At 32.9% G+C, this 115,343-nt stretch carries 114 protein-coding genes, 1 tRNA gene and 1 other RNA gene (1 of these 116 running past the window's edge); 55 read left to right on the forward strand and 61 right to left on the reverse strand.

Features of this window, described 5'->3' with window-relative positions; genetic code table 11:
* The 6 genes from UMM65_RS00005 to UMM65_RS00030 form a co-directional block, all read left to right on the forward strand.
* Window positions 1–233: transposase (locus UMM65_RS00005; protein WP_321974395.1), on the forward strand; the 233-nt coding region annotated here is incomplete at its 5' end.
* Between the two features lie 65 nt (window positions 234–298).
* Window positions 299–637, forward strand: coding sequence for a hypothetical protein (locus tag UMM65_RS00010; protein ID WP_321974396.1), 339 nt, complete (start codon window positions 299–301; stop codon window positions 635–637).
* Between the two features lie 2 nt (window positions 638–639).
* On the forward strand, window positions 640–2,751 hold the full coding sequence (locus UMM65_RS00015) for a cache domain-containing protein (RefSeq protein WP_321974397.1): 2,112 nt from the start codon (window positions 640–642) through the stop codon (window positions 2,749–2,751).
* 244 nt (window positions 2,752–2,995) lie between these two features.
* Window positions 2,996–3,916 (forward strand): sterol desaturase family protein, encoded by a 921-nt coding sequence (locus UMM65_RS00020; RefSeq protein ID WP_321974398.1) that lies wholly within the window; start codon window positions 2,996–2,998, stop codon window positions 3,914–3,916.
* A gap of 11 nt (window positions 3,917–3,927) precedes the next feature.
* Entirely contained in the window at window positions 3,928–5,172 is a 1,245-nt protein-coding gene (locus tag UMM65_RS00025; RefSeq protein ID WP_321974399.1) for a serine hydrolase domain-containing protein, read from the forward strand.
* Window positions 5,173–5,244: 72 nt separating this feature from the next.
* Window positions 5,245–6,075, forward strand: coding sequence for a cupin domain-containing protein (locus UMM65_RS00030; RefSeq protein WP_321974400.1), 831 nt, complete (start codon window positions 5,245–5,247; stop codon window positions 6,073–6,075).
* A 97-nt stretch (window positions 6,076–6,172) separates the two neighbouring features.
* Here the strand turns inward: UMM65_RS00030 and priA are convergent, their stop codons facing one another.
* Window positions 6,173–8,620 carry a replication restart helicase PriA gene (priA, locus tag UMM65_RS00035; RefSeq protein WP_321974401.1) on the reverse strand — a complete coding sequence of 816 codons (2,448 nt, stop codon included), beginning with the start codon at window positions 8,618–8,620 and terminating at the stop codon, window positions 6,173–6,175.
* A 212-nt stretch (window positions 8,621–8,832) separates the two neighbouring features.
* Here priA and UMM65_RS00040 point away from each other — a divergent pair, with 212 nt between their 5' ends.
* Window positions 8,833–9,720 (forward strand): dienelactone hydrolase family protein, encoded by an 888-nt coding sequence (locus UMM65_RS00040; RefSeq protein WP_321974402.1) that lies wholly within the window; start codon window positions 8,833–8,835, stop codon window positions 9,718–9,720.
* A gap of 253 nt (window positions 9,721–9,973) precedes the next feature.
* Window positions 9,974–11,203: a hypothetical protein gene (locus tag UMM65_RS00045; protein ID WP_321974403.1), complete on the forward strand. Its 1,230-nt coding sequence runs from the start codon at window positions 9,974–9,976 to the stop codon at window positions 11,201–11,203.
* Between the two features lie 71 nt (window positions 11,204–11,274).
* Here UMM65_RS00045 and UMM65_RS00050 read toward each other — a convergent pair whose 3' ends face one another.
* From UMM65_RS00050 to UMM65_RS00060, 3 genes are all read right to left on the reverse strand, one after another.
* On the reverse strand, window positions 11,275–11,691 hold the full coding sequence (locus tag UMM65_RS00050) for a VOC family protein (RefSeq protein ID WP_321974404.1): 417 nt from the start codon (window positions 11,689–11,691) through the stop codon (window positions 11,275–11,277).
* 31 nt (window positions 11,692–11,722) lie between these two features.
* Complete coding sequence (locus UMM65_RS00055) at window positions 11,723–12,073, reverse strand: hypothetical protein (RefSeq protein WP_321974405.1); 351 nt, start codon at window positions 12,071–12,073, stop codon at window positions 11,723–11,725.
* A gap of 92 nt (window positions 12,074–12,165) precedes the next feature.
* On the reverse strand, window positions 12,166–12,813 hold the full coding sequence (locus tag UMM65_RS00060) for a rhomboid family intramembrane serine protease (RefSeq protein ID WP_321974406.1): 648 nt from the start codon (window positions 12,811–12,813) through the stop codon (window positions 12,166–12,168).
* Between the two features lie 148 nt (window positions 12,814–12,961).
* Here UMM65_RS00060 and UMM65_RS00065 point away from each other — a divergent pair, with 148 nt between their 5' ends.
* Entirely contained in the window at window positions 12,962–13,846 is an 885-nt protein-coding gene (locus tag UMM65_RS00065; RefSeq protein ID WP_321974407.1) for a lysophospholipid acyltransferase family protein, read from the forward strand.
* Between the two features lie 96 nt (window positions 13,847–13,942).
* Here UMM65_RS00065 and UMM65_RS00070 read toward each other — a convergent pair whose 3' ends face one another.
* The 7 genes from UMM65_RS00070 to UMM65_RS00100 all read right to left on the reverse strand — a co-directional run bounded on the left by UMM65_RS00070 (window position 13,943) and on the right by UMM65_RS00100 (window position 23,723).
* Window positions 13,943–15,421: an aminotransferase class V-fold PLP-dependent enzyme gene (locus UMM65_RS00070; protein ID WP_321974408.1), complete on the reverse strand. Its 1,479-nt coding sequence runs from the start codon at window positions 15,419–15,421 to the stop codon at window positions 13,943–13,945.
* A 139-nt stretch (window positions 15,422–15,560) separates the two neighbouring features.
* On the reverse strand, window positions 15,561–16,952 hold the full coding sequence (gene glmM / locus UMM65_RS00075; RefSeq protein ID WP_321974409.1) for a phosphoglucosamine mutase: 1,392 nt from the start codon (window positions 16,950–16,952) through the stop codon (window positions 15,561–15,563).
* Between the two features lie 94 nt (window positions 16,953–17,046).
* Window positions 17,047–17,943, reverse strand: a complete 897-nt coding sequence (locus UMM65_RS00080) for a DMT family transporter (RefSeq protein ID WP_321974410.1) — start codon at window positions 17,941–17,943, stop codon at window positions 17,047–17,049.
* Window positions 17,943–19,028 (reverse strand): LptF/LptG family permease, encoded by a 1,086-nt coding sequence (locus UMM65_RS00085; protein WP_321974411.1) that lies wholly within the window; start codon window positions 19,026–19,028, stop codon window positions 17,943–17,945. Before UMM65_RS00085 ends, UMM65_RS00080 begins: the two co-directional genes overlap by 1 nt.
* Before the next feature lie 3 nt (window positions 19,029–19,031).
* Window positions 19,032–20,162, reverse strand: coding sequence for a tRNA guanosine(34) transglycosylase Tgt (tgt, locus tag UMM65_RS00090; RefSeq protein ID WP_321974412.1), 1,131 nt, complete (start codon window positions 20,160–20,162; stop codon window positions 19,032–19,034).
* Between the two features lie 117 nt (window positions 20,163–20,279).
* The gene (gene ychF, locus UMM65_RS00095; RefSeq protein WP_321974413.1) at window positions 20,280–21,374 is read right to left on the reverse strand and encodes a redox-regulated ATPase YchF; all 1,095 of its coding nucleotides are present in this window, start codon (window positions 21,372–21,374) and stop codon (window positions 20,280–20,282) included.
* An 84-nt stretch (window positions 21,375–21,458) separates the two neighbouring features.
* A complete protein-coding gene (locus UMM65_RS00100) occupies window positions 21,459–23,723 on the reverse strand; it encodes a hypothetical protein (RefSeq protein ID WP_321974414.1) in 2,265 nt (754 codons plus the stop codon).
* 301 nt (window positions 23,724–24,024) lie between these two features.
* On the opposite strand from UMM65_RS00100, the gene UMM65_RS00105 reads away from it, so the two are divergent.
* Window positions 24,025–24,579, forward strand: a complete 555-nt coding sequence (locus UMM65_RS00105) for a rhodanese-like domain-containing protein (RefSeq protein WP_321974415.1) — start codon at window positions 24,025–24,027, stop codon at window positions 24,577–24,579.
* 65 nt (window positions 24,580–24,644) lie between these two features.
* Here the strand turns inward: UMM65_RS00105 and UMM65_RS00110 are convergent, their stop codons facing one another.
* Window positions 24,645–24,995, reverse strand: a complete 351-nt coding sequence (locus UMM65_RS00110; RefSeq protein ID WP_321974416.1) for a 4Fe-4S dicluster domain-containing protein — start codon at window positions 24,993–24,995, stop codon at window positions 24,645–24,647.
* Between the two features lie 62 nt (window positions 24,996–25,057).
* Here UMM65_RS00110 and UMM65_RS00115 point away from each other — a divergent pair, with 62 nt between their 5' ends.
* On the forward strand, window positions 25,058–26,113 hold the full coding sequence (locus tag UMM65_RS00115) for an acyl-CoA reductase (RefSeq protein WP_321974417.1): 1,056 nt from the start codon (window positions 25,058–25,060) through the stop codon (window positions 26,111–26,113).
* A gap of 61 nt (window positions 26,114–26,174) precedes the next feature.
* Here the strand turns inward: UMM65_RS00115 and UMM65_RS00120 are convergent, their stop codons facing one another.
* The 5 genes from UMM65_RS00120 to UMM65_RS00140 form a co-directional block, all read right to left on the reverse strand.
* The gene (locus tag UMM65_RS00120; protein ID WP_321974418.1) at window positions 26,175–26,624 is read right to left on the reverse strand and encodes a hypothetical protein; all 450 of its coding nucleotides are present in this window, start codon (window positions 26,622–26,624) and stop codon (window positions 26,175–26,177) included.
* Window positions 26,617–27,312 carry a GTP cyclohydrolase I FolE gene (gene folE / locus UMM65_RS00125; RefSeq protein WP_321974419.1) on the reverse strand — a complete coding sequence of 232 codons (696 nt, stop codon included), beginning with the start codon at window positions 27,310–27,312 and terminating at the stop codon, window positions 26,617–26,619. The genes UMM65_RS00120 and folE overlap by 8 nt, the downstream gene beginning before the upstream one ends.
* Window positions 27,313–27,412: 100 nt before the next feature.
* The gene (gene hisS, locus UMM65_RS00130) at window positions 27,413–28,786 is read right to left on the reverse strand and encodes a histidine--tRNA ligase (protein WP_321974420.1); all 1,374 of its coding nucleotides are present in this window, start codon (window positions 28,784–28,786) and stop codon (window positions 27,413–27,415) included.
* Window positions 28,787–28,919: 133 nt separating this feature from the next.
* Window positions 28,920–29,390 (reverse strand): hypothetical protein, encoded by a 471-nt coding sequence (locus UMM65_RS00135; protein WP_321974421.1) that lies wholly within the window; start codon window positions 29,388–29,390, stop codon window positions 28,920–28,922.
* The gene (locus UMM65_RS00140; RefSeq protein WP_321974422.1) at window positions 29,383–29,958 is read right to left on the reverse strand and encodes a DUF4126 domain-containing protein; all 576 of its coding nucleotides are present in this window, start codon (window positions 29,956–29,958) and stop codon (window positions 29,383–29,385) included. Before UMM65_RS00140 ends, UMM65_RS00135 begins: the two co-directional genes overlap by 8 nt.
* Before the next feature lie 293 nt (window positions 29,959–30,251).
* Here UMM65_RS00140 and UMM65_RS00145 point away from each other — a divergent pair, with 293 nt between their 5' ends.
* The 6 genes from UMM65_RS00145 (at window position 30,252) to UMM65_RS00170 (ending at window position 36,154) form a co-directional block, all read left to right on the forward strand.
* On the forward strand, window positions 30,252–30,404 hold the full coding sequence (locus tag UMM65_RS00145) for a hypothetical protein (RefSeq protein ID WP_321974423.1): 153 nt from the start codon (window positions 30,252–30,254) through the stop codon (window positions 30,402–30,404).
* A gap of 310 nt (window positions 30,405–30,714) precedes the next feature.
* A complete protein-coding gene (locus UMM65_RS00150; RefSeq protein ID WP_321974424.1) occupies window positions 30,715–31,299 on the forward strand; it encodes a cob(I)yrinic acid a,c-diamide adenosyltransferase in 585 nt (194 codons plus the stop codon).
* Window positions 31,300–31,555: 256 nt separating this feature from the next.
* Window positions 31,556–31,777: a DUF2795 domain-containing protein gene (locus tag UMM65_RS00155; RefSeq protein WP_117883287.1), complete on the forward strand. Its 222-nt coding sequence runs from the start codon at window positions 31,556–31,558 to the stop codon at window positions 31,775–31,777.
* 118 nt (window positions 31,778–31,895) lie between these two features.
* Window positions 31,896–32,285 carry a lipocalin-like domain-containing protein gene (locus UMM65_RS00160; protein WP_321974425.1) on the forward strand — a complete coding sequence of 130 codons (390 nt, stop codon included), beginning with the start codon at window positions 31,896–31,898 and terminating at the stop codon, window positions 32,283–32,285.
* A gap of 60 nt (window positions 32,286–32,345) precedes the next feature.
* A complete protein-coding gene (gene secA / locus UMM65_RS00165; RefSeq protein ID WP_321974426.1) occupies window positions 32,346–35,684 on the forward strand; it encodes a preprotein translocase subunit SecA in 3,339 nt (1,112 codons plus the stop codon).
* Window positions 35,685–35,725: 41 nt separating this feature from the next.
* On the forward strand, window positions 35,726–36,154 hold the full coding sequence (locus tag UMM65_RS00170) for a TFIIB-type zinc ribbon-containing protein (RefSeq protein ID WP_321974427.1): 429 nt from the start codon (window positions 35,726–35,728) through the stop codon (window positions 36,152–36,154).
* A 7-nt stretch (window positions 36,155–36,161) separates the two neighbouring features.
* Here the strand turns inward: UMM65_RS00170 and UMM65_RS00175 are convergent, their stop codons facing one another.
* The 3 genes from UMM65_RS00175 to UMM65_RS00185 form a co-directional block, all read right to left on the reverse strand.
* Window positions 36,162–37,241, reverse strand: a complete 1,080-nt coding sequence (locus tag UMM65_RS00175) for an AMP-binding protein (RefSeq protein ID WP_321974428.1) — start codon at window positions 37,239–37,241, stop codon at window positions 36,162–36,164.
* A 70-nt stretch (window positions 37,242–37,311) separates the two neighbouring features.
* Window positions 37,312–38,223: a CPBP family intramembrane glutamic endopeptidase gene (locus tag UMM65_RS00180; RefSeq protein WP_321974429.1), complete on the reverse strand. Its 912-nt coding sequence runs from the start codon at window positions 38,221–38,223 to the stop codon at window positions 37,312–37,314.
* 28 nt (window positions 38,224–38,251) lie between these two features.
* Window positions 38,252–39,286: an o-succinylbenzoate synthase gene (locus UMM65_RS00185; RefSeq protein WP_321974430.1), complete on the reverse strand. Its 1,035-nt coding sequence runs from the start codon at window positions 39,284–39,286 to the stop codon at window positions 38,252–38,254.
* 161 nt (window positions 39,287–39,447) lie between these two features.
* Between UMM65_RS00185 and UMM65_RS00190 the strand changes: the two genes are divergently transcribed.
* Window positions 39,448–39,519: transfer RNA gene (locus tag UMM65_RS00190), tRNA-Arg, on the forward strand.
* A 51-nt stretch (window positions 39,520–39,570) separates the two neighbouring features.
* Here the strand turns inward: UMM65_RS00190 and UMM65_RS00195 are convergent.
* Together UMM65_RS00195 and UMM65_RS00200 are read right to left on the reverse strand one after the other, a co-directional pair.
* The gene (locus UMM65_RS00195; protein WP_321974431.1) at window positions 39,571–40,878 is read right to left on the reverse strand and encodes a DUF819 family protein; all 1,308 of its coding nucleotides are present in this window, start codon (window positions 40,876–40,878) and stop codon (window positions 39,571–39,573) included.
* A gap of 305 nt (window positions 40,879–41,183) precedes the next feature.
* Window positions 41,184–43,718: a M14 family metallopeptidase gene (locus tag UMM65_RS00200; RefSeq protein WP_321974432.1), complete on the reverse strand. Its 2,535-nt coding sequence runs from the start codon at window positions 43,716–43,718 to the stop codon at window positions 41,184–41,186.
* Between the two features lie 362 nt (window positions 43,719–44,080).
* Between UMM65_RS00200 and UMM65_RS00205 the strand changes: the two genes are divergently transcribed.
* On the forward strand, window positions 44,081–44,509 hold the full coding sequence (locus tag UMM65_RS00205) for a hypothetical protein (RefSeq protein ID WP_321974433.1): 429 nt from the start codon (window positions 44,081–44,083) through the stop codon (window positions 44,507–44,509).
* Between the two features lie 53 nt (window positions 44,510–44,562).
* On the opposite strand, the gene UMM65_RS00210 is transcribed toward UMM65_RS00205, so the two are convergent.
* The 5 genes from UMM65_RS00210 to UMM65_RS00230 all read right to left on the reverse strand — a co-directional run bounded on the left by UMM65_RS00210 (window position 44,563) and on the right by UMM65_RS00230 (window position 47,516).
* Window positions 44,563–44,727 (reverse strand): type II toxin-antitoxin system antitoxin, encoded by a 165-nt coding sequence (locus UMM65_RS00210; protein ID WP_321974434.1) that lies wholly within the window; start codon window positions 44,725–44,727, stop codon window positions 44,563–44,565.
* A gap of 10 nt (window positions 44,728–44,737) precedes the next feature.
* The gene (locus UMM65_RS00215) at window positions 44,738–45,685 is read right to left on the reverse strand and encodes an alpha/beta hydrolase family protein (protein ID WP_321974435.1); all 948 of its coding nucleotides are present in this window, start codon (window positions 45,683–45,685) and stop codon (window positions 44,738–44,740) included.
* Window positions 45,682–46,206: a hypothetical protein gene (locus UMM65_RS00220; RefSeq protein WP_321974436.1), complete on the reverse strand. Its 525-nt coding sequence runs from the start codon at window positions 46,204–46,206 to the stop codon at window positions 45,682–45,684. The genes UMM65_RS00215 and UMM65_RS00220 overlap by 4 nt, the downstream gene beginning before the upstream one ends.
* Before the next feature lie 138 nt (window positions 46,207–46,344).
* Window positions 46,345–46,503: a DUF4177 domain-containing protein gene (locus tag UMM65_RS00225; protein ID WP_321974437.1), complete on the reverse strand. Its 159-nt coding sequence runs from the start codon at window positions 46,501–46,503 to the stop codon at window positions 46,345–46,347.
* A gap of 158 nt (window positions 46,504–46,661) precedes the next feature.
* Complete coding sequence (locus UMM65_RS00230; RefSeq protein WP_321974438.1) at window positions 46,662–47,516, reverse strand: SPFH domain-containing protein; 855 nt, start codon at window positions 47,514–47,516, stop codon at window positions 46,662–46,664.
* Between the two features lie 155 nt (window positions 47,517–47,671).
* Here UMM65_RS00230 and UMM65_RS00235 point away from each other — a divergent pair, with 155 nt between their 5' ends.
* A complete protein-coding gene (locus UMM65_RS00235; protein ID WP_321974439.1) occupies window positions 47,672–48,454 on the forward strand; it encodes a S1/P1 nuclease in 783 nt (260 codons plus the stop codon).
* 23 nt (window positions 48,455–48,477) lie between these two features.
* Here UMM65_RS00235 and UMM65_RS00240 read toward each other — a convergent pair whose 3' ends face one another.
* Window positions 48,478–49,560: a hypothetical protein gene (locus tag UMM65_RS00240; RefSeq protein ID WP_321974440.1), complete on the reverse strand. Its 1,083-nt coding sequence runs from the start codon at window positions 49,558–49,560 to the stop codon at window positions 48,478–48,480.
* A gap of 234 nt (window positions 49,561–49,794) precedes the next feature.
* On the opposite strand from UMM65_RS00240, the gene UMM65_RS00245 reads away from it, so the two are divergent.
* On the forward strand, window positions 49,795–50,493 hold the full coding sequence (locus UMM65_RS00245) for a M15 family metallopeptidase (protein ID WP_321974441.1): 699 nt from the start codon (window positions 49,795–49,797) through the stop codon (window positions 50,491–50,493).
* 169 nt (window positions 50,494–50,662) lie between these two features.
* Here the strand turns inward: UMM65_RS00245 and UMM65_RS00250 are convergent, their stop codons facing one another.
* On the reverse strand, window positions 50,663–51,010 hold the full coding sequence (locus UMM65_RS00250; RefSeq protein WP_321974442.1) for a DUF6249 domain-containing protein: 348 nt from the start codon (window positions 51,008–51,010) through the stop codon (window positions 50,663–50,665).
* Between the two features lie 65 nt (window positions 51,011–51,075).
* Here UMM65_RS00250 and UMM65_RS00255 point away from each other — a divergent pair, with 65 nt between their 5' ends.
* Window positions 51,076–51,729, forward strand: coding sequence for an RNA polymerase sigma factor (locus UMM65_RS00255; RefSeq protein ID WP_321974443.1), 654 nt, complete (start codon window positions 51,076–51,078; stop codon window positions 51,727–51,729).
* The gene (locus UMM65_RS00260) at window positions 51,722–52,120 is read left to right on the forward strand and encodes a hypothetical protein (protein ID WP_321974444.1); all 399 of its coding nucleotides are present in this window, start codon (window positions 51,722–51,724) and stop codon (window positions 52,118–52,120) included. Before UMM65_RS00255 ends, UMM65_RS00260 begins: the two co-directional genes overlap by 8 nt.
* Before the next feature lie 2 nt (window positions 52,121–52,122).
* Here UMM65_RS00260 and UMM65_RS00265 read toward each other — a convergent pair whose 3' ends face one another.
* Both UMM65_RS00265 and htpG read right to left on the reverse strand, forming a co-directional pair.
* Window positions 52,123–54,372 (reverse strand): FUSC family protein, encoded by a 2,250-nt coding sequence (locus tag UMM65_RS00265; protein WP_321974445.1) that lies wholly within the window; start codon window positions 54,370–54,372, stop codon window positions 52,123–52,125.
* A 152-nt stretch (window positions 54,373–54,524) separates the two neighbouring features.
* Window positions 54,525–56,453 carry a molecular chaperone HtpG gene (htpG, locus tag UMM65_RS00270; protein WP_321974446.1) on the reverse strand — a complete coding sequence of 643 codons (1,929 nt, stop codon included), beginning with the start codon at window positions 56,451–56,453 and terminating at the stop codon, window positions 54,525–54,527.
* 255 nt (window positions 56,454–56,708) lie between these two features.
* Here htpG and UMM65_RS00275 point away from each other — a divergent pair, with 255 nt between their 5' ends.
* Entirely contained in the window at window positions 56,709–57,713 is a 1,005-nt protein-coding gene (locus tag UMM65_RS00275; protein WP_321974447.1) for a 3-oxoacyl-ACP synthase III family protein, read from the forward strand.
* 60 nt (window positions 57,714–57,773) lie between these two features.
* Window positions 57,774–58,448: a DUF6090 family protein gene (locus UMM65_RS00280; RefSeq protein ID WP_321974448.1), complete on the forward strand. Its 675-nt coding sequence runs from the start codon at window positions 57,774–57,776 to the stop codon at window positions 58,446–58,448.
* Here the strand turns inward: UMM65_RS00280 and UMM65_RS00285 are convergent.
* The 4 genes from UMM65_RS00285 to UMM65_RS00300 form a co-directional block, all read right to left on the reverse strand.
* Window positions 58,445–60,427, reverse strand: coding sequence for a DUF349 domain-containing protein (locus UMM65_RS00285; protein WP_321974449.1), 1,983 nt, complete (start codon window positions 60,425–60,427; stop codon window positions 58,445–58,447). The genes UMM65_RS00280 and UMM65_RS00285 overlap by 4 nt on opposite strands.
* A gap of 133 nt (window positions 60,428–60,560) precedes the next feature.
* Window positions 60,561–61,307, reverse strand: a complete 747-nt coding sequence (locus UMM65_RS00290; RefSeq protein WP_321974450.1) for a shikimate dehydrogenase family protein — start codon at window positions 61,305–61,307, stop codon at window positions 60,561–60,563.
* Window positions 61,264–62,295 (reverse strand): DUF368 domain-containing protein, encoded by a 1,032-nt coding sequence (locus UMM65_RS00295; protein ID WP_321974451.1) that lies wholly within the window; start codon window positions 62,293–62,295, stop codon window positions 61,264–61,266. Before UMM65_RS00295 ends, UMM65_RS00290 begins: the two co-directional genes overlap by 44 nt.
* Window positions 62,296–63,219: a polyprenyl-phosphate transporter gene (locus tag UMM65_RS00300; protein WP_321974452.1), complete on the reverse strand. Its 924-nt coding sequence runs from the start codon at window positions 63,217–63,219 to the stop codon at window positions 62,296–62,298.
* Between the two features lie 168 nt (window positions 63,220–63,387).
* On the opposite strand from UMM65_RS00300, the gene UMM65_RS00305 reads away from it, so the two are divergent.
* Genes UMM65_RS00305 through UMM65_RS00315 form a run of 3 tightly spaced genes read left to right on the forward strand, consistent with a single transcriptional unit; the run spans window position 63,388 to window position 66,361 of the window.
* On the forward strand, window positions 63,388–64,110 hold the full coding sequence (locus UMM65_RS00305) for a glycosyltransferase family 2 protein (protein WP_321974453.1): 723 nt from the start codon (window positions 63,388–63,390) through the stop codon (window positions 64,108–64,110).
* Complete coding sequence (locus tag UMM65_RS00310; RefSeq protein ID WP_321974454.1) at window positions 64,107–64,745, forward strand: lipid-A-disaccharide synthase N-terminal domain-containing protein; 639 nt, start codon at window positions 64,107–64,109, stop codon at window positions 64,743–64,745. Before UMM65_RS00305 ends, UMM65_RS00310 begins: the two co-directional genes overlap by 4 nt.
* Window positions 64,742–66,361, forward strand: a complete 1,620-nt coding sequence (locus UMM65_RS00315) for an ArnT family glycosyltransferase (protein WP_321974455.1) — start codon at window positions 64,742–64,744, stop codon at window positions 66,359–66,361. The genes UMM65_RS00310 and UMM65_RS00315 overlap by 4 nt, the downstream gene beginning before the upstream one ends.
* A 10-nt stretch (window positions 66,362–66,371) precedes the next feature.
* On the opposite strand, the gene UMM65_RS00320 is transcribed toward UMM65_RS00315, so the two are convergent.
* Window positions 66,372–67,757 carry a tetratricopeptide repeat protein gene (locus UMM65_RS00320; RefSeq protein ID WP_321974456.1) on the reverse strand — a complete coding sequence of 462 codons (1,386 nt, stop codon included), beginning with the start codon at window positions 67,755–67,757 and terminating at the stop codon, window positions 66,372–66,374.
* A 161-nt stretch (window positions 67,758–67,918) separates the two neighbouring features.
* Between UMM65_RS00320 and pyrR the strand changes: the two genes are divergently transcribed.
* From pyrR to UMM65_RS00345, 5 genes are all read left to right on the forward strand, one after another.
* Window positions 67,919–68,461: a bifunctional pyr operon transcriptional regulator/uracil phosphoribosyltransferase PyrR gene (pyrR, locus tag UMM65_RS00325; RefSeq protein WP_321974788.1), complete on the forward strand. Its 543-nt coding sequence runs from the start codon at window positions 67,919–67,921 to the stop codon at window positions 68,459–68,461.
* 1 nt (window position 68,462) lies between these two features.
* Window positions 68,463–69,392 carry an aspartate carbamoyltransferase catalytic subunit gene (locus tag UMM65_RS00330; protein WP_321974457.1) on the forward strand — a complete coding sequence of 310 codons (930 nt, stop codon included), beginning with the start codon at window positions 68,463–68,465 and terminating at the stop codon, window positions 69,390–69,392.
* Window positions 69,389–69,721 carry a ribonuclease Z gene (locus UMM65_RS00335; protein ID WP_321974458.1) on the forward strand — a complete coding sequence of 111 codons (333 nt, stop codon included), beginning with the start codon at window positions 69,389–69,391 and terminating at the stop codon, window positions 69,719–69,721. The genes UMM65_RS00330 and UMM65_RS00335 overlap by 4 nt, the downstream gene beginning before the upstream one ends.
* A 113-nt stretch (window positions 69,722–69,834) precedes the next feature.
* Window positions 69,835–70,191 (forward strand): T9SS type A sorting domain-containing protein, encoded by a 357-nt coding sequence (locus tag UMM65_RS00340; RefSeq protein ID WP_321974459.1) that lies wholly within the window; start codon window positions 69,835–69,837, stop codon window positions 70,189–70,191.
* Complete coding sequence (locus UMM65_RS00345) at window positions 70,188–71,144, forward strand: ribonuclease Z (protein WP_321974460.1); 957 nt, start codon at window positions 70,188–70,190, stop codon at window positions 71,142–71,144. Before UMM65_RS00340 ends, UMM65_RS00345 begins: the two co-directional genes overlap by 4 nt.
* Here UMM65_RS00345 and UMM65_RS00350 read toward each other — a convergent pair.
* From UMM65_RS00350 to UMM65_RS00390, 10 genes are all read right to left on the reverse strand, one after another.
* Window positions 71,125–72,294, reverse strand: coding sequence for a helix-turn-helix domain-containing protein (locus tag UMM65_RS00350; RefSeq protein WP_321974461.1), 1,170 nt, complete (start codon window positions 72,292–72,294; stop codon window positions 71,125–71,127). The genes UMM65_RS00345 and UMM65_RS00350 overlap by 20 nt on opposite strands.
* Before the next feature lie 208 nt (window positions 72,295–72,502).
* A complete protein-coding gene (locus UMM65_RS17600) occupies window positions 72,503–72,703 on the reverse strand; it encodes a T9SS type A sorting domain-containing protein (RefSeq protein WP_415859537.1) in 201 nt (66 codons plus the stop codon).
* A 17-nt stretch (window positions 72,704–72,720) separates the two neighbouring features.
* Window positions 72,721–73,017, reverse strand: a complete 297-nt coding sequence (locus UMM65_RS00355; RefSeq protein ID WP_321974462.1) for a hypothetical protein — start codon at window positions 73,015–73,017, stop codon at window positions 72,721–72,723.
* Window positions 72,990–73,934 carry a hypothetical protein gene (locus UMM65_RS00360; protein WP_321974463.1) on the reverse strand — a complete coding sequence of 315 codons (945 nt, stop codon included), beginning with the start codon at window positions 73,932–73,934 and terminating at the stop codon, window positions 72,990–72,992. The genes UMM65_RS00355 and UMM65_RS00360 overlap by 28 nt, the downstream gene beginning before the upstream one ends.
* 54 nt (window positions 73,935–73,988) lie before the next feature.
* Window positions 73,989–74,168, reverse strand: a complete 180-nt coding sequence (locus UMM65_RS00365) for a hypothetical protein (RefSeq protein ID WP_321974464.1) — start codon at window positions 74,166–74,168, stop codon at window positions 73,989–73,991.
* Between the two features lie 59 nt (window positions 74,169–74,227).
* Window positions 74,228–75,562: an esterase/lipase family protein gene (locus tag UMM65_RS00370; protein ID WP_321974465.1), complete on the reverse strand. Its 1,335-nt coding sequence runs from the start codon at window positions 75,560–75,562 to the stop codon at window positions 74,228–74,230.
* Between the two features lie 91 nt (window positions 75,563–75,653).
* On the reverse strand, window positions 75,654–76,271 hold the full coding sequence (locus tag UMM65_RS00375; protein ID WP_321974466.1) for a Riean_0653 family protein: 618 nt from the start codon (window positions 76,269–76,271) through the stop codon (window positions 75,654–75,656).
* Between the two features lie 101 nt (window positions 76,272–76,372).
* Window positions 76,373–76,996 carry a hypothetical protein gene (locus UMM65_RS00380; RefSeq protein ID WP_321974467.1) on the reverse strand — a complete coding sequence of 208 codons (624 nt, stop codon included), beginning with the start codon at window positions 76,994–76,996 and terminating at the stop codon, window positions 76,373–76,375.
* Window positions 76,993–77,547: an outer membrane beta-barrel protein gene (locus tag UMM65_RS00385; protein ID WP_321974468.1), complete on the reverse strand. Its 555-nt coding sequence runs from the start codon at window positions 77,545–77,547 to the stop codon at window positions 76,993–76,995. Before UMM65_RS00385 ends, UMM65_RS00380 begins: the two co-directional genes overlap by 4 nt.
* A gap of 131 nt (window positions 77,548–77,678) precedes the next feature.
* Window positions 77,679–78,041 (reverse strand): CoA-binding protein, encoded by a 363-nt coding sequence (locus UMM65_RS00390; protein WP_321974469.1) that lies wholly within the window; start codon window positions 78,039–78,041, stop codon window positions 77,679–77,681.
* Between the two features lie 156 nt (window positions 78,042–78,197).
* Between UMM65_RS00390 and UMM65_RS00395 the strand changes: the two genes are divergently transcribed.
* From UMM65_RS00395 to UMM65_RS00405, 3 genes are all read left to right on the forward strand, one after another.
* Window positions 78,198–79,904: an alanine/glycine:cation symporter family protein gene (locus tag UMM65_RS00395; RefSeq protein ID WP_321974470.1), complete on the forward strand. Its 1,707-nt coding sequence runs from the start codon at window positions 78,198–78,200 to the stop codon at window positions 79,902–79,904.
* A gap of 12 nt (window positions 79,905–79,916) precedes the next feature.
* On the forward strand, window positions 79,917–80,843 hold the full coding sequence (locus UMM65_RS00400; RefSeq protein WP_321974471.1) for a ComEA family DNA-binding protein: 927 nt from the start codon (window positions 79,917–79,919) through the stop codon (window positions 80,841–80,843).
* Window positions 80,844–81,006: 163 nt separating this feature from the next.
* Window positions 81,007–82,146, forward strand: a complete 1,140-nt coding sequence (locus UMM65_RS00405; RefSeq protein WP_321974789.1) for an acyl-CoA dehydrogenase family protein — start codon at window positions 81,007–81,009, stop codon at window positions 82,144–82,146.
* A gap of 116 nt (window positions 82,147–82,262) precedes the next feature.
* Here UMM65_RS00405 and UMM65_RS00410 read toward each other — a convergent pair whose 3' ends face one another.
* From UMM65_RS00410 to UMM65_RS00435, 6 genes are all read right to left on the reverse strand, one after another.
* Window positions 82,263–83,084, reverse strand: a complete 822-nt coding sequence (locus UMM65_RS00410) for an FkbM family methyltransferase (protein WP_321974472.1) — start codon at window positions 83,082–83,084, stop codon at window positions 82,263–82,265.
* A 226-nt stretch (window positions 83,085–83,310) separates the two neighbouring features.
* Complete coding sequence (locus UMM65_RS00415) at window positions 83,311–84,735, reverse strand: CCA tRNA nucleotidyltransferase (protein WP_321974790.1); 1,425 nt, start codon at window positions 84,733–84,735, stop codon at window positions 83,311–83,313.
* A 119-nt stretch (window positions 84,736–84,854) separates the two neighbouring features.
* Window positions 84,855–85,415 carry an L-threonylcarbamoyladenylate synthase gene (locus tag UMM65_RS00420; protein ID WP_321974473.1) on the reverse strand — a complete coding sequence of 187 codons (561 nt, stop codon included), beginning with the start codon at window positions 85,413–85,415 and terminating at the stop codon, window positions 84,855–84,857.
* A 50-nt stretch (window positions 85,416–85,465) separates the two neighbouring features.
* Window positions 85,466–86,224 (reverse strand): glycosyltransferase family 2 protein, encoded by a 759-nt coding sequence (locus UMM65_RS00425; protein ID WP_321974474.1) that lies wholly within the window; start codon window positions 86,222–86,224, stop codon window positions 85,466–85,468.
* A 10-nt stretch (window positions 86,225–86,234) separates the two neighbouring features.
* Window positions 86,235–87,218 (reverse strand): stealth family protein, encoded by a 984-nt coding sequence (locus UMM65_RS00430; RefSeq protein WP_321974475.1) that lies wholly within the window; start codon window positions 87,216–87,218, stop codon window positions 86,235–86,237.
* Between the two features lie 54 nt (window positions 87,219–87,272).
* Entirely contained in the window at window positions 87,273–88,088 is an 816-nt protein-coding gene (locus UMM65_RS00435) for a 2,3,4,5-tetrahydropyridine-2,6-dicarboxylate N-succinyltransferase (protein WP_321974476.1), read from the reverse strand.
* Window positions 88,089–88,251: 163 nt separating this feature from the next.
* On the opposite strand from UMM65_RS00435, the gene ruvX reads away from it, so the two are divergent.
* From ruvX to mazG, 4 genes are all read left to right on the forward strand, one after another.
* Entirely contained in the window at window positions 88,252–88,668 is a 417-nt protein-coding gene (gene ruvX / locus UMM65_RS00440) for a Holliday junction resolvase RuvX (protein ID WP_321974477.1), read from the forward strand.
* A gap of 8 nt (window positions 88,669–88,676) precedes the next feature.
* Window positions 88,677–89,255: a peptide deformylase gene (gene def, locus UMM65_RS00445; protein WP_321974478.1), complete on the forward strand. Its 579-nt coding sequence runs from the start codon at window positions 88,677–88,679 to the stop codon at window positions 89,253–89,255.
* A gap of 6 nt (window positions 89,256–89,261) precedes the next feature.
* Window positions 89,262–89,675 carry a DUF5606 family protein gene (locus tag UMM65_RS00450; protein WP_321974479.1) on the forward strand — a complete coding sequence of 138 codons (414 nt, stop codon included), beginning with the start codon at window positions 89,262–89,264 and terminating at the stop codon, window positions 89,673–89,675.
* A gap of 140 nt (window positions 89,676–89,815) precedes the next feature.
* The gene (mazG, locus tag UMM65_RS00455; protein WP_321974480.1) at window positions 89,816–90,592 is read left to right on the forward strand and encodes a nucleoside triphosphate pyrophosphohydrolase; all 777 of its coding nucleotides are present in this window, start codon (window positions 89,816–89,818) and stop codon (window positions 90,590–90,592) included.
* Between the two features lie 18 nt (window positions 90,593–90,610).
* Here mazG and UMM65_RS00460 read toward each other — a convergent pair whose 3' ends face one another.
* Window positions 90,611–91,183, reverse strand: a complete 573-nt coding sequence (locus UMM65_RS00460; protein ID WP_321974481.1) for a hypothetical protein — start codon at window positions 91,181–91,183, stop codon at window positions 90,611–90,613.
* A 110-nt stretch (window positions 91,184–91,293) separates the two neighbouring features.
* Between UMM65_RS00460 and UMM65_RS00465 the strand changes: the two genes are divergently transcribed.
* The 3 genes from UMM65_RS00465 to rluF all read left to right on the forward strand — a co-directional run bounded on the left by UMM65_RS00465 (window position 91,294) and on the right by rluF (window position 93,980).
* Complete coding sequence (locus UMM65_RS00465) at window positions 91,294–92,388, forward strand: Nif3-like dinuclear metal center hexameric protein (protein WP_321974482.1); 1,095 nt, start codon at window positions 91,294–91,296, stop codon at window positions 92,386–92,388.
* A gap of 4 nt (window positions 92,389–92,392) precedes the next feature.
* The gene (locus tag UMM65_RS00470; protein WP_321974483.1) at window positions 92,393–93,163 is read left to right on the forward strand and encodes a zinc ribbon domain-containing protein; all 771 of its coding nucleotides are present in this window, start codon (window positions 92,393–92,395) and stop codon (window positions 93,161–93,163) included.
* 85 nt (window positions 93,164–93,248) lie between these two features.
* Window positions 93,249–93,980, forward strand: a complete 732-nt coding sequence (gene rluF / locus UMM65_RS00475; protein ID WP_321974484.1) for a 23S rRNA pseudouridine(2604) synthase RluF — start codon at window positions 93,249–93,251, stop codon at window positions 93,978–93,980.
* An 87-nt stretch (window positions 93,981–94,067) separates the two neighbouring features.
* On the opposite strand, the gene UMM65_RS00480 is transcribed toward rluF, so the two are convergent.
* Complete coding sequence (locus UMM65_RS00480; protein WP_321974485.1) at window positions 94,068–94,424, reverse strand: hypothetical protein; 357 nt, start codon at window positions 94,422–94,424, stop codon at window positions 94,068–94,070.
* Window positions 94,425–94,490: 66 nt separating this feature from the next.
* Complete coding sequence (locus tag UMM65_RS00485) at window positions 94,491–97,124, reverse strand: valine--tRNA ligase (RefSeq protein ID WP_321974791.1); 2,634 nt, start codon at window positions 97,122–97,124, stop codon at window positions 94,491–94,493.
* 139 nt (window positions 97,125–97,263) lie between these two features.
* Between UMM65_RS00485 and UMM65_RS00490 the strand changes: the two genes are divergently transcribed.
* Window positions 97,264–97,725, forward strand: a complete 462-nt coding sequence (locus tag UMM65_RS00490) for a DUF1573 domain-containing protein (protein WP_321974486.1) — start codon at window positions 97,264–97,266, stop codon at window positions 97,723–97,725.
* A 185-nt stretch (window positions 97,726–97,910) separates the two neighbouring features.
* On the opposite strand, the gene UMM65_RS00495 is transcribed toward UMM65_RS00490, so the two are convergent.
* On the reverse strand, window positions 97,911–99,230 hold the full coding sequence (locus tag UMM65_RS00495; RefSeq protein WP_321974487.1) for a retropepsin-like aspartic protease: 1,320 nt from the start codon (window positions 99,228–99,230) through the stop codon (window positions 97,911–97,913).
* Window positions 99,231–99,407: 177 nt separating this feature from the next.
* On the opposite strand from UMM65_RS00495, the gene UMM65_RS00500 reads away from it, so the two are divergent.
* Window positions 99,408–100,598, forward strand: a complete 1,191-nt coding sequence (locus UMM65_RS00500) for a pyridoxal phosphate-dependent aminotransferase (protein ID WP_321974488.1) — start codon at window positions 99,408–99,410, stop codon at window positions 100,596–100,598.
* Window positions 100,598–101,605: a UDP-N-acetylmuramate dehydrogenase gene (gene murB, locus UMM65_RS00505; protein ID WP_321974489.1), complete on the forward strand. Its 1,008-nt coding sequence runs from the start codon at window positions 100,598–100,600 to the stop codon at window positions 101,603–101,605. Before UMM65_RS00500 ends, murB begins: the two co-directional genes overlap by 1 nt.
* Window positions 101,606–101,947: 342 nt before the next feature.
* On the opposite strand, the gene UMM65_RS00510 is transcribed toward murB, so the two are convergent.
* Window positions 101,948–102,529 (reverse strand): porin family protein, encoded by a 582-nt coding sequence (locus tag UMM65_RS00510; RefSeq protein ID WP_321974490.1) that lies wholly within the window; start codon window positions 102,527–102,529, stop codon window positions 101,948–101,950.
* 24 nt (window positions 102,530–102,553) lie between these two features.
* Complete coding sequence (locus tag UMM65_RS00515; protein ID WP_321974491.1) at window positions 102,554–103,330, reverse strand: membrane metalloprotease; 777 nt, start codon at window positions 103,328–103,330, stop codon at window positions 102,554–102,556.
* Between the two features lie 207 nt (window positions 103,331–103,537).
* Between UMM65_RS00515 and UMM65_RS00520 the strand changes: the two genes are divergently transcribed.
* From UMM65_RS00520 to UMM65_RS00535, 4 genes are all read left to right on the forward strand, one after another.
* Window positions 103,538–105,109, forward strand: coding sequence for a M20/M25/M40 family metallo-hydrolase (locus UMM65_RS00520; protein ID WP_321974492.1), 1,572 nt, complete (start codon window positions 103,538–103,540; stop codon window positions 105,107–105,109).
* A gap of 79 nt (window positions 105,110–105,188) precedes the next feature.
* Window positions 105,189–105,668, forward strand: a complete 480-nt coding sequence (locus tag UMM65_RS00525; RefSeq protein ID WP_321974493.1) for a hypothetical protein — start codon at window positions 105,189–105,191, stop codon at window positions 105,666–105,668.
* Window positions 105,669–105,670: 2 nt separating this feature from the next.
* The gene (locus tag UMM65_RS00530) at window positions 105,671–106,132 is read left to right on the forward strand and encodes a DUF1569 domain-containing protein (protein ID WP_321974494.1); all 462 of its coding nucleotides are present in this window, start codon (window positions 105,671–105,673) and stop codon (window positions 106,130–106,132) included.
* 1 nt (window position 106,133) lies between these two features.
* Complete coding sequence (locus UMM65_RS00535; RefSeq protein ID WP_321974495.1) at window positions 106,134–107,258, forward strand: lactonase family protein; 1,125 nt, start codon at window positions 106,134–106,136, stop codon at window positions 107,256–107,258.
* Window positions 107,259–107,328: 70 nt separating this feature from the next.
* Here the strand turns inward: UMM65_RS00535 and fsa are convergent, their stop codons facing one another.
* The 3 genes from fsa to ffs all read right to left on the reverse strand — a co-directional run bounded on the left by fsa (window position 107,329) and on the right by ffs (window position 109,315).
* The gene (fsa, locus tag UMM65_RS00540) at window positions 107,329–107,982 is read right to left on the reverse strand and encodes a fructose-6-phosphate aldolase (RefSeq protein ID WP_321974496.1); all 654 of its coding nucleotides are present in this window, start codon (window positions 107,980–107,982) and stop codon (window positions 107,329–107,331) included.
* A gap of 211 nt (window positions 107,983–108,193) precedes the next feature.
* On the reverse strand, window positions 108,194–108,997 hold the full coding sequence (locus UMM65_RS00545; protein WP_321974497.1) for an SDR family oxidoreductase: 804 nt from the start codon (window positions 108,995–108,997) through the stop codon (window positions 108,194–108,196).
* A gap of 219 nt (window positions 108,998–109,216) precedes the next feature.
* Window positions 109,217–109,315, reverse strand: an RNA gene (gene ffs, locus UMM65_RS00550) — signal recognition particle sRNA small type.
* Window positions 109,316–109,438: 123 nt separating this feature from the next.
* Here ffs and UMM65_RS00555 point away from each other — a divergent pair.
* From UMM65_RS00555 to UMM65_RS00575, 5 genes are all read left to right on the forward strand, one after another.
* On the forward strand, window positions 109,439–109,960 hold the full coding sequence (locus UMM65_RS00555) for a DUF4199 domain-containing protein (RefSeq protein ID WP_321974498.1): 522 nt from the start codon (window positions 109,439–109,441) through the stop codon (window positions 109,958–109,960).
* A gap of 14 nt (window positions 109,961–109,974) precedes the next feature.
* Window positions 109,975–110,916 carry a glycosyltransferase family 2 protein gene (locus UMM65_RS00560; protein ID WP_321974499.1) on the forward strand — a complete coding sequence of 314 codons (942 nt, stop codon included), beginning with the start codon at window positions 109,975–109,977 and terminating at the stop codon, window positions 110,914–110,916.
* A 135-nt stretch (window positions 110,917–111,051) separates the two neighbouring features.
* Complete coding sequence (locus UMM65_RS00565; RefSeq protein ID WP_321974500.1) at window positions 111,052–112,773, forward strand: phospho-sugar mutase; 1,722 nt, start codon at window positions 111,052–111,054, stop codon at window positions 112,771–112,773.
* A gap of 138 nt (window positions 112,774–112,911) precedes the next feature.
* Window positions 112,912–114,735: an ABC transporter ATP-binding protein gene (locus UMM65_RS00570; protein WP_321974501.1), complete on the forward strand. Its 1,824-nt coding sequence runs from the start codon at window positions 112,912–112,914 to the stop codon at window positions 114,733–114,735.
* Window positions 114,736–114,910: 175 nt separating this feature from the next.
* Window positions 114,911–115,343, forward strand: partial view of an NAD(P)H-dependent oxidoreductase gene (locus UMM65_RS00575; protein WP_321974502.1) — the 5' portion only. 200 nt of this gene lie beyond the right edge of the window; only the first 433 of its 633 coding nucleotides appear in the window; it begins with the start codon at window positions 114,911–114,913; its stop codon lies beyond the right edge, outside the window.

Consider the following 115,343-nt stretch of genomic DNA (forward strand, 5'->3'; position numbering starts at 1 on the left):
TTACAATCCCAAAAAATATAAAACTCATAAGAATACCTCCATATACACCAGAGTTAAACCCTGCCGAAAAAGTCTGGCAGTGGATGAAAAACAAAACTGCAATGAAACTGTTCAAAGAGGTGAAAACGCTACAAGATAAAATTACTGAGATGGTAAACCAACTAACTCCTGAACTTATAAAATCTATCACCAGTTATCAATTATACACTAAAACATTTTTTGAGTATTTTTAAATCAGAAATGGTATTACAACAATAAACCAAAAAATGCTTTAGGTGAAAGTAGAGATGAAATTGAAATGGCAGCTTATAATTTCCCATATAATACAGCTACAAAAGCAAATATTTATTCAGTGGGGTTGGCATACACCATTCCCATCGATAAAGGCTTGTTTCAATCTATCCAATTGTACAATGATTATTCATTTATGGATAAGGCTATTAATAATTGGGAAAATACACAAATGAATATACTCGGTGCTTTGGTTTCCATAAAACCATTGTACATTTACATAGATTATGCTAGTGGTAAAAATCATCCTTGGTTAACGCCTAATGCTACAAATGCCTTAACTTCAGGGGATTTAACGGGAGATTGGCACCATCGTTTTAATATAAATATTGGAATCTATTATTAATTATGATTAAAAAAATTCTTTATCTAATAGCGTTACTTTTATTTATAGCATTGGCTTATCACGCCTATGAATTGTACTCATTTAATAAAAAACGAAATAAAATAGTTCAGGAAAAAGGGTTGACTACTATGAATTCCCTTAAAGAACAGGTAGATACTATATTAACAGAAATTGTAAACGAAGGACAAAAACTAGCGAATGACTTTGGAGCAAATAACTATACGCCCAAACAAGTAGAAGAAATTATTAAAAAATCTTCTCTAAAAATACCGGCTTTACAAGGTATTACCGCATGTTACGAACCTTATGCCTTTTCAGAGGACACCAAACTCTATTGTCCTTATTTTAACAAAGGAACGGACAGTATAATCGAAGTTGGTGACAGTTATAATTATTCAGATGCTTCCATTGAGGGGACGGATTGGTACACCAATGTTAGGGATAACGGTGCCAAATGGGTAGAACCTTATTATGCTCAAGCAGCAAAAGATTGGTATATAGATTATGGTATTCCGTTCTATTTTACTTCTGGCCCTAAAAAAGGGCAAGTAAAAGGTACAATTACCATGAGTTTTGTAACTAGTGGATTTAAAAACCTAATACTTTCACTGAGTTTAGGAAAAACTGGTTACGGCATAATTACTTCAGAAAAAGGTACTTACTTATCACACCCTATTAACGATTACATTGGCACAACCAACCTAAAAACCATAAGCGATTCACTAGATAATAAAATACTAAAATCCGCCTATGAAGGCTTGTTAAAAGGTGATTCAGGAAATGTGGAATTTGTGGCTTCAAATGGTGAGGATACCGAGCTGTTTTTTTATGATAAAATCCCATCAAATGGATGGGGAATCGGTCTGTCGTTCTCTAAAAACGAACTTTTGGACAGTAAATCTGCCCTAAACCATCGCTATATTAAATTGGCACTGCTTATATCCGCTTTTTTACTGATAATAATTGCCATTTATTTTAACAAGGATTATTTAGACCGTCAAGAAATTTGGCAACTCAGCATTCTGGCCACCGTTTTATTGATTTTTAATATTTTATTGATTGGTTATTTAGAACATACCGGAAGTCGCAGAATTAATACAGATGAGAGCCCGGCAATATCGGACATGGCCAGTTTAGGAAGTTTTGTAAACCAGCAACAAACACGTCGCGATAAATTAAAACTTCCAAAAAATATTACAATTCCTACAGGAATTTTTATACAGCGTATGGCCTTTGAAAACAGTTATAATGTAAATGTTTCTGGGGCTATTTGGCAAAAATATCCTATCGATCTAGTCGATAAAGTAGAAGAAGGCTTTCGTTTACCACAGACCTCGCCCTTTGCCGAGGCTTCTTATATCGAAGAAATGTACCGTAAAAAAATAGATGGTGTTTCGGGCAGCGAAGATTACCTTTTAATTGGTTGGGATTTTAGGGTAACACTACAACAATATCTTAACTATCAAAATTTTCCTTTTGACAAGCGGCATATCAATATTGAAATCGTACCTATTAACAATGAGGATAATTTGATTTTTACACCAGATTTAGCAAGCTACGAGTTTACCAATCCTACAAAAAAACCTGGTCTCAATGAAAATGTAAAGGTTTCTGGAAATAATATTATGAAAAGTTACTTTAACTACTCGGTAGAATCTTATGACACCGATTTTGGTTTTGGTTCAAAAACACTTTTTGAAGATGTTCCTGTACTTCATTACAACATTGATTTAAGACGCATTTTGCTCAATACTTTCGTTACTTATTTAATACCCATTTTTGTAGTACTGGTAATGATGTTCATTCTAATTATTGCTAGTGTAAAAACCAATGAACGTCAGGGAATTATTGAAGGCATGGCCGCTTTTTTCTTTGTATTGATATTCTCGCACATAGACATGAGAAGGGAAATAATTACTGCCGATTTGATATATATGGAATACTTTTATTTTGTAACTTATATTATGATTATGCTTTCCACTTGGAACCTAATTACCTACGCCAAAAACAAAGCACCAATATTTGATTATAACGAAAATCAACTTTTTCAGGCGTCTTATTTTCCTGTATTTTTTCTTTGTATTTTAATTATTACATTGGTGAAGTTTTATTGATATACCTTTACTAAAAATCACATGCTGAAAAGCCACAAATTCACGAATCAATTTTTTATTATGACAGGAAAAATTTACACTAATTTTAAAAAATCAAAAGATTTTTATTTGTGATAATTATTCTTTTAACACAAACCTTATATTAGTGAATTCGTGGCAAAAAAACCTGAAACAAGTCTTAAAAGCTCACCAGCTAGACAAGAAAATGCCATAATTTATTTAACTATTTTCATTACTTTTGGTTATGACCTTTCAAAAAGCCATGGAAATACCAGAAATTCCTAACTTAATCCATTACGCCATTCCGTTTTTTGCAATTACATTGTTAATTGAAGTAATTGTCGATGCCCGTGAAAAAACAAATAGTTACGAAACTAAAGATGCCATTACCTCAATTACTATGGGATTGGGCAATGTTGCTTTGGGACTAATCAGTAAGGTTTTGGTCTTTGCGGCTTTTATTTTTATCTACAATAATTTTAGATTATTTACCATTCCATTTACCTGGTGGGCTTGGGTCTTGATTTTATTTGCCGAAGATTTCTCCTATTATTGGATGCACAGAATTAGTCACACCAATCGTTTTTTTTGGGCTAGTCACGTAATTCATCATTCATCACAACGCTATAATTTGAGTACAGCACTACGACAGTCGTGGACCGGCGGTTTTATGACATTTGTTTTCTGGTTATGGTTGCCATTATTGGGATTCCATCCCGTGATGATTTTAGCCCAAATGTCCATCAGCCTAATTTATCAATATTGGATTCATACCGAACGTATCAAAAAAATGCCTAACTGGTTCGAAGCCATTTTTAATACACCATCCCATCATAGAGTACACCATGCTACCAATCCACAATATTTAGATAGAAACCATGCGGGAATATTTATTATATGGGACAAATGGTTTGGTACGCACGAACCCGAAGTTGAAAAGCCAATTTACGGATTGGTAAAAAATATAAGTTCATTTAATCCGCTATATGTAGCTTTTCATGAGTGGATAAGTTTACTTAAAGATATATTTAACTCTAAAACTTCTTTTAGAAGACGGTTTAATTATTTAATCAAACCACCTGGTTGGAGACATGACGGCAAAGGTATTATTTCTTCTGATTTACGTAAAGAATGGGAGAAAGAAAATTTAAAAACCAAGATATAAAATAAACATCCATGCAAAAAAAGCTAATTCTCTTTTTCGTAATACTTTCTTTTTGTAATCAAGTTTCTGTTGGACAAAACGACGAGAAAAAGGAAACTCTCATATCAAAAATCAATACTATTCTGGAAAGCGAAATAGAACAATTCAACATTCCTGGAGCTGTAATTCTAATAAAAAAAGATGATGCAGCACTTTATAAAAATGCTTTTGGTTATGCACAATTATACGATTTTGGCAAACAAAAATTAGAAAACCCAGAAAAAACAAGTGCAAATCATCTATACGATATTGCTTCCCTAACCAAAGTTATAGGTACTACAACGGCCATTATGCTATTGGTGGATCAAGGCTTTTTAAAAGTTGATAATCCTGTTTGCGACTATATTAAAGCATTTGACACTCCTGAAAAAAGGAACATTACGATTAGGCATTTGTTAACGCACACTGCTGGGCTAATTGAATGGTATCCGTTTTATTACTATTCCGACAATCTTAAAGAAACTTACAAAATAATTGCTGAGCTTCCTTTAAAATATCCTATTGGAAAAAGCAGACATTATAGTGATTTGGGATTCATGCTCTTAGGTCAACTCATTGAAACAGTATCTAATCAGCCGTTAGATAAATTTATGGAAGAACATATTTTTGAGCCATTAAAAATGAAACACACATTGTTCAATCCGCTTACCAAAGAATCAAAGTATAAGATCGCGGCTACCTCACATGGTAATCCTTTTGAAACTCGCATGGTAACCGATGCTTCTCTAGGGTTTAGACCCGATAGCCTTAACCCTGAACAATGGAATGGTTGGCGTAAATACACTTTAAAAGGAGAAGTTAATGATGGAAATGCATGGTATGCCAATCAAGGCGTTTCTGGTCATGCCGGATTATTTTCTACCGTTGACGATTTACAAAAACTAGTTGATGTTTTGCAATACAAAGGGAAATATGGGGAAAATCAATTTATAGCTGAAGAGACCCTAAACTTATTTTTAACGCAAGACGAATATAACAATGGATTAGGTTGGGTAATGGATACTAACAGTGCGATAATCAAAGATGCCCCTAAAGGTAGCTTTGGACATACAGGGTTTACGGGAACCAGTATTGCGATAGTCCCAGAATATAACATATCTGTTATTTTGTTGATTAATCGCCAAAATATGGGATTGTTAAAAAGCAAAAGCTATTATAATTTAAATCCCATTCGTGAAAAAGTATTTAAAGCGGTAATGGAATATTGTAAAAATTAAAAATCACTAATTTAGTGGCTTATAGTATTATTTCTATTTTGAATAAAATAATTTTACATTAATAAAATAAATATGAAAACGAAATTCACATTTTTTATTCTTACATCTATATTATTGTCAGGTATATCAGCAAGTGCACAAGAAATTCCTATTGAGCATCTCAATATGAAATTACAACCAAATCAGCAAGAATATTCTAAAACGATATTGAAAAATGAAATTCCTGGAATAAAAGTTGACCATGTGGCATTAACTGGAAAATTTGTAAACGAAATACAGATGGAAGATGGTTTTAAATATATTTACCTTTTTATGAAGGGCAATGGAAATGTTGTTGCCAATAAAGAGCGTTATGATATTGTACCTGAAACGATTTTTTTACCAAATTCAATTCAGAATATTTCCATCAATGTCACTAAAAATGACACACTACATTTTCTTAAAATTTCCAGTAAATTAACAGAGCAAGATAAGCTAGATTTGGCAGCATTTCCTGAAGAAAATACGCTGAACGTATATTATACAAAATTTGAAGATACCGAAGCGTACACAGAGCCAATTAAAAGTCCAAATACGGTAAGTCGTACTATTTTACCGAATAAATACATTCCGCGTATCGCAATGGGCACCGTTAAAGCCCCAGGACCCGATCATGTTGGTGCTCACGAACACGGTATGTTAGAACAATTGTTTTTAGGACTTGCCGGGAATAATATAATCGTTCATGCTGATGATGCCAAAGTAAATTTACCTGAATATTCTGTATTGCATATTCCACTAGGCTCTAGCCATTCGGTTGATGTAGGTGAAGGTGATGAAATGTATTATGTATGGATGGACTTTTTTAGGGATAAAGCGGGTGAAGAATGGTTAAAAACCCATAAAAAGATTGAGAAAGAATAAATTTGATTTATGAATCTGTTTACTGATTTTAACCGATAAAGAAGACTTAAACCAAAGTTTCACTTAAGAATCAATATACATAGACTATTCAAAACGACTAATAATTATCCACATCCACATTAAACCGTATCGATCTAAAATCTGCAATAGACTGAAAACTATTTTTAATTTTTTGAATAACTGCTTTTGACAGAGCTATTGACTTATCTTGTGGTAACTTTATTAAGATGGTTTTAATATGTTGGTTTCTAATTCTTGAAACAGCAGGGCTTGTTGGTCCTAAAATATTAGTTCCAAAAGTATTGTAAAGCGATTTATACAACCAATCCGCACCCGAATTTACTTTGATATAATCTTTATGCTTTAGTGTGATTTTTACCATCCGCAACAATGGTGGGTATTTATATTGGTGGCGTTCGTACAATTGTTCTTTGTACATTGTAATATAATCATTGGTGGTAACCTGCTGTAATATTTGATGGTATGGATTAAAAGTCTGTATGGCTACTTTACCTCTTTTTTTTGCTCGCCCTGCCCTACCCGATACTTGTACCAACAATTGAAAACTCTTTTCATGAGTTTTAAAATCTGGAAAATTGAGCATATTATCTGCATTTAAAACACCAACTAAGGAAACATTGTCAAAATCCAAGCCTTTTGAAAGCATTTGAGTTCCTACTAAAATATCAATTTCACGAGATTGAAATGCATCTATAATTTTATGATAACCATATTTACCACGTGTAGTGTCCAAGTCCATTCTATCTATTTTATGTTTGGGGAATAGTTCTTTTAATTCCAACTCAATCTGCTCGGTACCAAAACCTTTAGTATCCAATGTCGGACTGCCACAAGCTTGACAAGTATTGGGCATATTTCTATTATATCCACAATAATGACATTGTAATTCGCCCTTAAATTTATGATACGTTAAACTCACATCGCAATTGGGGCATTGTGGTGAAACTCCACAGGTTTTACATTCCACAATGGGTGAATATCCACGTCGGTTTTGAAATAAAATGACTTGTTCTTTTTCATCCAACGCTTCGTTGATTAAAAACAATAATCGTTCAGAAAAATGACCCGTCATTTGTTTTTTACGATACCCTTCTTTGATGTCTACCAATTCGATTTCGGGTAACAAAACATTGCCAAAACGGCGGTTGAGTTCTACCAATCCGTATTTTTTTTGTTCAGTGTTGTAGTAACTTTCTAACGATGGTGTGGCACTACCCAACAATACTTTTGCTTTATGCAAATTCGCCAATACAACAGCGGCATCCCTGGCATGGTAACGTGGTGCGGGATCGAATTGTTTGTAGGAAGTTTCATGTTCTTCATCAACAATGATCAATCCCAAATCAGAAAATGGTAAAAATATGGACGATCGAGCCCCTAAAATTAATTGTGCTTTGTTGGAATTGTGTAAAATATTATTCCAAACTTCCACCCTCTCGTTTAACGAATATTTCGAATGAAAAACAGCAATTTTATTTCCAAAATATTTTTGAAGCCGATTGATTAATTGTGTGGTCAAGGCAATTTCAGGAACCAAATACAAAACTTGTTTATCTTTTTGTAAAATATTATCTATCAGCTTTACATAGATTTCCGTTTTTCCACTTGACGTAATGCCATGCAACAATACCACATCGTTATTTTTGAAACTATCATTTAACTCGTTATAAGTAGTTTCTTGAAATTCAGATAGTTCTTTAAATTTTTCGGTAGCTTCTTGAAAATTAACACGATCAGTTTGAATAGTGTAAATCTCAAAAATTTCTTTTTCAACCAAGGCTTTTATCACTCCCGAAGATACGTTGCTAACTTCTTTAAGTTTTTTCTGTTTTATTGGCTTTTTGGTAGCACCGTGCAACGAAAAGTAGGTCATTACTGCATTGCGTTGCTGGTTTGCCCTACTTAATTCTTCCAATAACTTACTTAGCTCTTCTTGGTTGTTGTAACGTTCATTTAGTCGAATATATTTAATTAATTTAGGTGTATATTGTTCTATGATTTCCTCTCGTAACACAATGGCACCTTTTTTCAATAAATCATTTAAAATAGGTAACACACGCTTTTTGTCTAAAATGTCGCTTATCTTCTGAATCGGTAGTATTTCTTGATGTTCAAGAGCCTCAAGAATTAAGAATTCATCATCAGTTAAAGTTTCATCTTGAATAAATGCTTTATTTTTTAAGACTTGCGTTTCACTTTCCAGTAAAAACGCAGATGGTAATGCAGAACGCAACACCTCGCCTAAAGAACACATATAATAACTAGCTATCCATTGCCAATGTTCTAATTGGTTTTTTGTAATTATTGGGATCTCATCCAAAATCTGAAAAATATCCTTGGCTTCATAGGCTGTTGGTTTTTCTTGATGAATTTCAGCCACTATAGCAGTGTAAATCTTAGATTTCCCAAAAGGAACCGCCACACGCATTCCCACTTGTAAAAAGTCTTTTTCGGCCTCTGTAATACTATAGGTAAATAGTTGTTGTAAAGGTATTGGTAATATAACGTTTATAAAATAGCTCAAAGATGATATAGGTTATTTAAAACTGTTGATTGTTACTGCTAACGGACAATTTATTTTCAGAGGTTAAAGTTAAAATTTTAAAATGTATTAAGGGCTAATACCTAGAGTAATTCATTTCATAGTGAGTTAGATTTACCAACTAGCATCAAATAGCATAAGTTTTACGATTTTTTGTATCTTTATAACCAACGGATAACTTTAAATTTCATAAAATGAAGAAAATTAAAAAAGAAGACATAAATCAAGAAGTTTTTGATTTATACGATAGCTATGCACACAATAAGCTAGATAGGAGAAGTTTTATGAACAAACTTTCAGTTTATGCCGTTGGTGGATTGACAGTACCTTCGTTATTAGCTTTTTTAATGCCTAAATATGTTGAAGCACAAAAAGTACAATTTGATGACCCTCGGTTGAAGTCAGAATATGTTGAATATGAGTCGCCCAAAGGAGCGGGTAAAATGCGTGGGCTTTTAACGAGACCTATTGATAGTACAAAAAAACTTGGTGGAATAATAGTGGTTCATGAAAATCGTGGGTTAAACCCGCATATAGAAGATGTAGCAAGAAGAGCAGCTCTTGAAGGTTTTATAGCCTTTTCCCCTGACGCATTATTTCCACTAGGTGGTTATCCAGGAACAGATGATGAAGGCAGAGAGTTGCAACGCAAAAGAGACCGTAATGAAATGCTAGAAGATTTTATCGCTGCATACGATTTTTTAAAAGCACACAAAGAATGCACAGGAAATGTTGGCGTTGTAGGATTCTGTTTTGGCGGATCAATTTCAAATAAGATGGCAGTGCATATTCCCGATTTAAAAGCTTCAGTGCCATTTTACGGTGGACAACCTGAAACGGAAGAAGTACATAAAATAAAAGCTCCGCTACTACTCCACTTCGCAGAGTTGGATAAAAGGGTAAATGAAGGTTGGCCAGCTTATGAAGCTGCGTTAAAAGAACATAAAAAAACATATACAGCACATATGTACGAGGGTGTAAATCATGGATTCCATAATGATACCACACCAAGATATGACGAAGCTGCAGCCAAACTTGCCTGGAAACGTACAATGGACTTTTTTAAAGAAAAGTTAGTTTAGCTTCAATAAAAATCTTTTAAAAAAAGATTCTATTTATCAATTTACCTTCAAAATTGAAGTTTAAAAACATAAAATAGAAAGATTAATTTATTCTTCACATTAATTTTCTCAAGCCAATATTGTGTAAAACCCTTATTTTATAGGGTTTCCTGATTTTGGCACGATGCTTGTAATTCTAACAACAATAGTGTTAACCAAAACCTATTTATTATGAACCCTGTCTGCCGACAAGGCAGGCTTTAACACTTTAATTATGAAAAAATTTACATTAGTACTCGTAACAGTCCTCTCACTAATCCTTAGTCCGCAATTATTTGCAGATAACAAAACCCATAGTCCACTAATTGAAAAATACGGCTATGATAATAATAAAGCCTTTACGTTTGTAGAAGAAGGAATTACATTTTCTATATTTCAAAATGGTGAGTTCGATTTTTATATCAATCCTAGACGTGGAATGCATGTGGGTATTGATTTAGATGAAGTGAGTATTAGTTATAATTCAGGTTATAATTATGATCCATATGTGCAGTATGACGATTATGGTGCAATTATTCAAATTGAAAATACACCTATCTATTATGATTCTTATGGTAGAATAGTTAGAGCTGGTGATGTTAAAATCAGATATCGCTCTAACCGAGTAAACCGTATTGGTAGCTTAAATATTTACTATAATAACTATGGACATTATTCGTACCACAGAGGCTATGTAAACATATATAACAGACACCACGTGTTTCACCCATACCATAACTTTTTTGCATTGCCGATTTATACTAGATGTATAGTAAGTTATAAGCCTTATAGAAATAGATACAGACCGACGCGTTATAACTATTATTATGGTAAAACACACCATAAAAGAAATTACCGTAAAAGTAATTATAACAGTAAAAGAGGTTACAAGAAAATCGATAAAAGAGTAAGAACGCGTAATTCTAGTATAGCTAGGTCTAATAAAGGAGTTAGTAGAAGAAGTACAAGTGCAAATACAACTAGAAGACAAGCGGTAAAACGTAATAGTTCTACTAGAAACAATAGAAATATTACAAGTTCAAAAAGAGTTGTTGGTAAAACACCAAAAAGAACAGTGAAAAGAAAGATATCTACCGAATCTCGTGTAAAGCAACCTAGAAGAACAGTTCAAAACAGAAGTGTAAAAACACCTTCAAAAAGAGTTGTTAGAACTAGAAGTACGGTACAAAATAGGGTAGATAGAAAACCTGTTAAAAGAACCGTAAAAACACAAACTAGAAAAGCACCTCAAAGAAGTGTTTCTCAAAGAAGTTCTTCAACAAAAAATAGAACTTCGGCACAAAGAACAGAAAGAAAACCTGTTCAAAGAGCTGCAAGAACACAGAGTAGAAAAGCTCCTAAACGAAGTGTTTCGAATAGAAGTTCTTCAGTTAGAAATAAAAGTGCTGTTAAGAGTAATAGAGCTAGTTCGGTAAAACGTTCATCTTCTAAAAGAAGGATGTAAATACTACAAAAAGGGAAAGTAGATAAGAAAAGGGCTTACCATGGTGGTAAGCCCTTTTTATTGTTTGTTATCTAATCGGCTTTAAAAACATCTTCGTTATTCTTAAAGGTTTTAAACTCTACCATATAGTCATTTGGGTCTTTAACGAAAAATGACGTATGCTCGCCTTTTTTATCTTTTAGAAAGGTAATTTCTTCAAACACTTCAATTTGCTGAGCCGTAACCTTAGCATAGAGCTTTTCCCAAACATCGTTACTTACAATAATTCCATAATGAAAAGAGGGTAAAATTTTTCCTTCAAAACTATAATTTTGAAAGCTAAAATCGAATTTGCCAGACTTGGTAAATGTAATTTGATTGCCAAATAAATTGATATCTAGCCAATTTTGAGCAATCCTTCCGAGATCAGCACCTAATCTATCTACATAGAATTTTTTTGTAGCCTCTATGTCTAAACAAGGTAATGACAAATGAAATGGTGCATTCATATGAACATGGAATTAGAATTTACAAATTCAATTAATCCTCATCATCATCTTCAGGGTCATCATCAATGGGTTCATCGTCGTCTTCGCCCTCAAAATCCAACTCTTCATCATCTCCAATGGTACCATCATCATCGATAATATCATCGTCGTCATCGTCATCGCTAGTATCAACGTGATTTTCCATAGACTGTTCTAGCCTAACACTTACTTTTACCAAATAAATGGTGTCTTCTGTTCTTACTTCAACCGCTTCCACAGTTTCTCCCGCTGCATTTTTAAAGACCACAATATCTGAATCGTTATAGCCATCAGGGAATTTCTCAACCAGCATATTTAATATGTCTTCGGTCAGTTTTTTAAAATCGACAATTACTCTTCTCATTTAATGATTCAAAATTTGATATATTAATAATATTCAAAAACAAATGTAGAAAAAAAATGAAATAATAGGTGAAATATTTATTTTTTTTAAAACTATTTATTTATAAGCTTATTTTTAAACACAAACATGAGTATAATCGGGAACGCAAGTATGATTATAATAATTTTATTTTGAATAAAAATTTGCGGATATAAAGCTAATGTTAGTACAAACCCACCTACCGCACCACCTAAGTGGGCACTATGCCCAATATTGCCCAGTTGTTTTTTCATTCCGTAAATTGAATATAATAAATAACCTACACCAAATACATACCCGGGAATGTCAAAAAATGGGAAGAAGATAAATGTTAATCGCATATCAGGATTTAGCATAATACCTGCGTAAATAATACCCATTACCGCACCAGAAGCCCCAACCGCACTGTAATATGGATCTTTTTTATGGAAACTTAATGCCAATGTACTTCCCGCTAAAAGACTACCCAAATAAATTATTACAAATTTTAAAATACCTAAATGGTCAATTACGGGGTCTGCAAAAATATATAGTGCAAACATATTAAAAAACAAATGAGCTTGATCTACATGTAAAAAACCAGATGTAAACATGCGGATCTGTTCACCATTTAAAATGGGACCAATTTGAAATTTATAGCGTTCAAAAAATAATCTATCAGAAAATCCTTTTATGGAAACCAAAACATTTATTACTATTAATGCAATTACTGCGTGATTCATTTGTAGTTAATATTTGGTCAAAGATAATGAACTGATTTAAACTTTTTTCATTTGACAAAATCATTCTTTTATGCTTAAACGTAAATCAATTAATCCTATTCAAAATTATATACCGATATTTGCCCAAGGTTAATCTTAATATTTTACTGTGCAATTTTTAAGCTTTATACTTATATATCCTTTTATTTGGCTGCTGTCCATATTGCCGTTTAGGGTGTTGCATTTTATTTCTGATGGGTTTTATTATTTGTTATACTATGTTGTCGGCTACAGAAAAAAAGTAGTTTTTGATAATCTAAAATTAGCATTTCCCGAAAAAACCGATAAAGAAATTACACGTATCGCTAAAAAATCTTATAGACATTTTGTAGATGTTTTTGTGGAAATTATAAAACTATTTACAATTTCAGAAAAACAGTTGTTAAAAAGATATAAAATCGGCAATATTGAAATACTAAAAGCACTTGAAAGAGAACACAGAAGTAGTATTTTAATGGGCGGACATTATGCCAATTGGGAATGGGTTTTTCTGTTAAATACCAAAATAAAATTTAACGGTTATGCGGTTTATAAAAAGATAAATAATAGGTATTTTGATAAAAAGATAATAGAAACCAGAGGACGTTTTAATACTAACTTAGTCAATACAAAAAATGTTTTTTCTGTGATAACAAAAAACAATAAAGAAAACAAATTATCGCTTTACGGATTTTTAGCGGATCAATCTCCACAAGTACATAAAACACATTATTGGTCTCATTTTTTGGGGGTTGACAACTTACCCGTACACACCGGAGCCGAGTTGTTGGCAAAAAAACATGATTTTCCCATAGTATTTTTTAAAACAAAAAGGGTAAAACGCGGTTATTATGAAGTTAATTTTGAAATGATTACCAAAGAACCTCGTTCATTTAAAGATTATGATATTACCGATATTTATTTGCGAAAAGTAGAGGAACAAATAAAAGAGGCCCCCGAATACTACTTTTGGACACATAAAAGGTTTAAGCACAGGGGGAAGAATCTAATATAGAAGTATTTTAATATTCAAACCCTTCCGTCTTTTATCCTTAAAAAAGGATTAAATCCACCTTCCCTTGACCAAGGGAAGGAGCCACAGGAATTATTTTTAGTTTTCAAACCACTTCTCTACCAATTCTTTTTCAAACTGGTCATTACCAATAAATTCAAATTCGTTGGAAACAGGGTTGTACTTATAATCGTTTTTCCACTCATTAAAATTAAGGCAAAGTTCTTTAATGCTTTTGCAGACAAAATCTATTTCTTCATCTGTAATTGTAGGGTGAATGGACATTCTGATCCACCCTGGGCGTTCTAACAAGCAACCTTCTTCAATTTTTAGTTTATACTGTTCAGAAGTCGGTAAGTCAATATGCAGTAGAAAGTGTCCGTACGTTCCGGCACAAGAGCAACCACCACGGGTCTGAATTCCAAATTTGTCGTTCAATAGCTTGACACCAAGATTATAATGTAAGTCATCAATGTAAAAAGAGAAAATACCTAATCTATCTTCGTGCTCTTCAGCCAATAGATGTAAATTATCAATACTTTTTAATTCAGAGAAAACCTTTTTATTAATTTCATGTTCACGAGCCAGAATTTTTTCAGTACTCATTTTTTCTTTTAATTGAATTGCCAGTGCAATTTTTATAGTTTGTAAAAACCCAGGTGTACCTCCATCTTCACGCAATTCAATATCCTCGATATATCTGTGGTCTCCCCATGGGTTGGTATAGGTTACCGTTCCACCACCAGGATTATCGGGTACTGTGTTGTGATAGAGTTCATCGCAAAAAACCAATACGCCAGAAGTACCTGGACCACCCAGAAATTTATGTGGGGAAAACAATACCGCATCTAACCTTTCAGCTTCGTCTTCAGGATGCATATTTATAGGAACATAAGGTGCGGAACAGGCAAAATCTACAAAACAATAACCGTTGTAAGCATGAACCATCTTTGCCATTCTGTGATAGTCAGTTCTAATTCCTGTCACGTTTGAACATGCCGTAATCGAGGCGATTTTTTTCTTTCTATCCTTGTACTGTTCCAACAATTTTGCAAAGCTATCAAAACAAACCAAACCCGTTTCTTCACAGGGAATCACCTCCACATCCGCAATGGTTTCCAACCATGAGGTATGGTTGGAATGGTGTTCCATGTGGGTTATAAAAACAATAGGTTTTAAATCATCAGGCACCGTCGTATAATCTCGCATACTTTCAGGAACACGTAAGCCTAAAATACGTTGAAATTTATTGATAACACCCGTCATTCCTGTACCTGAGGTAATTAAACAATCACTATCCTTTGCGTTTACATGTTGTTTAATAATTTCCCTCGCTTTGTGGTAAGCATGAGTCATCGCCGAACCCGTAATGGAAGTTTCCGTATGTGTATTGGCCACAAATGGACCAAAATCGTTCATTAATTTTTCTTCTATGGGGCGGTATAATCTTCCACTTGCGGTCCAATCGGTATAAATAACCTTTTTCTTACCGTATGGCGATTCAAAATATTGGTCAATTCCAATAATATTTTTTCTGAATTGTTGAAAATAGGACTCTAAGGAAGATTTATTTGACATATTTTCTATATATTATTTTATTAAAAGATAAATAATAAGTGCGAGAACACCCCTTAAATCCCCCAAAAAGGGGACAATTGTTATCGATTAAACATTCCTTTAAATTCTGACATAAATCTATTTTACTTTGTGCTTTCGATCATAACCCTGCAATAACTGCAATTTCATCTATTATTCTCTTAGCCAATTGATCAGCATTGGCTTGTGAACCGCTTTCGGTATAAATTCTGATAATTGGTTCCGTGTTTGATTTTCTTAAGTGCACCCATTCATTGGCAAAATCAATTTTTACACCATCAATAGTATTTACCTCTTCATTTTTGTAGTTGTCCGCCATTTGAGCTAGAATAGCATCAACATCTAATTGTGGTGTAAGTTGAATTTTATTTTTACTCATAAAATAGCTCGGATAGCTTTTACGTAATTCTTTACATGTCATGTCGGATTTCGCTAAATGCGATAGAAATAGAGCTACACCTACCAAAGAGTCCCTCCCATAATGTGAGGCAGGATAGATAATTCCACCATTACCTTCACCTCCGATTACTGCATTCGTAGCTTTCATCAATTCTACAACATTAACTTCACCAACCGCACTTGCCTTATATGTTCCACCATGTTTTTCGGTTACATCACGTAACGCTCGTGATGAAGATAAATTAGAAACTGTATTTCCTTTAGTAATACCCAATACGTAATCTGCACAAGCTACCAATGTATATTCCTCACCAAACATTGAACCGTCTTCACACACCAATGCAAGTCTATCCACATCAGGGTCTACTACTATACCTAAATCCGCATTTTCTTTAACTACCAATTCAGAAATATCGGTTAAATGTTCTGCCAATGGTTCTGGATTGTGGGGAAAATGACCGTTAGGATCACAGTATAACTCAACACATTCTACACCTAAACTTTCTAATAAATTAGGGATTACAATACCACCCGTTGAATTTACGGCATCAACGACAACTTTAAAATTTGCCTTTTTGATAGCCTCAACATCTACCAAATCAAGATTTAAAACTTCATCTATATGGATATCCATATAGCCCGGTAATTTGGTATAAGAGCCCAAATCATCTACCTCGGCAAAAGTGTAGGAATCACTATCGGCAATTTCTAAAATCTCCGCACCATCCGCACCGTTTAAAAATTCCCCTTTTTCATTTAATAATTTTAAAGCGTTCCATTGTTTTGGATTGTGAGATGCAGTTAAAATAATTCCACCATTTGCTTTTTCTAATGGAACCGCTACTTCTACCGTTGGGGTTGTTGACAAGCCTAAATCTATTACTTTAATTCCCATTCCCACCAAGGTGTTAGCAACCAAACTACTTATCATCTTGCCAGAAATACGTGCATCTCTACCAATTACTACGGTTAAATTTTTAGCATTGTTATTTCTTTTGATTAGCCAACTACCATAAGATGCTGCAAACTTGACGGCATCAACCGGAGTTAAATTGTCATTCACCTTACCACCAATGGTACCTCTTATTCCTGATATTGATTTGATTAAACTCACAAGCTATTTTTTTGATTTTGACAAAGATAAAGAAAAGGTTCGAGGTTAGAAATACAAGGTGTAAAGTTTTAAAAAAAGAAAGTTCCCTAGAAGTTTAGGAAGCTTTTTTGATGAATTTAGGTTTCTTTTTTAATTTAATCACGCCATTTAAGACCACCGTAACTAAAATTAGAATTGCACCTACATAAAAATTGGTGGTCATTATTTCCTTTTCTTTAAAAATTATGATGGCTAAAATAATTCCATAAATGGGCTCTAAGTTAATAGTCAACATCATGGTAAATGGACTGACACTTTTTAATACTTGATTGGAAGCAGCAAAGGCATAAGCTGTACAAACCGAAGCTAAAATTATTAAATAGGTCCAATCCATTGTTGAAAGCACAAAAAAATTAATATCTACCGTACCTTTAATCAACAATACAATTCCGATAAAGATAGAAGCAAAAAGCAACTCATAAAAAGAAATTAACGTTGCACTGTTATTCTTAATTAAATTCGCATTTAGAATGGAAAAACATGCCGATAAAAAAGAGGAAATCAGTGCCACAACAATACCTATAAAGTATTGACCTTCAGCATTAAATATAATTACCAAGCCTACAATTGCCAATAACGAAAACAATAATTCATAAGGAATTAACTTTTTTCTGAATACCGACCATTGTACCAAAGTTACAAACAATGCACCTGTTGACATTGCTGCCAAGGCTATAGAAACCGTCGCAATTTTAATCGCATAAAAAAAAGTTATCCAATGCACGGCTATACATATCCCGCCGAAAATATATCTCAGTAGAACTTTAGAAGGCACTTTGACCTTGATTTTATTTACAAGAATAAAAACATACAAAAAAAGCGTTGCCAAGGTTACCCTATACCAAACCAATGGAATGGCATCTATACTTATTAATGCACCGAGTATAGCGGTAAAGCCCCAAATAAAAATTATAAAGTGGAGATGGAAGTAATTTTTTGTTTTGGCTTTCATTACCGCTTAGCCTTAATGTATAGATAAACAGCAACAATACCGAATAAAATATTGGGTATCCAAACCATAAACAACGGATTATATGCAGCAGCTGCACCTAAAACCTCCGTTACTTTCATAAAAAATACGTACAAAAACATTAAACTTACCCCAACAGCTAAATTAATGCCGATACCTCCCCTTCTTTTTCTGGAAGCCAAAGAAACCGCAATTACAGTTAAAATTATAGAAGAGACGGGCAATGTAGTTCTGGAATACAATTCTACTTTGTATTTATTCAAGTTTTTTACACCCCTATTTTCTGATTCTTTTATATGTCGGTACAGTTCCGGTGACGCCATTTCAATAGCCAAATAATCTACATACAATAAATCTTTAGGAAAGAAATTAAAGGTAGTATCTAATTTTCTGCCAGATTCAATAATATCGTTTTTTTCACCTGGCCAACGTTTGGTATAATTTGATATGGTATAAGTGCTATCTTTTTTGTTCCATCTGATGGTTTTTCCTGTTAAGATATATTTTAAATCTAAACCATCAAAGTGTTGATATGAAAAATCATAGCCATTATTTCTGGTAAAATTAAAATTTCTGAAATAAATAATGTCGTTTTCCGTCAGTTGTAAATTAGCCTCCTGCACATAAGTTTTGGTTTTTTTCTCTCTTCGCAAATAAGCCTCGTCAAAAGCTTCAAGGGTTTTATTGGATTTATTCAGCAGAAAATGATTAGCACTAAGTGATATTAAGCCTAATAAAAGAGCCCCCATTAAATAGGGCCTCAAAAATCGCTTATACGGAATACCAGCACTATGAATAGCAACAATTTCGGTATTGGAAGCGAGTTTTGAGGTAAATAAAATGGTGGAAATAAAAAGTGCCAATGGCATAAATGTATTTCCGTAATTAATAATAAAAGGGATATAATAATCGGTTACTATTTCACCCACACCCAAATTAGCATGATCAGAAAACTTACTATATTTTTCTGAAATATCAATAGCTATGGTAATAGGTATTAATATCAACAACGTAAAAATAAATGTGGTAAAGTACTTTTTTAGTATGTATTTATCTAGAATTTTCAATACCTATAATCTTTTATCCATTTGCTTTACCATGGTATTTTTCCAAACGGTAAAATCTCCAGCTAAGATATGCTTTCTAGCTTCACGAACCAACCACATATAAAATCCTAAATTATGGATGGTTGCAATTTGCTTGGCTAGATATTCTTTGGCAACAAACAAATGACGTAAATACGCTTTTGAATATTGGGTATCTACATAAGTAATATTCATATCATCAATAGGTGAAAAGTCGTCTTCCCATTTTTTGTTTTTGATGTTTATTGTACCATGAGCGGTAAACAACATTCCGTTTCTAGCATTTCTGGTAGGCATCACGCAATCAAACATGTCAACACCCAAAGCAATATTTTCCAAAATATTAATAGGTGTACCTACACCCATCAAATATCGTGGTTTATCCTCAGGTAACACACTACAAACTATATCCGTCATTTCATACATTTCTTCAGCAGGTTCACCTACTGAAAGTCCACCAATGGCGTTTCCTTCCGCTCCAACTGATGCAATAAACTCAGCAGATTGTTTACGTAAATCTTTAAATGTACTCCCTTGAACTATGGGAAAAAATGTTTGTTTATAATCGTAAATTTCAGGAGTGTTTTTTAAATGATCAATACATCGTTTTAACCAACGATGTGTCATGTGCATGGATTTTTTGGCGTAATTATATTCGCAAGGATAAGGTGTGCACTCGTCAAAAGCCATGATAATATCCGCACCGATACTACGCTGAATATCCATAGAAGATTCTGGTGAAAAAAAATGTGTAGAACCATCTATATGTGATTTGAATTTTACGCCTTCTTCGTTAATTTTATTATTGCCAGAAAGTGAATAGACTTGATAACCACCACTGTCGGTTAAAATGGGTCTGTCCCAATTCATAAATTTATGAAGTCCACCAGCTTTTTCTAAAATTGGAGTGCCTGGACGTAAATATAAATGGTAAGTATTACCTAGAATAATATCAGCGTTAATATCGTTTTTAAGTTCACGTTGATGGACACTCTTTACCGATGCCACTGTACCTACAGGCATAAAAATGGGCGTTTCAATATTTCCGTGGTCTGTGGTAATTGTGCCTGCTCTGGCTTTGGAAATATTGTCAGTTACTATTAAATCAAATTTCATATTTATTTTTGATTAACGAACAACGATTAACGAGTTTTGATTTTTGAACTTTTTAAATACTGAAATCGTTAATCAATTTTATGGAATTGTACTTTTCTCACTTCGGTATTTCAACTTTTATACATTAAACCTAAAGTGCATTACATCACCATCATGTACTATGTATTCTTTTCCTTCTATTGACAATTTTCCAGCTTCTTTGACTTTAGCTTCACTTCCATAATGAACAAAATCGTCATATTTCATTACTTCAGCACGAATAAATCCTTTTTCAAAATCGGTATGAATTACGCCTGCCGCTTGAGGAGCAGTACTACCTATTAAAATTGTCCATGCTCGGACTTCTTTTTCGCCAGCAGTAAAATAGGTCTCTAAATTCAATAGTCTGTAAGCCGCTCTAATTAATTTTGATGCTCCTGCTTCGTCCAGTCCTAAATCATCCAAAAATAGTTGTCGCTCTTCGTAAGTATCCAATTCGGTTATATCAGCTTCAGTAGCTACTGCCAAAATTATTACTTCAGCATCTTCATTAGCTATAGCTTTTTTAACGGAATCTACATAAGCATTCCCATCTTTAGCGGATGCCTCATCAACATTACAAACGTATAAGATAGGTTTATCTGTTAATAATTGCAATGGTTTTATAAATTCTATACGTTCGTCTTTTGTCAATTCAATTGCACGCACAGAAATAGCACTTTCCAAACCTTTTTTCACTTTGTTCAATGCTGTTTCCTCTTTTTGAGCTTCTTTATTTCCTGTTTTGGCGGCACGTTTTACTTTTTCTAGCTTTTTTTCTACCGTTTCAAGGTCTTTAAGTTGTAATTCGAGATCAATGGTTTCTTTATCACGGATAGGATCAACGGTAGTATCTACATGGACAATATTGTCATTATCAAAACAACGTAACACGTGAATAATAGCATCGGTTTCGCGAATATTTCCTAAAAACTGATTTCCTAATCCTTCGCCTTTACTCGCTCCGCGAACCAACCCTGCAATATCAACAATTTCAACTGTTGCGGGTATTACACGTTCAGGATTTACGAGTTCTTCCAATTTCTCCAAGCGATGATCGGGTACATTCACAACCCCAATATTAGGTTCAATAGTACAAAAAGGAAAATTAGCACTTTGTGCCTTTGCATTTGATAAACAATTAAATAAGGTGGATTTACCTACGTTTGGAAGTCCTACAATACCTGCTTTCATCTGAAATTATATTTTTATTAGCGAGTGCAAATGTAGTTAATTAGAAGTTTAGAATAATAAAGGTTTTGATAAAATAACAGACTGCTATTTTTTAATAATTTCCGAGATTAACCGACCTTCATCTGAAAATCCTTGAATGGAAAATAAATAACCTTCCAATTTTTTATGCTGCTTAATTTTGAACTCCATTTCGCCAAAAGCATTTGGAGTTAAATCCGTTTTCCAATCTATTTCTACCCAATTTAAAGTCTTATTTGTGGTATCGTAATCATATCTGGGCGAATAATATTTTTTTTCTTTATCATAGCCTTTTTTAAAAACATACTCATCATAAAGAAGTGTAATACCTTTTTTATAATTCTCAGTTGTAAAGACCTGATAAATTCTATTTCCTCTAATAGATTGGACAAAAACATTTTCAACATCTATCATATTAAGATTAACTCCATTAAGTTCGTCAGATCCGATTAATCTACCATCAATATGTAAAATTGCTTCCTTGTTGGTTCCAACACGTAAATAATTTTCCACGCCATTCCAATTTACCAAGGTTACGCCCTCATTAAAACCCAAATAGGACATGATATTATTATTATGATCTTTAAAACTTGTGGGTAATTCCAAATTATAATATTTGCCAATATCAAAAACCAAGGGCTGATATTTTTTAAGCAACTTTTTTCTTTCTAAATATCTTTGACTTCTAATTTTTCCAACAACCGTAACCTCATCCAAGTGCGTTGAATTTGAAAAAAATAAATCTTTCCAAGAATTATTGACTTTGGTTTCTCTTTCTTTGATCAAATCGAAATTTTCAGGTTCAAACTTTAATAACGAATTAACTTTAAGTGTATCGAAATATATATTCTTAGGTTTGATTAGTTCTTTTGAATCGTTTAAAAAAGAAACCTTAACCGTATCGCCTTTATAAACCAGTAAATTAGTAAAACTAAAATCTTTTTTTCCGTTTAAATATAGTTTGTCAATTAACAGATTATCTTGGGTTATTAACGCCAATTGATTGGATAACAAAGGAGAAACAGAACCTTTGAGCTTAAACCCAAACTCAAAATTATAGTTGTAAGGCGGATTTAAACTTTCAATCATTTCTTCTAGTGTATATTGTGTCCAACCCTGGGTCAGCAACAGTAAATCAATATATTCTTTTCGTTTTAAATTATTTTTATTAAAATAATAGGCAGGGTTTTCTATATTTCCTTTTATGTATGGAGTTAATAAAAATGCACTTTTAATATTGCTTTTTTCATTAAAGCTTAAGGTATTTAAAGGTAGTACAGAAATACTTATATTTGATTTTATTGGTAAATTTTCTTTAGAATCAGAAATTTTTAATGTGTAATGGATTGAATCTTTTTCTACTCCCATTTCTCTTAAAGAAAGTGCGACTTCTTGAGTTTCTTTTTCTATAAATATTTTTCGTTCAACAATTGGTTGGTTATTTTCAAATAAGGTAATGGAGTTGACACCTTTTAAAAAAAACTTTTTTTCGAATTTCAAGTTAACGTTTATAGAATCAATTTTTAAAATTTCTAAAAAATTAATTATTTTATTCCTTTGATGAAACAACAGATTATATTTACGATCATTTAATTCAACTAATGAATTAGTGTTCGTTTTTAATGTAAAATTGACAAATTCTTTCGTCTGATTGTTTACACTTAAAATTACTCCTTTACTTTTTGCTAAAGGCAAATCTATTTTTAACAATGTATCATTTATAGCGATCAATGCCTTATATTTTTCTTTTGGCTCATAGAAAAAGCTACATTTAGTCATACCTAAATGTTCGCTTTTAAAGCTGGCAACTTCTTTATTAGTTGAATTGATTATGGTTCCTGAAAAATTATATCCCTTGCCATTGATTAAAGATTTAATTCCTATAACATTTTCAACATCTTCCAACAAATAACCTCCTTCAGGAAAAACTTGAATATCATAATTATTTTTAGTTACATTCTCTTTTTCGGGTATGTTGTTCAAAATAGTTATTTCTTTAACGAAGAACTTATTCTCTCCAAAATTTCGCATGTAATTGGTATACGCTTGAATGTAATATTTACCAGATTTTAATGTGTCGTTTAATTTAAACTGCCCCTTACCAGTGCCTTTATAAATAAGTACGTCTTTGTTTTGGATAATTTTTCCGTTGGAATCTAATAAGTTTACGTAAAGACGTGTAGTTTTTAATGACGGTTTATTGTCGAACGCTCCCACATAAGCTTTAAACCAAATATAATCGGTAGTAAAATAGGCGGTTTTATTAGTGTGGATAAATACTTTTTCAAATAGCAAGTGATCTTTATTTAAAGGCACAAGTACTTTATCCATAAAGGTTTGCTGTGCCGAAACAAATAGAGCTGTTGAGTAAATTAAAATTTGTATAAACCTTTTCACATTTATTTTTTAAAAAAATCAAATTTACAATTTCATTCTAAAAAACCAACAGGGTGAAAATATAAGCACAATAATATTTTGTTACCATTATAGCTTCTTCACGAACTGTAAAGACCATTTCACTCAATTATGGTTGTATGATTTGGACACACCTACTACTTTTGAACTAATCAAAACCATAAAATTCCATAACCTGCCTGCGGTTGGCAGGTGTGTATTTAATTAAAAAAATATTATGAAAAAAATAGCCTTATTACTTTTAATTGCAAGTCAATTTTCAAGTTCACAAAAAATAGAAAAATTAAAATTGGATTTAACACCTCCATCAAAAGTCAGTTTTGACGATTTTAAAGCGTTAGTAAATGAAGTAGAATCTCACAGAGCAGAGCGTTTGATAAATTTAGACGAATTTTTAAAAATGAGTCAACAAGAAAATGTGGTAATATTAGATACACGTTCCGATTCTCGATTTGAACAAAAACATATTAAAGGGTCTATTCATCTTGATTTTACAGACTTTACGCAAAAGAATTTAAGAGATTTAATTCCAGATACTACTACAAAGATTTTAATTTATTGTAATAATAATTTTGATAAAGACCCTATCCATTTTGCTACTAAAGCTGTAATTCCCGCAAAAGAAAACAACTTAGCACTGGCTCTTAATATTCCCACTTATATAAACCTATATGGATATGGTTATATGAATGTCTATGAATTATCGGAATTGGTGGATATAAATGATAAAAGAATTGAATTCGAAGGAACGGCGGTAAGGATTAACGATTAACAAAGTTTAAATTTAGTTATTATGCAAATATTAACTTACAATTTTTGAAAACTTATAACTTTGGACTACTTCGGATGCATAAAACGTTGCTTTTCTAACAAAGTTTCTTCGCTTTCTACATGATCATCATCTGGTACACAACAGTCAACTGGACAAACGGCAGCACATTGAGGCTCATCATGGAAACCTTTGCACTCGGTACATTTATCAGGGACAATAAAATATATTTCGTCACTTACAGGTTCTTGATCTTCTTCGGCATTTACTTTTTTACCATTAGGTAAAACCACCTCACCATTAAGTAAAGTACCATCTTTATAACGCCAATCTTCGGCACCTTCATAAATTGCAGTATTTGGACATTCAGGTTCACAAGCCCCACAATTTATACATTCATCAGTTATTATAATTGCCATTTGTTTTTTTCCTTTAAATTTGTTGCAAAGATATGAAATTCTAAAACGATAAAAAACTGTAAATGGTATTAGGAAAAAGGATAAATGCTTTTGCGGAATTAGGAAAATTTCTAGGTCAATTTTGTGAATCTGGTATTGAAAAGAAAGATAATGTGCTACTGAACGATTTATTCTTTGATGCAGTTAAACTACAGATAAATCGTGCCTCGGAATTTAACAGTTGGTTTACTAAAGATAACGTGCTATATGCCATTGAAAGTTGGACAAAATTACTAAATAAGAAAACGCTGACAGAGTGGACTTCCGCTTACAATTTAGAGAATAACAACCCTAAAACCATAGCGGTTATTATGGCTGGTAACATTCCACTTGTTGGTTTTCATGATTTTTTATCTGTATTAATTTCAGACAACAATATTCTTATCAAACAATCTTCTAACGATAAACATCTTTTACCTTTACTGGCCAAATATTTAGAATATGTTGAGCCAGAATTTAAAGGCAAAATTAATTTTACCGAGGGTAAATTAACCGATTTTGACGCCACCATTGCTACTGGTAGTAACAATACAGCAAGATATTTTGAATACTATTTTGGCAACAAACCTCACATCATAAGAAATAACAGAAATAGTGTTGCGGTACTCACGGGAAATGAAAATCCTCAGGATTTAAAAGGCATTGGAGAAGATATTTTCAGGTATTTTGGTTTGGGGTGCAGAAGTGTGTCAAAGTTATTTGTGCCAAAAGGTTATAACTTCGACCTCTTTTTTAATGCTATTTACGATTATCACGACATCATCAATTACAAAAAATACGAAAACAATTACGATTACAACAAAGCTGTTTATTTAATGAGCGAGTTTGACATCTTAGAAAATGGTTTTTTTATGATAAAAGAAGATACCAGCTACTCCTCACCTATTGCCACCGCTTTTTATGAATATTACAATGATTTGGAGTCTTTAAAATTAAAACTTAAAGCGGACACAGAGCAAATACAATGTGTAGTGAGCAATACCCTAAAAAATACAGTGAATTTTGGTGAAACGCAACAACCTTCATTAATGGATTATGCTGATGGTGTGGATACATTAAAGTTTTTATCAAAACTGTAAAAGCCCATCCTATCCTTCCCAAAGGGAAGAGAAATTGTTACCTTGATTTCGGTTTTGAAAGTTATTTTCTGAAAATACTAATTGTTAAATTGACTAACAGTATTACTTGAGCCGCCACGAAACTTAATCCTGCATAAAACTTTAAAATTAAGTTAACACCCATTCTTCTTACGTTTTCTTTAAAATCAAATCCGTCTTTTGCAGGATGTATTAATTCTAATATTGGACTTTTAACTAGCACTATTACTCCAAAAAAGAATAAAACCACATGAATTATTGTGAGAATTCCAACAGGTTTAAACTTATCACTATAATACCCTAAATAATAACCTAAACCAGTAACAAAAAGAAATAGAATTAACAATAAAATTAGAAAATACTGAGGTAGAACAAAGTAGGTATCATGAACATTTATATCTATATATTTGTCGTATGTGAAAAGTATATAAATCAATAAAATTGGAATCAATCCCCAAAACAAAAAAGGTGTTTTTTTAATTAATCTATTCAAAGTCAGTCTCTAACTTTATATAGTCCAAAAACTCACGTTTGGTTGCTTCTTTTTTAAATTTACCGCCAAATTCAGAGGTGACCGTACTACTATCTATATCTCTAATTCCACGAGAGTTTACACATAAATGTTTGGCATCTATTACACAGGCTACATCCTCGGTATCCAAAGCTTTTTGCAATTCCTGTACAATCTGCATGGTCAAACGCTCTTGTACTTGTGGGCGTTTTGCAAAATAATCTACAATACGATTCATCTTGGATAAGCCAATTACATTTCCGCTAGAGATATAAGCGATATGAGCTTTACCAACTATAGGTAATAAGTGATGCTCGCAGGTAGAATACACAGTAATATTTTTTTCCACCAACATTTCACCATATTTGTAATTATTATCGAATGTTGATGGTTTGGGTTTATTGTCAGGATTCAATCCACCAAAAATTTCCTTCACAAACATTTTGGCCACACGGCGTGGTGTTCCTTTTAAACTGTCGTCGGTTAAATCCATACCCAACGTATGTAGAATATGGGCCATATTCTCTTCAATGGCCAGTATTTTATCAGCATCTGAAAGTTCAAAAGCATCCTTACGTAAAGGTGTTTTTGCCGATGATGACATGTGGTTATCGCCTATTTCTTCTCCCATAGTTTCGGGATTTATTTTTCCGTTTTTTCCTTCAAACATGTTCTTCGATTATATTATGTTTTCATAGTGGTAAAACACCCCTATGGTCCCCTCGAGGGGACAACTTACATGATTAAATTTTTCCAAAGATTTTGCAAATTTACGAATTGTTTACCGTTTTAAGTAATGTTTCAAAATTACAAGAAATCTGCTCTCCTGTTTTCATGTTTTTTAATGTAAAAGTTCTCTCATTCAATTCAGATTCCCCTGCTAAAACTACGTAGTCAATATCTCGTCTATTAGCATAGTTCATTTGCTTTTTCAACTTGGTGTCATCGGGGTACAATTCTGATTTAACCCCATTTTCTCGCAACTTTTTAATTGCCTCTAAACAATAAAAAGCTTCCTTTTCTCCAAAATTTATAAATAATACTTTTGGTTTTGGTAATTCCACTTTTTGGAAGAGGCCTAATTCCTCCAATACCAAGTAAATTCTATCTAAACCGAACGAAATACCAATTCCGCTTACGTCTTTTAATCCAAATATTCCCGTAAGGTCGTCATACCTACCTCCACCTCCAATAGAACCCATTTTTACTTCGTCAGCTTGTACTTCAAAAATGGCACCGGTATAATAATTTAGTCCTCTTGCTAAGGTTACATCTAATTTTAAGCTACTTGTGCTTAATCCAAGTTTCTTAACATTATCAATTACAAATTCCAATTCAGAAACACCTTGCAATCCTTGGTCGGAATCTTCTAAAATAACTTTCAATTCTTTAACCATAGAATCATTATCTCCTTCCAATTCCAACAAGGGTTCTACTTTTTTAATGGCTTCTTCGGTAATTCCTTTACCCAACATTTCTTTGACAACCCCATCTTTACCAATTTTATCAAGCTTATCTAAAGCGACGGTAAAATCAATCAGTTTATCAGAAGCACCAATAACTTCAGCAATACCTGAAAGTATTTTTCTGTTGTTTATTTTTATGGTGGTATCCTTTAAACCGAGTTTGGTAAAAATGTCATCGTACAATTGTACGAACTCCACTTCTTGCCATAAAGAAGTACTTCCAACCACATCCGCATCACATTGATAAAACTCTCTAAAACGCCCTTTTTGAGGTCTGTCCGCACGCCAAACGGGTTGCATTTGATAGCGTTTAAAAGGGAATTCAATCTCATTCTGGTGCTGCACCACGTAACGTGCAAAGGGTACGGTAAGGTCGTAGCGAAGGGCTTTTTCGGAGATTGAAGAAGTTAGTGCATTACTATCTTTGGTAGTTAATGCGGTTTCATCAGCCTTAGCTAAATAATCCCCAGAATTCAATATTTTAAAAATCAGTCTGTCTCCTTCTTCACCATATTTACCCATTAAGGTAGATGAATTTTCAAAACTTGGAGTTTCAATAGGTTGAAATCCGTAATTTTCAAATGCTTCTTTTATTACATTAAAAATATAGTTGCGTTGTGCAACTTCCGTAGGTGAAAAATCTCTTGTGCCTTTAGGTATGCTTGGTTTTTGTGCCATTAAATCTGCTAATAAGCTGCAAATATCTGAAATATTGGTGAAGATTGAAGATTAAAGATTTAAAATTTAAAATTTGGAAAGTAGAAGTAAGAAATAAATGACTGCTAACTGCTACTGCCAACTGAATACTAATTTAAAGTCTATCAAATTCAGATTTTTCCTCAAAAGTTAATTTTACTTCTTCCTTAAATTTTTCTTTTTTGGGGAATTTTAAATACATTATCACAATCAACAACAATGAAACCAATAAAAAAGTAATGTTATTGGTAAGGAAAGTGGCTACAACAGCTAACAACGCAGAACCTTCTAAACACGCTCCTTTTATCAATGTAGCGGTCTGATATTGAGCCAATTTCAAACTCAATGAATCGTTAGATGAAATTTTATTAATGAAAGATTTGTATAAAAAATTACTCAACAACACACCTCCAACTGCAGTAATGGGAACAACAATAGTGAAAATATCATTTACGTCTAAACTATAAGTCATATTTTCGACTAATGTAAATACAACAATTGTGAATACTGCTATTCCAGCTATTAACGCTCCATAAATAAGTTGTATGGTTTTAAAAACACTATTTTGCTGCGTATTATTATCCATCTATCTGTCTCTTTTTAGGTTTAAACCACTTAAATACTTTGAATAGCAACCATAGTATTATAATCACAAAAATTATCGCTAAAACCGGAGCAACAAATGCCAAGATTGCCATAATTATAGAAGTTCCGGATTCCACCGTAGATACTATGGGATTAGCCACACCGCCTGTGGTTGCTATTGATGTCAGTCTTGCCGTACTTGTTGAAGTTTTAATTGCTGTTGCAGTACCACCACCTGCAATAATGGCCAATGACCATGTAATTATTGGGTCTAAGTCTGCTGCTGTTGATAACATTACCGCTGTACCTGCCACGGCGGCTAGAGGCACCGCTATGGTATCCAATAAATTATCAAGCCAAGGAATTAGATATGCTCCTATTTCAACAATGGTTGCAATCCCTAAGGTAATCATAGCAGCCGAACTACCGATCCATTCCCAATTCTCATTCAAGGAAATAATTTGGTAATAAGAAGCTAAACTTAAAGCAAAAAGTGGTACAAATATTCTAAAACCAACAGAGGCAGCTAGGCCAATACCTAATAAAATACTAAAAATTGTTTCGGGCATTTACTCCTAATTTTAAATCAATTCTATACACAAAGATACTTACAATTTTTTTGCCAAAAATGCAATGGGGATTTTTCCCCTTTTCGTATTAGGGTTTTTCCCCAATTTATTAACAATGCTTTTTTTTCAATATAGTTTGCCTTAAATTTGAAATAACAATTTATAAAGTAATTGTTTATTTTACCTCACCCAGAACTATTAAAAGAATAGTTCTGACCTCTCCCAAGGAGAGGTGAAATTGGAAACCATGAAGCAAAACTTCATGGAGTAATTTAGATACAAACAAAACGGCTATGATACACTCTCAACACAATTTCGACAAAAATCAAGACTCTGAACCTTTTGGACCTCAATTTTGGGATAAAGTTGTAAAAACATTATTTATTACAGGGTTATCTCTAATACTGATAATGATTGCACTAAAGTGGTCTGGAATTATCGCTTAAACTACTTCATTGTAACACCCTTCTTTATATAGGTTAATTAACGCTATCTAAAAAATGCCACGAATTCACTAATTTTTTAATTAATGATTAGGGTTGCTGATAAAGAAATACTCACTTATTTTAAAAAAAATCTATAGATTTTTTATTAGTGAAAATATTGCCTTTTAAAATTAAGTTTGCAATTAGTGAATTCGTCGCAATAACGCCATCATAATAAAAATTCAAGTTCAGCCTTAATCTTTTTACTTTAAATTTTTAAATCGATAAATAACTCAATAACTTAGCAACTTCAATATTGAGTTAGATTATTATGAAAATATATACAAAAACAGGCGATAAAGGACAAACATCACTTTACGGAGGTACACGGGTGCCGAAATACCATTTACGGATTGAAGCGTATGGAACAGTTGATGAGCTCAACTCACATATTGGTTTGTTAAAAGATCAGAAAATATCCGATTCTACAGCCAAAACATTGCTAAAAGTCCAAAATGAGTTATTTACTGTTGGGGCCATGTTGGCCACTCCTCCTGAAAAAGAAACTTTAAAAAGTGGAAAAGAGCGATTGAACATTCCCAAAATATCAGTATCTGAAATAGAATACCTAGAACAAGAAATTGATATAATGCAGAAGTCTTTACCACAAATGACTCATTTTGTGTTACCAGGTGGGCATCAAACCGTGTCATTCTGTCATATAGCTAGATGCGTTTGCCGTCGAGCCGAGCGTTTAACGGTACATTTAAATGACAACGAATCTATAAACATACTCATTATAACTTATTTGAACAGACTTTCCGATTACCTTTTTGTATTGGCACGGAAATTGACTTACGACAATCAAGTTAAGGAAATACCTTGGCTTCCGAGTAAAGATAATGAACTGATTTAAACTTTTTACATTTGCTAAAAAATTGTTCTTTTTCGCCCACTTTTTGTCTTTTTTTACTTCCGTAGCCCTGCTATGCAACTTAAAAAAGCCTTCAATTGGTCAAAAATCCACTAATTTTCGCTTAAACGCAAAAAGTTTAAATCAGTTCAACTAGTAAAAAACGTTCTTTTTAATAATTTGAAAAATAATACATAAAAAACTTGCTTTTTTGCTTAAAAAAATTACTTTTGCAAAATATTAAAATTATATTAAAATTATGTATTGGACTTTAGAATTGGCATCGTATTTAAGTGATGCCCCTTGGCCAGCCACCAAAGACGAATTGGTAGATTATGCAATTAGAACTGGTGCACCGCTTGAAGTTGTGGAAAACTTGCAAGCCATTGAAGATGAAGATGATTCTTATGAGTCTATTCAAGAAATTTGGTCAGACTACCCAACGGATGAAGATTTCCTTTGGAACGAAGATGAATATTAACAAATCTAAAGTCTCTTTTTGAGGCTTTTTTTTTGGATTTTCGGCAATCTTTTTATTAAAAATTAACAAATTATAACCTTACAGATATTGTATATTTGTTGTTGAATATATTAAAGAAATGAAGGGAAATTTTTTTTTACTTATATTAATATCCTTTGTAACATTGGGTGTTAACGCTCAAAGCAATGAATTAATAATTGGAAACTGGGTTTTTAAAGATGCTTTTAACAAAGAAAAGATAAGTGATGCCGAGTTAGAGATGTTTAAAAACGAAATGATAAGTAAAATGACTTTAAATTTTTCTGATGACGGAAAATTCAATGGTTATGCTATGGGAAAAAACCAAAGCGGAACTTGGAAACTATCTGAAGACTCAAAAAAAATTACTTTAGTTGACGATGAAGCTAATGCGGCCGAATTTAATATTCTCAAATTAACCAATGAAGAATTGGCTATAAAATTTGGGATTGGTGAATTTCTTATGGTAAGAAAAGTCAAAAAGGAGTAAAATCAAAATTAAAAAATCACATTAAATATTGTCTTCGGTCAATATTAAAATAAAAGATATATGAGTATTTTAAATTCTGTCCTTAAAGTCTTTGTGGGCGATAAAAACAAAAAAGACTTAAAACAATTGCAACCTATAATAGACGGTGTTAGGGCTTTTGATGCAGAAATGGAAAAGCTTTCCATTGACGAATTGCGAGGCAAAACAGCGGAGTTTAAGCAAAAAATTAAAGAAGCCACAAAGCCTTTTGATGACAAAATAGCCGAGTTAACCACTGAACTTGAAGCTACCGATATTGATAGAAAAGAAGAAATTTATAAAGAAATAGACCTATTAAAAGAAGACGCTTATGAAGCTTCTGAAAATACTTTAAAAGAAATTCAATCGGAAGCTTTTGCAGTGGTAAAAGAAACTGCAAGACGATTTGTAAATAACACAGAACTAAAAGTTAAAGCAACACCTTTTGATCGTGAAATTTCTGCCGAAAATGATTATGTTACGTTAGAAGATGACTATGCCATTTGGAAAAATTCTTGGGATGCGGCTGGAAAGCCTATCACGTGGGATATGGTTCATTACGACGTACAATTGATTGGTGGTTCAGTACTCCATCAAGGTAAAATTGCAGAGATGATGACCGGTGAAGGTAAAACCCTAGTGGCCACTTTGCCCATTTATCTTAATGCACTTACGGGAAACGGAGTACATGTAGTTACCGTGAACGATTATTTGGCAAAACGTGATGCCGCTTGGATGGGCCCTATATTTGAATTTCATGGATTAAGTATTGATTGTATTGATTATCACAAGCCCAATTCAGATGCCAGAAGAAAGGCTTATAACGCCGACATTACTTATGGCACAAATAACGAATTTGGTTTTGATTACTTGCGTGATAACATGGCCCATAACCCAAAAGACCTAGTGCAACGACCTCATAATTATGCAATTATTGACGAGGTGGATTCTGTATTGATTGATGATGCCCGTACACCGCTGATTATTTCGGGTGCTACGCCACAAGGCGATAGACATGAATTTAATGAATTAAAGCCAAAAGTTAACGATATAGTAAACAAACAACGTACTTTTTTAACAGGCGTACTAGCAGATGCCAAAAAAATGATTGCGGAAGGAAATGAAAAGGAAGGTGCGTTTCACTTGTTAAGAGTTTTTAGAGGTTTGCCAAAGAATAAGGCATTGATTAAGTTTTTAAGTCAAGAAGGAATCAAACAGTTATTGCAAAAAACCGAAAATCACTACATGCAAGATAACAACCGTGAAATGCCCAAAATTGACGAGGCTTTGTGGTTTGTTATTGATGAGAAAAACAATTCCATTGAGTTGACTGACAAAGGTATTGAGCACCTATCTGGCACAAAAGATAAAGAGGATAATTTCTTTTTATTGCCCGACCTTAGCATGGAAATTGCCAAAATTGAAAATGAGAACGAAACTCCAGAAGATGTTGCCAAAGCTAAAGAAGAACTCTTCCGTGATTTTAGTATAAAAAGCGAACGTATCCATACATTGAATCAATTGTTGAAGGCTTATACCCTTTTTGAAAAAGATGTGGAATATGTTATCATGGACAACAAAATTAAAATTGTTGATGAGCAAACCGGACGTGTTATGGACGGCAGACGTTATTCTGACGGATTGCACCAAGCACTTGAGGCCAAGGAAAATGTAAAAATTGAAGATGCAACACAAACCTATGCCACCGTTACGTTGCAGAATTATTTTAGAATGTACAATAAGCTTTCGGGTATGACGGGTACCGCCGTAACCGAAGCTGGCGAATTTTGGGAAATCTATAAGTTAGATGTGGTTGAAATCCCTACTAACATGCCGTTAATTCGTAAAGATAAAGAGGATTTAATCTATAAAACCAAACGCGAAAAATATAATGCGGTAATTGATGAAATTGTAAGATTGGTAGAAGAAAAAAGGCCTGTTTTAGTGGGTACTACTTCTGTGGAAATTTCTGAATTGTTGGGTAGAATGCTAACCATCAGAAAAATACCTCATAACGTTTTGAACGCCAAATTACATAAAAAAGAAGCAGATATTGTTGCCGAGGCGGGTAACCCAGGTGTGGTAACTATTGCCACAAACATGGCTGGTCGTGGTACCGATATTAAATTATCGGACGAAGTAAAAGCATCGGGCGGTTTGGCTATTGTAGGTACAGAACGTCATGATTCTCGTCGTGTAGATAGACAATTACGTGGTAGGGCTGGTCGTCAAGGAGATCCAGGATCTTCTCAATTTTATGTTTCTTTGGAAGATAATCTAATGCGATTATTTGGTTCGGAACGTGTAGCCAAGATGATGGATAGAATGGGACTGAAAGAAGGTGAAATGATTCAACATTCTATGATTTCTAAATCCATTGAAAGAGCACAGAAAAAGGTAGAAGAGAATAACTTCGGTATTAGAAAAAGGTTATTGGAATATGATGATATTATGAACTCTCAACGTGAAGTAGTTTATAAACGTCGTCGTCATGCTCTTTATGGTGAGCGTTTACAAGTTGATATCGTGAATATGGTTTACGATACTTGCGAGGCTATTGTAATGGACAATAAACCTGCAAATGATTATTCCAATTTTGAATTTGAACTGATTCGTTTTTCTTCTAGCTCATCTCCTTTTACTAAAGAAGAGTTTGAAAACAAATCTGAACAAGATTTAATCGACGAGTTGTTCAGAATAGTTTATAAAAATTATCAAAATAAAATAGCACGAAATGCCGAAGCTGTTTATCCTGTAATTAAAGATGTTTACGAAAAACAAGGCAATCAATATGAGCGTATTGCCGTACCTTTTACAGATGGTGTTAAGACGTTAAATGTAGTGACCAACCTAAAAGATGCTTATGAATCTAAAGGTAAAGGTTTGGTTGCCGATTTTGAAAAAAATATTTCTTTGGCCATTATCGATGAGACCTGGAAAGATCATTTAAGACAAATGGATGAGCTTAAACAGTCAGTTCAAAATGCTACTTATGAGCAAAAAGATCCTCTTTTAATCTATAAATTTGAGGCTTTTGAATTGTTCAAAAAGATGTTGACCAAGGTAAATAAAGAAGTATTATCTTTCTTGTTTAAAGGGGAATTACCGAATCAAAATGCACAACAAATTTCTCAGGCAAGAGAACAAAAACGTGAGAAAGTACAAGTGAGCAAGGCTGATTTTAACAGTCCAACTCAAGATACTAGCACCAATCAGACACAAGAACAACATGTTACCGAAACCATAGTGCGAACCGAACGAAAAATCGGTAGAAACGAGCGTGTTACCATTAAGCATGTGATGAACGGCGAAAGCAAAGAGGTGAAATACAAACAGGCCATTCCGTTAATTGAAAAAGGGGAATGGGTGTTGGTTGAGTAGTTATTTAAGTAAGACGAAAATAAAATTATAAAAAATACTATATGAAATGTCCAGTTGATGGTTCTGAATTAGAAAAAAGAGTTTATGAAAATGCAATTGATGTAGATGCCTGTAACTCGTGCAATGGTATTTGGCTTGATGCTAATGAATTAGAAAAAATTCAGGACATTAAAATCAATGATTATAGAGAAGAATTAGGTCGTATGCCTGATTATGTAGGCAAATCTATATTGATGGCAAAATCGAAAGATAAACCGACCGTTTCTTGTCCAAAATGCAACGAGGAAATGGAACGAAGAGAATATGGTTATTGTTCACAAATCTATATAGATTCTTGTATTAACGGTCATGGTGTTTGGCTTGACGAAAACGAACTAAAAGATTTAGAAGTTTTTTATGAAAGATCAAGAATGGAAACTGCCACTATGCGAAAAGGCTTTTTTAGTAGTCTTATAGATATTTTTAAATAAGAAATAGTTAATTTTTAAAAATTAAATCCAATGTTTTTTGACGTTGGATTTTTTTTGTCTCAGTTTCCACAAATTTTTCAATAAAATAGATTTCTTTTGGGATTTCATATTTGTTAAGTTCAGTTAATCTAGATATTGATTCTTCAACTTCGCTCGAAGTGATGCTTAGTTTTTTACTTTCTATAATTAAAATCAACTTTTCTCCCAAAATATCATCCGGAATTCCTGCTACAAAAAATCTTTGATCTATAATTTTAGATAGTTTTTCCTCAATTCGTTCAGGAATTAATTTTATTCCACCAGAATTTATAACATTATCGGCTCGGCCTAACCATTTGAATTCAGTATTAGATTTTATTTCAACCAAATCATTAGTAATAATTTTTTTGTCTGAAATTTTTGGGGCATCAATAACCAAACACCCCCTTGAATCGGTTGAAATTTTAACATTTGGAAGGGTTCTATAAACTGATTGCTTCGTCGTGTCTCCTCGCAATGAGAGTTTATTTAACCTTTTAACCGCAATATGAGTTATTGTTTCTGTCATTCCATAAGTAGCAAATATTTCTGTGGGTAACTTTTGAAGTTTCATTAGTAGCGTATTATCAACCGCACCTCCACCAACAATCAGTTTTTTTATTTTATGCAGATCCGATAAAGAATGATGGACTTGCATTGGCACCATAGCACAGAAATCATAGATTTTATCAATATTTTGTAACGGATTTGAACTCACCTCAACAACATCTAAATGCCAACCTAACGTTAATGCCCTCACTAACATCATTTTTCCTGCTATATAATCTGTTGATAGGCATAATAGAGCTTTTGTATTTTCTGATAAATCAAAAAAGGTGCCTGTGGCTACGGCACTATTTATCATCTGCTCTTTTTTCAATGCTATGCTTTTTGGTTTGTCCGTTGAGCCAGATGTTTGGACATTTATAGTCAGAGTAGTGTCAAACCAATCTGTAAAGAATTCATAAAAACTTGGTGATAATTTTTCAGAAAAGGTCAATAGTTCTTGAACAGAATTGAAAGATTTTCCGTTGAGTTTGAAGTTTTTATGAAAAATATTATCGTTCATTTAAGAAATACACCCCTAAAGTCCCCTCACCGCGTGTCGCTAAAGCTTTAGCGGAGGCACAAGGGGACAATTAATCAATTAAAACTGGTTTTTCAATTTTACCAGTTAGCTTTTCTTTCCAATTTTGCCAACCATATTTTTTTGCAAAAACAAAAAGTAGAATTGGGAAAAGAATAAAAACAGGAACTATAATATCAAACCCTGCTGATGGTTCAGAAACATCGCGTAAAATAGAATCAGTTTGAAAGGCTGTCCAGTCTGTTGTAACCAAAAGTGCTGTAACTAAATTATTTGCCGCATGAAATCCCAATGCGAGCTCCAATCCCTCATCCATTAGCGTAATTATCCCCAAGAATAAACCGGTACCGATATAGTAAACCATCAATATTAATCCCAATTTATCAACTTCAGGATTGGCCATGTGCATTAAACCAAAAGTTACAGAGGTAAATAATAATGGAAACCATCTATTTTTAACCAAAACCCCTAAACCTTGCATTAAATATCCACGAAAAAAATATTCTTCAAAACTAGTTTGAATGGGAAGTAACACAATTGACAAAAGTGCTAGAACAATAAATTTGTTAAAGTTAAAGTTCCATACAAAATCTTCTGGCATAGCATAATATGCGTATAAAACCATACCAACAGTTATAATTGCCCACAAAGAGAATGCAAAAAATATACGCCTGAAATCTATCTTATTTCTTGAAGTAGTCAGAGAAATAATAGATTGTTGATGCACAAACCTTACCCAAATAAATAATCCGCCTAAGAAGATTACAAACATAATTAAGTTTTCAAAAAATACACGGTTAGCACCTTTACTTAGTATCTGCTGTTGCATTATTTCATTAGTATCCAATTCCCATACTGAAATCACAACACTATTTAAAATGACAAGTCCAAAAAGCCCTAAGGTTGGTAGTAAATATTTCCAAAATTGTGGTTCGCCAGTATATGCTTGCTGTATAAAATTCATTTTTTCTATTTAAATTCAAAAATAAGTTTTATAAACTAAACTGCCATTTTAATTGGGGATTATAATGTAGGTGTCCATTATTTACCTCTAGGGGTGAGTCAAAATTATTGGTAAATAAACCACCTGTACCCAAACCCTGTGGCATTGTGGTTTTTAAACTATAAGTAAATTGGGCAATAGCATTGAGTCCAATGTTACTTTCTAAGGCAGAAGTAATCCACCAAGAAACATTGTTGCTTTCCGATATATTAATCCATTCATTACTCCCTTGAAAGCCGCCAACTAAGCTCGGTTTTAAAATGATATATTGCGGGTTGATAGTTTCTAATAACCTCGCCTTATCTTCTTTTCTAAAAATTCCAATCAATTCTTCATCTAAAGCAATGGGTAGGGGTGTTTTTTCACATAATGATGCCATTTCCTGCCATTGTCCCGCTTCTATGGGCTGCTCAATGGAATGCAAATCATAATCTGATAATCGTTTTAATTTATCCAATGCATTTTGAGGTGTAAACGCTCCATTGGCATCCACACGTAATTCAATTTCATTTGCTGTAAATTCTTTACGGATAGACTTTAAAATTTCCAGTTCCGTATCAAAATCTATAGCTCCTATTTTCAATTTTAAGGTTGTAAATCCCGCAGCTAATTTTTCTTTTATTTGTCGTGTCATAAAACCAGCCGAACCCATCCAAATTAAACCGTTTATTGAAATTGCATCCTTACCCTTCGTAAATTTAGAAGGAAACAACGTGAACTTATCTTCACTTTGCAATGATAAAAATGCCTGTTCCAATCCAAATTGAATGGATGGAAATTCCGATAATTCATTTAATAAAAAATTCTTTTCTAAATTTATATTTTCGCAAAGCCATTGCATTTTTTTTTCATAATCTGGTCTATCATCGGCACTTAGACCTTTAAAAAGACCACACTCTCCCACTCCATCTTTTTCATTTTTAGAAAGTAATAGAAAATAAGTTTCTTTAGTGCGTAAAATTCCACGTGAAGTACCGCTGGGCTTTTTGAAGTTAAGAATGTACTTTTTAAAGGATGCTGTCATATGTCATAAAAATCTCAAATAACAATTCACAAATTACAAATAAATCCCAATTATCAAATCCCAAATTCCATAAAAATAATGAGGCTTTTTTGTGACTAATTTTTTAAGTTTGCCGATGGTTTGGAATTCGTTTTTTTAAGCTTTAAAATTTTAAATATTTTGCCCTCGTAGTTCAATGGATAGAATAGAAGTTTCCTAAACTTTTGATCTAGGTTCGATTCCTAGCGAGGGTACATTTTTATCTAGTTCTTTGAAAATAAAAGGCACAAAAATTTAAACCAAAATTACTGTGCCACAATTTGCATTAGAATAGTACAGGCAATGGCTCCGACAGTACCCACAGCATAACCAAATACTGCTAATAAAACTCCCACGGTTGCCAATGAAGGATGAAAGGCAGATGCTACTATCGGTGCTGATGCTGCACCGCCCACATTGGCCTGACTGCCAACTGCCAAAAAGAAATAAGGAGCTCTAATTAATTTCGCTACCAATATCAAAAGTCCGGCATGAATAGCCATCCAAACAAAACCAATGGCTAATAAACCGAGGTTATCAAAAATCAATGTCAAGTCCATTTTCATACCAATGGTAGCCACCAAAATATAGATAAATACACTACCAAATTTACTCGCTCCCGCTCCTTCGTAATTTTTAGCTTTGGTAAATGACAACAGAATAGCAACAATAGTTGATAAACTAATCATCCAAAAGAATTCGGAATCTAAAAAAGTAAATACATTTTTAGTAGTTGGGTTTTCTATTCCACCAACAACACCTGAGAAAAAATCAGCTAAATAACCCGCTCCGAAATGTGCAAAACTTACGGTTCCAAAAGCGATACCCGCCATTATCATTAAATCTGACAAACTAGGGTTACGTTCAATTTCAGCGGAATAATTAGACACCTTTTCTTTTAGACTTTCTATAGCCGAAGTATCTGCTTTTAACCATTTATCAATACGTTTAGATTTGCCAATTCCAATAAGAATTATCGCCATCCAAATATTCGCCACCACAATATCAACAAACACCATTCCGCCATATAACTTTTGATTAAAACCATATATCTCTAACATGGCTGTTTGGTTGGCACCTCCACCAATCCAGCTTCCTGCTAAAGTCGCTAAACCTCTCCATACCGCATCTGGCCCAGCACCGCCAACAGTTTCAGGTGATACCATAGAAATCAACAAAATGGCTATGGGCCCACCTATAATAATACCTACGGTCCCTGTAAAAAACATGACCAAAGCTTTCCAACCTAAATTAAAAACTGCTTTAAGATCAATACTCAACGTCATTAAAACTAAAGCAGCAGGTAATAGATATCGGCTGGACATATAATATAAACTGGTACTGTGTTTGGTAACTTCCCCGGTATCTGAAACAGTTTGCCAATCTGGAGCAATTAAACCTGCCGTTGTAAAAACTGCTGGTAACATATAGGCAACAAATAAGGCAGGAACAATGGCATAGAATTTTGACCAAAATCCTTCTTTTTTAGAGGAGGTATAAAAAATAAAGCCCAATGCTAACATCAATAATCCGAAAACAATGGTGTCGTTTGTAAAAAGAGGTGATGTATCCATGGTCATAAGTCTTTGGTTGTTAGATGTTAGTTGTTTTTGCTTCGTAAATTTAAAGTATTCTGCCCACTAATATTATTTCCTTTATTTTCTCTGTGAATTTCTGTTTCTAGCAAATCTCTTTGTAATAACCTTTTATACCCCTCCGTCCTTCGGACATATTGAAATAAATTCAGCACAGGCTCTCCCCTTAAAAAAGGGGAGGAACCTTGTTTCTATGTATTAATATAAATTCTTAAAAATTATTCGTAATAAATATTAAAAGATTCTTCGCTCCACTTCGTTTCACTCTGAATGACAAATTTAGATTATTGCCCCACCATAAATACAGCGTTACAAAAGACTAATTTTCCATTTTCCCAAAAACTTCTGAATAGTGGATTGTCAGCTAAATATATTACAGCTCCCCTGCCCTTTTCTTCAACACCAAAAACTAAGGAGGTTTCTATATTTTTAAGAGCATTTACACCAGCAAATCCACTTACCAAATCATTCTTGCCTTTTATAACACTTACATTAACACCATCCTTTAAATAGGCATAATGGTTATTGCTTAAACGTAAAGTATGGTAATTCTTTCCATATCCAAAGCCTAATGGATGTGTGTTGTCCATGGTTGCTTTAAAAATACTTCCTGTAATTATATTCGAAAGAGATTGTCTTTCTAAATTGTCATAATTTTCAAGTATTAGTTTTTCTTGCTGTGCTTTTTCTTCTTTTTCCTTTTCGGTTTTTTCATCATCATCTTTGTAATTGGACAAATCGAATTCATCACTATCTGCAAAAGTGCTTAGTGCTCTGTCAATGGCTACTACTCTTCCTCCATTTTGCACCCATTTTTTAACTTCTTTTAATTTATCTTCATCCAAATTGTCACCATAATATCCGCTTGGTAGTACCAAAACATCATATTTATCTAAATTTACACGACTAAAATAATCAGTATCCAACACGGTTATTGGATATTGAATCTGCTGTTCAAAAAAGTGCCAAACCTCTCCAAAACCTAAGGAAGAAACGCCATCTCCGGAAAGTACCGCAATTTTTGGGGCTTTTAGATAATTGACGGAACTTGATCCGAAATCTTTTCCTTTGGTTACAAATCCAGTAGCGACTCCGGTAACTTTTCTATCGAATTTTTGAGTGGCTTCTCGGACTGTAGCATCAAACTTTTCGCCTAACTTTTCATTACCTCTTCGTGTGATAATTAATGTTCCAGCGTCATAACTTTCTCCCTCAATAGTAAAAGCGGATTCTGAAAACCTAACTTTAATTTTATTTTTTAACAAATACCCTAAAAAAGAAACATCGTCCGTACTATTCCATTTTGCCAAATAAGCATACGGTTTTTCAACTCCTACTGGACTAGCTCCAGTGGCATCAGCAGGCATCGATTCTGATGCTAACGGATTAAGTAAAGCATACGCCTCTAAGCCTCTGCTATAAGGTATTGCCCAAGCTGTAATATCATAAGTAAGAGAATCCGCAATTTTCGTTTGTGGCTCAAACAATGCATTTATAAAATTTGATTTGGGTTGATTTGTATTGATTACCATATCTTTTGAAGAAAATCGAACCGATTTTGTTGAGCTATTTTGATAGTCAAAAGCCTTAACGGTAGCATTGGAAGTTGCCATACCGTATTCAATTTCATGTCTATCTAACAATTTTTTTAGACCGTTCAATTTATCTTTTCCGTTGTTTCCGCTAATCACATAACTTTTATATTTCCCCTTAGGGTTGGAGACTGCTTTCTTAAAATAAGTTACAAATTCTCGTTGTAATTTTTCGGCATTTAAAGATACCATTTCAATGGTAGATAAACCCGTGGTATAATGATGGGCAATCCTATCTTTGAGCGTTAGCACATCGTCATCAGCGGTTTTTATTCCCAAGCCAGCTCTTCCGCTACCGCCCTGTTCATAGGTCATTCCGATAGCTCCGTTGTACATGGGGTAGGTATCTCCATAACTGGGATACAACAAGTCAAATACTTCTTTGGTAAAATATAACCAGCCATTTTTATCGAAATACTTGGCGTGGTTTTTACCTATTTCTGCTTGAAAATCACGTTGAAAATCAGTAATAATTTCGTGATAAGGTTCTGCCGCGGGTGCGAAATAATAAGGATTATTAACGCCTTGTTCGTGAAAATCCACATGAATATGTGGCATCCATTTGTTGTACTCTTTTAAACGCGATTGCGTTTCAATTTGCGATGCCCAAGCCCAATCTCTATTTAAATCGAACAAATAATGATTTGCCCTACCGCCCGGCCAAGGTTCGTGATGTTCTTTAGAATCAGGGTTGATATTATAGGGTTGGTTTTGATATTGGTTATACCAATTTACATAACGGTCTCGCCCATCAGGATTAATACAAGGATCAATAATTACAATAGTATTTTCCAACCATTTTTTGGTTTCAGAATTGTTAGGGTCAACCAAAGCATATAAGGTTTTCATCGCCGCTTCTGTACTTACGGATTCATTACCATGTACATTGTAACTTAACCAAACTATGGATACTTCAGAATTTGCATCACCTTGCAAAATACCAATTGATTTTAGGTGATTACTTCTTAATTCTTCGAGTTTAGAGAAATTCTTAGGAGCGGTAATAAATGCTAATTGTAAAGTGCGATTCTCATAAGTTTCACCATACTTAATCAATTTTACATTCTCATTTTTATCTGCAATATGTTTAAAATAATCAACTACCTGATGATGTCTTGTAAAACGATCTCCTAATTCATATCCCAGAAATTCTTTGGGTGATTTTGATTGAGAAAATGATGTAAATACAAATAAAAAAAGTAAGCTATAGGGTAATATTTTTTTCATTACAAAAGGTTATATGCCTCAAATATATGTAATAAATTATGATAAACAAGTCTCCACATGCATACCCTCGGAACTCTTCTCAAAAGCCTGGACTTTACCATTAGTTTCGTTGAGTTCCAAAGTATAAGGTCTTTTTATTATTGTTAAAAATTAAAACAGATCTTTTTTATCGACCTAAACAAAAGAATGATACTCACTTATAATTATATCTTCGACCTATATTTTCCTACTTATCTACCGTGGGGCTTATCTGGTATCAAGAAATTTTTATTGCTTAAATTATTTCAATTTACACGCAACTTTTTTAACAAAACACTATCTTCTTTATTAGATTAATTCAATAATCTTTTTACTTTTAAACTATGAAAACATTAATTTTATCTCTATTTATATTCACTTTATTATTAAATTGTAGTAATGCGGATAATTTGAACTCTGATGACAAAGAGATTTGGAAAGGTGTGTTCTATGATAATACTGCAAAGGCTAACGTTCATGACCCCCAATATAACTACACATTAATGATTAATAGTTTAAACAAAGTAGATGTTATTTTGCCGTATGAAGATGTTGAGGAGAAAGTAATATCGATTGAAATTTTAAATGATTCTGAAATGGATATTTCATGGAAACTTAAAAATGAAACCAAAATTGTGCGTTCAATGTATCACTATAATAATCAAAATGAATTGATAATAGATAAGTTTATTTATACTGCAGCAACTATCCCTTTTCCAAGTAATTTAGTAACTGCAACATTTATTAAAGAACGTGAACCAAATAATCTATAACAATGAAAAAGTACTGCACAAAACTTTAGCGAAATAACCATTTTTCATTTAACTTATTTCTCCTTTTTCTTAGGCTGCCGTTTCGCCGCTTTTAAACTTTGCTGTAGCATCCACTCAATTTGACCATTGGTACTACGGAACTCGTCCGCAGCCCATTTTTCAATAGCTTTGAAAGTCTCTTCATTTATTCGCAATGCAAATGCTTTTTTCTTCGACATTATTAATATCTTACTTTTTTATTTCAGCAACTTTATTGATAAATTCAACCATACCTGTTACTAGTTCTTGTTTGATACCCAAATCAGCATTGGTATATGTACCAATATTTTCTAATCTATCATCACTTTTTACTTCTTTAAAAATATGGTTCATATTTTCGACAATCAGTAGTTCAGAAGCCTCATCAGCTTTATGCAACAATTCTGCATCAGAAACCGGAATCTGTATGTCTTTTGTTCCGTTTACAATTAAAATAGGAACTTTCATTTTTTTGATTTCCTCTTGTGGATTATACTTGATCCAAGAGGCCCAAAAAGGCTGTAAAGATTTTCTAAAAACTGAAATCAATAATGGATTAAAATTTTCATCAATTTTTCCAGATTTAATTATTTCAAAAGTCTTTTCCATATCGTTTTTAAATTGAGGGGATTGAGCGGTAACCTGTTCAATTAAAATCTTGTCAATAGTTCTTCCTGCTCCCGCTAATGAGATAAATCCGTCAATTCTTAACTGCCCGGCAACCATACCTACCAAACTACCCTGGCTATGACCCGCAACAATAATGCTAGAAAACTGTTCTTTATCTTTAAAATAATCTATCACAGTGATGGCGTCATTTATAAAATCATCAAAAGATATATCTCCTTCTTTAAGTCCTTCTTTTTTCGAAAGTACTATTGAACTTTTGTCATAACGATATGTAGCGATATTATTTTTTAGTAAACCTTCTGCCAATTGTTTTAAATAATTTCCTGCTCCGCCATTTCTATCTACCGTGCCCGAGCCAGGGATTATAATTACCAAAGGCACATTATTTTCTGATTTTGGCATCATTAAAGTGCCATTGACTGTTACTTTTTCAGATGGAATATTGATTTTTTTTTCGGAAAAGTCAGATTGTTGGGCAAAACAAAAAAAACTTGTAATCAATGATAATGTAATAATGATTATTTTCATGCTGTAGCTTTTACAATTTTTGATTTATAAGTATTTAATACCCTTTGTGCTTCAACTTCCTTTTGCGTACCGATTAATATTTTTTTTCCGTTATTTAGTACTATTTGAATGCCTTGATTACCTCTGATATTATAAGCTTTACCATTAGATACTTTACCACTCGATCTCAAAAAATTGCCCCTATAACCCCAACCGCCATATTCAAAAATGGCATTATATTTTCTTACATACGCATTACTGACATCATCCCAATTTATAAGATATTGTTTCCTATGAAAAGGAGTAAATCGGTAATGTATTCCTTTTTCATCAATTCTAGTATGCAACTTAATCATTCGTATTATGAAAATAGTAGCCAATACCAATAGGAAGGAAATAGACAGAGCTATTTTAGCCGTTTTATCTTTAAGTAAATCATCAGAATTTATAACTATGGGAATAATCATAGTAAACAATGAAGCACCAATAATAACATATAGCCACCACTGATTAAACCGCTGCTGCTCTGTGAAAATTTTCATTTGTAATTGCCAAATTAAATGTTTATAGGTTTTAATAAAAAATTCAGGGATTGAATTAAAAACACACCCCTAACCCCTCTCAAGAAGAACTGTACTTTTTCACTTCAGTCTTCTGTCTTCCAACTTCCAGCTTTTAAACTACCTATTCTTATCTCTTTCAAAAACTATTCTAGTAGATTGTTCTGCAATATGGCAGACCATCCAACCAGATTGAGCGTACTGGTTTAAGGTGTCTTCTAATTTTTTATTATTACCGGTCAAACCCTGTTTCCAAGTTACTACTTTATATTCTTTCATTTTTTTTGAGTTATTAGTTATTGAGTTAATTAGGTAGGTCACTAGCCAAATGCCTTAAGAAATAAAATTATTTTAGTCCAATCAGACCTACAAGGTTATCCTTGCTTCGGCAATGCTCAAACCTTGCAGGTCGCCACTAACGACCAAAGATTACAAGACTATGTTAATGTACCTGTATTTAAAACCGGTGTTGCATCCTTATCCGAACATAATATCACCATTAAATTACTGACCATAGTTGCTTTTCTATCTTCATCTAAATCAACAATATCTTTCTTGCTTAACTCGTCTAAAGCCATTTCTACCATGCTTACTGCACCTTCTACAATTTTATGCCTGGCCGCAACAATTGCCGTTGCCTGTTGACGCTTTAACATGGCATTTGCAATTTCTTGGGCATATGCCAAATAACCAATTCTGGCTTCCAACACTTCAATACCTGCCATTGCCAAACGTTCTGACAATTCCTCTTCCAACGCTTCACTTACCTCATTTACACTGGCACGTAAGGTTATATCTTCATCCAGTCCTTCGTCGGCAAAATTGTCATATGGATATAAACTCGCTAATTTCCGTACCGCGGCATCACTTTGTACACGAACAAAATTTTCGAAATTGTCTACATCAAAAGCAGCTTTATAGGTATTTTGCACACGCCAAACCAAAATAGTGCTGATCATAATCGGGTTACCTAATTTGTCATTCACCTTTACGCGTTCACTATCAAAGTTACTTGCTCTTAAAGATATTCTCTTTTTGGTGTAAAAAGGATTTGCCCAAAAGAAACCATTTTCTTTAACTGTGCCTACATACTTTCCAAAAAGTAATAATACTTTTGAAGTATTTGGGTTTACCAAGAAAAATCCGGGCAACAACAATACCCCTACTAATACAGCCGCTATAAATGCAATATCAATATTAATGAATGCATAAATACCTCCGCCTACTAAAGCAAGAGCTAAAAACAACATGAAGTAACCGTTGGATACTTTAATAATTTTTTCTTCTTTCATTTTATGAGATTTTAAGACCTGCCACTCCAACAGGTGGATTAATTAGTTGTAAATTTATTTTGATATTATTTTGATATCACAAAGATATAACATTATTTTTGACATTTGCAAATATTATCATCAATTAATTCCCTATTTTTGTAAAAATTTTCCATATGAATTCAAAAATTTTACTTTTTTTATCTGCATTATTAATTAGCACTTCAAATTTTGCTTCGATTTCAGAATGGGGCCCTACGGGACACAGGACTACGGGAAAAATAGCAGAAAGTCACCTAAAAAAAAGAGTACTTAAAAAAATTGATAAATTATTGGATGGACAAAGTTTGGCATTCGTATCTACTTATGGAGATGAAATAAAATCGGATAAACGATATAACGATTTTTATACTTGGCATTACGTAAATATGCCTTTTGACAAAACTTATGAAGAGTCCGAAAAAAATCCTAAAGGTGATTTGGTTACAGGAATAAATAAATGTATTGAAGTTTTAGAGGATGAAAACAGTTCTAAAGAAGACAAGGTTTTTTATTTAAAAATGTTAGTACATTTGGTAGGTGATTTGCACCAACCCATGCACATTGGGCGACAGGAAGATAAAGGTGGTAACACCATACAGGTACAATGGTTTGGCAGAGGCACGAATTTACACAGGGTATGGGACGAAAACATGATTGAAGAATGGGGCATGAGCTACCTAGAACTAGCAAACAATGCCGAAGATTTGTCTAAAGAACAGATAAAAGCTATTAAAAAAGGATCAGTAGTAGATTGGGTGAATAACGTTCATAAATTGACTAAAAAAGTTTATGGTTCGGTCGAAGTTGGTGAAAACCTACGTTATCAATATAACTACGATTATTTTAAGACGGTAAGGCAACAACTACAATTTGGAGGTATTAGATTGGCTAAAATACTAAATGACATTTTCGGATAGTGTCCTTTTTTTAATAAGGTTCATTAAATTTTATCTATTTCGTTATTTCGGATTATGTAAGGATTCAAATTTGCGTAATTTCTGCCCACAAAATCCAAAGCACTTTTTAAAATTGCTCCCATATTATTGGATTTTTTAAATTTAACGTCACCAGTAAGCTCTAATAAGCCATCTTTCAGTTCCTTTATTTTTTCAGGTGTAGAGAGTACATCATCGTTCATACAACCTAACACCTCGTTTAACCTAGTTTGTTCGCTTGCAGCTCTTTTAGCCAGTAGTGAACGCTCTTCCAGCTTATACTGATCAATAGATTCTCTACGTAGCATATCAGTAGTCATATCTACCAACTTGTTGTTTTCTTTCAAAAATTGGGGTTTATACACTTTTGGGTTGCCCTCAAAACTTTGTTGGTCAAAATCAATAGCTCTGATTCTGTACTGTATTCTGTCAAAATCGTGGGTCAATACCATAACATAGTTGTAAGACCGCATATCGCCCAATAGTCTAACAAAACAACGTTCGTTAAACTTTACAAATTCCTTGGCAATAGCCCTTTTATCTTGTTCCGAGCAAAGATCAAGATGTTTTTCAATAAAGGTATCACCTGGTATTCCAGAAATATGTTCTTCAATTAGGGTCTCCTTATAAACTAAAAAATAAATATAGTTGGGAGACAATAAGTGTTCCAGCTCCAACCCATAAATTCGAGAAGCGTCTGCCTTTTTTATATAAAAGAAAAGATAATTATCATTCAAAATATTTCTGACCTTGATCCTAAAGGGTTTTGAGTTGCCAAATGTGCAAAAATCTATACTGTCAATGTTTAGGTATGGTATCATGGTATCACTTCCATCTGCATTTAAAATGGTATAAATATGCTTCAAACTTAGCTCAATTTCGTCACGCTCGTGTTCAGCAAAATATACACTAACCCAAAGTGTATCGTTTCCATCTTCATCAAAAATTTCTACAGCTCCTTGAAAACGTAATAAATCATCATAAAAAATAGGTATCTTAATATTCCTACCGTGTTTAGTCAAGTAGCTAGAAAGCCTATCGGTAATAGGAAAGGCAGGCTTCTTTTTAGACATTAATTTCTGATTCATCTAATACTTTTTAATTTTGTTTAAATATAGCAATTAAATGCTCTTACCATAAGGTGCAAGACTAATATTACCCAACTTTATTTTTCATTATTTATTTAATTGAAGTAAAATTTTTAGATTCTTTAATTACATAATCTTTAATTTAATTGCTTAATTACCACCAACTGATTGCACTAACCTATAAAATATATTGAGTACTTTAGCGTTAAACTCTTAACCCAAAAGATTAAATTAATGAAAATTTCTTATTTCATAAAACTTTTATCAGTTATACTACTAGTTAGTATTTCTGCCCAAATTCAAGCTCAAAAAGAATCAGGTACCTTACCAGAAGGTTTTGTCTATGTTAAGGAGGTAATACCTAAATTAAGAACCGATTTACGTTATTATTCTGAAAATAATTTTATAGGTAAGCCTATTGATGGGTACAACAAACCTAAATGTATTTTAACTGTAGAGGCCGCACAAGCTTTAAAAAAAGTGCAACAAGACTTTGAAAAACTAGGATTTGGACTATTGGTATTCGATGCCTACAGGCCACAGCGTGCAGTTAACCAATTTGTTCAATGGGCACAAGATACTACTGACAACAAAATGAAAGACAAATATTACCCCAACATAGATAAAAAAGATTTATTTAAAGAGGAATATATTGCCGCTAAATCTGGCCATAGTAGAGGCAGTACAGTAGATTTAACCATTGTATCCTTAAAAACCGGACATATATTAGACTTAGGTAGTGATTTTGATCTTTTTGATGAAAGGTCTAATGTAAATTACAAGAATGTTACCAAAAACCAACGCTCTATACGATTAATGTTACAACGTAGAATGGTTAAGCATGGTTTTAAACCACATGAAAAAGAATGGTGGCATTTTACTTTGGCAAAAGAACCATATCCTGATACTTATTTTGATTTCTCGATAGAGTAAAAAAGACTTTAGACCGCTTGTTCTTCCGCTAAAGCTTCGGCGACACGCGGACGCTTTTTGACGTTAGACATAAGACTTAAAAAAAAAAGCACTCAAACCAAATTGGTTTGAGTGCTTTTTTTATTGCCAAAACCCCGAAGGGTTTAAAACCCTTTCGGGGTAATTAGTATCATTCTTTGTCTAAGTTCTTTGTTAAAAAGAAGCCGATCAACAACCCTGTGCCCGCCATTAAGAAAATTGAACCAGACATAGCAACAGCTTCAATAACATTAAAGTTTGAATATAAAATTCCTCCGATAACAATACCTGCACCTACCCCCATCAATAACAAAGCTAAATTTAATATTAAAACTTTCCAGACCGGAGCCGTTCGTTGTCTTTCCCTAGTAAATATTTTTGCATCCGCTCCTTTTTCTATAAGTGCCATGCGTTCTTTGTTACGTGTTGTAAAATACAAATAGAAAATACCGAAAATACCTCCAAAAATTAATGGTAATATGATTACTTCTGATCCCATGATTATTAAATTTAAATTGATTAATTTTATTGTGTTATGCTTCTTATGACGATACACTTTTAATTATGGTTACAGATTTATCTACATATTTTTTTAATAAAACTGTAACCGAAACTTATTTTTTGAAGTCATATAGTTATGTGACCGAAACCAACGACCTAGATTGTATCAGAAAGATACTTGATGGCGATACCCAAAAATATGCTATTTTGGTGAATCGCTATAAGGATTTGGTTTATACACTGGCAATAAGGATGGTGAAAAATAAAGAAGAAGCAGAAGAAGTATCTCAAGATACTTTTACCAAAGCTTTTAAATCTTTAAATAAATTTAAAGGCGAATCAAAATTTTCAACATGGATTTACAGTATTGCTTACAATACAAGTTTAGATAGTTTAAAAAAGACGAAACGGCAATATAAAACCGTTACTATTAATGAGTTTACGAAAAACCAAATAAAAAGCTTGGACAATATATTGGATAAAATGGAGCATGACGAACGAAAGTTAACCATTCAAAACTGTATGCAATTGCTTCCTAGCGAGGATAGTTTTTTATTGACTTTATATTATTTTGAAGAATTGTCTATTGACGAAATAGCTCAAATTATAAATTTAAAACCTAATAACGTTAAAGTAAAATTATTTAGAAGCAGAAAAAAATTGACTAGTATTTTAAAAGGAAAATTAGCACCAGAAATTCTAGAAAGATATGGATAACGAGCAGAATAAAAATATAGAAAAGTTAGTAGATAAACTAATGAAAGATGATGGTTTAGCATCATCTTCATCAGATTTTACGAATACCGTAATGGCTAAAGTCGAACAACTAAACCAACAAAAAACCTTTGCCTATAAACCGATTATTTCTAAAAAAATGTGGTTTGCTATTGCTACTTTAATTGTAGGTTTTTCAATTTATCTGGCGTTTTTTGGAAACCTTACAAAATCAAAATGGTTTGCTAATATTGAACTTGATTTTAGCATGAATTTTCTATCATCATTAAATTTTTCAAACACCACGTTGTATGCCACAATAATAGTTTCATTATTGTTTTTAATACAAATTGTAATGCTAAAAAATTATTTTGATAAGCGGTTAAATACATAAATCTACGCTAAAGCCTTCTTGTATTTATGCGTAGCTTTTTTAAGGTTATCAGTCAAGTTTTTTAACCAAACAAGCTGATTATACAACAAATGTGCTTCTTGTAAATCAACTAACTTTTCCTGTTTAATATCTAATTGACCCAACTGTATTTCTTGGTCTCTTTCATTGGCCAATTTCACATAATTATCTAATAACTCTTCTTGTGCATTTTCAATATTTTGAGAATTGGATAGCTCTAATTTTTTATTTTGGTTTAAAATATTAGCGGTTTCTTTTAACGTATTACTTATGTGGGCGACAAAGACATCAAACTGATCTTTAATCGAGGATGTTTTATGTTTTTGGATAAAACTGCTTAATGAGGCAATAGCAGATACAATAGTATGATTTAATGTAACAATATCGTAAATCAATTGAAATTCTTTTTGTTTAGACTTTGGGTCTTGAGAAACACGTTGAAAAGCGGCATTTAATTCGCTCATTGCCAAAAAAGCTTCTTTTCGATGCAATTTATATTGGGGTTGCAATACATTTTTAGAATTATATTGTTTTTGAATAGCCAATAAATAATTGTCATTTTGTTTAAGAACCTCTAAAATATCCTGATCTAAATTTTTAAATTCCCACAAAGGCCAAAGTAAATAATTGGCAATAACGGCCAAAATTGCCCCGATTGCCGTATCCAACACGCGATAGCCGATTACTTCATAGGCATTAGGTTGTAAAAGTGCATACACAAAAATGACATGCAACGTAATAAAAGCTGCACCCACTTTGTAATTTTGTTGAATTAGAGAAAATGCAAAAGTTAATGATAGAAGACCTAAGACACCATATACAACTACATTTTGGGTCGTAAAAATTACGAGTGACGCTAAAGCAGCACCGATAATTGTCCCAATAATTCTATTTTGAGAACGCTCTTTAGTTAATCCATAATTAGGACGCATAATTACTATTAACGTTAGTAATATCCAATAAGCATTCTTAATATCTAAAAAAGTGCCTATTAAATAAGCAACAACCACGGTTGTACTCAACCGTATGGCATGTCTGAATATGGTAGATTTTGGACTAAGGTGTTCCAATAAAATGGAAAAACGATATTCTTGAAGCGTTATAAACTGACTCCCATCTTGTGTTTTTAGAGACAACTTTGAAGCATTTTCCACATTGGACATAGCACGTCTTATGGCCCGTATTTGATCTAATAATTGCAGCTGATAAGTATATAAATTTCTAAGTGTTAATGCTCCTTCCCTAGCTTTTGGTAAACCGACTTGTTTCACATAATTTTCAATGGCTTTATCCGCTTTTTCAAAAACATGCAATAGTTCATTTCTTTTAGGAATTTTATCGTTGTTGATAATAATTTCAGATAATAACATCAGGTGTTCGCCCATAACGACATTGACGTTTTTAAAAGCCTCTAAATCATTTTTATCAGCTTTAAAAAGTGAATTGATCTTTGTATAATCAATAGTATTTGCTAATGCCAACTCTAAAATATCTACCAATGAAATAAAAATGAGAAGTCTTTTTTCTTCATATCGAGAGCGTCCAGATTTTCTCCGTGTGGTTAAGAGTGACTCTCTAAGGGTTTCGTGTTTATCACTTATTTCGGTTTGTAGTTCGAGTATCCTTTTAAATAAATTATCGTGCGATGCTCTTTCTACCAATAACTCACCTCTTAATTTCAAGTATTCTCCAGTTAAAGCTAAGGTTTCTGATAGCAACTGTTTCTCGTCTTTTTTTGATGCCATCCTGTAAAGGAGCAAAGAGATTAATAAATACCATAAACCCCCAATAACCATAAAGCCAAGGTGAATTAAAATGTCCAAACCATGAACATCTTTAACAGCTAACGCCAATACCATAGCTAACAATCCCGAAAAAGCAATTAATGAGCCGCGAAACCCATATATCGCTATCATTGCACTAAAAAAAGACAATATTGCGAGTGCCATCAATAATATTAGTAGGTATGGTTTTGCAACTAATATAATTCCCGTAATGGCAACTGTTAAGGCAATACTAATTAGAATTCCATTCACCTTGCGTTTTAAACTACCGGCAATATCACTTGGTGCATTAACAAATGCCCCAAAAACAATAGGCAAAATAATTGCCGTTTGATCAATGGCGAATAATATGCCTATTGGGATGGCAATGGCTATAGTTAAGATGACCCCTCTATAAAAACTGGCTCCTCTTAAAAATAATTCTATATTTTTTAATGTTTCTCTTAGCATTGTAAAGTTTTGCAAAGGTAGGCGTTGGAGTTTTATTATTGAACAAATAAACTTCAAAAGAGTTTCTGAACTGTATTACAAATAACAAAAACCGCCATCTTAATTAATAAGAAAGCGGTTTAAAATCTCTACCCAAAATTTGGGACTAAAATTTATTTCATCAATTCAAAACTACGTTTGATAAAGTTTGTTAAATCTTTACCTTTTAATAGGTTTTGAGACAATTTTGCCAAGTCCAATGCCTGATTTACGTACTCTTCTTTTTTGCCTTTAGCTTTGAGGATTTTCTGCATCAAATCGTTATTGGTGTTGACCACCAAATTGTACATTTCAGGAAAATTACTCATTCCCATCATGCCACCACCTCCGGTTTGGCTCATTTCTTTCATTCTTCGCATAAACTCAGGAATAGTAATTACAAAAGGGTTGGCCTTAGAATCCAATGCTTCCAATTGCACGGTATATTTTTCATATGGCACAATTCCCTCAACTATCTCTTTTAATTTTGTTTTTTCGTCTTCCGATAGTTTAGAAATCTGCTCATCATCTTTTTTGATTAAATTATCGATAAAATCAGAATCCACACGAGCAAATTTTATAGGTTGCTTTTCGGCCGATAATTCAGAATTTTCACCTTCAATCTTTTGTATCAGATGTGAAACTATTGGTGAATCCAACAACAATACTTCATAGCCTTTTTCTTTGGCCTCTTCAATATAACTATGTTGTTCATCGGGATTTGTAGCGTATAACAACACAATATTTTTGTCTTTATCAGTTTGTGCTGGTTTTACTTTTTCAATTAATTCATCAAAAGTAAAATAGCTGTCATTAACCGTTGGAAACAATGTAAATTTCTGGGCTTTTTCATAGAATTTAGGCTCGGAAAGCATACCATATTCTATAACTATTTTAATATCATTCCACTTTTTCTCAAAGGCTTGTCTATCGTTTTTAAACAAAGATTGCAATTTGTCCGCAACTTTTTTAGTGATATAGCTCGAAATCTTTTTTACGGCACCATCGGCTTGTAAATAACTACGAGACACATTTAACGGAATATCTGGCGAATCTATCACCCCACGTAACATTTGTAAAAAATCGGGTACAATACCTTCCACATTATCGGTTACAAATACCTGATTTTGATATAATTGAATCCTGTCTTTTTGCACGTCCAAATTAGTGGTCATTTTCGGAAAATATAATATACCAGTTAGATTAAAAGGATAATCAACATTTAAATGTATGTTGAACAACGGCTCTTCAAACTGCATAGGATACAATTCCCTATAAAAAGAACTATAATCCTCTTCTTTTAAATCGGTTGGTTGTTTAGTCCAAGCTGGATTCGGATTATTGATAATATTATCAACGGTAATCTGCTTGTGCGGTTCAGTAGTTTCCTTACCTTCTTTGTCCTTTATTTTCTTTGGTTTAAAATCAGGATCGTTTGTTTCTTTTGTACCAAATTTAATGGGTACGGGCATAAACTTATTGTATTTCAACAACAATTCCCTAATTCTATGTTCTTCCAAAAACTCTGTTGAATCTTCAGCTATATGTAAAATAATTTCAGTACCCCTGTCTTTTTTCTTGGCTTTTGTCAACGTAAATTCTGGAGATCCGTCACAAACCCAATGCATTGCAGGTTCTTCTTCAATATGTGATTTTGTCAGTATTTCCACTTTTTCAGCGACCATAAACGCCGAATAAAATCCAAGACCAAAATGACCGATAATTCCTGAATCTTTTGCAGCATCTTTATATTTTTCTAAAAATTCTTCAGCACCTGAAAAAGCCACTTCATTAATATATTTCTCCACTTCTTCTTTTGTCATACCAACACCTTGATCGATAATGTGTAATTTCTTACCTTCTTTATCAATTTTTACCTCAATTTGCGGATTGTCATAATCAACCTTGGTTTCGCCAATCGTCGAAAGATGTTTTAGTTTCAACGTCGCGTCAGTAGCATTAGAGATTAATTCTCGTAAAAAGATTTCATGATCCGAATACAAGAATTTTTTAATTAGCGGAAATATGTTTTCTACTGAAACATTAATTGTTCCTTTTGCCATAATACTTTATTTTTAAATGTCATTCCCGTGAATGCGAGAATCTTGTTAATATTGTTATACTTTAAATTATTTCTCTTTACACAGTCAAAAAAAATACCAAGGTCGTTAAAATGACAAGATGGCAGGGAAATGAAAATTTGAATTGACATTCGAATCGCCGTAATGAGATTCCCACTATCGCGGGAATGACAGCATTCAAAAATATTGATTTTTTTAATTAAGATTAGTTATCTTGCATTGTCTAAAACAAGAAATATGTACAATTCAAAAATAACAGGTCTCGGTTTTTACGTTCCTGAAAATGTTGTTACCAATAATGATCTTTCTAAAATTATGGATACTAACGACGAATGGATTCAAGAAAGAACGGGTATTAAAGAAAGGCGATGGATTCCTGAAGATAGTGACGAAACCTCTGCAACTATGGGTGCTAAAGCCGCCAAAATTGCCATTGAACGAGCAGGGTTGACAAAAGATGATATTGATTTTATAGTATTTGCTACCTTAAGTCCCGATTATTATTTTCCAGGTTGTGGAGTTCAAATTCAAGATATGTTGGACATGCCAACCATTGGAGCATTGGATGTTCGAAATCAATGCTCAGGGTTTGTATATGCCCTTTCTACTGCTGATCAATTTATAAAAACAGGTATGTATAAAAATGTATTAGTGATTGGTGCGGAATACCATTCCAATGGATTGGATAAAACCACTCGTGGCCGTGGAGTTTCGGTTATTTTTGGTGATGGTGCTGGAGCATGTGTTTTGTCACGAACGGAAGATAAGAACAAAGGAATTTTATCCTCCCATTTACATAGCGAAGGCAGATATGCGGATAAATTAACGGTTGCATCTCCCAGTATAAAGCATTGGGTTCCTGAAATATTGGCGTCAAAGGAGGAAGACACTTCATATTTTCCATACATGGACGGTACTTTTGTTTTTAAAAATGCCGTGGTCCGTTTTAGTGAAGTAATCATGGAAGGTTTAAAAACCAACAACTTAGCACCTTCGGATATTGATATGCTTATTCCACATCAAGCCAATTTACGTATTGCACAGTTTATTCAGAATAAATTTCAGTTAAAAGACGATCAAGTTTATAATAATATTATGAAATATGGAAACACAACTGCCGCATCTATTATTATTGCCTTGACCGAAGCCCATGAAAAAGGAAAAATTAAGAATAATGATTTGGTGGTTTTGGCTGCCTTTGGTAGCGGTTTTACTTGGGGAAGCGTAATTATGAGGTGGTAAAGCCTCTCCCCGACCCTCTCCGCAGGAGAGGGAGTTAATGCGAAAAAAATATAAACCCATATGCCAAGATTTTTCAGAAGCAAATTACCAAAAACCATTACCTATTTTTTAGGTGAAATATTGATTGTGGTACTGGGTATTTTTATTGCTGTACAGTTAAACAATTGGAATGAGAACAATAAAGAACAAAAAGAAGTATCTAAAGCATTGAAAGCTGTTTATCTTGATTTACAAACGGAAAAGTACATGTTTACAATGTGGAAGAAGCGTTTAACCCAAAGTAACAACTATTTAACGCAACTTACAACAGATGATGCTGCTCACTTGGATTCTCTAAGTATGTATTTAGATAGTGAATTTTACCATGTAAAAGTGAATTCTGCATATATTAATTTAAAATCGGGTGGAAATTTGAATTTAATATCAAATGATACTTTAAAATATGCCTTAACCAGTTTTTACGAAGCTGGCTATGATGCACTAGATGCATTTTCACAGTCGCATAAGGCGTTTATTTACAATAACGTTCGACCCTATATTTTATCAGAATTAATAACTTATAAAAATAACGGGATTGATACCGTAGTAGTTAAACAAAAATTAAAAGACAAAAAGTTGATGAACCTTATTAACTCTCAAATTTCAGCAAATCAAAACATTAATAACTCAGTACTTGATACTTCTCGAATAAATTATGTGATAGAACTAGTTGACAAAGCATTGAAAAATAATTAATAGTCCAAACTGGTTAAATAATCCAATTTGGTTTTCCAGATTTCCAATTGTTGATTATAATTTTCAATATTGTCTTGTACACCTTTTAGAAGCGGACTGTCAGAGTCGGCATTCGCAAAAAAGCCCATATTGTTTTCCAATTGTTGAATTTCACGAGTAACTTCATCAATTTTTTTTCTAACAAATTGTTGCTCGTTATCCAATTTTCTATGGTTTTGGGTCTCTACATAATTATTGACCATATTCTTAAACTTTAACATGGCAATTTCTTTTTCATCTAAATCTAGCTTACTATAAAGTGAATTTAATGTTCTATTAAATTTAACATCTATATGTTGCATATTGTGTGGTAAACGCTCTAATTTACTCCAATCTTCAATATAAGCATTGATCACTTCCAAACTCAATGAGTCATTTTTATCAGCTTGGCTCTTAAGATTATCCAACAACTCTTTCTTTTTGTTAAAAGCTTCTATCTGATCTTTATTGGCTTCGTCTTGTTTACCGTGCAATCTGTCAAAATAATGATTACAGGCATCTTTAAAACGTTTCCAAATTTTGTCGGAATATTTTCTTGGCACATGGCCAATCGTTTTCCATTCTGCCTGAATTTGCTTCATAATATCTGTTGTAGTATCAAAATCCTCACTATCTTTTAAGGATTCGGCTTTTTCAACTAAGGCATTCTTTTTTTGTAGATTATTATGTTGCTCGTTTTTTACATTTTTATAATATGCGTTCTTTTGTCTATTAAATTTACGAGTTGATTCTTTAAATTCTTTCCAAATTTTGTCATTTACGTTTCTAGGTACTTTTCCAATTTTAAAAAACTGTTGTCTTAGAGTCTCTAGTTCTTTAATTTTTTGCTGCCAATATTTATGAGAATTGTTATTTCCATCTTCGATCAAATTAGAAATCTTGTCGATAACCTCCCTTTTCTTGTCTACATTTTCTTCATACTTAGATTCCAGTTCTTTTTGATGTTCATGTCTTTTTTCATGAATTTTTTTGGTAGCGTTGCTAAAACGTTCCCAAATTTCTTCACGATGTTCTCTTCCTACCGGTCCCACTTCTTCTTTCCATAATCTGTGCAACACCTGTAACTCTTTAAAAGCAGCATTTAAATCTGTCATTTCAGCCAACTCCTCAGCCCTTTCCGCCAATTTTGTTTTTTCTTCTAAATTATGTTTAAAATCAAGATCCCTTAAATCATTGCTCAGATGCAATAAGTCATAAAACCGCTCTACATGATGGTCATAAGTACGCCAAGTATCGTTGTACTGAGCACTGGGAATTCTGCCAATGCTACGCCATTTTGTTTGTAGTTCCTTAAACTGTCCGTACATGGTAGAGGGTTCGGCATTGTCTATAAGCTCTTTTAATTCTTCAATTAATGCCAATCGTTTTGCCAAATTTTCTTTTTGCTCACTAGCTTTATTAGCATAATAAGCCTCTCTTTTTGTTTTGTATTCAAAAAGCAGATCGTTGTAAGTAGATTTTATTGGAGTACTGTAGTAAAAATCAATTTCATTACCTCCATCAGCTAAAAAAGCTTCTTTTTTATCTGCTAAAAGTTGACCGAATTTTTTGTTGAAATTCTTTTTAATCAAATCAACTTCACTTTTAATTTCTGTTATTTTACCGGTTTTGAGCAATTTTTGAAGTGTCGTTACGAGTTGCTCTAAATCTAGTTTTTCGTAATTGACTTTCTTCTCAACTTCTTCTTTGTCCTTTACAGGTGTAGATTTTACGGCATCTTCAACAGGATCAGATTCTACCTCATCTCCTTTAGTTTCTTCATTTTTAGTCGCTATTGGCTCAGCATTTTCTTCAACATCAGAATTAACAGATTGTTCAATTTCTGAAGACTTTTCTACAATTTCTTCGGTTTTTTGATTCTCTTGATTATCCGCAACAACATCTGTTTGTTTTTCCGTTGAATTCTCGCTTTCTACACTATTTGGTTTATCGTCTAACATTATTTTAAATGTTTAAGGGTTCCTCTTTTAAAACTAAAAGTTCTTAAAGATACTAATAGGATTGACAAAATGCAAAACTATTTATGAATTTAGATACAACTATGTGCATTTGGTTGCGTAAATAAGATATAACTTACATATTCCAAATAGACCAAGCTTTTTCAGCTTGCAATTCCAGCATTTTTAAGCCATTAATAATATTTGCTCCTTTAGCTTCTCCCTTTGATAGAAATGTAGTTTTTTCGGGGTTGTAGATTAAGTCGAACAATAGGTGCTTATCCGTAAGATGCTGATATGGAATATTAGGACAATTTTCTATATCTGGATAAGTTCCCAATGGTGTACTATTGATAATTAAATTATATTCATTCAATAGTTTTTTAGTTATTTTTTGATAGGAAATTTGATTGTTTTTTGGAGTTCTTGAAACCACTTTGTATTCAATATTAAGTTTATTAAGCACAAACAAAATGGCTTTTGACGCACCTCCAGTCCCTAAAACCAATGCTTTTTTATGATGTGATTTTAATGATGGTTTTAAAGATTCCTCAAAACCATAATAATCTGTATTATAACCAATTAATTTATTTTTATGAATGATTTTTATTGTATTTACCGCACCTATTTCTTCTGCAACTTCATCAACTTCATCTAAAAACTCCATTATTTTCTCTTTATAAGGGATGGTTACATTAAATCCGTTTACTTCTTCTAAGTCAATTTTTGAAAAATCTTTGATTGTAGGTAAATCAAAATTTACATATTCGTGATCTTCCAACTTTAACTCTTGGAATTTTTTAGTAAAATAATGTCTGGAAAATGAATAGGAAATATCTTTACCTATCAGTCCGAACTTTCTTTTTTTTAGAATTTTTTCCATAAAAATCAATCAATAAAACAATACCCACTCCCAATAAGATAAAAGCTATTGCAAACCAAGTTTCGCTTTCTTTAAAATTGGGAATAAAGCGTTTGTAGTTTTCTATTACCTTTTCTCCTTTAGAATCTAATAAAAAATTTCCGTTTTCTAATTTATAAACTGCACGTTTCCAAGGCCAAACAATACCTAAAGAGCCACTTATAAACCCGATAATAATTGCGGTTACCAATTGGTGCCAACGCTTTAGTACATAAGCTAAAATTTGTGAGGTGAACACCAAACCAAACGCAGAACCTGCTCCAAAAGTGGCAACAATTTTTAAATATCTGATTCTGACCGTATCTTTTAAAAACTCAAAATTACCTTGAAAAACATCAATAATAGTTTTGTACAGCATGTTCACCGAATCTACCAAAAGCAAAACATAATTGCCCAATAAAATCAATATAAACGAGCCGGATAACCCGGGCAAGGTCATTCCCGTAACCCCAACCATTCCGCAAAAAAATACAAAGAACAAGTTGTCGTTTTCTTTGGCAGGATTCATAAAACTTATAGCTACACCCACAGCAATTCCAGAAATAATTCCAATTATATTCTGGGTTGACCAATCTTTAAATTGTTTACCAATATAATAAATAGAGCCTAGAATCATTCCAAAAAAAGCACTCCAAACAAACAACTCATAATTCTTGATAAAATAATCAAGCACCTGAGAAACACTAAAATAGCTAAAAACACTGCCCGCAAAAATCAAGGTTAAAAATTGGGCATTAGTATATCTATAAAAGCTATTAAACCGACCGTTAAACAATAATTTAAAAGCTTTGGCATTTACTTTTTGCAAAGAGTAGATCAATTCTTCATAAAAACCGCCCACAAAAGCAACTATACCACCAGACACTCCAGGCACTTTATTGGCAGCACCCATAGCTAATCCTTTTAAAAAAAGGAAAAACTTATCTGAAATGGTTCGTTCTTTCGCCATTTACGCAACTTTAACATTTGAGAATTTTTCTAATCCATAAATTACGGCAATACCAACAATTGCCAAAAGACATGCCCAAACTAACTGTGGGTTGCCATCATAATTAAAAGGAGAAATACTTTTTTCTTCTAAAATTTTTAATTTTCCATTAATCATTTCTGAGGCTAATATTTCTTTCCATGGCCATATCTTATTTAATGAACCTGCTATAAATCCGGTTAAAATAGCCAATGTTATATTTTTGTATTTATCAAACAACCATTTAAGTACTCTAGAAAAAGTTAACAAGCCCACTATTGCTCCACAACCCACAATAAATAGCGTTTTTAAATCCCTTTCATCCAAAGCATCGATAACCGGTTTATAAGCACCTAAAAGCAATAAGATAAAACTCCCTGATATTCCCGGTAATATCATCGCACAAATTGCCAAGGCACCTGATAAAAATAAAAACCAGGTGGGTGTGTCATGAGCACCCATAGGTGGTAAAATTGTAATATAATAAGCAATTCCAGCTCCAATAATCAACATTATTATTTTTACAATATTCCACTCTTTTATTTGCTTTCCTACAAAAAAAACGCTTGCTAAGACCAATCCAAAAAAGAAAGACCATAATAAAATAGGTTCGTTTATCAGTAAATATTTTATAAGCTTGGCTAATGAAAGAATACTTATTCCTATTCCCAGTAAAAGAGCAAATAAAAAATTGCCGTTAATGGATTTCCAAGCTGCTTTAAAACCATCATTTTTTAATATTTTAATGGCATTAAAATTTACGCTATTAATTGTTTCCAACAACTCTTCGTAAATTCCCGATATAAAAGCTATTGTCCCCCCAGAAACCCCTGGAACCACATCTGCCGCACCCATCGCAATTCCTTTGAGCGAAATGGCCACATACTCTTTTAGACTTCTTTGCATAAAAATGTAAAAAATTAGCCCCAAATATAGTTAATTTGTTCGTAGCTGTTTTTTTGAAAATGCTCTTAAACTAGTTTTCAAATATTTGTACATTTGCAACTGAATTGGTTTAAACTTTCTGTCAATGAAAAAGTTTAACACTATTCACTATCTAAAACCAACAACCACATGGAATATAGAATGACCATTATCATTCCCGTTTTTAACGAAATTGACAATTTAGATAGAATTCACAGTACTTTTACCGATTATTTTTTGAAAAGCAAAACAAAAAGCAAAGTGCTTTTTATTGACGATGGCTCTACAGATGGTAGTTTTAATAAAATTGAAGAAATCTGTAATGGTAATCCCGATTTTGAATTTCTCAAATTTAAAGAAAATTGCGGGTTAAGTGCCGCCATTAAAGCTGGTATAGACCATATTGAAACTGAGCTGATTGGTTACATTGATGCCGACCTACAGACCACACCTTACGACTTTGATATTTTACTGGCTGATATTGATAATTACCAAGCGGTTATTGGTTTTAGAGGTAAACGGAAAGATACACTTAATAAAAAAATTCAATCGTTAATTGCGAACAGTATTAGGCGTGGTTTAATTAATGATGGTATTATTGACACTGGTTGCCCGTTAAAAGTAATTCATTCAGATGTGGCTAAAAAAATTCCTTTTTTTAAAGGAATGCACCGATTTATACCTGCATTAATTTTACTTCAAAATGGTAAAATAAAACAAATTAAAGTACAACATTTTGAGCGTATTGCCGGTCAATCTAAATTCAATATATTTAATAGATCTTTAAAGGCATTACGCGACACTTTTGGATATAGATGGATGAGACGAAGGTATATTAACTACACAATAGAAAAGTCAAAAATCGGTTCATGAGCGATTGGCTTTCATACAAGTACTTTGTTTATGTTATAGGTTTTGCCGCTCAAATTTTATTTTCTGCAAGATTGTTACTACAATGGATTCAATCTGAAAAAGTAAAAAAAGTATTAACTCCTGAACTGTTTTGGCAACTAAGTCTCATCGCCTCTTTTTTATTGTTTATATACGGGTGGTTACGTGATGATTTTGCCATTATGCTAGGGCAATCGCTAACCTATTTTATTTATATCAGAAATATGCAATTGCAGGGGTCTTGGAAAAAATTACCAAATATATTACGCGGATTTTTACTTGCTTTTCCTTTCTTGATTGCCGTTTATTCTTTTAACAACAATCAAATAGATGTAGAGCGTTTATTTAGAAATGAAGATATTCCATTTAAATTGCTGCTTTGGGGAAGTATCGGGCAGATTATTTTTACCTTGAGGTTTGTATATCAATGGATTTATTCTGAACGCAAAAAGGAATCAGCCCTACCTTTTGGATTTTGGATGTTAAGTCTTATTGGTTCTTTAATGATTTTAAGCTATGCCATAATAAGAAAAGATCCAGTATTGTTCATTGGGCAATTATTTGGGTTTATAATTTATAGTAGAAATATTTACATACTTCTGAAACATCAAAAATGAAAAATAATTTATCTTTCAATATATTTTTAATTATTGCCGCTGTTGCTCTCTTAATTAACGTTGGTTCTTACGGCGTTATTGAAAGTAGTGATGCCAGGTACGCGGAAATAGGAAGGGCTATGTACGTTTCTGGTGATTATATTCACCCCAATTTGTTAGATGTTCACCATTATCATAAACCGCCACTCACCTATCAAATTACGGCTTTAGGCTATCAAATTTTTGGTGTAAATCCTTTAGGGGCAAGATTTTTTTTACAATTGGCAGTTTTACTGCAACTTATTTTAGTTTATCGATTAACGATTTTACTTTTTAATAATAAGAAAACTGCTTTATGGGCGTCTATAATTTATTTTAGTTTCCCTTTGGTTCTAATTTCATCTCGTAATTTAACAACCGATGCGTTTTTGGCCACTTTTGCTTTGCTAAGTATATACTGTTGGGTCAAATATCGTAAAACCGGATTTTTAAAATGGCTCTATTTTTTTACCATTAGTCTAGGATTGGGCTTTTTAACCAAAGGCCCTGTAATATTTATTGTTCCTGTACTTTTTATACTTTTTTATAATTCTACGGAAAAAGCAAAAAGAAATTTTTCCATACATCATGTGTTGGCTTGGACAATGTTTTTAGCCATTGCCTCTTCTTGGTTTGTGTATTTAGGATTGCAAAATCCCGCATTTATAGATTATTTTTTAGGAAAACAAACCGCGGACAGGTTCTCTAAAAATGCTTTTGGTCGGACAGAACCTTTTTGGTATTTTCTGGCATTTGCCCCGTTGGTAGGTTTGCCATGGTTTTTGGCACTACTCTATTTGCTAAAAGATCAGAAAAAATTATTCAAATTAAAAACATTGCATTTTGCTTTGTTAATAGCAGTTGTAATTCCTTTGATTTTCTTTTCCATCTCCTCTTCAAAACGTATTTTATATATTTTACCTTTATATAGCTTATTAGCAATATTAACAGCACGTTTATTTTCAAAAATTGAAACTGAAAAAATTAAAGTTATCAATGGTATTATCCTTGGTTTTTCAGGATTAATCCTAATTGCTTTTATAGTTACCCCATTTGTGGATTTTGGGCTTGAATTTCCATATTTTTTAGCTATTCTAAGTGGTGTGATATTAGTCTTGACAATGGTGATTTATAGATCAAAATCTGTTCAACTAAAGTCGAAACCTATTTTTACATCTTTATTGGTAGCACTACTTTTATTGATAAGCAGCTCTGTAATCTTTGCAAAAAACGAATTAGAAGTAAACGGTACAAAACCAATTACCGATTTTATAATTGAAGAAAATTTGAATGATAGAGAAATTTTAGTTTACAATACTAGAAAATCTTCTATCGCTTTCGGTTTAAATAAATCTATTATTTCATTATATGATGGAGATGAATCTTTAAATAGAGAGACCCAGTTTGAAGTTGATTTAAACTGGAAAAAAAATCTTATTAACCTAAAAGACACAAATGAATTTAATCAACTCCATAATATTACTAACAAACCGACGGTTTTACTACTTTACAAAAAGCAAATACCGGATAGTTTGCTTTGGTTAGTAAAAAAGTATAAAATAAAGCAAGAAATAGGAAAGTGGACTATTTATTATTAAGAATATACGTTTAAGAAGTTGCAATTAAAACTTTTACAGCTTCCAAATCAAATACAGAAGGGTATAACTCTTTAATAATCTGATGATAATCATAATCTAATTTCAAGGCTTTCTCCAATAAAAGTAAACCTTCTTTTTCTTGTTGCGTAAGTACGTACAGTCCTGCTAAACGGTATTCTATTTCTGCAAAATCGTCGTATAGTTTTTTAGCTTTTAGCAATACTTGAATGGCATCTTTAAATTCGCCAATAAAATGTAATACATCTGCTAATGCAATAAAAATATCCAACGCGTAATCTTCCAGGTCCAAACATTTTTGAAAACCTTTAACGGCTTCTTCAAAAAAGTTAAGTTTCAGGTTTATTTCTGCATAACGCATCCAGTAAATGGTATTGCTTTCATCAATCAATAATGCCTTATTGATAAAATATAATGCCTTTTGGTAATTTTTATTTTTGATATATAAATTGGTCAATGCCAACCAGCCCTTATCCAATAACGGATCTTCTTTAACGGTAATATTGTAATATTTTAAGGCCTGTTTTGTCTTACCCATTTGCTCGTAACAATTGGCTATTCTAAGATAAGCAAAAGAAGTACCGTCTTCTAAATTAATGGTCAGCTGATAATTGGCTATCGCTTCTTCATAACGGTTCAATTCTTCCAGCGTTTTAGCTTTTTCAAGATAAGCTCCAATAAAATATTCGTCAATTAATATGGAATAGTCAAAAGCCTTTAGGGCCTCTGAAAAATTTTCCATCATAAAGTATTGTCTTCCCAATTGATGCCAAGCTATTTCACTGTAAGGATCTTTTTCAATATAATCTATCAAATAATCTATGGCTTCTTGATGTTGGTCCAACATATCAAAACAATATATTACATTGTATAAAGACGAATAATCATCAAATTCAACTTCCAAACATTTGGCAAAATTTAATCTGGCAGTGTCAAAATCTTCTAAATACAGATATTCCATACCGATCATGGAATATACATCAGCCTCATCTTCGGTAAATAATAGTGCTTGATTTAAAGCTATAATTGCCTCTTTGTGCTTGTCTTTTTTAGATAATAAGGTGGCTTTATGAAGAAATACTTGATCGTTTAAAGGTTCTATTTCTTCAAGTTCGGTCAATAGTTGCTCCGCCTTATTTATTTTATCTTCATATAAAAGCACCTCAACATAGGCTAATTTTAAGGCTACGGAAGCAGGATGCTGTCTCAATCCTAAATCCAACGCCTTTTTAGCCAATGACATTTTGCCAACGTTCATATAATGTATAATTATTTCTTCGAATTCGGTTGAATCGAAAAAATATACACTATTAGTTTTCAACATTGATTCAAATTTTGATAATGGGATTTCATCATCATCATTTTGAAATGAGTGCATATAATCAGGTTTTCTTACAATTTTAAAATTAAGGTAATCTCATTTTTTATCAGCCTAACGGCCTAAATGTTGTTAACAAATTAATTAACACGTTATAAACCGTTTTATATATTAAAAAAAAATGTACTTTTGTGCTACAATCAAAGGCTTGCACTGCTCTAATGGCAAAGAAGACATTACTTAACGCTAAAGATATTCACATTATCCTTCATCGCTTGGCATGTCAACTTATTGAAAATCACAACGATTTTAAGAATACTGTTTTGATTGGTTTACAACCCAGAGGTATTTTTCTTGCCAATAGATTAAGTGAAATTTTAAAGAAAGATTACAATATCTCCGATATAAAATTAGGTCAGCTGGATATTACTTTTTATCGTGATGATTTTAGACGAAGGGATGAACCTTTGGCAGCAAGCAACACCAATATAGATTTTATTGTGGAAGATAAAAACGTGGTTATTATTGATGACGTTTTATTTTCTGGAAGAAGTGTAAGATCGGCTCTGACGGCTCTTCAGTCTTTTGGAAGACCCGAATCCATTGAGCTGTTGGTGTTAATTGACCGAAGGTTTAGCAGGCATCTGCCCATTCAGCCAAACTATAAAGGAAGACAAGTAGATGTTATCAATTCGGAAAAAGTAAAAGTTTCTTGGCTGGAAAATGATAAAAAGGATGCTGTTTATTTATTAAGCAATAATTAAAATGAAAGCGTTAAGCACAGACCATTTATTAGGGATTAAATATCTCAAAAAAGAAGATATAAATCTAATTTTTGAAACTGCAGATCATTTTAAAGAGGTAATTAACAGACCTATTAAAAAAGTACCTTCGCTGAGGGACATAACCATTGCCAATCTATTTTTCGAAAATAGTACACGGACAAAATTATCTTTTGAACTGGCAGAAAAAAGACTTTCGGCAGATATAATTAATTTTTCGGCAAGTCAGTCTTCAGTTAAAAAAGGCGAAACACTCATTGATACCGTTAACAATATCCTTTCTATGAAAGTTGATATTGTGGTGATGCGTCATCCTAATGTGGGTGCAGGTGTTTTCTTGTCAAAACACGTTGATGCAAGGATTATAAATGCCGGTGATGGAGCTCACGAACATCCAACACAAGCATTGCTTGATAGTTACTCTATTAAAGAAAAATTGGGAACGGTCAAGGATAAAAAAGTTGTTATTATTGGTGATATTTTACATTCTCGTGTAGCTTTATCGAATATTTTTGCCTTACAGTTACAAGGAGCAAAAGTTAAAGTTTGTGGGCCAACAACGTTAATTCCAAAACATATTACGAGCTTAGGTGTAGAGGTTGAAACCAATTTGAAGAAAGCATTGGAATGGTGTGATGTTGCCAACGTATTACGTGTGCAACATGAGCGAATGGACATCAAATATTTCCCGTCAATAAGAGAATATACACAACTTTTCGGAATCAATAAAGAAATATTGGATAGCCTTGGCAAGAAAATTGTAATTATGCATCCAGGACCTATAAATAGAGGTGTTGAAATTACAAGTGATGTTGCCGATTCCAACCAGTCCATCATTTTAAATCAGGTTGAAAATGGCGTTGCAGTTAGAATGGCAGTGATTTATTTATTAGCACAACAAATAAAAAAATGATTATAGAAAAAACGGACATAGCCACTGTTTTTAGAAACGAAAAATTAGCAATTGATGATTTTTTTTCGGATTTCTCAAAAAAATATATTAATTTTAAAAACGAGAATATTATTCTTGATTTTTCTAAGACTAAAGGGGTAGATATAGAAAATATCTTATTATTTTTGCCGATTGTTGAACAACATAGAAGTAATGGCATGTCTTTTGTTATTATTTTAAACGAAATTGAGGCAGATAAATTCCCTGATGAAATAATTGTTGTACCTACGCTTGTTGAAGCCATGGACATAGTAGAGATGGAAAATATTGAACGAGATTTAGGATTCTAGGCCTCACCCAGAATTTCAAAAAAAAAGAAATTCTGACCTCTCCCAAGCAGAGGTAAAATAAGGTGTTAATTGAGAATATTTAATTAAATTATGGGAAAAATTTTAAATAGCTTATGGTAAAAAAACTACTCTTATTTATTTTATTGGTTTCACTTTCTTTAGCTGTTTTTGCACAACAGCCGGAAAAAAATGGCAGTACACCAGATTCGGCAACTGTTATTAAAGAAATTGTGGCCTCACCTAACCCTTTTAGTGTTACAACTAAAATTAAATTTCAAGCAAATGCTGTTTTTGAAATTCAATTTTCGGTTAAAGACCTAATTGGTAATGTGGTTTATTCTCAAAAATACACCACCAAAAAGGGTTCAAATTCCATACCTTTCTACAGAGATAAGTTAGATTCAGGAATTTACATTTATTCAATTAAAACCAATACCGAAATTAAATCTAAACGGATTGTTATTAAATGAGCATAAGTTTGACCATATTGGGCTGTCATTCAGCCACACCGAGAACCTTTGCACATCCAACATCACAGTATTTAGAGATTAACAACAGACGGTTTTTAATTGATTGTGGTGAAGGTACGCAGGTTCAGCTCAGAAAATATAAAATTAAATTTTCTGCCATTGACCATATCTTTATTTCGCATTTGCACGGCGATCATTATTTTGGTTTAATTGGTTTAATTTCAACTCTCGGTCTTTTAAATCGTAAAAACGATCTGCATATTTATGCTCCAACAGGTCTTAAAGAAATTATTACTTTACAATTGCGAACCAGCAATTCCTGGCCACAGTTCCATATTAATTTCCATGAATTGGAAAGTGATAAAAGTGAGTTGATATTTGAAGATAATAAAATGGAAGTTTTTACAATTCCGTTAGAGCATCGTGTGTATACCAATGGTTTTTTATTCAAAGAGAAAATTGGCGAACGTAAGCTGAATATTGAGGCGATTAAAGAAAATCCCGAAATTGAAATTTGCGACTATCAGAATTTAAAAGATGGTAAGGATTTTTTAAAAATGAATGGTAAAGTTATTGACAATAGAAAATTAACATTCAATCCGAATAAACCATTGAGTTATGCTTTTTGTAGCGATACGGTTTACAAACCGGAAATAACTTCTATAATAAAGAATGTGGATTTGCTATACCACGAAGCTACTTTTTTAAAGGATAGGCAAGAAACAGCACTTACTACGAAACATTCTACTGCTGAGGAAGCGGCTAAAATTGCTAAAAAAGCAAAAGTAGGTCAATTGATACTTGGCCACTTTTCTAGTAGGTACGATAATGTAGAACTTTTTAAACAAGAGGCCGAAACTATTTTTGATAATGTTATTCTTGGCAAAGAAGGTAAAATTATTAAAATTGATAGTAAAGTACCGGACGAGTTGATTATTGCACATCAGAATTAAGCATTATTTTTTTATATTCCGCAGGGGTTTTACCCGTAAATTTTTTAAATACCGCATAAAAAGTAGATTTTGAATTAAATCCAGATTCAAGCCCGATGCTCAAAATTTTATAATTTGCATAATCTTTGTCCGCCAAAAGTTCTTTTGCCTGATTTACACGGTAGTTATTGATATAATCGGTAAAATTGGTTTTATTGCTTTTATTTATAATTGACGATAAAAAACTAGCACTAATATCTAATTCTTCCGCTAAAGTTTCCAAACTTAACTTCGCATTTGTAAATTTTTTGGTATTCTTTATATAAGTATCGATCTCCATAAAATGAATATGTTGTTTTTTGCTGTCAACATAATCTTCATTTTGTATTTTGACAAATTGGTTTAGAGCTATTCGGCTTTTTATTTGATTTCTGATAGAGATTCTATTATTTATAAACCTATGCTGTTGAGTACCGTGGTAGCCCAACCAATAAATAAGTATCGAAATACTAATTCTTATGGGGTCATAATATTTTGCAGGATTAAAAATAGCGAGCTCATAGCTCTTATAGAGGGCGATAACCCACAAAAGAACTAAACCCATGGAAAAAAACAGAAAAATTTTTATCCAATTTAAATTGTCAAAATCCAAGATATAGAACAGTTCCTTTTTATAAGTAAAGACGATAAATACGGCATATAAAAAAATAGAAATACTGTATATAAAGATTATGGTTTCTTCAATTAAGTTATATTGACCCATAAAATCACCAATATAATTTGGACTATAATTATGTGTACGTAAATAGATCAATAAAACTAATCTTGTGATTACCGCAACAGCAAATAAAACAATTGAAAAAATAAGGAAAGATTTATACCTTTTATTAAATTTTAAATAGTTGATCAAAAATAAATAAAACATGGGCACTAAAAAAAAGTACCAAGAAATTTGCATGTATTTTACATAAAAATTGGAGGAAATAAAACTTCTATTTATCAACCAAGCTTGTAAATTGTTCGCGGAAAGAAAAAAAACCGTCAGATTTAAAAATAAAATCGCTTTGTTTGATAATTTATTTTTAAAAAAGGTTACGATATTAAATAAAAAACCTTGAATTACACCAGCAATAAGCAGTATATTCAACAAGTTAATGCTGTTGGGTTGCATGTTTTTGATGATTACCTCACAATAAAGTACTTTTCTTTATTGAATTTGCGACAAATTAAAACTCCTAATTATTAAGGTATAAATATATATTAAATTCATTACAAAACACTAAAAATTTATCACAAAAATAGCCGCTTCAAAAAAATTGAAGCGACTATTTAGTACCAGTCAATATTTTTAACTGTGATAAAGATTGTTAAAACTTAACTTAATCAATAATGATATGATGGGTTTCTGAGTTTTTTCCAGAAATTATCTTTAATATATACTGTCCCTTTTTAAGATTTGAAACGTTAATATTTTTTAAAGTTTCTATTTCCCCTTCAAGCACTAAACCATTACTAAAATTAAAAAGCCTATAAAATGATTTTTCCTGTTTGGTTTTACCATTTTGCTTATCACCAACCATAGACTCTCTCTCAATATTTAAGGTTTCTGTCGCTGGGTTGGGATAAATTCTAAATAATATCCACCAATGATACTAAATGTAGTAGGATTTGAAAAAGAGCTTTGCCCACATTTATTAGTAGCTTGTATAGATATATCAGCAGAAGAACCATAGACACTTGGAATATTAATAAAGATTCCATTTGGAGCTACATTAAAATAATTAAAAGGCATATTCCAGTTAAAAGAAGTTATTTCTTGTTCTAAATAACCATGTGTAACAACAACTGAGTTGCTCCCATTGGTGGTTAATGTATGTGGTACGGAAGCCTGCATACGTTCAAAATATAGTAAGTTAGGGTTTTTGGCTTACCCGCCCATACTTCTTTTTTAATTGTACCTGTAGATAAAACCGCTTGAACATAGGCCATTCCACTAATTTGACTGTTAATTGGTTTTACGTTAACACTATTGTTCGTTGAACTTATAATTTGTAAATTCGATGACACTTGCCAATTTATTGTACCCGACACTTTACATGCATCTATAGAGTATGTTTTTACTTCATTAGAACATAAACAGTTAACCCCTGTTATATCTTTATCCTTTAAATATACCGTTGGAGGTTGAGATTTGCCTGCCAATTCAGCCAACAACCAATTTACACTTTCTTCAGTAAATGAAGTATGCCGTTCATTTATCTTAGGACCGTAATAACTATCAAAAGGGATTTCATCGTTACAAATCAAATTTCTGTCCATTTTTTGACCCCAATTAAAATCAGGGTTTTTAAACCCTAAAGCACTCGCTACTGGGATAAATGAATTTACATGTTCAATTTTTCTCATTTCAAACCAACTTAATTCACTTGGTTTATTTTCTATCGTAGTTTTAGTTAATATTTGTTGCGTTGGAAACCAGCCTCCAGGAACGTTATCCATACTCCCTCTCGAATTATAATTTGTTCTGCTCCTAGTTACACTATAATAAGGGTTCTGTTTTCTATAAAAATGAGCAACTTCGCTATGATTTCCAGACTCGGGCATAAAATAAGCATGCAATCTAGTTCCTACTATTTTAGCCCCTAAAATATTCTTAATACCAACAATATCTAAGACTTGTTCTTCACTATTCGAATAATGGTCATCTCTTAGAGCATTGTTATCGTTAAAATTAAAATGGTTAATTTTGAAAGGATTTTTAAAAGCTTTAGACCCTAGTAATGAACCATTGACCAATGCCAGTTTACGCAAATTTTGAGGATACCCCTTACTGTTTGCTACCCCATTATTATAAAGACTATTATACTAATTTATAAAATATGGATGTCCTTTTGTTTGAGAGTAGCCTTGTGATACTGTTCTTCCATCCAAATTATAACCATCTGAATCACTATATTGTTCAATCAATTGTTGTTTGGCAGCTGGTGAGCCCAATTGATCTTCAACAAAATCCTCAGCGTCAACATTTCCCGTACTTGCAATCATATTTACAAGATTTTGTATTCCAAAAGGTATATTTGCTCCTAAATGGGGGCTGTCAACGCTTACCCAAAGCCGGGTGTTATGTGGTATGTTGTCTTTTCCATATAAGCCAAGGCGTATCGGCTTATTTGCCCACCCATACTTGGACCAACTATTACCAATTCTTCATTACTGTTGTTTTGGGCCAATACACTATTTAAATGTTGATACAAGGTAACATGGTTCATAGCATTACGCTCTATATAATCTGCACCACCGTCTATTTGTGTCACCACTCCGTTTATAGTTCTGGTATAAACAGGGTGGTTAACGATGATAACATCATAACCTAAACCTCTTAGCTCTTCGATAATTTCGACTGGGTCATTATCACTATCAAAATATATCATCATCTCTTCAATAGAAACATGATCTACATCAGATTCACCAGGATGTGGATCAGAATCTTGTATCTTTCGTTTGTCCAAAGGGTCAAAGCCATCTATTATAACTATAGGCTTGTTCAATACTGTATTGTTATTTACTAAATCATAAAAAATACGGTACTCTAATTGACCATTGATAGGTGTAGACTCGTCATAGCCTTGAAACGGAATAGTAGAAACTATAGAGTGAGATTCAATTAAATTACCTCCAGACTTTAGCGTTGAATTTGATACTACTTTTACATGAATTTTAGCTTTGGTGGTAACCGAAGTACCATCGGAAAATTGAGCGGTAAACGATATTGTTTTTTCACCCGTGCTTTTGTAGTTAACAGAAATGGATTGTTTATTCAATATATCTTTATTGATAAGCGTGTGCTTTTGGTTAGTGCCAAAATTTGCTACGAGGTTAATTATCCTCTTATCTTCTGTTTCTTCAAAGAAAAATGATTTGTCAAAATTAAAGACGATAGTTTGTCCTACAACATATTTTTTTAAGGGCGATACTACCAATACATGTTTTGTTAAAAACGGATCTTCTCCCTTTACAGGCTGATAAACATTGTTTACCAAACGTAAACCTCCTAAATCCTTGCTTTCAGCATTATAATTAAGCGTTTGAAATGTTGCATTGATAATACCTACATCGACGACATTTTGAAACTTTTCATTCGTATATTTATTTCTAAGATCTCTGTAATATACAAATTTCTGTTTATTAGAAGCTATGTACAGTTCGTGTAAGGCTTGTTCAAAATGCCTAGGGCTAGACATGTTTTCGTTACTTCCGTTAAACTCGTCCAATGCTGCCCACGGCGTTACCCTTTCATAGAGAATACCTGAGGTCAAGGTTTTTTTATCAATATGCACCAGCATACTATCTACCTTTGTCAAAGGTTTTTGGGGTATTTTTTGAGCATAATTTAAAGACGTAAAAAGTAAAACAGATACATAAAGTAATATTTTTTTCATAATTTTAAAGTATTAAAAGTGAAACAATTGTTAAGCGGTTGTTTTATAGTTAATTTCAGGTATCGTTGCCGCGATACCTGTTTTTTATGTGTTAAGGGAAATTGGTGTACATTACTGTATCCCATTTCAAATCAAAACGGCCTTCTGCAATTTCAATAATGTCTGACGCATCATCTCTATTTTGCAAAGTACAATTGAAAGTTCCTGAAACTATTCTATTTTCAAAATCGTAACGGGTTATGATTAATATTCCCCCGTTTTCAATGGAACAGTACCATTTAAGAGTTTGAGTCTTTTCATCAAACCATCTAATACGAATATTAATATTAGGATTGGCATCGCCCCCATCTTCACAGTTACTTTCATTGATAGTATATGTGCCTACACCAGTCTCATGTAAATCAACAATATGTAAATCGAATAACCCCATGTTACCAGTTTTAAAATCGCGTATTTTAATTTCGTTGTAGTCATAATTAGGACCTGTTCCAGATCCAGAATAAGACACCCCCTTATCTTGGGTGTGAAGCGTTCCCGTACCATCTCTTGGTGTTAATAATTGACCATCTACATAACAACCAAATGTATTTTCGCCCGTTTGGGTTATGGGTGGTAGTGTGGGTCTGAATTCATCATCATCGCTACAAGAACCAGAAGTGAATAATCCTGTTAATAATAACAGCAAAATAAATTTTTTAAGTGTTTTCATAATTTCTTTATTTTAAATTATTGTATAAAATTAGTAAGTTGTATTTTAAAAAAGTCCGAAAACATCCAATTTGGATAATTTCGGACAACATTTATCTTTCATTATTTTCTTTTAAAATTATGTTTTATCCCAATGTTCAAAAAATAATTGTCGGTAGAGTTAGGTGTGATAAATGTTGGTCCATCATCTCTATCCTTGCCAAGTCCTTTTAATTCAGCTTCAACATAAATAGCGGTATTAGTATTGATATATTGGCTAAAACCAATACCCAAAATATTATAATCGACAAAAAAAGTTGGGCAATTTGTTCGTTCACCTTCGTAATATTGGTAGTTGCTCACGGTTTCTTGGTTCAAGGCGAACCCTGTCTTTAAAAACCCTCTAAAATTCTTGGCAATTTTATACTCCCACTTTATATTTAAAATTAATGCAATGGACTCTCCGTCAAATTTGCGATAACTGGCATCGCTTCTTCCACTAGATTGCCCAATTTTAAAATATTTAAGCCTTGCCATTGCACTCCAGTTACTTGTAAGGAAATACTCGGCTATCAGTCCGCCTTGAAATGAATTTTTTTGTTCGTTCCAATTAAACGAGATAATATGATTAAGCCCCATTTCAGCACCAAAAAACCAATTTTTATAAGGGTTAACGATGCTATCCGATTGTGAATATGATTTGATTGTAAATGACAGTAAAAAACACGCAATGATTAGTCGTTTCATCTTTTTCGCTTTATAAAATTAAATTGTACAATAAACCCTGTATTAAAAACAGAATTTACTGAATTGATGTTTTGTTCAAATTTTAATCCCAAGGAAATAAAATCGTTAAACTTATATCTTATTCTGGCGGATATTGGAAAGCCCATAGTGGTAAATCTTTTATTCTTTATCACGTTTTTGCTATTTTCATAAAAATAATCTCTCGTTTTAACTGAAAAATAACCAAGACCAGCAAAAGCATCAACGCTAAACCTATTGCTCAGCGGAAACTCCCTACCATACATCAGGTTTATTTGCTGTACATTATCATTATATCCAAATAAATCAATCTCTTCTCCCGCATTGACGGAAAGCATAAAAACATTTTGTTTATACCCAAAAGCCACTTCGCCATTTAATAAAAAACCAGCTGAGCTATCTAAGTTTGGTTTATTAAAAATATAAGCCCCAGGAGAAACCGCAGCTGATTTCAAATAGAAAATTTCACTGTTATTTTGGGACAAAATGGAAAGTGGAAAAACGAGAAATACTACAATTTTTAAATACTTCATATTGCTTTATTTAAAATTAAAAAATAAAGCTAGTGCATTGAAAATTAAAAAAGTCCGAAAACATCCAATTTGGATAATTTCGGACAACATTTATAAATATTTAAAGCTAAGAGAATTTTAAAATAGAGTTATTAATACTCATCAACAGACAACAGCACTAAAGTACAAGCCACTTCAGCTTCAATTTTATTTTTCTTTAGCAAGTCAACAAATTCTTGGTTTTCAGTACCTGGGTTAAAGATTACCCGCTTGGGTTTTAATGCTATTATATAATCGTAATACTCTTCTTGCCTGTCCGGATTTAAATACAAAGTAACAGTATGTATATCTTTATATTGGGGTTTACCTGTTTCTATTCGTACTATGCCAATTAACCCTTGTTTTGAACCTATTGCTTTTACATCGTAATTCTTATCAAGCAATCTCTTTATGGCAATATAAGCATACCTGCTCGGTTTTATTGAAGCACCGATTACTAATGTTTTTTTACTCATTTAATGGTTAGTTTTTCTAGGTCATAAGATAAGCATTTTTTTAGATTTTAGACAGTATAAAATAATGTTTATTCAATATTTAATCTCAAAATTTTCATTAACTGCTTTTTTTTTATGATATTGCAACGTAAAATATAAAAATCAACTCCTTTCATTATGAATAAAAAGTTACTGACTCTACTTGTATTTTTAGTTCCATTTATCAATTTTGCTCAAGAAACGAAAGAAATCGGTATCGACCAAAAAATTGATACGGCATTTAAGCCAATTTCGGATTTTATGTCCAACGTTATTTTCTTTGAAATAGCTGGTACACCTTTTGTGCTTATATTACTGGTTTTTAGTGCAGCTTTTTTTACTGTATATTTTGGTTTTCCTAATATTAGATACTTCGGAAAGGCAATCAATACTGTAAGAGGGAAATATGAAGATATTGAAAAACACGGTGCTAAAGAACTATACGGGGAGGGCGGCATTGCCCAAGGTATCGATCTCAATAAAGTAGATATTGACGAACACCTTAATAAAATAGAAGAAAAGCTCACAGCTAATGAGGATTTGGCCATAGATGGAGATATCGTCGATACAATTAGGGATGAAAGCTCAGAAGGGGAAGTATCACATTTTCAAGCCTTAGCCACAGCAGTTTCAGGCACAGTTGGTAATGGAAATATTGCAGGTGTTGCTTTGGCAATTGCTCTTGGTGGTCCTGGAGCAACCTTTTGGATGGTAATTTGTGGTTTACTAGGTATGTCAACGAAGTTTGTAGAATGTACACTTGGTGTGCAATATAGAGATGTGGGGGCAGACGGAACTGTGTATGGCGGACCAATGTATTATCTTAAAAAGGGATTAACGGAAAAAGGATTTGCTACTTTAGGTAAAATTACTGCTGTACTATTTTCAATATTTTGTATTGGTGGTTCATTTGGAGGTGGTAATGCTGCTCAATCAAATCAAGCAACTATAGTATTAAAAGAATTATTTGGGCTTGAAAGCACTCAGGCTGGGTTTTGGATAGGTGTTATACTAGCTATTACCGTTGGTATAATAATCATAGGAGGTATCAAAAGAATTGCTTCAGTTACAGAAAAGGTAGTTCCATTTATGGCATTACTTTATATTTTATGTTGTCTATATATAATCTTTAGCAATTTTACCCTTATCGATGATGCTTTTAGTTTAATTTTTACAGAAGCATTTAATCCTAAAGCAATTGGCGTAGGAGGCTTTATAGGTGTATTATTAGTTGGGTTTAAAAGAGCGGCGTTTTCTAATGAAGCGGGAGCCGGTTCTGCCTCAATAGCTCACTCTGCGGTTCGTACCAAATATTCAGCTAGTGAAGGACTGGTTGCCTTGTTAGAGCCTTTTATAGATACCGTTGTTATTTGTACAATGACCGCGTTGGTTATTATTATATTTAACTTTGGCGGATTTTTTGAATATGGAGATATTACTGGAGAAGGCGTGGCTATAATTAATGGGGAATCTTTTGAGGGTGCTGGTATTACTGCCAAGGCCTTTGCAGAATACATTCCTTATTCTAATGTGTTTTTAACAATTGCTGTGGTATTATTTGCTGTATCTACAATGATTTCGTGGTCATACTACGGTTTACAATCTTGGAAATTTTTATTTGGAAGAGGTAAAGTTGCTGACTTAACATATAAATTATTATTCTTATTATTTGTGGTTATTGGAGCTGCAGCGAGTATGAAATCTATTTGGGATTTTTCAGACGCAATGATTTTTGCAATGGTATTCCCGAACATGATAGGTCTATATTTCTTATTCCCAATAGTTAAAAAACAGCTGAAGAGATACCTCGATGCCATTAAGCTGAAAGCAAATGCAATAGATTAATAAAGTTTTAGAATGAAAGATTTAAAATCCCATTTCTGGTTCAATAAAAGCCAACGAAATGGGATTTTCTTTTTGGCTTTACTTATCGTACTACTGCAACTAGTCTATTTTTTTGTTGTTCCAATGTTTGAGAAAAATAGTGGTGTTGACGATGCCGAAATAAGTCAATTTCAACAAGAAATCGATTCGCTAAAACAAATTAAATTAGCTGAAAAGGACAATGAACCTAGCGTTAAAATCTACCCATTTAATCCAAGTTTTTTGACAGATTTTAAAGGATATCAATTAGGAATGACCCCTGATGAAATCGATAGGCTTTTAAAACACAGAGCAGACGGAAAATTTGTGAACTCTGCTAAGGAATTTCAAGAAATCACAAAAGTATCAGATAGTCTATTAGCGGAAATATCACCTTATTTTAAATTTCCAGATTGGGTTACAAATCCTAAAAAGAAATTGAATAACTGGGCTGATAATAAATATGAAAACCAAGAAAAAAATGAAAAACCCGTAACTAAAGTTGAGGAAAAACCCATCAAAATTCGCGATTTAAATAAAGCGACAGCAGAAGATTTACAATTAATAAACGGCATTGGCGAAAAATTATCACAACGTATCATCAGCTATAGAACTAAACTTGGCGGTTTTTTAATAAACCAACAGCTTTACGAAGTATATTATCTAGATAAAGAAGTAGCCGATAAGGTATTGGCACAATTTAAAATACTTTCAACACCAGCCATCAAAAAGATTAACGTAAACACTGCAACGTTCAAAGAGGTATTGTCTATCATTTATATTGATTATGAATTGACCAAAAAAATATTTGAATACCGTGACGAAGTTGCTGAAATACAATCGTTAGAAGAACTAAAGAAAATACCCGACTTTCCCATTGATAAATTCGATAGAATAGCCTTATATTTGGAAGCGAAATAATAGCCCATCCCTAACCCTTCCCAAAGGGAAGGGAATTAGTACGGATAAAAATAATTTTTTAAACAAAATAGCCGTATAAATTGGAGTTCCGATGTTTCCCCGCCTGTTGGCGGGGAAATGTTCATAGGACAAAGGGGCTTGATTACACAATTATATATTTATGATGAATTTTGAATATTCCGAAGAACAAAAGCATATAGCCGATGCGGCAAAAGAATTTGCCGAAAAATATATCCTTCCACATATTATGGAATGGGACGAGGCACAAACTTTTCCAGTTTCTCTGTTTAAAAAAGCAGGTGAGATGGGTTTTATGGGCGTTTTTATCCCCGAAGAATATGGTGGATCAGGACTTGGATATCATGAATATATTGCCATTATAGAAGAAATCTCTAAAGTAGATCCGTCAATAGGGTTGTCGGTTGCTGCTCATAATTCACTGTGTAGCGGTCATATTTATTACTTCGGTAATGATGCTCAAAAGAAAAAATGGTTGCCAAAATTAGCTAATGCAGAATGGATCGGTGCTTGGGGACTTACCGAACACAATACAGGATCTGATGCTGGGGGTATGAACACCACAGCGACTAAAGATGGAGATTATTATGTACTAAACGGAGCTAAAAACTTTATTACCCATGGTATTAGTGGTGATATTGCCGTGGTAATTGCCAGAACTGGCGAAAAAGGAGATTCGCACGGAATGTCTGCTTTTGTGATTGAAAAAGGAACAAAAGGATTTACCTCTGGCAAAAAAGAAGATAAATTGGGCATGAGGGCATCTGAAACCGCTGAACTTATATTTGATAATTGCAGAATCCATAAAGATAATTTATTGGGAGAAGAAGGTAACGGATTTATCCAAGCTCTTAAGGTTCTGGATGGCGGTAGAATTTCTATTGGTGCATTGAGTTTGGGTATAGCCAAAGGTGCTTATGAAGCTGCTTTAAAATACTCAAAAGAACGTGTCCAGTTTGGTAAGCCCATTAGCCAATTCCAAGGTATATCTTTTAAATTGGTAGATATGGCTACAGAAATTGAGGCCTCAGAACTATTGTTACATAAAGCTGCCGCTCTTAAGAATGCCGGTAAAAGTGTTACAAAAGCAGGTGCCATGGCAAAAATGTACGCTTCGGAAGTTTGTGTTAAAGCCGCCAACGAAGCCGTTCAAATACATGGCGGTTATGGTTATTCTAAAGAATTCCCTGTAGAAAAATTTTACAGAGATTCAAAATTATGTACTATTGGTGAAGGTACTACGGAAATTCAAAAGTTGGTTATTGCTAGGGATATTTTGAAGTAAGTAATTGAGATTCTTAATTTCATCTTTTAAATATTTTGTCAGCTTTGACAAAATAATTCTTAAAGTTACACGAAACGCTTATTTAATACTGTCTAAATTATTGTTGGACAAAGTTGTTAATTAACAAAAAACTTTTCAAAGCTCTCCAAAGGATATTGCATTGCGATTGTATCCCTACCAAAATTTTTAACGGCGTAGCTGTTTTTTATGAAATGTTCACAACATTCTTTCAAGTCTTTTTCAGATAAGTGCTTATTTTCAAAAATGACCACCTTTGGCTTAAATTTTTCAATATTAAAAATTTTAATCACTTCGTAATCGTATCCCTCAGTATCAATCTGCAATAAATCAATTTTAGAGATTTTATATTTCTCAATCAAGGTTTCTGGGCTAATCGTCATAATATCTTCTGTAACAATTTGCTCATCGGCAGTGGGGATTTCCACATTATATTTTCTACAATTACCCTCTACTTGCCCTGAAGAAAAAGCTTTTTCCAGACTTTCTCTTTGAAAAGATGCCAAACCAGTTGCCCAACGCATATCGCAAAAGCCTATTTTATACAGTTTTTGACTACCGTTTTCTGAACTTATGGCTGCATTTAATGTGTGGATTCCTTTATTCTTTTTATATACTTGGCTCAAGTATTGTTTGTGAACGTAAGACTGCGGTTCAAGCAATACGCCTTTCCAGCTATCACGCTTAATAAATTTGTGTATGGGGTCATTGTTTATACCATCATTCGCTCCAATTTGTATAACAAAAAACGAATCTCCCTTTGAAAGCGAATATTCATGTATAAACTCGCTTATACTACCTTTTTTGGGTCTGTAAAAATATTTATAATATCCTATAAATAACGGATTGTTATTTGAGCTCAATCTGAATCGCCCATGCTTCATCAACTTTTCTACTCGTGTTTTTATTTTTTTAATCATAAATTAATGGTTCAGATTTATTACAGATAACTCGCTAAATATAGGGCTGTTTTAAGGGCGAAAAGATAATAAAATTAATTAACTAATAATTTTAAGAAGATGAGTACTGTTAGAATCAAGGTTTAACCCGATAAATTGTTTGGTTTACACTCAACGAAAAAGTTTTGCTGATAAAAAATTTCTTAAAACAGACTATCCTTAAAGAGCCATCGGGGAGTTATTTAAATTAGACTTTTTTTAACCCCATCTTCTCAGCCTTCTTTATCATAAACTGATACGCCTCAACATAGTTATTTTTAATTTCGCCTTCTAAAATTGCCTCTTTTATAGCTTCTTTTAAAGTTCCTATTTCTCGGCAAGGTTTTAGGTTAAAGGTTTCCATGATAATTTCTCCTGTAATTGGCGGTTGAAAATTACGCACTTGGTCGCGTTCTTCTACATCGGCAATTTTTTCGCGTACCATTTTAAAATTATTCAGGTATTGCTTTCTTTTTTTAGGATTTTGGGTGGTGATATCGGCTTCACAATGCGTCATTAAATCGTCAATATCCTCTCCAGCATCAAAAATTAAACGCCTAACTGCTGAGTCGGTTACATCTTCTGCTAAAATTACAGGCCTAGAGCTTAACAACACCAATTTCTGAACATACTTCATCTTTTCGTTCAACGGCATTTTTAGGCGTTTAAACAATTTGTAAACCATTTTAGACCCGACGAACTCATGGCCATGGAACGTCCAGCCCAGTTTTTTGTCAAAGCGTTTTGTTGGTGCTTTGCCAATATCATGTAAAAGTGCCGTCCAGCGTAACCACAAATTATCGGTATGTTCTGAAATATTATCAACAACTTGCAAAGTATGATAAAAATTATCTTTGTGGCGTTGCCCTTTCTCCTCTTCTACGCCTTTTAAAGCAGTTAATTCGGGCAAAAAACGTTCTAATAAATTCGTTTTTTCAAGAAGTTTAAATCCGATAGACGGTTTATCGGATAATAATATTTTATGAAGTTCTTCAACAATCCGTTCTTTGGTAATTATATCTATTCTGGTGGCGTTTTTAGTGATTGCATTTAAAGAATTTTGCTCAATAGTAAAATTTAATTGTGTTGCAAAACGTATGGCACGCATCATCCGTAAAGGATCATCTGAATACGTAATGTCTGGGTCTAACGGTGTTTTAATAATTCCTTTTTTTAAATCATCAACTCCGTTAAACGGATCCAATAAATCACCATAATTATCTTCATTTAAGCTCAGTGCCATTGCGTTGATGGTAAAATCGCGACGGTTTTGGTCATCTTGCAATGTTCCTTGCTCAACCTCTGGGTTCCGGCTTTCTTTGGTGTAAGATTCTTTTCTAGCACCGACAAACTCAACTTCTAATTCTCCAAAACGCAGCATAGCGGTTCCATAAGTTTTAAAAATTTGAACTTGAGGATTATTTGGCAATAAACTCCCAACTTTTTTTGCCAATTTAATACCGCTACCAACAGTGACTATATCAATGTCTTTTGCCCCACTGTCTCTTTTTAATAAAAAATCACGAACAAAGCCTCCAATAACATAACTCTCCAAACCGAGCGATTTGGAAGCTTTTGAAATGTGTTGGAATATTTCTGATACTAAAGCGTCTTTATAATTGTTCAATGGTATTTTTTCTTTTGTCTTTAACTGTCATTCCGAGGCACGAGGAATCTTTTAAATATAAGTAAACATTTAAAAGATTCTTCGTTTCACTAAGCTACACTCTGAATGACAACAATTTAAAATAATCACTCTCGTATAATTTGCAATGTTTTATCCTCTAAAACCTTAATAATTCTTGAAGGCTGATTCATTATTTTATCTCGGTCCAAATTTACCACATAATCAACACCCTCCAAAATAGAATTGTCAATTTCTATAAATGAATTTGGTGTAGTGTTACCACTAATATTTGCCGAAGTAGAAACTATAGGTTTGCCAAACGCAGCAATTAAGTTTTGGCAAAAACGGTGTTTTACAACTCTTATGGCAACTGTATTATCTTTTGCGGTTACGTTTTTTGCCAATCCAACAGGGTTGTTATAGATTATGGTAGTTGGTCTTTCTGAATTTTTCAATATTTCCAAAACTTTTGCAGAAATATTTTTCACATAATTTTCTAGCATTTCCAACCCATCTACCAAAATAACCAGACTTTTGCTTTCTTCCCTTTTTTTTATGGTATAAATTTTTGAAACCGCTTCTTCGTCAGTCGCATCACAACCTAACCCCCATACAGTATCAGTGGGATAAAGTATGGTTTTGCATTTTTGTAGTATTTCTAGACTCTTTTTAACTTCTTCAATCATATTTCCAATAAAATAATATGGTAAAAAACCCCTTATGATATTATAAAAGATTAACTTTTATTATTTAAATTTCTTAAGTGTACATATCTGGAAAACACACCATAGGCCTGTACACTTGACATTACCAAACCCTGATACCCATCTAAAATTCCTAACTTAAAAAAATAATGTATAAAAAACCTAACTGGTGGTTTAATTAAAAAATGGTAAAGGTTGGGACGCTTTCCATTTTTGTATAATGACAATGCCTTTAAATAAGCGTAATTATTCGTTTTTTGCAAATAATGACCATAGTTTTTATAGGTATAATGTTCTATTTTATTCTTTAAAAAGCTTAATTCACCAACCGCATTAATGTTTTCGTGCACTAATTTACCATCATACTTGCATTTATCTTTTTTAAAGAGCCTAATTACCTTATCGTTCCGATAACCACTAAACCGAAGTTTTTTGCCCATGAAATAAAAGCTACGATATATATAAAAACCTACATATTCTCCGGGGTTATTTAGTGTTTGGATAATTTCATTTTTTAATTTATCCGAAATGCGTTCATCAGCATCCAAAACATATATCCAACTGTGTTTTGCCTTATCTATGGCAAAGTTTTTTTGTGATGAAAAATCGTCAAAAACACGTTGTAAAATACGTACTTTATTTTCTTGTGCTATTTCAATAGTATTATCGCTACTAAAAGAATCTATTACAATAATTTCGTCCGCAAATTCTACATTTTTAATAGCAGCTGCAATATTATCTTCTTCGTTTAATGTGGGGATTATTGCCGTTATTTTGTTATTGCCTATCAATGGTGAAAAATTAGTTGAATTTATCTTTTAGCCATTGAACAATATATTGCAATTTACTTTCTGGGCAAGAGGTTAAATTTTGCATGTTCAAAAATAATTTGTTTTTCCTTAGTTCATTTATATTTAACATTAGTTTGAACCAAATTAAGGGCTTTTTATAAGAACCAAAATAAACCAATTGATAATCGTTTTTTAAAACACATGTATTGTTTTTGATTTCTACGTGATTTATTAAACCATGAGGTAAAAACTGATTTACATTTCTTAGCTTATACTTTATATTTTCTTCTTCTAAGTGTTTGTTCTCTTTAAAAAAATGTTGAAAAGTAGATTTTCTTAATGGACTTGGGGTATGATGGAATTTATAATACCTATTAAAACCAAGAATTTTGGCTCCCTTTTGCTGTGCCCGTTTATGGCCTGCTCTTTTTTTGTTTACTTTCTTAATTTTTAATATACTCAATATTTGTTTGTACAAAACATCCTCTTCAAATTTTGACCATTTGCCTCTTAATACAGGTTGCCCTTTTTCAAAAAAATCCTCGGGTCGTGTTTTACCTAATAAAAAAAAGTCATCATTAAAGTACAAAAAATGTTCCGCTAAATCAGGAATTTTATAAAGTAATGTTTCAATTGCCCTAGAGTTAAAAGTAGGTAAATATTGTTCATATCCTTTAAAAATAGTTTTATGGTCTATAATTTTAACTTTAGAAAAAAGTTTATGATCACTATCTAAATTTTTTAAAAATAAAGGTGTTTGGTTGTCTGTAACAATAAATATATTTCTAACATAAGTGGCATTTTTTAAAATAGACTTTATAGCATATTCTATCTCATTAATTTGGTTGTACCTATTTTTTAAAGCTGTCTGGTTGTTCTTCTTTTGATTAGGGTTCAAATAAGCATTTAACTTTTTTCGGTGGTCATCATCATCGCCATCTACCCAAGTGAATACGACATCAATATCATAATTTGGAAAATTATCGTAAGGCATGTTAAGGTAGTTAGGTTAATTACAACTTCCAAGTCAGTTCAAAGCATAATTTATTTATACCGCCACATCGTATTCTCTCAGAGCATCGTTTAATGAGGTCTTTTTATTGGTGCTCTCTTTTCTTTTGCCAATAATCAACGCACACGGCACATTATAATTACCAGCTTTAAAAGTTTTTGTATAGCTTCCTGGAATAACCACAGATCCCGCAGGAACAACACCTTTTGAAATAACTGGTTCATCACCTGTCACATCAATAATTTTAGTGCTCATTGTCAGAACCACGTTAGCTCCTAAAACCGCTTCTTTTTCAACCCTAACTCCTTCAACTACAATACACCTTGAACCGATAAAACAATTGTCCTCAATTATTACCGGTGCGGCTTGCAATGGTTCTAACACTCCACCAATGCCTACACCTCCACTTAGATGTACATTTTTACCAATTTGTGCACAACTACCAACTGTTGCCCAAGTATCCACCATAGTGCCTTCGTCAACGTAAGCACCAATATTTACATAACTGGGCATTAAAATTGTGCCGCTTGAAATATAGGCTCCATGACGGGCAACTGCATTTGGTACTACTCGAATTCCTTTTTCTTGGTATCCTCTTTTCAAAGGCATTTTGTCGTGATATTCAAAAATTCCAGCCTCCAAAACTTCCATTTTTTGAATGGGAAAATACAGTACAACTGCTTTTTTCACCCATTCGTTAACTTGCCAACCAGATGCTGTAGGCTCAGCTACGCGTAACTTTCCTTCATCCAATAAGGTTATTACTTCTCTAATGTTTTGTTGTGTGGTTTGTTCTTTTAATAAATCACGGTTGTCCCATGCAGCTTCAATATTGTTTTGTAATTCGGTCATGTTTTCTGTTTGTAGTTTTTTTTATTATCGTTTAAACAATTGCATGCTTAAACGATTATAGATTCGGACAACAAATATAACCCCTTCATTTAAATTCAACATTATTTTAGCTGTTTATAACATAAAAGTTATTTTTGTATAAAATTTAACCTTAAAAAATTATATGGCTCGAATTTTAGCAATAGATTATGGTAAAAAAAGAACTGGAATTGCCGTTACGGACGAACTGCAACTTATTGCATCTGGTCTTACCACTGTAGCTACACATGAGTTTTTTGATTTTTTAAACGATTATCTTAAACAAGAAAAAGTTGAACTTTTCTTAGTAGGCGAACCTAAACAAATGAACAATCAAGTTTCGGAAAGTGAAGCCCTAATTATTCCTTTTATTAATAGATTAACAAAGTTGCATCCAACAATTCCTATTAAAAGAGTTGACGAACGTTTTACCTCAAAAATGGCATTTCAGACTATGATAGATAGTGGTCTAAAAAAAAAACAGCGACAAAATAAAGCATTAATTGACGAAATTAGTGCAACAATTATTTTACAATCGTATCTTTACAGCCTTAAAAATTAAAATTACAAATGGTATTACCCATAGTTGCTTACGGAGATCCTGTTTTGAGAAAAGTAGGGGCGGAAATAGATAAGGATTATCCAAACTTAAAGGAGCTTATTGAAAACATGAAAGAAACCATGAAAAATGCTCGTGGTGTTGGCTTGGCAGCTCCCCAAATTGGTAAAGCTATTCGTTTATTTATTGTTGACACCTCGCCATTTAGTGAAGATGATGAGCTAAGTAAGGAAGAACAAAAATTTTTAAAAAACTTCAATAAAGTATTTATAAATGCTAAAATTACTACTGAAGAAGGTAATGAATGGGCATTTGCCGAAGGTTGTTTGAGCATTCCCAATATTAATGAAGATGTCTTTAGAAAGGAAAAGTTAACCATTGAGTATTTTGATGAAAATTTTAAAAAACATGTTGAGCATATTGATGGATTGGCTGCTAGGGTCGTTCAACATGAATACGATCATATAGAGGGAATTTTATTTACGGATAAATTATCATCATTAAAGAAAAGGTTGTTAAAAAAGAAATTAAATAATATAAGTAAAGGAAATATTGACGTTGATTACAGAATGAGATTTCCAAAAAAATAATAATATATGACTTTAGAAAAAATAGTTGCCATAACCGGAAAACCGGGATTATATGAAATCGTTTCACAAACCAAAGGCGGATTACTGGTACAATCCTTAATTGATAAAAAAAGAATGCCCGTAAATGCCATGCAGAACGTGAGCGTACTTAATGATATTGCTATTTATACTTATGAAGATGAGATGCCATTGCGAAATATATTGAAAAATATGGCAGAAAAATTAAACAATAAAGAAGCCCTTAGCCACAAAGAGAGCAATGATAAACTAAAATCTTTTTTTAGCGAAGTACTGCCCAACTACGACGAGGAAAGGGTTTATGCTTCTAACATTAAAAAAGTGGTACAGTGGTACAATGTACTTGCTGCCACTAATTTTGACTTTTCTTCAATTAAAGAGGAAAGTGACGAGGAAGAGTAAGCCCTTCCCTAGCCTTCCCCTTTTGGGAGGGAACTTGAAGCATACTCTATTATAAAAACTTAATGAACTTATAAATAGAAGTTCCGATAATTTCCCTGGGGGGAAATGCCCAAAGGGCAAAGGGAATTAACTAAAAGAACATGTCCAGAAAAGAACATTTATCCGCTTTTAAACGTCTGTTAGATATAATGGATGAGCTACGTGAAAAATGTCCTTGGGATAAAAAGCAAACCCTTCAATCACTACGACATTTAACTATTGAAGAAACCTATGAACTAGGAGATGCCATACTTGATAATGATCTTCAAGAAATTAAAAAAGAGTTAGGCGATCTTTTACTACATATTGTTTTTTACGCAAAAATTGGATCCGAAACCAACGATTTTGATATAGCCGATGTTGCCAATACTATTTCTGATAAATTGATTAGCCGACATCCTCATATTTATGGTGATGTTGATGTGAAAGATGAAGAAGAAGTCAAACAAAATTGGGAAAAATTAAAACTAAAAGAAGGTAAAAATAGCGTATTAGAAGGCGTTCCAAAAAGTTTGCCCGCCATAGTGAAAGCCAATAGAATTCAGGATAAAGTGGCAGGAGTAGGTTTTGATTGGGAAGAACCCCATCAGGTTTTTGATAAAGTTAAAGAAGAAATTTTAGAACTGGAATCTGAAATTAAAAAAGGGAATACCGAAACTATCGAAAGTGAATTTGGTGATGTACTTTTCTCTCTGATAAATTATGCCAGATTTATAAAAGTAAATCCTGAAAATGCCTTAGAAAAAACGAACAAAAAGTTTATAAAACGCTTTCAATTTTTGGAAGAAGCAGCAAAAAAAGAAGGGAAACAACTTTCTGAAATGACTTTAGCCGAAATGGATGTGTATTGGGAGGATTCGAAAAAAGATGAGTCTTAAGATTTTAGATTTGATTTTCTAAAGTAAATACCGACCTTTCTGTTTTAAAGGATAAATATCCAACTCATGAGCAACTTCTTTATGTCCGGCCCAATGTTTTTTAATTTGTAAATTAATATTGTAACGCAGCTTATAAAACTCTAAAATTTGATCTAATTTTTGCTTCTTTAATTTTGCAATTTTGATATTACTTCTGTAGAGATTTAACGGTGCAATTGCAAAGATTAAAAGGCTAATACCTATTGAAACTAAAATAACCATGGTGCCGAATCCACGAATTCCGAGTATGCTTTCATGTACAATTAAAGAAAATCCATATTTATTTGCGAGAAACAACCCAAAATAAATTATGGCTATTCCAATTAAAGTAAAAATTATCAAATGCCCGATAGTATCAACTTTAGTTCTTTTTACCAAATCAAGTTCAACGTTTACTTCCAATATTTTATCTTCTAAAGTTTTTCCAAAATTAATGATGTCACAAGTTTCTTTAAAATCAGGTTTTTTTTCTGTGATACCACAATATACACCTTCTTTGAAGTCATAGCGTTGATTTTCACATAAAAGGCAATGCTCGGTTTTTCTGATCATAATTACAGTTATCAAAAATAATCAAAAATTGAGTTTAAGTCTGCGGTTTTTATATCCACTTTTGATATTTATTTGTAATTTGGCATTTGAATTTTGATTTTTCGCAAACCATGACCATAAAAGACATTACCAACTCCCTTGAAGAAATTGCACCCCTTTATTATGCTGAAGATTTTGATAATGTAGGCCTTTTGGTTGGTAATTACCAAACCGAAGTTACAGGAGTGTTGGTTACTTTAGATACTTTAGAGAGCGTGGTTGACGAAGCTATTGCAAAAAACTGCAATTTAATAGTAAGCTTCCACCCTATTATTTTTTCTGGGCTTAAAAAAATAAATGGAAACAATTATGTAGAACGTATTGTGCTAAAGGCTATAAAAAATGACATTGCCATTTACAGTATTCACACGGCTTTGGATAATTCGGTCAAAGGTGTTTCGGCAATGATGGCTCAAAAATTAAATCTATCAAATACAAAAATCTTACTCCCAAAATCTGGATTTATAAAAAAACTGACCACTTATGTGCCAGACACAGCTGCCGATAGAGTCCGTAGAGCTTTATTTGAGGCAGGTGCAGGTGCTATTGGCAATTACGAAAATTGTAGTTATAATATTCGTGGGCTGGGGACTTATAAGGGCAATGAAGAATCCAATCCAGCTATTGGAAAAAAAGGGGTTTTACAACAAGAAAAAGAAACTTTCATCAGCGTTATTTTTGAAAAACATTTAGAAAACAAAGTACTAACCGCACTTTTTAAAAATCATCCTTACGAAGAAGTAGCTTATGATGTTATAACTACCGATAATACACATCAAAATATCGGTATGGGTATGATTGGTGAACTGCCCGAACCAGTAAACGAGGATGAATTTTTATCGTTATTAAAAAGTACATTTAATTTAAAGGCGATCAGGCATTCAAATTTGCTGAATAAACCTATAAATAAAGTAGCGGTTTTAGGGGGTTCGGGCAGTTTTGCCATTGATGCGGCTAAAAGCTCAGGTGCTGATATTTACGTTTCGGCAGATTTTAAATATCACGATTTCTACAAGGCTGAAAATCAAGTAGTTTTAGCAGATATTGGGCATTATGAAAGCGAACAGTTCACAAAAAATCTTTTGGTAGATTATCTTACAAAAAAATTCCGTAATTTTGCAATCGTTTTATCAGAAATAAATACAAATCCTATCAATTACATATAAACAAATGGCAAAAAAAGAATTAACCGTAGAAGATAAACTAAGAGCTTTATACGATTTACAATTGATTGATTCTAGAATTGATGAAATTAAAAACATGCGTGGTGAACTGCCGCTTGAAGTTGAAGATTTAGAAGATGAAATTGAAGGTTTAAACACTAGGTTAAACAATTTTAACAATGAGATTGAGAACTTAGAGACCAGCATTAAAAATAGAAAAAATACAATAGAAGAAGCTAAGGCTCTCATCAAAAAATATACTACGCAACAAAAAAACGTTAGAAATAACAGAGAGTTTGATTCTATTAGTAAAGAGATTGAATTTCAAGAACTTGAAATAGAATTGGCCGACAAGCACATCAAAGAATTTTCTGCAAAAATTGAGCAAAAAAATGAAATTATTGGTGCTGCCAAAGAAAAATTAAAAGAAAAAAATTCTCACTTAAAGCACAAAAAAGGCGAACTAGATGCAATTTTAGCCGAAACGGAAAAAGAAGAGAAAATGTTGCACAAAAAATTTGCCGATTACAGTAAATTAATTGATGAACGTCTTTTAAACGCTTATAAAAGAATTAGAACCAATGTAAAAAACGGATTGGCAGTAGTTCCCGTTGAAAGAGGAGCTTCAGGTGGTTCTTTCTTTACCATTCCGCCTCAACAAATAGTTGAAATTGCAACCCGCAAAAAAATTACAACTGACGAGCATAGTGGAAGAATTTTAGTAGATGCCCAATTAGCAGCCGAAGAACAACAAAAAATGGAAAAGTTATTTTCTTAATAACTTACCTCAACTCAATATTAATAAACCCATTGGCTTTGCTCAATGGGTTTTTTCTTTTTATTTTGCATGTAAATTCAATAAAGTGAACGAAACTACAGGAACCCGAATCAATAAATACCTTAGTGAAGTTGGCTATTGCTCTAGAAGGGCGGCCGACAAATTGATAAATGAAGGTCGCGTTACCATAAATGGTAAAGTGCCTGAATTAGGTACAAAAATTTTGCCTGAAGATGAAGTTAAAGTAAACGGAAAACTAATTTCCGAACCTAAAGACAAGCCTGTCTATATTGCTTTCAATAAACCGATTGGTATAGTTTGCACCACAGATACTAGAGTAGAAAAAGACAATATTATTGACTACATTAATTATCCATCTAGAATTTTTCCTATTGGCAGATTGGACAAACCAAGCGAAGGACTTATCTTTTTAACCAATGATGGCGATATCGTTAATAAAATATTACGTGCAAGAAACAACCATGAAAAAGAATATATTGTTACAGTTAATAAGCCTATAACAAAAGATTTTATTCAAAAAATGGGAAATGGTGTTCCTATTTTAGACACCGTTACTCGTAAATGCAAGGTGGTGCAATTGAATAAAAATCAGTTTAAAATTGTTTTAACCCAAGGTCTGAATAGACAAATTCGTAGAATGTGCGAATATTTAGATTACCGAGTAACTAAATTAAAAAGAGTTCGGATAATGAATGTAAATTTGGATATTCCCATTGGGCAATGGCGTTATTTGACAGAAAAGGAATTGAACGAAATTAATCGATTGGTAGCAGATTCTGCTAAGACTATTGAATAGTTAGTTGTTAAGGTTAAATAATGTTTTAGGATGAGATTTTTATTACAACGCTCACAAATAAATTATGAACTTCGTTCAACTCAACTTTTATGATTTTTCTATTTCAAAGATAGCCCAGTTCAAAACATTAAAAGCGTTATTACAATATAGTGAGGATTCAGATTTATTAAATATCAATTCTACTTCATCTTCTTTTCGGTCAAATGTTATAATCCAAGGAGAACAGATTCGATCAGTTAATTCAATTGATTCTAAAATAGAGTTGTTCAATCCTGATATTTCTCCTACAATTTCAATTCTGTACGAATTTGTTAATTTCTCATATTTTGAAATTTCAAATCCGTTTTCAGAATTAAGTTTTTCACATATCAATTTCGCAAACCTCTTTCCTTTTTCAACAGAATTTTGGTTTTCTGTTATTAAAACTAATCGGAATTTTTTCATTCTTTCAAATTCACTACAATCATATAGTATATTACATGGTTATCGTTTAAATATCTTAAACAAGACTTAATCTAAACTCGCCAAACTTGCTTTTAACGTTTCAATTTTAGCAATTGCATCTGCTTCTTTTTGCTTTTCGCTTGCCACCACTTGTTCGGGTGCATTGGAAACAAAACGTTCGTTTGATAATTTTTTCTGAACAGATTTTAAAAACCCTTCGGTGTAGTTTAACTCTTCCGTTAATTTCTTAATCTCATCTTCAACATTTACAACTCCAGAAATGGGAATAAAATATTCGTTGGATTTTACCCTAAAAGTCAATGCTCCTTGAACTGCTTCGTTAACCGTTTCGATACTTTCTAAATTACCCAATTTTTTAATTACATCATCAAAAACAGTTGATGTTTTTTCATTGTTCAATACAGAAAATTCTATTTTCTCTTTAAACGATATATTTTTTTCTTTACGGATGTTTCTAATTCCAGAAACTACTTCTTTGGCAAAATCGAATTGTATTATCAATTCAGTATTTACTTTTTTGCCTTTTGGCCATTCCGCTATGATTAAAGCTTCTTCGAGACTTCTATCATCCATAAATTGCCAAATTTCTTCTGTTAAAAATGGCATAAACGGATGCAATATTTTTAGATTACCCTCGAAAATAGTGATGATACTTTTATAGGTTTTACCATCGATAGGTTCACCATAATTAGGTTTGACCATTTCTAACAACCATGAACAGAAATCATCCCAAATTAATTTATAGGTCGTCATCAAAGCATCTGATAACCTATATTTACTAAAATGGTCTTCTATTTCTAACAAAGTTTGCTGGAAATTAGCTTCGAACCATTCAATGGCAATTCTGCTTGAATTTGGTTGATTGATATTCCTATCAGTTTCCCACCCTTTTACCAATCTAAAGGCATTCCAAATTTTATTGGCAAATTGTTTGCCCTGTTGGCAAAGATCTTCATCGAACATTAAATCGTTACCAGCAGCAGAACTTAACAGTAAACCTACACGAACACCGTCCGCCCCAAACTCTTCGATCAATTTTAAGGCATCGGGGGAATTACCCAACTGTTTGCTCATTTTACGGCGTTGTTTATCACGAACCAACCCTGTAAAATATACATTCTCAAATGGCCTTTCATTTTTAAACTCATAGCCTGCTACAAGCATTCTTGCCACCCAAAAGAATAGAATATCTGGACCCGTAACTAAATCATTTGTGGGATAATAATATTGAATATCTTCATTTTCAGGATTGCGAATGCCATCGAACACACTCATTGGCCATAACCAAGAAGAAAACCAGGTATCTAAAACATCGTTGTCTTGTCTTAAGTTTTCAATCTTTAGATTTTCATTATTAGATTTGGCTATTGCTTTATCTAAAGCCTCTTCCCTACTTTCGGCAACTACAAAATCTTCTTTACCATCCCCAAAATAATAAGCAGGAATCCGATGCCCCCACCATAACTGACGAGAGATATTCCAGTCTCGAATATTTTCCATCCAATGTCTGTACGTATTTTCAAATTTTTTAGGGAAAAACTTTACTTCCTCGGTTTCCAAAACGGCCTTAATGGCAGGTTTCGCCAATTCTTCCATTTTTAGAAACCACTGATCCGAAAGTCGTGGTTCAATAACAGCTTTGGTACGTTCCGATGTTCCCACTTTATGAATATGTTTTTCGGTTTTAACCAAATAACCTTTTTCTTCTAATTCTTTGGCAATTTCCTTTCTAACCACGAACCTGTCCTTACCCTCATAGTGCAATCCGAAACTATTTAGTGTGGCATCTTCATTAAAAATGTCAATTACCTCCAAATTGTGCTTATCTCCTAAATTTTTGTCATTTTCATCATGTGCGGGGGTTACTTTTAAGCAACCCGTACCAAATTCAACATCCACATATTCGTCCTCTATAATCGGAATTACCCTATCACACAGAGGAACGATTGCTTTTTTTCCTTTTAGATGGGTAAAACGCTCATCGTCAGGATTGATGCAAATAGCGGTATCACCTAAAATAGTTTCTGGTCGTGTGGTTGCAATAGTTACTTTCTCATCACTGTCAACAATTTCATACTCTAAATAATATAAATTTCCTTGGCGTTCCTCGTAGTTTACTTCTTCATCAGACAACGTAGTTTTAGCTTCTGGATCCCAGTTTACCATTCTAAAACCTCTGTAAATCAATCCTTTATTATATAAGTCGATAAAAACCTTTATTACAGATTCGCTCATGTTATCATCCATGGTGAATTTGGTTCTATCCCAATCACAAGAACATCCCAACTTCTTCAACTGCTCTAAAATAACACCACCATATTCATGTGTCCAGTCCCAAGCATGTTTTAGAAACTCTTCGCGTGAAAGGTCTTTTTTATCGATTCCCTGTTCTTTAAGTTTAGCAACCACCTTTGCTTCCGTAGCAATAGAAGCATGATCGGTTCCTGGCACCCAACATGCATTTTTACCTTGCAATCTGGCACGTCTGATAAGCACATCTTGAATAGTATTGTTTAGCATGTGCCCCATATGTAAAATCCCAGTCACGTTTGGCGGAGGAATTACGATGGTATATGGCTCTTTTTCGTTAGGTTCGGAGTGAAAATAATTGTTTTTCATCCAGTAATCGTACCATTTGCTTTCTACTTGACTAGCATCATATTTAGAGGGAATACTCATGTTTTTGGTATCATTTTTGATTCTATTAGGCAAAGTTACAATTATACGGCATTTGTACTAACAATATGTATAAAATTTAGTCGTTATAATTTTTAATAGAAATTTGTATCTTTATACCTTTAAAAAAATTCTAAATAAAATGAAAAAATTAGCAGTATTATTATTTATCGGATGTATTGGTTTTTCTTTAAATGCACAAGAAGATGCTACGGTTGCAAAAGCAGATCCAAACGCTCCAAAATTCAAATTTGAGACCAAAACAGTTGATTACGGTACAATTGAAAGAAATGCCGATGGTATTAGATTATTAAAATTTACCAATGTAGGTAAGTCGCCATTGATTATTTCTTCAGCAAAAAGCACTTGTGGATGTACAGTACCTTCGATACCAAAAGAGCCTATTATGCCAGGAGAAAGTGGTGAAATTGCTGTAAAGTACGACACTAACAGAGTTGGACAAATAGCAAAATCCATTACCATTACTTCTAATGCCGACAGGCCAAAAATTGTAATACCGGTACGTGGAACAGTTAAAAAAGAAAGTAGCTTGACCAAGCTAGAAAAACATGAAAAAAGCATAATTTCTAGCCCTGAACAATAAAATTACAGATTAAATTTAGAGTATTTAATACTGAAAAGCGACCTGATTTGGGTCGCTTTTTTTATTGTCTCACCCGCAATTGCTAAAAATAGCAATTACGACCTCTCCGAGTGCCTCCGCTTCGCAACCGCTAAAGCTTTTAGCGAACGCGGTAAAGCCACGGCGATACGCGGAAGGAGAGTTATTCACAATAGTTTTTCCAACTTAAACTCATATTGCATTTCTATGCCATTTCGCTCTATTAATAATTTTATTTTTTTGCCTTCTTTACTCGAAAACAGATAGGTAATGTCTTGCAATTTATAGTTATATGCAGCCTTTCCGTTAATTTTTAATACAATGTCACCTTTTAACAAACCTGCTTTATAAGCGGGAGAATCTTTTCTTAATTCGGCTATTATATATGACGGCTTTAAGGCATATACATAACTGTAAACCAATTGTACGGTAGATTGTTCGCTTTCATTACCATAATCATTTGCCATACTTTTCTGCCTCTCTCCTACCAAAACATTTCCATTATGAGAGATTTCAATACCGCTCATATTATATAAGAAAGGATCTTTGAAATATTTTGACGGCTTTTTTATGGTCAGCCTTTTGTTGGGATAATCATAAACTATTCTGAATCGTTTTAAAATTTCCGAACCTATGGAACCATTTCTACCTTCATGTTTATATGCTCTTTCTATAGAATTAAAATCAGGATAGGCAACATTCGCATCTTCAAGTATATAACTGCCCAACATTATTTTTTTTATTTTACTTCGTTTACCGTAAACATTACCACTTAAACCTCTGCCTAAATAATCGTTAAAATGTCTTTCGGGTATAGAAATATCTAAACTAGACTCGTCAAAGAGCCATAAAGCATCGCTACCCCCAGAATCAATTAACAATTTAACCGGAATTTCCTTTTCAACATCAACGGTTGCATAGATATAGGGTTTGTTTTTATAAAAATGAAGATCAAAATCTTCACATCTTTTACAGTCCTTATATTTGTAAGTGTCTGGATTGGAAAATTTTACACGCCTTGTAGCATAATTTATTTCCACAATAAAATCTCTAAATAAGTCACCACCAATAATGCCATTAATATCAATGCCCAATCTTGACGAAAGGTCTAAATCTTGACTGTGAATAGCACAGACCATATGCTTATTGTTAAAAATCTTACCTAGTTTAAAGGTATTGTTTTTAGATCTTATAGCGTTAACATGGTCACCTTCGCCAAGACCTCTTAATCTAATCTCTTCAACATTTTTAAGGTTTAAAGAATCTTCTAACTTTAAATTTATGAGTAACGAATTATCTACACCGGTATCTAGTAAAAAGTTAAGTTCTACACCGTTAACTTCTATGGGAATAATTATTAAATTATTAACCATTTTAAAGGAAACTGCGTAACTGTCCTTATTGCCCAAAATATTAAATCTATCTTGAGCGTTGCCGCTTACATATAAATACAGTAATAAAATAATATGTAAAAACCTGACTTTCAAAAGCGTAATATTGTTTTATCTGATTTAAAGTTAGTGAATTATTTGATATTTTTCTTTATTTTATAAAAATTTAACTTTTTAAGAACCTGAAAAGCACTCATTTAATATTTTATATTCTAACATACAAATTGAATAAAATTTCGCAATTTTGTGCTTCTATACTCTTAAATACAAGATATGCCTACAGTTTCTAAAAAAGGAAAATCAATGCCACAATCGCCAATCAGAAAATTGGTGCCTTATGCTGAAAAAGCTATTAAAGCGGGCAAAACCATTTATCATTTAAACATTGGTCAGCCCGATATAAAAACTCCTGAAGTAGCTTTGGAAGCTGTTAAAATACACTCTTTGGACATTTTAGCATATACAAGATCTGAAGGTTCTGAAGAATACCGACAGAAAATTGCCAATTATTATGCAAAAAATGATATTTCTGTTAAACATGATAACATCATTGTTACTACTGGCGGTAGTGAGGCCTTACTTTTTGCATTTGGAAGTATTATGGATGTTGATGACGAAGTTATAATACCAGAACCATTTTACGCAAATTATAACGGATTTTCAACGGCTTCTGGAGTTAATATTGTACCTGTTATTTCCAAAATAGATAATAATTTCGCTTTGCCACCTATTGAGGAATTTGAAAAACTGATTACCTCAAAAACCAAGGCAATTTTAATCTGTAACCCTGGTAACCCTACAGGATACCTGTATTCAAAAGAAGAAATTAAGAAGTTAGCTGCTATTGTTAAAAAACACGATCTATTTTTAATTGCTGATGAAGTTTATAGAGAGTTTACTTATGATGGTCTGGAACATTATTCTATATTACAAGAAATAGGACTTGATGAAAATGCCATTGTAATTGATTCTGTATCCAAACGATATAGCATGTGTGGAGCTAGAATTGGCTGTTTAGTCTCTAAAAACAAATCGGTAATAGAAACCGCTTTAAAATTTGCACAAGCAAGATTAAGCCCGCCAACATTGGCCCAAATTGCAAGTGAAGCTGCATTGGAAACCCCTCAAAGTTATTTTGACAATGTAATTGCTGAATATGTGGACAGACGTAACACCTTAATTAGTGAACTAAAAAAAATAAATGGTGTAAAAGTAGGCACACCAAAAGGTGCTTTTTATTGTATTGTTGAATTGCCCGTAAAAAACACCGACGATTTTGCCCAGTGGTTATTAGAAGATTTTGATGTGAACGGAGAAACGATAATGGTGGCACCGGCCGCTGGTTTTTATTCCACGCCCGGAGTAGGATTAAACCAAGTTAGAATAGCTTATGTGCTCAATAAAGAGAGTTTGGTAAAATCGGTAAATATTTTAAAAGAAGCCCTAAAAGTTTACAAAGACTAATGCAAATTCAACAAGATATTTCCTTAAAACCGTACAATACTTTCGGGATAGACGTAAAAGCAAAACAATTTATTGCGATAACATCAATTGATGAGCTAAAACAACTTTTACAAAAACAAAAAGATTTTTTTGTATTGGGTGGTGGCAGCAATTTATTGTTGACCCAAGATTTTGACAAATTAGTGGTCCATATTGCTTTTAAGGGAATAGAGATTGTTGAAGAAAACGACAATTATGTTATTGTAAAAGCTTCTGCTGGAGAAAATTGGCATCAATTTGTATTGTGGTGCATCAGCCATGATTTTGGTGGCGTTGAAAATATGTCCTTGATTCCAGGAAATGTTGGTACAGCTCCCATTCAAAATATCGGTGCATACGGTGTTGAATTAAAAGATACTTGTACCAAGGTTGAAACCATAGAAATTGAAACAGGTAAAACCCAAACTTTTACCAATGACGAATGTGAATTTGGGTATAGAAATTCCGTTTTTAAAAATGAGTTGAAAGGTAAATATATTATTACCAACGTATTTTTTAAACTTACCAAGAACAACCATAGACTCAATAGTTCTTATGGTGCCATCAGATCTGAATTAGAAAAAAAAGGTATTAAAGAGCCTTCTATAAAAAATATTTCGGATGCCGTAATCGCTATCAGACAAAGTAAATTGCCGGACCCAAAAGAATTGGGTAATAGCGGTAGTTTCTTTAAAAATCCTGTTATTTCAACTACCGAATTTAAAAAATTGCAAGAAAATTTTCCCGATGCACCTCACTATAACGTCTCTGAAACTGAAATTAAAGTCCCAGCTGGTTGGTTGGTAGAGCAATGTGGATTTAAAGGCAAACGTATTGGTAATACTGGTAGTCATAAGAACCAAGCGTTAGTTTTAGTAAATTATGGCAATGCCTCCGGAAAAGAAGTTTACGAATTGTCAAAATTGATTCAAAAAACAGTTTTTGACAAATTTGGAATTGCCATTGAGGCCGAAGTTAATATTATTTAAAAGTTAATAAAAAAAATGAAACTTATTATTCTCAAGGCGAACCTTAGGTATAGATCACTAGTTTTATTTTAAGTCGCAATAGGTAAAACCAAAATTTTATTTTGTTCCACCCAAACTACCGAAAAAGGCAGTTCGGACCTGCCCAACGATAGATCAATAGGAAACCCCGAGGTTGAGCTATCGGGGAGTTATTTAGATTAAATGACGAAGAAGATAATTAATAATTAAAATCTTAAATTTCCTCGTAAAACGAGACCAGAAACTTCTAGAGAGACCTAATGAAATACTTAGTTTTTTACCAAAACATTAATTGTAATTCATTAGCACATAAATTGTAAAAATTTAAATACTAAAACCTACAGAAAACTGCCAAACTCTGTTACGCGGTTTGTTATCCTCGTAAATATCTCCTAATCCTAAATGGTAACGTACACCAAAACTTACACCAGAGTTGGTTTTTACACCGCCTCCAAAACTAAAGCCCCAATCAAAATTGCTGGGTTCAAATTCTTGAGAAATATCAAAAAGGTCAAAATTACTGTCAAACTCTTCCTTGTGCGTTATAGCCAACCCAATTTGGGGACCGGCTTCAACATAAAAATTCTTACTAGGATAAGCCTTTAACAAAATTGGTAAATTAATATAATTGAGTTTTTGTGTAAAAGTTGCCCCGCTATACTTTATTTCGTAACCCTGTTGAGAATACAATAGTTCAGATTGTATTGATAAATAATCACTTAGGAAAGATTCACCAAAAAATCCAGCATGAAAGCTATGTCGTTGACCAGTCTCGCCTTCTCCGTCAAAGCTCACTGCCGCCAAGTTGTAGCCTCCTTTAATTCCAATGTTAGATTCACCTTTTTGTGCGTTTACAACTAATATTGAGCTAAAAAATAACGTAATTATTATAATTCCTTTTTTCATTTTATTTTATTTTTGTGATTTATTTTACTTTCCGCCATTGGCTTTTAAGTCGGCCATACATTGTGCATCTAATTGAGGTGCTACTCCGCCAGAAACCAGATTGGCAATGCCATCACCAGTTTCTGCTGACCAGTACATCAAACAATCTTCAACATTGCAATGTTTTGGGTGCGTATTATCCTCATGATTGCTTTGAAGTGCCGTTCCTAAGTTTGTCAATCCCAAAATATGTCCTAACTCATGGTTGATGACTGTAGTTTCCAAGACATCCCTATCCGGTTCTAGCGGACTATCGCTATAACCGTGTATGGTTTCTTCAAAAATCACAAATGATGTATTTCTATAAGCCGATCCCAACACTACTTTAGATCCGGAATTACTTGCTGATTCTCCATCGGCAAAAAATGCCCAAACCGCAATTTTTGATCCTGAGTTGTATTGAGTTCTGTGTGCGTCTTCTATTGCAATGATTTCTTGAACGGTATAAGGCGAGTTTCCCGTCGATGGTATGGTTTTCATTTGTACGGTAATACCATCAGGTTTATAAATATGCTGCTGTAAAAAGGACTTGAAGTTATTAATCGCTGGTTGTGTTGGCTTATAACCCTCAACGTAAGCCAACTCAACAATCAAACTTGTAAAAGTAGTACTCGATAGCAATTCGTTTGAAGAACTACCGGTAGATTTTTTGTTAGCAGCCGTTGGGTCTCCCGGAATACCATCGGAATTTTCCTCTTTTGAACAAGAAATTATACTTAAACTTACCAAAAAAAGTAACATATAACTTAAAGCCTTTTTCAAAATTTGAATTGTTTAAAATTATTTATTAAACTAACGATTGTCATAACAAAAAATTATATTTAGAATGTTAATTTCCATACAGACAAAAACAGCTTTAAAACTTTAGCTATATCATATATTTTTCGTAATATCGTACACCAAAAATTCAGTATTAAGTTTCTGAATATCAATATTAAAATGAATTATATCATACAAAACTACAATTAAATGAAAAAATTATTATCTCTAATTGCAATCTCGGCTTTACTAGTAAGTTGTGGTAGCACAAAACAAACAACAACGGCGGCACCTGCCAAACCCGCTATGACGGTTGAGGATTTTGCCAAAACCATAACCGCAGCAGAATTAAAAGAAGCTCTTTATATCTATGCTTCTGACGAATTTGAAGGAAGGGATACAGGTGAACCGGGACAGAAAAAAGCTGTAGAATTTTTAAAGAAACATTATGTTGATTTAAATATTCCTGCTGCATTACCGAATAACGATTACTTTCAAGAAGTGCCACTTGAAAAAACTGGTGCTCCTGAAGTTTCAATATCCATAAATGGTAAAGATTTTAAAGCTGTTGATGACTTTGTTTCATTTGCTGGAAGTAATGGTACGCTGACTACCGATGAAATTGTATATGTAGGTTATGGTATTGAAGATGAAAAATACTCAAGTTATAAAGATATAGATGTAACTGGTAAAATTGTATTATTTAAAAATGGAGAGCCAAAAGATAAAGATGGCAAGTACATCATTTCTGGGACAGAAGAAAGTACTGGGAAATGGTCTAATATGCGTGAAGAATTCAGCTCCAAAAGTGGTATAGCTAAAGAAAAAGGAGCTAAAGCAGCGTTATATTACAATCCAGATATTTATGGAATGGTAGCTCAACGTTTCGGTTCTGGTCGAACTAGCATAGGGCTGAAAAGTACCGAGGATAAAGAAGATCAAATGAGTTTTATGCTTGTAAACACGGCTTTAGCGGAAGCCATTGTAAGCAATATTTCTACTAACAACGAAAGTAAAACCGTAAAAGTACCTGTAAATTTATCTTACAAATCAGTTAAGGAAGATATTAATTCTGAAAATGTTGTAGCTTATATTAAAGGTTCCGAAAAACCGGAAGAATATATTGTGATTTCTGCTCATTTAGATCATGTTGGTGTGCAAGACGGTAAAATTTATAATGGTGCTGATGATGATGGTTCGGGCTCGGTTGCCATGTTAGAAATTGCAGAAGCATTTAAAAAAGCAGCTGAAAATGGACAAGCTCCTAAAAGATCTGTTGTGTTTCTTCATGTAACCGGAGAAGAAAAAGGGCTGTTAGGTTCTCGTTATTATACGGATATGGATCCTATTTTTCCGTTAGAGAATACTGTAGCCAATTTAAACATTGATATGATTGGACGTACCGACCCTAAAAGAGAAGGTGGAGACAGAAATTATGTCTATTTAATTGGAAGCGACAAATTAAGTACGGAATTGCATAACATCTCTGAAGAAGTAAATAAAAAATATACCAATGTTGAATTGGATTATAAATTTAACGACGAGAACGACCCTAACAGATTCTATTATCGCTCTGACCACTATAATTTTGCGAAAAACAATATTCCAGTAATTTTTTATTTCAACGGTACCCATGATGATTATCATCAACATACAGATACACCTGATAAAATAGAGTATGATTTATTGGAAAACAGAACACGTTTAATTTTTCATACCGCTTGGGAATTGGCAAACCGTGCCGAACGTATTGTGGTTGATAAAGCTACAGATTCTGAATAAACAACCTTTTGGATTAAGAAAACCTTGTTAAATTAACAAGGTTTTTTTTATGCTTTAAATTAGCTTAAATTTGAAACTTATGAAAACTGCAACGGTTACAGAACTTAAAAGAGAACTAAAGCATAAGTCTAGCGAAGAACTTTTAAATTTATGTTTAACACTTTCAAAATTTAAAAAGGAAAATAAAGAACTACTGACCTACCTCCTGTTTGAAGCTGAAGATGAAGAAGCTTTCATTCAAAACGTAAAGGATGAAGTCGTAGAACTATTCAATCAAATTAATACTTCGAGTTACTTTTATATTAAAAAGAGCGTACGTAAAATTTTAAGGATGATTAAAAAATACATCCGTTACTCAAAAAAGAAAGAGACCCAGGTGGAATTATTGTTGTTTTTTTGTGAACAACTGAAAGAAATGCATCCACCGATGCAAAGAAACACCAGTTTGCTGAACATTTTTGACAGGCAAATATTAACTATAAAAAAAGTAATTGGTACTTTACATGAAGATTTACAATATGACTATACAATGGAATTAGAAGAAATTTTAGAAAAATAAATATGCCTTTACTAAAACAAGAGTTATCGTTTCTAGAAAAAAATATTAAGAATTCAGATGGGATAGCAGCGAATGTGTCTTCGAGCAATGTGGCTTGGCATATAGATCATTCGTTAAAAGTTATTAATCGGGTTTGTAATTTTTTAATAGCGTCTGACCCAAACGATTATAAATGGAGATTTAACAAATTGAGATTTATCATCTTTTTAACCGGAGTTATCCCTAGGGGAAAAGCAAGGGCTCCGAAACAAGTTCGTCCTCCTGAAGATATTAACATAGAAGATTTAGAAGTTCAATTAAAAGAAGTTCAACAATTATTGATGGATATTGAAAAATTACATCCTAAAAATAATTTTGATCATCATATTTTTGGGAAATTACATCTAAAAAAAACCATTCGATTTTTAGAAATTCACACCAATCATCATATTAAAATTATTAAAGATATTCTTAAAGCTCAATAATATGAAATATATTAGTCTAATGTTAATAATGACCATCACTTTCAGTTGTAAAAATGATAAACAAAGCACTACCAAACCTTCAATTGAAAACAAGAATGAAAATTTATTTTTTGTGGGTACTTATACAGATACAAAAAGTGACGGTATTTATACTTATTCACTTTCTGATAGTGGAAAAATCAAAAAAATTAAGCTAGCTGCAAAAACAGAGAATCCTTCGTTTTTGACCAAGTCTACCGATGGTAATTTTCTACTGGCGGTGAATGAATTGAACTCCGTTAATGGTAAAGGGACAGTAGAATCCTATAAAATTTTAGGCGACAGTTTAGAATTTATCAGTAAGGAATCTTCGGGTGGTGCCCACCCGTGTTTTGTTACCGTAAATGAGAATGGATATGTTTTAACCGCAAATTATTCTAGTGGTAATATTGGCTTATTAAAAATAAATGAATCAGGAACAATGTCAGAATTGCTTGATGTTCAAGAGCATAATATTAATTTGAAGAAAGATAAAACAGCACATGCACATTCCGCGTACTTTACAAACAACAATGATTTTATTTCGGCAGATTTAGGCACTAATGAACTATGGCTTTCTTCCATTGATACGGATAATGATAAAATAATCTCTAGTAAACCTTCAACATTAAAAATTTCGGGTGAAAATCCTGGCCCTAGGCACATTTCTTTTCACCCTAAAAAGGACTGGGTTTATGTAATTAACGAATTAAATAGCACAATAACCTTAGTTAAAAAAGCAGATGATGGACAGTATAAAATTGAAAATTCATTTTCTACCTTGCCGAAAGATTATGCTGAAAAAAGTTTTTGTGCCGATATTCATATTTCCAATGATGGAAAGTTTTTGTATGGCTCCAACCGTGGACATAATAGTATTGCTATTTTTGAAATTAATCAAGATTCAGGTGAGTTAAATGCTATTGGATTTCAATCTGTAAAAGGGGATTGGCCTAGAAATTTTGCACTTTCGCCAGATAATGATTTTTTATTGGTGGCAAACCAGCGTTCAGAGAATATTGTCTCTTTTAAGAGGAATAAAACGACTGGATTGTTATCTTTCGTGGAAGAAATTGATGTGCCTTCTCCAGTTTGTATTTTATTCTAACAAAAAAAATCTCGCTCAAAAGCGAGATTTATATTTTTTGTGTAACAATAGTCCAAAAACTACCGACCAACTAATTTCCTTTCTTATAATCTGCTAAAAATTTAGCCAGACCAATATCGGTTAATGGATGATTTAATAATCCGTCAATGGAACTTAACGGCCCAGTCATTACATCTGCTCCAATTTTAGCACAATCCATAACATGCATTGTGTGTCTTATTGAAGCCGCTAATATTTGAGTTTCAAATCCATAATTGTCATAAATTAATCTAATTTCTTGAATTAAACCTAATCCGTCCGTAGAAATATCATCTAAACGACCAATAAATGGAGATACATAAGTGGCACCTGCTTTTGCTGCCAATAATGCTTGTCCTGCAGAGAAAACCAATGTGCAATTTGTTTTTATTCCTTTATCTGAAAAGTATTTTATAGCTCTAATTCCTTCTCTTATCATCGGTACCTTTACAACAATCTGAGGGTGTAATTTTGCCAATGCTTCACCTTCTTTAACAATACCTTCAAAATCAGTAGAAATTACCTCAGCACTAACATCACCATCAACTATTTCACAAATTGCTTTGTAATGGTTTATAATATTGTCATGCCCCGTAATGCCTTCTTTTGCCATTAATGACGGATTCGTAGTTACCCCATCTAACACGCCCAATTCTTGGGCTTCTCTAATTTGATCTAAGTTTGCAGTATCTATAAAAAACTTCATGCTTCGTTATGTTTTTAAATTTAGTTGAGCAAATATAAGGCTTACATAAAATTTGCTTATATTGATAACGTTTAACTTATTAACATATTGGAGAAAGCTTTTCTGTTTTAAAGCTAATTGATACTAATTTTAATATTGTTGCTCTATTTTCGATTAGAAATATGTCTGTTGCTGTCTATTGTAATTTATTCTAACCTCTAACCACAACGAACTAAAGTCTGTAATGATTCATCAATAACTTTTCATACCAAGTATCGGGAAGTAACCGTTTTAAAACAATAGAAAATTTCTCCATAAATCCGCCCACTTTATAATGGATTTTTGGATGGTTTTTCATAATGATTTTATACACAGATTGAGCCATAATTTCAGGGTTTAGGCCACTATCAACATGCTGATCCATCAAAGCTAAATTTTCAGAATATTTCTTTTTATAAGCTGAATTTTCAAAAACAGGAGTGTGATATCTTCCTGAGGCAATGTTGGTGGCAAAATCTCCAGGAGCTACATTTGTAATTTTTATTCCAAATTCTTTAACTTCCATGCGTGTAGCCTCTGTAATAATTTCCAGTGCTCCTTTACTAGCAGAATATACTCCGCGAAAGGGTAAACCCATATAACCGGCAATTGAGGTAATGTTAATAATTAAACCAGATTTTTGTTGACGCATTTGAGGCAGCACACCCTTCATCACATCAATAGCTCCAAAAAAATTAGTATTAAAAACATTTCGCATTTCATCGGTTGGGGTGTCTTCAATTGGGCCTGTAATGCCCATACCTGCGTTGTTAATTAGTACGTCAATTCTTCCTTCATTTTCTATAATAGTCGCTACGGTTTTTTTAATGGTATTCACCTCAATTACATTTAGCGGTAACATTTTTACACCGTTGATTTCGCTTACTTTTGGGTTACGACTGGTACCGTAAACCACCATTCCTTTTTGATGTAAATATTCAGCAATACTTTTACCAATTCCCGACGAAGCACCTGTAATTAAAACAACTTTTGACATGTTGACTGTTTAAAATACAAATGTAATGAATAGTTTTGGGATGTAAAGTGAGGTTTGTTATTGCTAACCTGCAAGGTCTCCAATACATTGTAGGTCTTAAAATAATCAATCAAAAAATATTTGGAGGTTAAATTGATGAGATCCCGCTATGCAGCGGGATTAATTCAACCAACAATTTTCAATTCGTCTTCGACTTTTGAAAACTGGGTCTCATTAAAAAATGGGTAAGCGATCTACATCACACCGCTACGACCTAATACCTTTGCTGCATTCCTGCCCTGGAGGATTCAAAGGGAGCTGGTTGTGTAGGACTTACCCACGGCAAAAATACAATCAATTTATTTCTCTGCAAGGTTTTTTGTGAATTTTTAATTTTTAAAATAATAAGATACTAATGCTGAAATATTTATATTTGCTGTAACTAACTAAAAAGTTAAAACAATGGAAAATCTACAGAAGCCAACAAAACAAGTTGCTCTTAATTATGGATTAATTTTAGGAGTTCTGGGTATAATACAAGGTTTGACATTTTATGCCATAGGTAATGCCTACGGCAATGAATGGTACAAAGCCGTAATTAGTATTGCCATAACAATAGTGGTAATTGTCTTGGGAATTAAAGAATATAAAAAACGAAACAATGGTTTTTTAACATTAGGACAAGGTTTAAAAACAGGAGTTGGTATAGCTTTGATTGCATCAATTATTTCTGCAATTTACATTTTTATATTTGCGAAATTTATTGAACCTGATTTTGTTGAAAATATTATTGAAATCCAACGACAGAAATTTATGGAAAATCCAAATATGTCGGAAGAAATGATGGATAATATTGGAGAAAATACAAGAAAATATTTCTATCTCTTTACAATAGGTTACATATTCATAGCTAGTATATTCATAGGTTTTGTAGTATCATTGATAGCATCTTTAGTAATGAAAAGAACTGAAGAATTACACTAAAATCTAATTTATCTATGAATATTTCAGTAGTTATCCCACTACTTAACGAAGAAGAATCTTTAAAAGAATTACATGATTGGATTGCAAAAGTGATGCAATCCAATCAGTTTTTATATGAAATAATTTTTATTGACGATGGTAGTACCGATAGTTCCTGGCAAGTTATCGAAGCCTTATCGAAGAAAAACACTTCAGTAAAAGGAATTCGTTTTCAGCGAAATTACGGTAAATCTCAAGCCTTAAATGCAGGATTTAAAATTGCTAAAGGCGATGTGGTAATTACCATGGATGCCGATTTACAAGACAGCCCTGACGAAATACCAGAATTGTACAAACAAATTGCTGAAAACAACCTCGACCTTATTTCTGGTTGGAAAAAGAAACGCTACGATTCTAAAATCAGAAAGAATTTACCTTCAAAATTGTTTAATGCCGCCGCTAGAAAAACTTCAGGTTTGCATTTGCATGACTTTAATTGTGGATTAAAAGCCTATAAGAACGAAGTCGTTAAAAGTATAGACGTGTATGGCGAAATGCATCGTTATATTCCCGTTTTGGCTAAAAATGAGGGATTTACAAAAATTGATGAAAAAGTAGTACAGCACCAAGCAAGAAAATATGGTACAACAAAATTTGGGATGGATAGATTTATAAACGGTTTTTTAGATTTAATTACCATTTGGTTTTTATCAAAATTTGGTAAACGCCCCATGCACCTATTTGGTCTGTTGGGTAGCTTTATGTTCTTTATCGGATTTTGTTTTGCTTTATATTTAGGCATTGATAAATTGTTTTTTAACCCTACAGGTAGATTACTTACGGACCGCCCTCAATTTTATGCCTCGATCGTTGCTATGATTATCGGTACCCAATTGTTTTTAGCAGGATTTTTAGGAGAGCTTATTCTTCGTACTAAACGAAATGACGAGCGGTATAAGATTAGTGAAGAAGTATAAATAAAATACAAGATTATAAGTACGGGGTACAAAGTTTCCCCTCGTATTTTGTATTCCGTACCTCAAACCCTTTTTCCTTATTTTAAATCTTTTATTCATTGAAGAAATCCTTATATTTGTTAAAAATTAAACCTTATGGACAGTCAACAAATACTAGAAAAAGCCAAGCAATGGTTATCCCCAACTTTTGATGAAATTACGCAGCAAAATGTGCAGCAATTAATTGATAACGATACAGATAACCTAGCTGAAAGCTTCTATAAGGATATGGAATTCGGAACTGGTGGAATGCGTGGTATAATGGGCGTTGGCACTAACCGAATCAACAAATATACGCTGGGTAGGGCTACGCAAGGTTTGGCTAATTATCTACATCAGACTTTTCCCAATAAAGAGTTGAGCGTAGCAATTGCTTATGATTGTCGTCACAATAGCAAATCACTTGCAAAAGTAGTTGCTGATGTGCTTACCGCCAATAATATTAAAGCATTATTGTTTGATGATTTAAGAACAACCCCTGAGCTTTCCTTCGCCGTTAGGCATTTAGGTTGTGATGCCGGCATCGTTTTAACCGCATCTCACAATCCACCGGAATATAATGGTTATAAAGTATATTGGAACGATGGTGGGCAAATAGTACCTCCTCACGATAAAAAAATTATTGATGAAGTAAGTTCGGTTGATTTTGCCAATATCAATTTTAAGGCAAATGAAAGTTTATTAACTATAATTGGTAAAGAGGTTGATAAGGAATTTCATAAAGCATCTGTGGCAAACGGCACTTTTAACACGGCAAATAGAAATCAATTAAAAATTGTTTTTACGTCATTGCACGGTACTTCAATAATGTCAGTACCAGATGTACTTAAAATGGCAGGTTTTACAGATGTACATTTGGTCAAAGAACAAAAGAAGCCCGATGGTGATTTCCCAACGGTGGCATCACCTAATCCTGAAGAACCGGCAGCTTTGAAAATGGCTACAGATCTAGCTGAAAAAATTGGTGCGGACATTGTTATAGGTACAGACCCTGACTCTGATAGATTGGGAATTGCTGTTCGTAATCTAGAAGGTGAATTGGTATTGTTAAATGGTAACCAAACCATGGCTGTAATAACCGATTATTTAATAAAACAATGGCATGAGGATGGTAAACTTAACGGAAAACAATTTGTAGGTACTACCATTGTATCAACAAATTTGGTAAATAATATTGCCCAAAGTTATAATGTTGAAACAAAAGTTTGCTTAACTGGATTCAAATGGATAGCTAAAATGATACGTGAGGCCGAAGGTGTACAAGAATTTATTGGTGGCGGTGAAGAAAGTTTTGGTTATATGGTTGGCGATTTTATTCGTGATAAAGATGCGGTAACCGCTACCCTACTGGCTTGTGAAATTGCGGCTCATGCTAAAAACAACAATTCTACCATTTATAAAGAATTATTAAACTTATATTCTAAACACGGTTATTTTAAAGAGTATTTAATCTCCTTGACTAAAAAAGGTATGGATGGAGCTCAGCAAATTAGCCAAATGATGGTTGATTTACGTAAAAACCCCATAAAAGAAATTGATGGTTCGGCAGTAGAATTTTTGTATGATTATGAAACCTCTAAATGTAAAAATTTGATTACTGGCGAAACGACTACAATAGATTTGCCTAAATCTAATGTGCTAATCTATCAAACTGAAGACGGAACAAGAGTAGCTGCCAGGCCAAGCGGTACAGAACCCAAAATTAAATTCTATTTTAGTGTAAATATGCCATTGGAAAAAACTGAAGATGCCGTAAAAGTCGAAAAATTGCTCACCCAAAAAATTGATAGGATTATCAGAGAGATGAAATTGAAATAAAAAATTTCTTTTTTTATTTTACCTCACCCTAAAATACTAATTCGTATTTTCGACCTCTCCGAAGCCCGCCTGTCGGACGGACAGGGAGAGGTAAATGGGAAACCCCGAGGCTCTGCCATCGGAGAATAATTAAAGTTAATGAAGTATTTTAAAAAAATATTACGTTTTGCTAAACCGTATAAGTTATTTGCAATTGGTAATATTATAGCAAACATTTTTTACGCATTATTTGGCACATTGGCAATGGTTTCGCTATTTCCGATGCTATCGGTACTATTTAATCAAACTGAAAGAATTACCACAAAACCAATTTGGTCAGAAGCAAGTAATATTAAAGAGTACGCAGAAAATTACCTCAATTATTTCGTTACGCTAAAATCTGAAGATGGAGATGGCAATGCATTGATTTTTATGGTAGGGTTGGTAATTTTGATGTTTTTCTTAAAAAATCTATTTAGTTATTTGGCCATGTACTTTATTACATTTTTGCGTAATGGGGTACTGAAAGATTTAAGAAATGAGTTGTACGACAAAACGATTGATTTACCCGTTGCTTATTATTCAGAAAAACGAAAAGGAGATACTATTGCCAGAATAACTTCTGATGTCTTGGAAATTCAACATTCTTTTTTATCGATCTTAGAATTAATTGTAAGAGAACCGCTCACCATACTTTTTACAATTATCGCAATGTTATTTATTAGTCCGCAATTGACCTTATTCGTCTTCATTTTCTTGCCCATTTCAGGATTTTTAATTTCTCTTATTGGAAAATCTTTAAAACGAAAATCCGATAAAGTCCAACAAGAACAAGGTCATTTTCTGTCTGTGCTTGAAGAGACACTTGGTGGACTCAAAATAATAAAGGGATTTAACGCCGAGAAAATATTTGGTTCAAAATTCAGGGCATCAACAGAAAGATTTTACAAATTTTCCAACAGTTTGCTCAATCGGCAAAATTTAGCATCACCAACTAGTGAATTTTTAGGAATTACGGTTATAGGCATCTTATTATGGTATGGCGGTCAAATGGTATTAGTTGACAAAACACTCGAACCCGAACTTTTTATAACCTATATGGGTTTGGCCTATCAAATATTAACACCTGCCAAAGCCATTTCTAAAGCCAGTTACAGTGTTAAAAAGGGGAATGCCGCGGCAGAAAGGGTGTTGGAAATTATTGAAACGGAAAATTCATTAAAAGATAAAGAAAATGCCATTGTAAAAGATGGTTTTGATTCCGAAATTAAATTTGAAAATATTTCTTTTAAATATGAAGATGAATTTGTCTTGAAAGATTTCTCTTTGACCGTGCCAAAAGGAAAAACTGTGGCTTTGGTGGGGCAATCTGGTAGTGGAAAATCTACCCTTGCCAATTTAATTACTCGTTTTTACGATGTTAATTCTGGTACAATAAGTATTGATGGGATTGACATTAAAGATCTGACAAAAAAATCATTGCGGGCTCAATTGGGTATTGTAACCCAAGATGCTATTTTATTTAATGATACCATTAAAAACAATATGCTTTTAGGAGCTGAAAGTGCTACCGAGGAGCATATTATTGAAGCCCTAAAAGTGGCCAATGCTTGGGAATTTGTAAAAGAACTACCTAACGGCATAGAAACTAATATTGGTGATGCTGGTGGTAAATTATCTGGTGGGCAAAAACAACGGTTGAGCATAGCCAGGGCGGTACTTAAAAATCCACCAATTATGGTTTTGGATGAAGCCACCTCAGCATTAGACACTGAATCAGAAAGATTGGTACAAGTTGCCTTGGAAAATATGATGAAAAACAGAACATCATTGGTTATTGCACACAGATTATCGACCATTCAGAAAGCGGATACAATTGTAGTTCTTCAAAAAGGAGAAATTATGGAGCAAGGTAAACACCAAGAATTATTGGCTAAAAATGGCATCTACAAAAAACTGGTTGAAATGCAATCGCTCGGTTAGTTTTGAGTTGGCGTTAATATCAGCAGCATGAGTAGTGTCTCCTTGAGGATTGTCGAGAAACAAAATTAATTTTGTTTGGAAGGTACCGAGCGAAGCTCTTAGGGATGTTTTAAAGCTAATTTAATTTTGGTAGAAGTATTTTAACCTTTATACCCGAAATTTTAAAAATATAAAATTGAACAAAACAATACAAAGCCTAAAATGGCGATATGCCTGTAAAAAATTCGACAACTCTAAAATTTTGTCAGACGATAAAATTGAGGTATTGTCTGAAGCCTTTAATTTAACGGCAACTTCCTTCGGTTTACAACCGATAAAAATGATAATTATTCAAAATAAAGAATTACAAAAACAACTACAAAAGTTCTCTTTTGACCAACAACAAGTAAGCACGGCTTCACATATTTTGGTCATTTGCATTGATGATTATATTACCTTGGAAGATATTGATGATTACTTTGATTTGGAAAAGGAAATTAGAGGGACTTCTGAACTTATTTTGAGCAAATATCGAAATCAATTAAAAGATATTTACAAAAACAAATCCACGTTGGCAAAGCACGAATCGGCCATTAATCAAGCTTACATCGCTCTAGGTAATCTGATGA

The sequence above is a fragment of the Aureibaculum koreense genome, assembly GCF_034296135.1.
Lineage (GTDB): Bacteria > Bacteroidota > Bacteroidia > Flavobacteriales > Flavobacteriaceae > Aureibaculum.

Coding starts and splice junctions, on each gene's coding strand:
- UMM65_RS00010 (WP_321974396.1), top strand. CDS start 299: ATGGCAGCTTATAATTTCCCATATAATACAGCTACAAAAGCAAATATT.
- UMM65_RS00015 (WP_321974397.1), top strand. CDS start 640: ATGATTAAAAAAATTCTTTATCTAATAGCGTTACTTTTATTTATAGCA.
- UMM65_RS00020 (WP_321974398.1), top strand. CDS start 2,996: ATGACCTTTCAAAAAGCCATGGAAATACCAGAAATTCCTAACTTAATC.
- UMM65_RS00025 (WP_321974399.1), top strand. CDS start 3,928: ATGCAAAAAAAGCTAATTCTCTTTTTCGTAATACTTTCTTTTTGTAAT.
- UMM65_RS00030 (WP_321974400.1), top strand. CDS start 5,245: ATGAAAACGAAATTCACATTTTTTATTCTTACATCTATATTATTGTCA.
- UMM65_RS00040 (WP_321974402.1), top strand. CDS start 8,833: ATGAAGAAAATTAAAAAAGAAGACATAAATCAAGAAGTTTTTGATTTA.
- UMM65_RS00045 (WP_321974403.1), top strand. CDS start 9,974: ATGAAAAAATTTACATTAGTACTCGTAACAGTCCTCTCACTAATCCTT.
- UMM65_RS00050 (WP_321974404.1), bottom strand. CDS start 11,691: ATGAATGCACCATTTCATTTGTCATTACCTTGTTTAGACATAGAGGCT.
- UMM65_RS00055 (WP_321974405.1), bottom strand. CDS start 12,073: ATGAGAAGAGTAATTGTCGATTTTAAAAAACTGACCGAAGACATATTA.
- UMM65_RS00060 (WP_321974406.1), bottom strand. CDS start 12,813: ATGAATCACGCAGTAATTGCATTAATAGTAATAAATGTTTTGGTTTCC.
- UMM65_RS00070 (WP_321974408.1), bottom strand. CDS start 15,421: ATGTCAAATAAATCTTCCTTAGAGTCCTATTTTCAACAATTCAGAAAA.
- UMM65_RS00080 (WP_321974410.1), bottom strand. CDS start 17,943: ATGAAAGCCAAAACAAAAAATTACTTCCATCTCCACTTTATAATTTTT.
- tgt (WP_321974412.1), bottom strand. CDS start 20,162: ATGAAATTTGATTTAATAGTAACTGACAATATTTCCAAAGCCAGAGCA.
- ychF (WP_321974413.1), bottom strand. CDS start 21,374: ATGAAAGCAGGTATTGTAGGACTTCCAAACGTAGGTAAATCCACCTTA.
- UMM65_RS00100 (WP_321974414.1), bottom strand. CDS start 23,723: ATGGATAAAGTACTTGTGCCTTTAAATAAAGATCACTTGCTATTTGAA.
- UMM65_RS00105 (WP_321974415.1), top strand. CDS start 24,025: ATGAAAAAAATAGCCTTATTACTTTTAATTGCAAGTCAATTTTCAAGT.
- UMM65_RS00110 (WP_321974416.1), bottom strand. CDS start 24,995: ATGGCAATTATAATAACTGATGAATGTATAAATTGTGGGGCTTGTGAA.
- UMM65_RS00115 (WP_321974417.1), top strand. CDS start 25,058: ATGGTATTAGGAAAAAGGATAAATGCTTTTGCGGAATTAGGAAAATTT.
- folE (WP_321974419.1), bottom strand. CDS start 27,312: ATGTTTGAAGGAAAAAACGGAAAAATAAATCCCGAAACTATGGGAGAA.
- hisS (WP_321974420.1), bottom strand. CDS start 28,786: ATGGCACAAAAACCAAGCATACCTAAAGGCACAAGAGATTTTTCACCT.
- UMM65_RS00135 (WP_321974421.1), bottom strand. CDS start 29,390: ATGGATAATAATACGCAGCAAAATAGTGTTTTTAAAACCATACAACTT.
- UMM65_RS00140 (WP_321974422.1), bottom strand. CDS start 29,958: ATGCCCGAAACAATTTTTAGTATTTTATTAGGTATTGGCCTAGCTGCC.
- UMM65_RS00145 (WP_321974423.1), top strand. CDS start 30,252: ATGATACACTCTCAACACAATTTCGACAAAAATCAAGACTCTGAACCT.
- UMM65_RS00150 (WP_321974424.1), top strand. CDS start 30,715: ATGAAAATATATACAAAAACAGGCGATAAAGGACAAACATCACTTTAC.
- UMM65_RS00155 (WP_117883287.1), top strand. CDS start 31,556: ATGTATTGGACTTTAGAATTGGCATCGTATTTAAGTGATGCCCCTTGG.
- UMM65_RS00160 (WP_321974425.1), top strand. CDS start 31,896: ATGAAGGGAAATTTTTTTTTACTTATATTAATATCCTTTGTAACATTG.
- secA (WP_321974426.1), top strand. CDS start 32,346: ATGAGTATTTTAAATTCTGTCCTTAAAGTCTTTGTGGGCGATAAAAAC.
- UMM65_RS00170 (WP_321974427.1), top strand. CDS start 35,726: ATGAAATGTCCAGTTGATGGTTCTGAATTAGAAAAAAGAGTTTATGAA.
- UMM65_RS00175 (WP_321974428.1), bottom strand. CDS start 37,241: ATGAACGATAATATTTTTCATAAAAACTTCAAACTCAACGGAAAATCT.
- UMM65_RS00180 (WP_321974429.1), bottom strand. CDS start 38,223: ATGAATTTTATACAGCAAGCATATACTGGCGAACCACAATTTTGGAAA.
- UMM65_RS00185 (WP_321974430.1), bottom strand. CDS start 39,286: ATGACAGCATCCTTTAAAAAGTACATTCTTAACTTCAAAAAGCCCAGC.
- UMM65_RS00195 (WP_321974431.1), bottom strand. CDS start 40,878: ATGGATACATCACCTCTTTTTACAAACGACACCATTGTTTTCGGATTA.
- UMM65_RS00200 (WP_321974432.1), bottom strand. CDS start 43,718: ATGAAAAAAATATTACCCTATAGCTTACTTTTTTTATTTGTATTTACA.
- UMM65_RS00205 (WP_321974433.1), top strand. CDS start 44,081: ATGAAAACATTAATTTTATCTCTATTTATATTCACTTTATTATTAAAT.
- UMM65_RS00210 (WP_321974434.1), bottom strand. CDS start 44,727: ATGTCGAAGAAAAAAGCATTTGCATTGCGAATAAATGAAGAGACTTTC.
- UMM65_RS00215 (WP_321974435.1), bottom strand. CDS start 45,685: ATGAAAATAATCATTATTACATTATCATTGATTACAAGTTTTTTTTGT.
- UMM65_RS00220 (WP_321974436.1), bottom strand. CDS start 46,206: ATGAAAATTTTCACAGAGCAGCAGCGGTTTAATCAGTGGTGGCTATAT.
- UMM65_RS00225 (WP_321974437.1), bottom strand. CDS start 46,503: ATGAAAGAATATAAAGTAGTAACTTGGAAACAGGGTTTGACCGGTAAT.
- UMM65_RS00230 (WP_321974438.1), bottom strand. CDS start 47,516: ATGAAAGAAGAAAAAATTATTAAAGTATCCAACGGTTACTTCATGTTG.
- UMM65_RS00235 (WP_321974439.1), top strand. CDS start 47,672: ATGAATTCAAAAATTTTACTTTTTTTATCTGCATTATTAATTAGCACT.
- UMM65_RS00240 (WP_321974440.1), bottom strand. CDS start 49,560: ATGAATCAGAAATTAATGTCTAAAAAGAAGCCTGCCTTTCCTATTACC.
- UMM65_RS00245 (WP_321974441.1), top strand. CDS start 49,795: ATGAAAATTTCTTATTTCATAAAACTTTTATCAGTTATACTACTAGTT.
- UMM65_RS00250 (WP_321974442.1), bottom strand. CDS start 51,010: ATGGGATCAGAAGTAATCATATTACCATTAATTTTTGGAGGTATTTTC.
- UMM65_RS00255 (WP_321974443.1), top strand. CDS start 51,076: ATGGTTACAGATTTATCTACATATTTTTTTAATAAAACTGTAACCGAA.
- UMM65_RS00260 (WP_321974444.1), top strand. CDS start 51,722: ATGGATAACGAGCAGAATAAAAATATAGAAAAGTTAGTAGATAAACTA.
- UMM65_RS00265 (WP_321974445.1), bottom strand. CDS start 54,372: ATGCTAAGAGAAACATTAAAAAATATAGAATTATTTTTAAGAGGAGCC.
- htpG (WP_321974446.1), bottom strand. CDS start 56,453: ATGGCAAAAGGAACAATTAATGTTTCAGTAGAAAACATATTTCCGCTA.
- UMM65_RS00275 (WP_321974447.1), top strand. CDS start 56,709: ATGTACAATTCAAAAATAACAGGTCTCGGTTTTTACGTTCCTGAAAAT.
- UMM65_RS00280 (WP_321974448.1), top strand. CDS start 57,774: ATGCCAAGATTTTTCAGAAGCAAATTACCAAAAACCATTACCTATTTT.
- UMM65_RS00285 (WP_321974449.1), bottom strand. CDS start 60,427: ATGTTAGACGATAAACCAAATAGTGTAGAAAGCGAGAATTCAACGGAA.
- UMM65_RS00290 (WP_321974450.1), bottom strand. CDS start 61,307: ATGGAAAAAATTCTAAAAAAAAGAAAGTTCGGACTGATAGGTAAAGAT.
- UMM65_RS00295 (WP_321974451.1), bottom strand. CDS start 62,295: ATGGCGAAAGAACGAACCATTTCAGATAAGTTTTTCCTTTTTTTAAAA.
- UMM65_RS00300 (WP_321974452.1), bottom strand. CDS start 63,219: ATGCAAAGAAGTCTAAAAGAGTATGTGGCCATTTCGCTCAAAGGAATT.
- UMM65_RS00305 (WP_321974453.1), top strand. CDS start 63,388: ATGGAATATAGAATGACCATTATCATTCCCGTTTTTAACGAAATTGAC.
- UMM65_RS00310 (WP_321974454.1), top strand. CDS start 64,107: ATGAGCGATTGGCTTTCATACAAGTACTTTGTTTATGTTATAGGTTTT.
- UMM65_RS00315 (WP_321974455.1), top strand. CDS start 64,742: ATGAAAAATAATTTATCTTTCAATATATTTTTAATTATTGCCGCTGTT.
- UMM65_RS00320 (WP_321974456.1), bottom strand. CDS start 67,757: ATGCACTCATTTCAAAATGATGATGATGAAATCCCATTATCAAAATTT.
- pyrR (WP_321974788.1), top strand. CDS start 67,919: ATGGCAAAGAAGACATTACTTAACGCTAAAGATATTCACATTATCCTT.
- UMM65_RS00330 (WP_321974457.1), top strand. CDS start 68,463: ATGAAAGCGTTAAGCACAGACCATTTATTAGGGATTAAATATCTCAAA.
- UMM65_RS00335 (WP_321974458.1), top strand. CDS start 69,389: ATGATTATAGAAAAAACGGACATAGCCACTGTTTTTAGAAACGAAAAA.
- UMM65_RS00340 (WP_321974459.1), top strand. CDS start 69,835: ATGGTAAAAAAACTACTCTTATTTATTTTATTGGTTTCACTTTCTTTA.
- UMM65_RS00345 (WP_321974460.1), top strand. CDS start 70,188: ATGAGCATAAGTTTGACCATATTGGGCTGTCATTCAGCCACACCGAGA.
- UMM65_RS00350 (WP_321974461.1), bottom strand. CDS start 72,294: ATGCAACCCAACAGCATTAACTTGTTGAATATACTGCTTATTGCTGGT.
- UMM65_RS17600 (WP_415859537.1), bottom strand. CDS start 72,703: ATGGTTGGTGATAAGCAAAATGGTAAAACCAAACAGGAAAAATCATTT.
- UMM65_RS00355 (WP_321974462.1), bottom strand. CDS start 73,017: ATGCAGGCTTCCGTACCACATACATTAACCACCAATGGGAGCAACTCA.
- UMM65_RS00365 (WP_321974464.1), bottom strand. CDS start 74,168: ATGATTGCAAGTACGGGAAATGTTGACGCTGAGGATTTTGTTGAAGAT.
- UMM65_RS00370 (WP_321974465.1), bottom strand. CDS start 75,562: ATGAAAAAAATATTACTTTATGTATCTGTTTTACTTTTTACGTCTTTA.
- UMM65_RS00375 (WP_321974466.1), bottom strand. CDS start 76,271: ATGAAAACACTTAAAAAATTTATTTTGCTGTTATTATTAACAGGATTA.
- UMM65_RS00380 (WP_321974467.1), bottom strand. CDS start 76,996: ATGAAACGACTAATCATTGCGTGTTTTTTACTGTCATTTACAATCAAA.
- UMM65_RS00385 (WP_321974468.1), bottom strand. CDS start 77,547: ATGAAGTATTTAAAAATTGTAGTATTTCTCGTTTTTCCACTTTCCATT.
- UMM65_RS00390 (WP_321974469.1), bottom strand. CDS start 78,041: ATGAGTAAAAAAACATTAGTAATCGGTGCTTCAATAAAACCGAGCAGG.
- UMM65_RS00395 (WP_321974470.1), top strand. CDS start 78,198: ATGAATAAAAAGTTACTGACTCTACTTGTATTTTTAGTTCCATTTATC.
- UMM65_RS00400 (WP_321974471.1), top strand. CDS start 79,917: ATGAAAGATTTAAAATCCCATTTCTGGTTCAATAAAAGCCAACGAAAT.
- UMM65_RS00405 (WP_321974789.1), top strand. CDS start 81,007: ATGAATTTTGAATATTCCGAAGAACAAAAGCATATAGCCGATGCGGCA.
- UMM65_RS00410 (WP_321974472.1), bottom strand. CDS start 83,084: ATGATTAAAAAAATAAAAACACGAGTAGAAAAGTTGATGAAGCATGGG.
- UMM65_RS00420 (WP_321974473.1), bottom strand. CDS start 85,415: ATGATTGAAGAAGTTAAAAAGAGTCTAGAAATACTACAAAAATGCAAA.
- UMM65_RS00430 (WP_321974475.1), bottom strand. CDS start 87,218: ATGCCTTACGATAATTTTCCAAATTATGATATTGATGTCGTATTCACT.
- UMM65_RS00435 (WP_321974476.1), bottom strand. CDS start 88,088: ATGACCGAATTACAAAACAATATTGAAGCTGCATGGGACAACCGTGAT.
- ruvX (WP_321974477.1), top strand. CDS start 88,252: ATGGCTCGAATTTTAGCAATAGATTATGGTAAAAAAAGAACTGGAATT.
- def (WP_321974478.1), top strand. CDS start 88,677: ATGGTATTACCCATAGTTGCTTACGGAGATCCTGTTTTGAGAAAAGTA.
- UMM65_RS00450 (WP_321974479.1), top strand. CDS start 89,262: ATGACTTTAGAAAAAATAGTTGCCATAACCGGAAAACCGGGATTATAT.
- mazG (WP_321974480.1), top strand. CDS start 89,816: ATGTCCAGAAAAGAACATTTATCCGCTTTTAAACGTCTGTTAGATATA.
- UMM65_RS00460 (WP_321974481.1), bottom strand. CDS start 91,183: ATGATCAGAAAAACCGAGCATTGCCTTTTATGTGAAAATCAACGCTAT.
- UMM65_RS00465 (WP_321974482.1), top strand. CDS start 91,294: ATGACCATAAAAGACATTACCAACTCCCTTGAAGAAATTGCACCCCTT.
- UMM65_RS00470 (WP_321974483.1), top strand. CDS start 92,393: ATGGCAAAAAAAGAATTAACCGTAGAAGATAAACTAAGAGCTTTATAC.
- UMM65_RS00480 (WP_321974485.1), bottom strand. CDS start 94,424: ATGAAAAAATTCCGATTAGTTTTAATAACAGAAAACCAAAATTCTGTT.
- UMM65_RS00485 (WP_321974791.1), bottom strand. CDS start 97,124: ATGAGTATTCCCTCTAAATATGATGCTAGTCAAGTAGAAAGCAAATGG.
- UMM65_RS00490 (WP_321974486.1), top strand. CDS start 97,264: ATGAAAAAATTAGCAGTATTATTATTTATCGGATGTATTGGTTTTTCT.
- UMM65_RS00500 (WP_321974488.1), top strand. CDS start 99,408: ATGCCTACAGTTTCTAAAAAAGGAAAATCAATGCCACAATCGCCAATC.
- murB (WP_321974489.1), top strand. CDS start 100,598: ATGCAAATTCAACAAGATATTTCCTTAAAACCGTACAATACTTTCGGG.
- UMM65_RS00510 (WP_321974490.1), bottom strand. CDS start 102,529: ATGAAAAAAGGAATTATAATAATTACGTTATTTTTTAGCTCAATATTA.
- UMM65_RS00520 (WP_321974492.1), top strand. CDS start 103,538: ATGAAAAAATTATTATCTCTAATTGCAATCTCGGCTTTACTAGTAAGT.
- UMM65_RS00525 (WP_321974493.1), top strand. CDS start 105,189: ATGAAAACTGCAACGGTTACAGAACTTAAAAGAGAACTAAAGCATAAG.
- UMM65_RS00530 (WP_321974494.1), top strand. CDS start 105,671: ATGCCTTTACTAAAACAAGAGTTATCGTTTCTAGAAAAAAATATTAAG.
- UMM65_RS00535 (WP_321974495.1), top strand. CDS start 106,134: ATGAAATATATTAGTCTAATGTTAATAATGACCATCACTTTCAGTTGT.
- fsa (WP_321974496.1), bottom strand. CDS start 107,982: ATGAAGTTTTTTATAGATACTGCAAACTTAGATCAAATTAGAGAAGCC.
- UMM65_RS00545 (WP_321974497.1), bottom strand. CDS start 108,997: ATGTCAAAAGTTGTTTTAATTACAGGTGCTTCGTCGGGAATTGGTAAA.
- UMM65_RS00555 (WP_321974498.1), top strand. CDS start 109,439: ATGGAAAATCTACAGAAGCCAACAAAACAAGTTGCTCTTAATTATGGA.
- UMM65_RS00560 (WP_321974499.1), top strand. CDS start 109,975: ATGAATATTTCAGTAGTTATCCCACTACTTAACGAAGAAGAATCTTTA.
- UMM65_RS00565 (WP_321974500.1), top strand. CDS start 111,052: ATGGACAGTCAACAAATACTAGAAAAAGCCAAGCAATGGTTATCCCCA.
- UMM65_RS00570 (WP_321974501.1), top strand. CDS start 112,912: ATGAAGTATTTTAAAAAAATATTACGTTTTGCTAAACCGTATAAGTTA.